The organism is Marinobacterium sp. NO-S09, assembly GCF_059179545.1.
The window spans coordinates 3282167-3397509 of sequence record NZ_CP168954.1; the positions used below are offsets into that span (position 1 = coordinate 3282167).

General features: G+C 56.3%; 114 protein-coding genes, 2 tRNA genes and 1 other RNA gene (2 of these 117 running past the window's edge). 46 read left to right on the plus strand and 71 right to left on the minus strand.

Features of this window, described 5'->3' with window-relative positions; genetic code table 11:
* The 7 genes from O3C79_RS15120 to O3C79_RS15150 all read left to right on the plus strand — a co-directional run.
* Nucleotides 1-142 carry the end of an ABC transporter ATP-binding protein gene (locus tag O3C79_RS15120; RefSeq protein WP_494383781.1) on the plus strand. It extends 902 nt beyond the left edge of the window, so the window shows 142 of its 1044 coding nt (coding positions 903-1044); the start codon falls outside the window, past its left edge; its stop codon occupies nt 140-142.
* Complete coding sequence (locus O3C79_RS15125) at nt 132-1409, plus strand: ABC transporter substrate-binding protein (protein ID WP_494383782.1); 1278 nt, start codon at nt 132-134, stop codon at nt 1407-1409. Before O3C79_RS15120 ends, O3C79_RS15125 begins: the two co-directional genes overlap by 11 nt.
* A 75-nt stretch (nt 1410-1484) precedes the next feature.
* Nucleotides 1485-2357, plus strand: a complete 873-nt coding sequence (locus O3C79_RS15130; protein WP_494383783.1) for a carbohydrate ABC transporter permease — start codon at nt 1485-1487, stop codon at nt 2355-2357.
* Nucleotides 2358-2366: 9 nt separating this feature from the next.
* Nucleotides 2367-3179 carry a carbohydrate ABC transporter permease gene (locus O3C79_RS15135; RefSeq protein ID WP_494383784.1) on the plus strand — a complete coding sequence of 271 codons (813 nt, stop codon included), beginning with the start codon at nt 2367-2369 and terminating at the stop codon, nt 3177-3179.
* A complete protein-coding gene (locus O3C79_RS15140) occupies nt 3179-4024 on the plus strand; it encodes an endonuclease/exonuclease/phosphatase family protein (RefSeq protein ID WP_494383785.1) in 846 nt (281 codons plus the stop codon). Before O3C79_RS15135 ends, O3C79_RS15140 begins: the two co-directional genes overlap by 1 nt.
* Nucleotide 4025: 1 nt before the next feature.
* Nucleotides 4026-4823 carry an HAD-IIB family hydrolase gene (locus tag O3C79_RS15145; protein WP_494383786.1) on the plus strand — a complete coding sequence of 266 codons (798 nt, stop codon included), beginning with the start codon at nt 4026-4028 and terminating at the stop codon, nt 4821-4823.
* Between the two features lie 91 nt (nt 4824-4914).
* Entirely contained in the window at nt 4915-5895 is a 981-nt protein-coding gene (locus O3C79_RS15150) for a nucleoid-associated protein (RefSeq protein ID WP_494383787.1), read from the plus strand.
* On the opposite strand, the gene O3C79_RS15155 is transcribed toward O3C79_RS15150, so the two are convergent.
* The 3 genes from O3C79_RS15155 to O3C79_RS15165 form a co-directional block, all read right to left on the minus strand.
* Nucleotides 5896-6849, minus strand: coding sequence for a sensor histidine kinase (locus tag O3C79_RS15155; protein WP_494383788.1), 954 nt, complete (start codon nt 6847-6849; stop codon nt 5896-5898).
* Nucleotides 6842-7384 carry a heme NO-binding domain-containing protein gene (locus tag O3C79_RS15160; RefSeq protein ID WP_494383789.1) on the minus strand — a complete coding sequence of 181 codons (543 nt, stop codon included), beginning with the start codon at nt 7382-7384 and terminating at the stop codon, nt 6842-6844. The genes O3C79_RS15155 and O3C79_RS15160 overlap by 8 nt, the downstream gene beginning before the upstream one ends.
* A 70-nt stretch (nt 7385-7454) precedes the next feature.
* Nucleotides 7455-8114 (minus strand): DsbA family oxidoreductase, encoded by a 660-nt coding sequence (locus tag O3C79_RS15165; RefSeq protein ID WP_494383790.1) that lies wholly within the window; start codon nt 8112-8114, stop codon nt 7455-7457.
* A gap of 121 nt (nt 8115-8235) precedes the next feature.
* Here O3C79_RS15165 and O3C79_RS15170 point away from each other — a divergent pair, with 121 nt between their 5' ends.
* Together O3C79_RS15170 and O3C79_RS15175 are read left to right on the plus strand one after the other, a co-directional pair.
* The gene (locus O3C79_RS15170) at nt 8236-8928 is read left to right on the plus strand and encodes a pseudouridine synthase (protein ID WP_494383791.1); all 693 of its coding nucleotides are present in this window, start codon (nt 8236-8238) and stop codon (nt 8926-8928) included.
* Nucleotides 8929-9003: 75 nt separating this feature from the next.
* The gene (locus tag O3C79_RS15175; protein WP_494383792.1) at nt 9004-9840 is read left to right on the plus strand and encodes an endonuclease/exonuclease/phosphatase family protein; all 837 of its coding nucleotides are present in this window, start codon (nt 9004-9006) and stop codon (nt 9838-9840) included.
* Here the strand turns inward: O3C79_RS15175 and O3C79_RS15180 are convergent.
* The 6 genes from O3C79_RS15180 to rsmI form a co-directional block, all read right to left on the minus strand.
* The gene (locus O3C79_RS15180) at nt 9814-10440 is read right to left on the minus strand and encodes a DUF2238 domain-containing protein (protein ID WP_494383793.1); all 627 of its coding nucleotides are present in this window, start codon (nt 10438-10440) and stop codon (nt 9814-9816) included. The genes O3C79_RS15175 and O3C79_RS15180 overlap by 27 nt on opposite strands.
* A gap of 35 nt (nt 10441-10475) precedes the next feature.
* Nucleotides 10476-10904, minus strand: coding sequence for a GFA family protein (locus tag O3C79_RS15185; RefSeq protein ID WP_494383794.1), 429 nt, complete (start codon nt 10902-10904; stop codon nt 10476-10478).
* 2 nt (nt 10905-10906) lie between these two features.
* A complete protein-coding gene (locus O3C79_RS15190) occupies nt 10907-11521 on the minus strand; it encodes a DNA-3-methyladenine glycosylase I (RefSeq protein ID WP_494383795.1) in 615 nt (204 codons plus the stop codon).
* A 104-nt stretch (nt 11522-11625) separates the two neighbouring features.
* The gene (locus O3C79_RS15195) at nt 11626-15024 is read right to left on the minus strand and encodes an ExeM/NucH family extracellular endonuclease (protein WP_494383796.1); all 3399 of its coding nucleotides are present in this window, start codon (nt 15022-15024) and stop codon (nt 11626-11628) included.
* 226 nt (nt 15025-15250) lie between these two features.
* Nucleotides 15251-15604, minus strand: an RNA gene (gene rnpB, locus O3C79_RS15200) — RNase P RNA component class A.
* A gap of 40 nt (nt 15605-15644) precedes the next feature.
* Nucleotides 15645-16478 (minus strand): 16S rRNA (cytidine(1402)-2'-O)-methyltransferase, encoded by an 834-nt coding sequence (gene rsmI, locus O3C79_RS15205; RefSeq protein ID WP_494383797.1) that lies wholly within the window; start codon nt 16476-16478, stop codon nt 15645-15647.
* A 35-nt stretch (nt 16479-16513) separates the two neighbouring features.
* Here rsmI and O3C79_RS15210 point away from each other — a divergent pair, with 35 nt between their 5' ends.
* The 4 genes from O3C79_RS15210 to O3C79_RS15225 are packed head-to-tail and all read left to right on the plus strand — an operon-like array spanning nt 16514 to nt 19972.
* On the plus strand, nt 16514-18412 hold the full coding sequence (locus tag O3C79_RS15210) for a penicillin-binding protein activator (RefSeq protein WP_494383798.1): 1899 nt from the start codon (nt 16514-16516) through the stop codon (nt 18410-18412).
* A 17-nt stretch (nt 18413-18429) separates the two neighbouring features.
* Entirely contained in the window at nt 18430-18789 is a 360-nt protein-coding gene (locus O3C79_RS15215; protein ID WP_175611946.1) for a YraN family protein, read from the plus strand.
* Nucleotides 18790-18808: 19 nt separating this feature from the next.
* Entirely contained in the window at nt 18809-19393 is a 585-nt protein-coding gene (locus tag O3C79_RS15220; RefSeq protein WP_010321793.1) for an SIS domain-containing protein, read from the plus strand.
* A gap of 3 nt (nt 19394-19396) precedes the next feature.
* On the plus strand, nt 19397-19972 hold the full coding sequence (locus tag O3C79_RS15225; protein ID WP_010321794.1) for a BON domain-containing protein: 576 nt from the start codon (nt 19397-19399) through the stop codon (nt 19970-19972).
* Between the two features lie 41 nt (nt 19973-20013).
* Here O3C79_RS15225 and O3C79_RS15230 read toward each other — a convergent pair whose 3' ends face one another.
* The 10 genes from O3C79_RS15230 to O3C79_RS15275 all read right to left on the minus strand — a co-directional run bounded on the left by O3C79_RS15230 (nt 20014) and on the right by O3C79_RS15275 (nt 27575).
* A complete protein-coding gene (locus tag O3C79_RS15230; protein ID WP_494383799.1) occupies nt 20014-20517 on the minus strand; it encodes a ClpXP protease specificity-enhancing factor in 504 nt (167 codons plus the stop codon).
* 136 nt (nt 20518-20653) lie between these two features.
* Nucleotides 20654-21286 carry a glutathione S-transferase N-terminal domain-containing protein gene (locus O3C79_RS15235; RefSeq protein ID WP_494383800.1) on the minus strand — a complete coding sequence of 211 codons (633 nt, stop codon included), beginning with the start codon at nt 21284-21286 and terminating at the stop codon, nt 20654-20656.
* 92 nt (nt 21287-21378) lie between these two features.
* Nucleotides 21379-22149, minus strand: coding sequence for a cytochrome c1 (locus O3C79_RS15240; RefSeq protein WP_494383801.1), 771 nt, complete (start codon nt 22147-22149; stop codon nt 21379-21381).
* Complete coding sequence (locus O3C79_RS15245) at nt 22149-23405, minus strand: cytochrome b (RefSeq protein ID WP_010321798.1); 1257 nt, start codon at nt 23403-23405, stop codon at nt 22149-22151. Before O3C79_RS15245 ends, O3C79_RS15240 begins: the two co-directional genes overlap by 1 nt.
* Nucleotides 23405-24001: a ubiquinol-cytochrome c reductase iron-sulfur subunit gene (gene petA / locus O3C79_RS15250; RefSeq protein ID WP_494383802.1), complete on the minus strand. Its 597-nt coding sequence runs from the start codon at nt 23999-24001 to the stop codon at nt 23405-23407. The genes O3C79_RS15245 and petA overlap by 1 nt, the downstream gene beginning before the upstream one ends.
* A 260-nt stretch (nt 24002-24261) precedes the next feature.
* A complete protein-coding gene (gene rpsI, locus O3C79_RS15255; RefSeq protein WP_010321800.1) occupies nt 24262-24654 on the minus strand; it encodes a 30S ribosomal protein S9 in 393 nt (130 codons plus the stop codon).
* A gap of 13 nt (nt 24655-24667) precedes the next feature.
* Nucleotides 24668-25096: a 50S ribosomal protein L13 gene (gene rplM / locus O3C79_RS15260; protein ID WP_010321801.1), complete on the minus strand. Its 429-nt coding sequence runs from the start codon at nt 25094-25096 to the stop codon at nt 24668-24670.
* 185 nt (nt 25097-25281) lie between these two features.
* Nucleotides 25282-26388, minus strand: a complete 1107-nt coding sequence (gene zapE, locus O3C79_RS15265) for a cell division protein ZapE (RefSeq protein ID WP_494383803.1) — start codon at nt 26386-26388, stop codon at nt 25282-25284.
* 112 nt (nt 26389-26500) lie between these two features.
* A complete protein-coding gene (locus O3C79_RS15270) occupies nt 26501-27214 on the minus strand; it encodes an LrgB family protein (RefSeq protein ID WP_010321803.1) in 714 nt (237 codons plus the stop codon).
* Nucleotides 27207-27575: a CidA/LrgA family protein gene (locus O3C79_RS15275; protein WP_494383804.1), complete on the minus strand. Its 369-nt coding sequence runs from the start codon at nt 27573-27575 to the stop codon at nt 27207-27209. Before O3C79_RS15275 ends, O3C79_RS15270 begins: the two co-directional genes overlap by 8 nt.
* Before the next feature lie 173 nt (nt 27576-27748).
* Here O3C79_RS15275 and O3C79_RS15280 point away from each other — a divergent pair.
* The 3 genes from O3C79_RS15280 to O3C79_RS15290 all read left to right on the plus strand — a co-directional run bounded on the left by O3C79_RS15280 (nt 27749) and on the right by O3C79_RS15290 (nt 29310).
* A tRNA-Pro gene (locus tag O3C79_RS15280) sits at nt 27749-27825 on the plus strand.
* Nucleotides 27826-27849: 24 nt separating this feature from the next.
* Nucleotides 27850-27926, plus strand: a tRNA-Pro gene (locus O3C79_RS15285).
* 91 nt (nt 27927-28017) lie between these two features.
* Nucleotides 28018-29310: an NCS2 family permease gene (locus O3C79_RS15290; RefSeq protein ID WP_010321805.1), complete on the plus strand. Its 1293-nt coding sequence runs from the start codon at nt 28018-28020 to the stop codon at nt 29308-29310.
* A gap of 106 nt (nt 29311-29416) precedes the next feature.
* Here O3C79_RS15290 and aceF read toward each other — a convergent pair whose 3' ends face one another.
* The 3 genes from aceF to pdhR form a co-directional block, all read right to left on the minus strand.
* Nucleotides 29417-31378 carry a pyruvate dehydrogenase complex dihydrolipoyllysine-residue acetyltransferase gene (gene aceF, locus O3C79_RS15295; protein WP_494383805.1) on the minus strand — a complete coding sequence of 654 codons (1962 nt, stop codon included), beginning with the start codon at nt 31376-31378 and terminating at the stop codon, nt 29417-29419.
* Nucleotides 31379-31426: 48 nt separating this feature from the next.
* Nucleotides 31427-34075 (minus strand): pyruvate dehydrogenase (acetyl-transferring), homodimeric type, encoded by a 2649-nt coding sequence (aceE, locus tag O3C79_RS15300; protein ID WP_494385799.1) that lies wholly within the window; start codon nt 34073-34075, stop codon nt 31427-31429.
* 246 nt (nt 34076-34321) lie between these two features.
* Nucleotides 34322-35083 (minus strand): pyruvate dehydrogenase complex transcriptional repressor PdhR, encoded by a 762-nt coding sequence (pdhR, locus tag O3C79_RS15305; RefSeq protein ID WP_494383806.1) that lies wholly within the window; start codon nt 35081-35083, stop codon nt 34322-34324.
* A 155-nt stretch (nt 35084-35238) separates the two neighbouring features.
* On the opposite strand from pdhR, the gene O3C79_RS15310 reads away from it, so the two are divergent.
* From O3C79_RS15310 to O3C79_RS15320, 3 genes are read left to right on the plus strand one after another with little or no spacing between them, the layout of a single operon-like run.
* The gene (locus O3C79_RS15310) at nt 35239-38094 is read left to right on the plus strand and encodes an FAD-binding and (Fe-S)-binding domain-containing protein (protein ID WP_494383807.1); all 2856 of its coding nucleotides are present in this window, start codon (nt 35239-35241) and stop codon (nt 38092-38094) included.
* A gap of 9 nt (nt 38095-38103) precedes the next feature.
* A complete protein-coding gene (locus O3C79_RS15315; protein ID WP_010321810.1) occupies nt 38104-38592 on the plus strand; it encodes a universal stress protein in 489 nt (162 codons plus the stop codon).
* Nucleotides 38593-38643: 51 nt separating this feature from the next.
* Complete coding sequence (locus O3C79_RS15320; RefSeq protein WP_494383808.1) at nt 38644-39546, plus strand: AEC family transporter; 903 nt, start codon at nt 38644-38646, stop codon at nt 39544-39546.
* A gap of 39 nt (nt 39547-39585) precedes the next feature.
* Here the strand turns inward: O3C79_RS15320 and O3C79_RS15325 are convergent, their stop codons facing one another.
* The 13 genes from O3C79_RS15325 to O3C79_RS15385 form a co-directional block, all read right to left on the minus strand.
* Nucleotides 39586-39867, minus strand: a complete 282-nt coding sequence (locus tag O3C79_RS15325; protein ID WP_494383809.1) for a ComEA family DNA-binding protein — start codon at nt 39865-39867, stop codon at nt 39586-39588.
* Between the two features lie 81 nt (nt 39868-39948).
* On the minus strand, nt 39949-40677 hold the full coding sequence (pyrF, locus tag O3C79_RS15330; RefSeq protein ID WP_494383810.1) for an orotidine-5'-phosphate decarboxylase: 729 nt from the start codon (nt 40675-40677) through the stop codon (nt 39949-39951).
* A 5-nt stretch (nt 40678-40682) separates the two neighbouring features.
* Nucleotides 40683-41873 carry a lipopolysaccharide assembly protein LapB gene (gene lapB, locus O3C79_RS15335; protein WP_494383811.1) on the minus strand — a complete coding sequence of 397 codons (1191 nt, stop codon included), beginning with the start codon at nt 41871-41873 and terminating at the stop codon, nt 40683-40685.
* Nucleotide 41874: 1 nt separating this feature from the next.
* Complete coding sequence (locus O3C79_RS15340; protein ID WP_010321815.1) at nt 41875-42180, minus strand: LapA family protein; 306 nt, start codon at nt 42178-42180, stop codon at nt 41875-41877.
* Nucleotides 42181-42215: 35 nt separating this feature from the next.
* Nucleotides 42216-42512, minus strand: a complete 297-nt coding sequence (gene ihfB / locus O3C79_RS15345) for an integration host factor subunit beta (RefSeq protein WP_010321816.1) — start codon at nt 42510-42512, stop codon at nt 42216-42218.
* 67 nt (nt 42513-42579) lie between these two features.
* Nucleotides 42580-44256 carry a 30S ribosomal protein S1 gene (gene rpsA, locus O3C79_RS15350; protein WP_494383812.1) on the minus strand — a complete coding sequence of 559 codons (1677 nt, stop codon included), beginning with the start codon at nt 44254-44256 and terminating at the stop codon, nt 42580-42582.
* Nucleotides 44257-44284: 28 nt separating this feature from the next.
* Nucleotides 44285-44977 carry a (d)CMP kinase gene (gene cmk / locus O3C79_RS15355; protein WP_494383813.1) on the minus strand — a complete coding sequence of 231 codons (693 nt, stop codon included), beginning with the start codon at nt 44975-44977 and terminating at the stop codon, nt 44285-44287.
* Complete coding sequence (locus O3C79_RS15360) at nt 44977-47214, minus strand: bifunctional prephenate dehydrogenase/3-phosphoshikimate 1-carboxyvinyltransferase (RefSeq protein WP_494383814.1); 2238 nt, start codon at nt 47212-47214, stop codon at nt 44977-44979. Before O3C79_RS15360 ends, cmk begins: the two co-directional genes overlap by 1 nt.
* Nucleotides 47208-48311: a histidinol-phosphate transaminase gene (gene hisC / locus O3C79_RS15365; protein WP_494383815.1), complete on the minus strand. Its 1104-nt coding sequence runs from the start codon at nt 48309-48311 to the stop codon at nt 47208-47210. Before hisC ends, O3C79_RS15360 begins: the two co-directional genes overlap by 7 nt.
* A gap of 30 nt (nt 48312-48341) precedes the next feature.
* Nucleotides 48342-49232 (minus strand): chorismate mutase, encoded by an 891-nt coding sequence (gene pheA, locus O3C79_RS15370; RefSeq protein WP_494383816.1) that lies wholly within the window; start codon nt 49230-49232, stop codon nt 48342-48344.
* A gap of 1 nt (nt 49233) precedes the next feature.
* Nucleotides 49234-50316, minus strand: a complete 1083-nt coding sequence (gene serC / locus O3C79_RS15375; RefSeq protein WP_494383817.1) for a 3-phosphoserine/phosphohydroxythreonine transaminase — start codon at nt 50314-50316, stop codon at nt 49234-49236.
* A 26-nt stretch (nt 50317-50342) separates the two neighbouring features.
* Nucleotides 50343-53009, minus strand: a complete 2667-nt coding sequence (gene gyrA, locus O3C79_RS15380; RefSeq protein ID WP_494383818.1) for a DNA gyrase subunit A — start codon at nt 53007-53009, stop codon at nt 50343-50345.
* 115 nt (nt 53010-53124) lie between these two features.
* The gene (locus O3C79_RS15385; RefSeq protein WP_494383819.1) at nt 53125-54480 is read right to left on the minus strand and encodes an HDOD domain-containing protein; all 1356 of its coding nucleotides are present in this window, start codon (nt 54478-54480) and stop codon (nt 53125-53127) included.
* Between the two features lie 100 nt (nt 54481-54580).
* Between O3C79_RS15385 and ubiG the strand changes: the two genes are divergently transcribed.
* Genes ubiG through O3C79_RS15400 form a run of 3 tightly spaced genes read left to right on the plus strand, consistent with a single transcriptional unit; the run spans nt 54581 to nt 56761 of the window.
* Entirely contained in the window at nt 54581-55297 is a 717-nt protein-coding gene (gene ubiG, locus O3C79_RS15390; protein WP_494383820.1) for a bifunctional 2-polyprenyl-6-hydroxyphenol methylase/3-demethylubiquinol 3-O-methyltransferase UbiG, read from the plus strand.
* A 3-nt stretch (nt 55298-55300) separates the two neighbouring features.
* Nucleotides 55301-55972: an HAD family hydrolase gene (locus O3C79_RS15395; RefSeq protein ID WP_494383821.1), complete on the plus strand. Its 672-nt coding sequence runs from the start codon at nt 55301-55303 to the stop codon at nt 55970-55972.
* A 33-nt stretch (nt 55973-56005) separates the two neighbouring features.
* The gene (locus O3C79_RS15400) at nt 56006-56761 is read left to right on the plus strand and encodes a YciK family oxidoreductase (RefSeq protein WP_494383822.1); all 756 of its coding nucleotides are present in this window, start codon (nt 56006-56008) and stop codon (nt 56759-56761) included.
* An 84-nt stretch (nt 56762-56845) separates the two neighbouring features.
* Here O3C79_RS15400 and rluB read toward each other — a convergent pair whose 3' ends face one another.
* From rluB to O3C79_RS15420, 4 genes are all read right to left on the minus strand, one after another.
* Nucleotides 56846-57778 (minus strand): 23S rRNA pseudouridine(2605) synthase RluB, encoded by a 933-nt coding sequence (rluB, locus tag O3C79_RS15405; protein ID WP_494383823.1) that lies wholly within the window; start codon nt 57776-57778, stop codon nt 56846-56848.
* Between the two features lie 111 nt (nt 57779-57889).
* A complete protein-coding gene (locus O3C79_RS15410; RefSeq protein WP_494383824.1) occupies nt 57890-58288 on the minus strand; it encodes an H-NS histone family protein in 399 nt (132 codons plus the stop codon).
* Between the two features lie 73 nt (nt 58289-58361).
* On the minus strand, nt 58362-58982 hold the full coding sequence (locus O3C79_RS15415; RefSeq protein ID WP_494383825.1) for an L-threonylcarbamoyladenylate synthase: 621 nt from the start codon (nt 58980-58982) through the stop codon (nt 58362-58364).
* A gap of 35 nt (nt 58983-59017) precedes the next feature.
* Entirely contained in the window at nt 59018-59836 is an 819-nt protein-coding gene (locus O3C79_RS15420) for a PHP domain-containing protein (protein ID WP_494383826.1), read from the minus strand.
* Between the two features lie 98 nt (nt 59837-59934).
* Here O3C79_RS15420 and O3C79_RS15425 point away from each other — a divergent pair, with 98 nt between their 5' ends.
* The 4 genes from O3C79_RS15425 to O3C79_RS15440 all read left to right on the plus strand — a co-directional run bounded on the left by O3C79_RS15425 (nt 59935) and on the right by O3C79_RS15440 (nt 62070).
* Nucleotides 59935-60486, plus strand: a complete 552-nt coding sequence (locus O3C79_RS15425) for a septation protein A (protein WP_494385800.1) — start codon at nt 59935-59937, stop codon at nt 60484-60486.
* A 1-nt stretch (nt 60487) separates the two neighbouring features.
* A complete protein-coding gene (locus tag O3C79_RS15430) occupies nt 60488-60787 on the plus strand; it encodes a YciI family protein (RefSeq protein WP_494383827.1) in 300 nt (99 codons plus the stop codon).
* A 153-nt stretch (nt 60788-60940) separates the two neighbouring features.
* A complete protein-coding gene (locus O3C79_RS15435; RefSeq protein WP_010321835.1) occupies nt 60941-61543 on the plus strand; it encodes an OmpA family protein in 603 nt (200 codons plus the stop codon).
* A gap of 95 nt (nt 61544-61638) precedes the next feature.
* The gene (locus O3C79_RS15440; RefSeq protein WP_494383828.1) at nt 61639-62070 is read left to right on the plus strand and encodes a DsrE family protein; all 432 of its coding nucleotides are present in this window, start codon (nt 61639-61641) and stop codon (nt 62068-62070) included.
* 71 nt (nt 62071-62141) lie between these two features.
* Here O3C79_RS15440 and purL read toward each other — a convergent pair whose 3' ends face one another.
* Complete coding sequence (gene purL / locus O3C79_RS15445) at nt 62142-66044, minus strand: phosphoribosylformylglycinamidine synthase (RefSeq protein WP_494383829.1); 3903 nt, start codon at nt 66042-66044, stop codon at nt 62142-62144.
* A 108-nt stretch (nt 66045-66152) separates the two neighbouring features.
* Between purL and mltF the strand changes: the two genes are divergently transcribed.
* Nucleotides 66153-67655 (plus strand): membrane-bound lytic murein transglycosylase MltF, encoded by a 1503-nt coding sequence (mltF, locus tag O3C79_RS15450; protein ID WP_494383830.1) that lies wholly within the window; start codon nt 66153-66155, stop codon nt 67653-67655.
* On the opposite strand, the gene tadA is transcribed toward mltF, so the two are convergent.
* The 7 genes from tadA to guaB form a co-directional block, all read right to left on the minus strand.
* Nucleotides 67652-68152, minus strand: a complete 501-nt coding sequence (gene tadA, locus O3C79_RS15455; RefSeq protein WP_010321839.1) for a tRNA adenosine(34) deaminase TadA — start codon at nt 68150-68152, stop codon at nt 67652-67654. The genes mltF and tadA overlap by 4 nt on opposite strands.
* A gap of 166 nt (nt 68153-68318) precedes the next feature.
* A complete protein-coding gene (gene curA / locus O3C79_RS15460; RefSeq protein ID WP_494383831.1) occupies nt 68319-69362 on the minus strand; it encodes an NADPH-dependent curcumin/dihydrocurcumin reductase in 1044 nt (347 codons plus the stop codon).
* Between the two features lie 112 nt (nt 69363-69474).
* A complete protein-coding gene (locus O3C79_RS15465; RefSeq protein WP_494383832.1) occupies nt 69475-70050 on the minus strand; it encodes a TetR/AcrR family transcriptional regulator in 576 nt (191 codons plus the stop codon).
* Nucleotides 70051-70102: 52 nt separating this feature from the next.
* Nucleotides 70103-71185 (minus strand): DUF3137 domain-containing protein, encoded by a 1083-nt coding sequence (locus O3C79_RS15470; RefSeq protein WP_494383833.1) that lies wholly within the window; start codon nt 71183-71185, stop codon nt 70103-70105.
* Nucleotides 71182-71754: a LemA family protein gene (locus O3C79_RS15475; RefSeq protein ID WP_494383834.1), complete on the minus strand. Its 573-nt coding sequence runs from the start codon at nt 71752-71754 to the stop codon at nt 71182-71184. The genes O3C79_RS15470 and O3C79_RS15475 overlap by 4 nt, the downstream gene beginning before the upstream one ends.
* Before the next feature lie 183 nt (nt 71755-71937).
* Entirely contained in the window at nt 71938-73518 is a 1581-nt protein-coding gene (gene guaA / locus O3C79_RS15480; protein ID WP_010321844.1) for a glutamine-hydrolyzing GMP synthase, read from the minus strand.
* A gap of 94 nt (nt 73519-73612) precedes the next feature.
* Nucleotides 73613-75082: an IMP dehydrogenase gene (guaB, locus tag O3C79_RS15485; RefSeq protein WP_494383835.1), complete on the minus strand. Its 1470-nt coding sequence runs from the start codon at nt 75080-75082 to the stop codon at nt 73613-73615.
* A 133-nt stretch (nt 75083-75215) separates the two neighbouring features.
* Here guaB and xseA point away from each other — a divergent pair, with 133 nt between their 5' ends.
* From xseA to O3C79_RS15500, 3 genes are read left to right on the plus strand one after another with little or no spacing between them, the layout of a single operon-like run.
* Nucleotides 75216-76550 carry an exodeoxyribonuclease VII large subunit gene (xseA, locus tag O3C79_RS15490; protein ID WP_494385801.1) on the plus strand — a complete coding sequence of 445 codons (1335 nt, stop codon included), beginning with the start codon at nt 75216-75218 and terminating at the stop codon, nt 76548-76550.
* A 60-nt stretch (nt 76551-76610) separates the two neighbouring features.
* Nucleotides 76611-77237 (plus strand): BamJ family beta-barrel-assembly machinery protein, encoded by a 627-nt coding sequence (gene bamJ, locus O3C79_RS15495; protein WP_076460269.1) that lies wholly within the window; start codon nt 76611-76613, stop codon nt 77235-77237.
* Nucleotides 77238-77281: 44 nt separating this feature from the next.
* On the plus strand, nt 77282-78055 hold the full coding sequence (locus O3C79_RS15500) for an alpha/beta fold hydrolase (protein ID WP_494383836.1): 774 nt from the start codon (nt 77282-77284) through the stop codon (nt 78053-78055).
* Here O3C79_RS15500 and O3C79_RS15505 read toward each other — a convergent pair.
* The 7 genes from O3C79_RS15505 to bioB form a co-directional block, all read right to left on the minus strand.
* Nucleotides 78039-78818 (minus strand): putative metalloprotease CJM1_0395 family protein, encoded by a 780-nt coding sequence (locus O3C79_RS15505; RefSeq protein ID WP_494383837.1) that lies wholly within the window; start codon nt 78816-78818, stop codon nt 78039-78041. The two genes, O3C79_RS15500 and O3C79_RS15505, sit on opposite strands and share 17 nt — an antisense overlap.
* Nucleotides 78819-78856: 38 nt before the next feature.
* Nucleotides 78857-79102 (minus strand): hypothetical protein, encoded by a 246-nt coding sequence (locus O3C79_RS15510; RefSeq protein ID WP_010321850.1) that lies wholly within the window; start codon nt 79100-79102, stop codon nt 78857-78859.
* Between the two features lie 106 nt (nt 79103-79208).
* The gene (bioD, locus tag O3C79_RS15515) at nt 79209-79895 is read right to left on the minus strand and encodes a dethiobiotin synthase (RefSeq protein ID WP_494383838.1); all 687 of its coding nucleotides are present in this window, start codon (nt 79893-79895) and stop codon (nt 79209-79211) included.
* Nucleotides 79892-80674 (minus strand): malonyl-ACP O-methyltransferase BioC, encoded by a 783-nt coding sequence (bioC, locus tag O3C79_RS15520; protein ID WP_494383839.1) that lies wholly within the window; start codon nt 80672-80674, stop codon nt 79892-79894. The genes bioD and bioC overlap by 4 nt, the downstream gene beginning before the upstream one ends.
* Complete coding sequence (bioH, locus tag O3C79_RS15525) at nt 80661-81428, minus strand: pimeloyl-ACP methyl ester esterase BioH (protein WP_494383840.1); 768 nt, start codon at nt 81426-81428, stop codon at nt 80661-80663. Before bioH ends, bioC begins: the two co-directional genes overlap by 14 nt.
* Nucleotides 81425-82594: an 8-amino-7-oxononanoate synthase gene (bioF, locus tag O3C79_RS15530; protein ID WP_494383841.1), complete on the minus strand. Its 1170-nt coding sequence runs from the start codon at nt 82592-82594 to the stop codon at nt 81425-81427. Before bioF ends, bioH begins: the two co-directional genes overlap by 4 nt.
* Before the next feature lie 9 nt (nt 82595-82603).
* Nucleotides 82604-83671 carry a biotin synthase BioB gene (gene bioB / locus O3C79_RS15535; protein ID WP_494383842.1) on the minus strand — a complete coding sequence of 356 codons (1068 nt, stop codon included), beginning with the start codon at nt 83669-83671 and terminating at the stop codon, nt 82604-82606.
* Nucleotides 83672-83771: 100 nt separating this feature from the next.
* Here bioB and O3C79_RS15540 point away from each other — a divergent pair, with 100 nt between their 5' ends.
* The 10 genes from O3C79_RS15540 (at nt 83772) to O3C79_RS15585 (ending at nt 94335) form a co-directional block, all read left to right on the plus strand.
* On the plus strand, nt 83772-84479 hold the full coding sequence (locus tag O3C79_RS15540) for a ComFC family protein (protein WP_494383843.1): 708 nt from the start codon (nt 83772-83774) through the stop codon (nt 84477-84479).
* A gap of 31 nt (nt 84480-84510) precedes the next feature.
* Entirely contained in the window at nt 84511-85248 is a 738-nt protein-coding gene (gene modA / locus O3C79_RS15545) for a molybdate ABC transporter substrate-binding protein (protein WP_494383844.1), read from the plus strand.
* Nucleotides 85235-85921: a molybdate ABC transporter permease subunit gene (gene modB / locus O3C79_RS15550; protein ID WP_494383845.1), complete on the plus strand. Its 687-nt coding sequence runs from the start codon at nt 85235-85237 to the stop codon at nt 85919-85921. The genes modA and modB overlap by 14 nt, the downstream gene beginning before the upstream one ends.
* Nucleotides 85918-86985 (plus strand): molybdenum ABC transporter ATP-binding protein, encoded by a 1068-nt coding sequence (gene modC, locus O3C79_RS15555; protein WP_494383846.1) that lies wholly within the window; start codon nt 85918-85920, stop codon nt 86983-86985. The genes modB and modC overlap by 4 nt, the downstream gene beginning before the upstream one ends.
* 91 nt (nt 86986-87076) lie before the next feature.
* Nucleotides 87077-88711, plus strand: a complete 1635-nt coding sequence (locus O3C79_RS15560) for a Na/Pi cotransporter family protein (protein ID WP_494383847.1) — start codon at nt 87077-87079, stop codon at nt 88709-88711.
* Nucleotides 88712-88749: 38 nt separating this feature from the next.
* Nucleotides 88750-89463 carry a tRNA (N6-threonylcarbamoyladenosine(37)-N6)-methyltransferase TrmO gene (tsaA, locus tag O3C79_RS15565; protein WP_494383848.1) on the plus strand — a complete coding sequence of 238 codons (714 nt, stop codon included), beginning with the start codon at nt 88750-88752 and terminating at the stop codon, nt 89461-89463.
* 99 nt (nt 89464-89562) lie between these two features.
* Nucleotides 89563-90540 (plus strand): SLAC1 anion channel family protein, encoded by a 978-nt coding sequence (locus O3C79_RS15570; RefSeq protein WP_010321870.1) that lies wholly within the window; start codon nt 89563-89565, stop codon nt 90538-90540.
* Nucleotides 90541-90614: 74 nt separating this feature from the next.
* Nucleotides 90615-92522: a sensor domain-containing diguanylate cyclase gene (locus O3C79_RS15575; RefSeq protein WP_494383849.1), complete on the plus strand. Its 1908-nt coding sequence runs from the start codon at nt 90615-90617 to the stop codon at nt 92520-92522.
* A 66-nt stretch (nt 92523-92588) separates the two neighbouring features.
* Entirely contained in the window at nt 92589-93878 is a 1290-nt protein-coding gene (bioA, locus tag O3C79_RS15580) for an adenosylmethionine--8-amino-7-oxononanoate transaminase (protein ID WP_494383850.1), read from the plus strand.
* Between the two features lie 25 nt (nt 93879-93903).
* A complete protein-coding gene (locus O3C79_RS15585; RefSeq protein WP_010321873.1) occupies nt 93904-94335 on the plus strand; it encodes an acyl-CoA thioesterase in 432 nt (143 codons plus the stop codon).
* A 15-nt stretch (nt 94336-94350) separates the two neighbouring features.
* Here the strand turns inward: O3C79_RS15585 and dnaB are convergent, their stop codons facing one another.
* The 8 genes from dnaB to O3C79_RS15625 all read right to left on the minus strand — a co-directional run bounded on the left by dnaB (nt 94351) and on the right by O3C79_RS15625 (nt 100187).
* On the minus strand, nt 94351-95739 hold the full coding sequence (gene dnaB, locus O3C79_RS15590) for a replicative DNA helicase (RefSeq protein WP_010321874.1): 1389 nt from the start codon (nt 95737-95739) through the stop codon (nt 94351-94353).
* Nucleotides 95740-95895: 156 nt separating this feature from the next.
* Nucleotides 95896-96342, minus strand: a complete 447-nt coding sequence (gene rplI, locus O3C79_RS15595) for a 50S ribosomal protein L9 (RefSeq protein ID WP_010321875.1) — start codon at nt 96340-96342, stop codon at nt 95896-95898.
* 134 nt (nt 96343-96476) lie between these two features.
* Nucleotides 96477-96707, minus strand: coding sequence for a 30S ribosomal protein S18 (gene rpsR / locus O3C79_RS15600; RefSeq protein WP_010321876.1), 231 nt, complete (start codon nt 96705-96707; stop codon nt 96477-96479).
* 32 nt (nt 96708-96739) lie between these two features.
* Nucleotides 96740-97150, minus strand: a complete 411-nt coding sequence (gene rpsF / locus O3C79_RS15605) for a 30S ribosomal protein S6 (protein WP_010321877.1) — start codon at nt 97148-97150, stop codon at nt 96740-96742.
* A 131-nt stretch (nt 97151-97281) separates the two neighbouring features.
* A complete protein-coding gene (locus O3C79_RS15610) occupies nt 97282-97695 on the minus strand; it encodes an OsmC family protein (RefSeq protein WP_010321878.1) in 414 nt (137 codons plus the stop codon).
* A 20-nt stretch (nt 97696-97715) separates the two neighbouring features.
* Nucleotides 97716-98543 carry an indole-3-glycerol phosphate synthase TrpC gene (trpC, locus tag O3C79_RS15615; protein WP_494383851.1) on the minus strand — a complete coding sequence of 276 codons (828 nt, stop codon included), beginning with the start codon at nt 98541-98543 and terminating at the stop codon, nt 97716-97718.
* The gene (gene trpD / locus O3C79_RS15620; protein ID WP_494383852.1) at nt 98543-99583 is read right to left on the minus strand and encodes an anthranilate phosphoribosyltransferase; all 1041 of its coding nucleotides are present in this window, start codon (nt 99581-99583) and stop codon (nt 98543-98545) included. Before trpD ends, trpC begins: the two co-directional genes overlap by 1 nt.
* 22 nt (nt 99584-99605) lie before the next feature.
* Nucleotides 99606-100187 (minus strand): anthranilate synthase component II, encoded by a 582-nt coding sequence (locus O3C79_RS15625; RefSeq protein ID WP_494383853.1) that lies wholly within the window; start codon nt 100185-100187, stop codon nt 99606-99608.
* Between the two features lie 233 nt (nt 100188-100420).
* Here O3C79_RS15625 and hrpB point away from each other — a divergent pair, with 233 nt between their 5' ends.
* The gene (hrpB, locus tag O3C79_RS15630) at nt 100421-102958 is read left to right on the plus strand and encodes an ATP-dependent helicase HrpB (RefSeq protein WP_494383854.1); all 2538 of its coding nucleotides are present in this window, start codon (nt 100421-100423) and stop codon (nt 102956-102958) included.
* On the opposite strand, the gene O3C79_RS15635 is transcribed toward hrpB, so the two are convergent.
* From O3C79_RS15635 to O3C79_RS15645, 3 genes are all read right to left on the minus strand, one after another.
* Nucleotides 102946-105048 (minus strand): ATP-binding protein, encoded by a 2103-nt coding sequence (locus tag O3C79_RS15635; RefSeq protein WP_494383855.1) that lies wholly within the window; start codon nt 105046-105048, stop codon nt 102946-102948. The genes hrpB and O3C79_RS15635 overlap by 13 nt on opposite strands.
* A gap of 22 nt (nt 105049-105070) precedes the next feature.
* A complete protein-coding gene (locus O3C79_RS15640) occupies nt 105071-105385 on the minus strand; it encodes an antibiotic biosynthesis monooxygenase family protein (protein WP_010321884.1) in 315 nt (104 codons plus the stop codon).
* 97 nt (nt 105386-105482) lie between these two features.
* On the minus strand, nt 105483-105926 hold the full coding sequence (locus O3C79_RS15645) for a cold-shock protein (protein WP_010321885.1): 444 nt from the start codon (nt 105924-105926) through the stop codon (nt 105483-105485).
* 204 nt (nt 105927-106130) lie between these two features.
* On the opposite strand from O3C79_RS15645, the gene O3C79_RS15650 reads away from it, so the two are divergent.
* Nucleotides 106131-106337, plus strand: coding sequence for a SlyX family protein (locus tag O3C79_RS15650; RefSeq protein WP_010321886.1), 207 nt, complete (start codon nt 106131-106133; stop codon nt 106335-106337).
* A 12-nt stretch (nt 106338-106349) separates the two neighbouring features.
* On the opposite strand, the gene O3C79_RS15655 is transcribed toward O3C79_RS15650, so the two are convergent.
* The 5 genes from O3C79_RS15655 to mpl all read right to left on the minus strand — a co-directional run bounded on the left by O3C79_RS15655 (nt 106350) and on the right by mpl (nt 110862).
* Nucleotides 106350-107132 carry a class I SAM-dependent methyltransferase gene (locus O3C79_RS15655; RefSeq protein WP_494383856.1) on the minus strand — a complete coding sequence of 261 codons (783 nt, stop codon included), beginning with the start codon at nt 107130-107132 and terminating at the stop codon, nt 106350-106352.
* Nucleotides 107129-107953 (minus strand): undecaprenyl-diphosphate phosphatase, encoded by an 825-nt coding sequence (locus O3C79_RS15660; protein ID WP_494383857.1) that lies wholly within the window; start codon nt 107951-107953, stop codon nt 107129-107131. Before O3C79_RS15660 ends, O3C79_RS15655 begins: the two co-directional genes overlap by 4 nt.
* The gene (gene tsaB, locus O3C79_RS15665) at nt 107950-108645 is read right to left on the minus strand and encodes a tRNA (adenosine(37)-N6)-threonylcarbamoyltransferase complex dimerization subunit type 1 TsaB (RefSeq protein WP_494383858.1); all 696 of its coding nucleotides are present in this window, start codon (nt 108643-108645) and stop codon (nt 107950-107952) included. The genes O3C79_RS15660 and tsaB overlap by 4 nt, the downstream gene beginning before the upstream one ends.
* Before the next feature lie 200 nt (nt 108646-108845).
* Complete coding sequence (locus O3C79_RS15670; RefSeq protein WP_494383859.1) at nt 108846-109490, minus strand: flavin prenyltransferase UbiX; 645 nt, start codon at nt 109488-109490, stop codon at nt 108846-108848.
* Entirely contained in the window at nt 109480-110862 is a 1383-nt protein-coding gene (gene mpl / locus O3C79_RS15675) for a UDP-N-acetylmuramate:L-alanyl-gamma-D-glutamyl-meso-diaminopimelate ligase (RefSeq protein ID WP_494383860.1), read from the minus strand. Before mpl ends, O3C79_RS15670 begins: the two co-directional genes overlap by 11 nt.
* Before the next feature lie 147 nt (nt 110863-111009).
* Between mpl and O3C79_RS15680 the strand changes: the two genes are divergently transcribed.
* From O3C79_RS15680 to O3C79_RS15695, 4 genes are all read left to right on the plus strand, one after another.
* A complete protein-coding gene (locus O3C79_RS15680; protein ID WP_010321893.1) occupies nt 111010-111978 on the plus strand; it encodes a class 1 fructose-bisphosphatase in 969 nt (322 codons plus the stop codon).
* 112 nt (nt 111979-112090) lie between these two features.
* Nucleotides 112091-112624: an inorganic diphosphatase gene (ppa, locus tag O3C79_RS15685; RefSeq protein ID WP_010321894.1), complete on the plus strand. Its 534-nt coding sequence runs from the start codon at nt 112091-112093 to the stop codon at nt 112622-112624.
* Between the two features lie 125 nt (nt 112625-112749).
* The gene (locus O3C79_RS15690; RefSeq protein ID WP_494383861.1) at nt 112750-113595 is read left to right on the plus strand and encodes an AAA family ATPase; all 846 of its coding nucleotides are present in this window, start codon (nt 112750-112752) and stop codon (nt 113593-113595) included.
* Entirely contained in the window at nt 113595-114770 is a 1176-nt protein-coding gene (locus O3C79_RS15695; RefSeq protein WP_076460317.1) for a vWA domain-containing protein, read from the plus strand. Before O3C79_RS15690 ends, O3C79_RS15695 begins: the two co-directional genes overlap by 1 nt.
* Nucleotides 114771-114777: 7 nt before the next feature.
* On the opposite strand, the gene O3C79_RS15700 is transcribed toward O3C79_RS15695, so the two are convergent.
* Nucleotides 114778-115343, minus strand: the 3' portion of a protein-coding gene (locus tag O3C79_RS15700) for a tetratricopeptide repeat protein (RefSeq protein WP_494383862.1). Its footprint extends 433 nt past the window's final position; the window shows 566 of its 999 coding nt (coding positions 434-999); its start codon lies beyond the right edge, outside the window — the gene reads right to left on this strand; its stop codon occupies nt 114778-114780.

The following is a 115343-nucleotide window of genomic DNA, read 5'->3' on the forward strand; positions in this document are numbered from 1 at the left end:
GCCCCAGGGCCGAGAGCTGGGCCTTAGCTGGGACCGCCACCACGAGCACCACTTCTGCCTGCATAGCGGGCAGCGACTCAACCCTGTTTTTGCATCACCCACTCTAACCCCCGATGAGACGGAAACACACCATGTTGCATAAAGGAAAGCACCTGCTGGCAATCGGCCTGACTTCACTGGCTGCGACAGCCGCTCAGGCCAAGACTGAACTGACCATGTACTACCCGGTATCGGTTGGCGGCCCGCTGACCAAGGTTGTAGACGGCATGATCGACCAGTTTGAAAAGCAGAACCCGGAGATTGATGTCAGCGCCATTTACGCCGGCAACTATAACGATGCCCGCGTCAAAGCCCTGGCGGCGCTGAAAGGCGGTCAGTCGACCCAGTTGTCCGTTATGGCCGCTATCGACGTACATGAACTCAAGGACCTTGATGCCATTGTCGCCTTTGACGACATCGTGGAAACCGATGAAGAGCGCCAGTGGTTGAATAGTTTCTACCCGGCGCTGATGGAAAACAGCCAGGTGGATGGCACCACCTACGGTATTCCGTTCCAGCGCTCCACCATCGTCATGTATTACAACAAGGATGCTTTCCGCGATGCGGGGCTGGACCCGGAACAGCCTCCGCGCAGCTGGGACGAACTGGTCAGCATGGGCCAGAAGCTGGTGAAGAAAGACAGCAACGGTCAGGTTGAGCGCTGGGGTGCCATGATCCCTTCAACCGGCTACCCCTACTGGATGTTCGGCGCACTGGCCAAGCAGAACGGTGAAGTGCTGATGAACAGCGCCGGTAACGAGACCTACTTCAACAAGCCCGGCACTGTTGAAGCTCTGCAATATTGGAGCGACCTGGGCAGCAAGTACAAGATCATGCCGCAAGGCACCATCGAGTGGGGCACCCTGCGTCAAAACTTCCTGGAGCAGAAAACCGCCATCATGTGGCACTCCACCGGTAACCTGACCGCCGTGAAAAAGAACGCCGACTTCGACTTTGGCGTCGCCATGATGCCGGCACACCAGCAGCTGGGCTCACCGACAGGCGGTGGCAACTTCTACATTTTCAAGGAGTCCACTCAGGAAGAGCGCCGTGCGGCCATGAAATTGGTGCGTTTCATGACCTCCCCCGAGCAGGCAGCCAACTGGAGTATCGCGACCGGCTACATGGGTGTTAGCCCGGCAGCATATGAAACGCCCGAACTGAAAGCGTACGTTAAGTCCTTCCCGCCGGCGGCAGTGGCTCGCGACCAGCTGGAATACGCCACGGCTGAGCTGGCAACTCACCAGGCCGGACGCGTGCGCAAGCTGCTGGACGATGCCATCCAGTCAGTGCTGAACGGTCAGGCCGAGCCTCAGGCCGCACTGGATGCTGCCCAGAACCAGGCCAAGCGCATTCTGTCTCGCTACTGATCCACCTGTCCGTGATCAACCCGCCCGGCCTATCAGTGTCGGGTGGGGTTGTCCGGCCGACTTCAAGGCAATTCGATGAACCGACTTTCATGGCTACATGCCTGGCTGATGCTGCTCCCCGCCCTGGCCATGCTACTGGCATTTACCCATATCCCGACGCTGACAACCGTCTGGCATTCGCTGTTCTTCCCTGAACGCGGTGGCGCACCGGCCGAGTTTGCCGGGCTGGCTAACTACCGCATGATGCTGGACGACAGCGTTTTCTGGCAGGCCCTGAGCAACAACCTCTGGTATGCCCTGGGCACAGTACCTACCTCGATCGCGCTGGCATTGGCCATGGCCTTGTGGGTCAACAGCAAGATCAGCGGCCGTACTGCCCTGCGTCTGGCGTACTTCACCCCCACCATGCTGCCGATGATCGCCGTCGCCAACATCTGGCTGTTTTTTTACAGCCCCGAGATCGGGCTTTTCAACAAGGTATTGGCGCTGTTCGGCCACCCCGGTATCAACTGGCTGGGTGACAGCGACTGGGCACTGCCAAGTCTGATGCTGATGACAGTGTGGAAAGAAGCCGGGTTCTTCATGATTTTCTATCTGGCCGCTCTGCAAAGCCTGAGCCGAGACCTCTACGATGCCGCCGCACTGGAAGGCGCCGGACGCTGGCACACCTTCCGCCGACTGACCTGGCCACTGCTGATGCCAACCACCCTCTTTGTGCTGGTCAACGCCATCCTCAACGCTTTCAAGCTGGTAGACCACCTGTTCATTTTGACCAAGGGCGGCCCCAACAACGCCAGTAACCTGCTGCTCTACTACATCTACGAAAACGCCTTCAGTTTCTTCGACAGCAACTATGCCGCCACCCTGACCGTGGTAATGCTGGCTCTGCTGATTCTGCTGGCACTTTTGCAATTTGGCGTACTCGAGCGCCGCATTCACTACCGCTGAGACCGCACCATGATGACGCGATTCAACACCTGGCTTTCGACTTCAGCCGCCTGGCTGCTGGGCCTGCTGTGGATACTGCCCTTACTGTACGCTTTTTGGGCAGCCACTCACCCGGCAGAATATGCCACCCGGTTTGATCTCTTTGCACCTCTTACTACCGAACATTTTGTTACCGCATGGAAGCAGGCACCGTTCATGCGCTACATGCTGAACACCGTGATCATTACCGGCCTGATCCTTCTGTTTCAGCTGATTCTTTGCACGCTTGCAGGCTATGCCCTGGCCCGCATGCAGTTTCGTGGCCGCGGGCTGGTGTTTGCACTGGTACTGCTGCAGCTGATGGTAATGCCGGAAATACTGATCGTGGAAAACTACCGCACCCTGGCTGGCCTGGATCTGATCGATACCCATATCGGTGTGGGCCTGCCCTATATGGCCAGCGCCTTTGGCATTTTCCTGTTGCGCCAAACATTCAAGGGCGTGCCTCAGGAGCTGGAAGATGCGGCCCGTCTGGAAGGCTGCTCGCGGCTGGGCGTGCTCTGGAAGGTCTATGTCCCCCTGGCAAAACCCACCTACCTGGCTTATGGACTGGTTTCGATCAGCCACCACTGGAACAACTTCCTCTGGCCTCTGGTCGTCACCAATACCGAAAGCAGCCGTCCTCTCACCGTCGGCATGGCGATTTTTGGCGCCCCCGAGTCCGGCGTTGACTGGCCGGTGATTTGTGCCGGCACCCTGATTGCCATCGGCCCCTTGCTGGCGGTGTTTCTGCTATTCCAGCGCCGTTTCGTTCAATCCTTTATGCACGCGGGGCTTAAGTAATGTTTAATTCACTGCGTATTCTCAGCTGGAACATCCAGAACGGTAAAGGCTGCGACGGTCTGGTCGACCTGGATCGAACCATCGCATATATCAAGGCTCAGGCACCATTGGACCTGATCTGCCTGCAGGAGGTCGCGCGCTTTTTTCCCGACTATACAACGCCTGAACATCCGGACCAGCTCACTGCACTGGCCCAGGCCTTTCCGGACCATACGCCCGTATGGGGCGCCGCACTCAGCTGGCCGGGAAGCAACCGGGAGCAGCGGCAGGAGTTCGGTAACCTGACACTGACTCGGCTGCCGCTGCTGGATCGGCGGGTACACTGCCTGCCGGGCGCGGTTGCCGGTGGCAATGCCAACGCCTGGCGGACGCCCCGTTGCGTAGTTGAAACTCTGGTCGAGACTGATACAGGCCCGTTGCGCATTCTCAATACCCACCTGGCTTACCACGACGATGAGGAACGACACCAGCAACTGAGATACCTGGATGAAATCCAGCAGGCGGCCTTGAGGCAGTACCAACACCGCTGCGATTCTGCCCCCGGCATTTTTGCTCAACCCTGGGCAACCGACCACACGGTCCTTTGCGGTGACCTGAACATGGATAGCCTACAGGACGAATACCACGCGTTCACCAGGCTGGGCTGGCAGGATGCCGCCACAGCCTTTGGCGATGCTCAGCGTCGTCAGCCCACCTGCGGTATCCATGACCGAGACCAGTGGCCCGATGGTCCCCATTGCCGAGACTACTTCTGGCTGCAGCAGGTGCAGGCAACTGCCCTTGATGTGGACACCAACACGCCCCTATCCGACCACCAGCCCCTGGTGCTGACTTTGGAACACTGAGATGACATCAATGCCCCCTCTGCCCTTGCCCGACCAGCTGGAACACCCCGTTCGTTACCTCTTTACCGATGTAGATGACACCCTGACCTGGGAAGGCCGCCTGCCACCCGCCACCTTTGCCGCTCTGGACCGTTTGCAACAGGCCGGTATTGATGTCATTCCGGTAACCGGCGCCTGTGCCGGCTGGTGTGACTGCATCGTCCGCACCTGGCCCGTCACCGCCGTGATTGGCGAAAACGGTGCCTTCTGGATGCAACGAGACGAACAGGGCCAGATACAACGCCACTACCGGCAGACCTCTGAGGAAAGAAGCCAGAATTTCGGTTTGCTACAACAACTGCAAACGGAGTTGGCTCAACAACACGATTTTGCCCGCCCCACCGATGATCAGCCCTACCGTGAAACCGATATCGCCTTTGATATTGGCCAGCAATGGCAAGCGTCAACCGAGCAACAGCACACACTACTTAATCTGCTGCAACAAGCAGGCGTGCAAGCACGGCTTAGCTCCATCCACATTAATGCCTGGCTGGGTGACTACGACAAAGCAAGCTCAGCACGGGCATGGCTGGCTCAGGAAGCCCTGCGCACCGGCTTTGCCATCAGCGACAATGAAGTTGCGTTTATCGGGGACTCGGGCAACGACGCGGCCATGTTCGAACAGTTCAGCAACACCGTTGGGGTCGCCAATATTGGCCGCTTCCTCGATAGCCTGCCGCAACCGCCTCGCTTTATTACCTCGGCTAACGGCGGCTATGGTTTTGTCGAGTTGGCCGAGCGCCTGCTGCAACACGCATGAGCCGCTAGAACTCTGTGTCCGGCAAGGACGTTTTCGGGGCGCGGATTGTTTATAATCCCCGTCCCATTCACATCCAGCTGGGAGCCCGATCATGCCCGCCACTGCCGCCATCGCCCACCGCCTGACTCGCCGCACCGGCGATCAGTCCTTCAGCCTGCGCGAAACCCCTTTCGACCGTGAGGGCCTGAACAACCGTATGCTGGCCGAGATCAAGCCGCTGTTTACCCGTCGCGCCAGCAAGCGCTACGGTTGCTTTGCCGAAGAAGCCACGGTATTCAAAGGCCTGCTGGTGAACTGGCGCGACCAGACCCTGAGCTTTACCCAGTTTACAGCCAAGGTGATCGAGAACCTGGCCATGCTGATGGAGCAGGAAGATCTGGAGACCGACGGGCACTGGCTGTTTATCGAAGAAGAGCTGGAAGCCTCACACCGCCTTTGGATTGCACTGCTGAAGCAGAAAGACGGTCTGCTGCTGAATGCGGATAACGACCTGCAGGACACCGGCTATATCGATTTTGCCAAAACCGGCCTCTGTGCCTGCATCGATCTGCACGATATCGACAACCCGGATGGCAAGCGCTACCTGACTCTCAGCTTCGGCTTTGGCGACCGCCCGCTACAGCAGCACCTGATGGACTTTTTCGGCTTTACCGATACCGTCGACACCCAGGCCGATACCGAACGCTTCATGGAGCTGGTCAGCGATTATTCCGAGGCGATGCCGGAAGATACCGCCAAGCGCTACCAGAAAGAGGTGGCCGAGTTCTGCATGGAGCAGTCAAAAGAAGGATCTGCGGTGAATTACCACGAGCTGTCCGGCAATGTGGACTCGGTAGCCGAGGTATCGCTGGACGATTTTATTGCCGAGCGTGCTCCCGAGATGAAGGAAGAGTTCATCCCGGATCGCAGCAGCCTGAAGAAATACATCCGTTACACCGGACGTACCAAGGAGGTATCCATCAGCTTCAGCAACGAGTCGCTGGGCAAGTCGATTACCTTTGACCCGAGCACCGAGACACTGACACTTAAAGACCTTCCTTCTGCACTGGTCAAACAACTTAAAGGCGAGTGATCAGGCGTTAGCCAGCGGCAATTTCACCAGGAACCGGGTACCTTCGCCCGGTTCACTTTCCACCTGAATGTCGCCGCCATGGTCCTGCACGATGCCCCAGGTGATCGATAGTCCAAGCCCCGTCCCTTCGCCTACCGGCTTGGTGGTATAGAAAGGCGTGAATATCTCCTTGACCACATCCTGGGTCATGCCACAGCCGGTGTCAGCCACAATGATCAGCGCATAACCATCCTGCACTTCACTGCTGATCTTCAACTCGGCACGCGGCTGGTCCTTCATGGCATGAACGGCATTAATGATCAGGTTAGTGAACACCTGATTAATCTCGTTCAAGTTACATCGTACAAGGGGCAATGGCTCCAGCTCAAGCGAGATCCTGACGCGATTCTTCAGTTCATTATTCAGCAGACGCAAAGTGGATTTCAGCGCCTCAACCAGATCTGCCGGCTCTCGCTCGCCCTCCTGAACACGGGAAAAACTGCGCAGGCTGTGCACGATATCGCGTACCCGATCCAGCCCTTCCTGAGTGTCTTCAATCACACCGGGATAATCTTCCTGAATAAAGGCCAGATCCAGTCTCTCCTGCAAGCTGTCCCATTCCTGTTGTAACGCCTCTGGCATCAAGCTTGCCAGGTCGTGCTGCTGAATAAACTTCACCAGCTGATCATAGGCCTCTATATATTCCTTGGCCGCCGATACGTTGCTGATCACATACGCCAGAGGGTTATTGATCTCGTGTGCCACGCCTGCAGTGAGTGTACCCAACGTTGCAAGCTTTTCGCTTTGTACCAGCGCAGTTTGTTGCTGCTGAAGCTGATCATAACTTTCTTCAAGGCGGCGGTTTTGCTGATACAGCTCTCGGGACTTGTCCTCCAGCAGCTGCTCAGCTGTCAGGCGTGCACTCCGTTCACGCTCATATGCCGCCTTGTAAGGATTTTCCTTTACCTCAGGCATCGATATATTGAACCTCTAAAACACAGTGGTCAGCCCCATCATGCATGCACTGGCTATGCGCGATGGTGATGGGTGTGGCGTAGTGCTTGGCAGCCCCAAATATCAGACCTTCAGCCAACATGCACAGTTTACGTTCGGAACGGTAGTTCATGATCAGTTTATCGTCAGTTCGGGTACACTCAATTCGAGGCAGACTGGGGTTCTCATACAGCTTGTTCACTTCCACATGGATGACACCATCAATGCTTTCCAGAAAGGTGAACAGGTCGGGGCAATCCTCCACAAACATGGGATAACGCCGGGAGAGCTTGCCAAACATATACTCGCCAAACCCCTTCACCACTTCCTGTACCGGCAGGTCGAGATACTCGGCAACCCCTCCAACCAGCGCAAACAGCTCCGAGTCCGGATAGGAAACTGCAGACGTATAGATACCGCTGGCATCACGGGATTGAGCCAGAATTTCATTCCAGGCTTCCATACCGCCTTTTTCCAGCACCATCTCTTCAAGAATATTGAAAACAACCCCTTTCATATCCACGCTCCCCTTGGGATCACCCGACTCAGTGTAGCGCCAAGACCGGGCAAGATCGACCAGCCCGAATTCAGCGCCCCTCCTGGGCCAGTACATCGCGTATTGCCGCCACAAAACTCTCAACGGGCTGACCGCCTGATACGGCATAACGCTGATTGAACACCACTGTCGGAACCGAGTTGACACCCAGCTCCAACCATTGCTGCTCTTCTGCTCTCACAACCTCAGCATAACGCTGATCCTGCAAAAGCTCACGTGCTGCGGCACTGTCCAGGCCCACCTGAGCAGCAAGCTCAACCAGCACCTTGATATCAGAGGGGTTTCGGTTATGGCTGAAGTAAGCTTCCAACAGTGCCTGCTTGAGTGCCAGCTGATATTCACCGCCCTGCTCACCCGCCCAGTGCAACAGCTGGTGCGCAGCAAAGGTATTCCATTTCATACTGTCGGCGCGAAAATCAAATACAAAGCCCAGCTCTGCACCGCGCAGGCGAATCTGCTCCTGATTCAGTTTTACCTGCTCCTCGCTGATGCCATATTTACGCGACAGGTGCGGCAGGATCCGCTCCCCGGCTTCCGGCATATCCGGCGCCAGCTCGAAGGGGCGAAAGCGAATGTGTGCCGATACTTCTTGCGACATCTGTTCAAGCGCTTCAAGCAGACTGTTAAGCCCCACTGCACACCAGGGACAGGCCACATCGGAAACAAAATCAATCGTCAGTGATTGGGTCACTGCTAACTCCTCATTCTCTTTACTTCACCCTAGCTCAAGCCCCTCTGTAAAAGAAGAGCCTGCTTTGCCCACTTCAAGGCAGAGGGTATGCTTGGGACTCATTTTATAAGGACTCAATCCAGTGCGCCTGGACCGCTTTATCTGTAAGCATACCGAACACAGCCACCAAACCGCCCGACGCCTGGTCGCCTCCGGCCGGGTTCAGGTAGACGGCGCCATAGCAACCGACCCACGCTTCCCGGTTAACGCCTTCAGCACCATCGACCTGGATGGCCAAACCCTGCAGAAGCAGAATGCTGTCTATCTGATGCTGAACAAACCGGCGGGCTATCTAAGTGCGACCACAGATCCGGTTCACCCAACGGTAATGGCGCTGGTACCTGAGCCGCTTCGCTCACAGCTGCACATTGCGGGCCGCCTTGACCGTGCAACAACCGGACTGATGCTTCTGACCAACGATGGCCACTGGTCACGCCAGATAACAGCTCCCGAGCACAAAACGCCCAAAACCTATCGCGTCACGACCAAGGAGCCGATCAGTACGTCAGCGGAGATGGAGTTCGCAAAGGGTATCTGGCTGGCACGCGAGGCGGTCTGGACATCACCAGCGCAGATTGAACGCTTGTCCGAAACCCATTGCCGACTGACTATCTACGAGGGGCGGCACCATCAGATCAAGCGCATGTTTGCCGCCATCGGCAATGAAGTCTGTGCCCTGCACCGCGAGTCGATGGGCATCATCCAGCTGGACCCGAACCTGGCCCCCGGCGATAGCAGAGCGTTAACGACTCAAGAGCAACAAAGCTGCCTGTAACCCTGATTGCGCCTGGACGCTCGGCAAACAGTGCAATAACCTGAAGCCAAGGAACTCTGACAAGGTGTCAAGACCATGGCTCTTCGCACACTCAAGGCGCACCGCCAGCAGACTGCCCGGCACGAGAAAAGCACTGCCAACCCTGAGACCGGCAACCGACAGACTCTCAAGCTGTTGAGTTTCAATATCCAGGTTGGTATCAAAACCCAGGCTTACCATCACTACCTGACCCGCAGCTGGCAGCACCTGTTACAGCATCAACAACGTGGTGAAACGCTGGAGCACATCGGGAAGCTGATGCGAGAGTATGATCTGGTCGCTCTGCAGGAATGTGATGGCGGCAGCATGCGCAGTGGCTATATCAACCAGGTGGAGTATCTGGCTGACGTCGGGCAATTTCCCTTCTGGTATCAGCAGCTGAATCGCAACCTGGGCAAGCTGGCACAGCACAGTAACGGAGTATTGAGCCGCATTCAGCCCGAGCGGGTTCAGGACCATTCACTTCCGGGGCTGATACCCGGCCGTGGCGCCATTGTGGTTGAGCTGGGCGAAGGTGAGCATTCACTGCTGATCGTCGTACTGCACCTGTCCCTGAGTGCGAAAGCACAGGACCGGCAATTGCGTTATGTGCGAGAGCTGGTGGAACATCACCCGTATGTGGTGCTGATGGGCGATATGAACAACCCGCTGGAGCATTTACTGACAAGGCCTGCCCTGCAGGGGCTCGATCTTGTTTACGCTGAAGAGGCTCTTCACACCTACCCCAGCTGGAAACCCCGGCGAGCGCTGGACCATATCTTGATCACTCCGGGACTTGAGTTGCGCAAGGTCGGAGTACTGGACTGGACTATTTCGGACCACCGACCCATCGCCATGGAGATCGGTTTACCTGCGTGCCTGCAAACCTTGTGACAGCCCCTTCAGTTGGCGGTCATGCAAGCGCGATAGCAAAAGCAATCCGAGTATAGCCCCCAACAACGCAAACCCCATATCGGACTGGGTATCCCAAACATAGCCCTGGGTGCCCAGGAAAGCCTCCGCGCCCTCGCCTGACAGCAACGCCACCCACCACTCGATCAGCTCGTAGAACGCACTGAAGCCCAAACAAAAGCCAGTGATCAGCAGGTTGCGCCATATATCACCATTTACCACCTTGAAACGCAGCAAAATTTCGCGTGCCGCAATTGCCGGCACAAAGCCCTGAAAAAAGTGGCCCAGCTTGTCGTAATTATTGCGCTCCGCGCCCCAAAGGCCATCAAACAGGGGTACCTCGGCATAGGTGTAGTGACCACCCACCATCAGGATCACACAATGAGCCAGCACCAGCACATACAAGAGAGGCGTCAACTGGAACACACGCCGGGTCGCCAGCAGCAGCACCGCTGCTGCCAAAGCCGGCGCCACTTCAAGCCACCAGGTCAGGCGATCCCTGGGCTCAATCGCAGACCACACCAGCACCAGCAGAAAACAGAGGCTCCAGAGGTATTTCATGGCACTTTGCTGCTCAAACATGGGCCCGATACCTCCCGGACGGTGCTGCCAGGCCGTTAGTGGGCGCTGGATTTAAGAAACTGGAGAAACTCGTCAATATCATCCGGCATCCCGGGGTAACTTCGCGGGGTGTCTTGTGGCTGATCCCAGGCGGGTGTGTCGTCGACACAGATATGCGCCACCACCGGCGTGGTAATACCCGACATGAGTCCCACAGGCACCCACATATAGTCCTTGAAACGATTTGGCACCGGTGAACCGCACTCACGACAGAAATGTGAACTGAAACCACTGGGCTTTTGCCACTGCTTGATGAACTCAGCACCGGACTCCCAACGGAAATACTCACATTCGACCAGCGTACCGGCATTCGAGGCCGTTCCGCTCTGCTTCTGGCACAGGGAACAGTGACATTGATACAACCCCGGCAAGGGGCCCTGAATACTGAACTTTACAGCGCCACAGTTGCATACACCCTTGAGCATACTCACCTCGCTTTTACCGGTCGCTTGAATGCCTGTCGTGCCTCAGCCACCATGTCTCGATAGACACAGTCGACCAAATGATCGTTGATCAGCCCCATGGCCTGCATAAACGCATATACGGTTGTGGGCCCTACAAATTTCCAGCCCTGCTTCTTTAGCTCTTTGGAGAGTGCAATCGAGGCTTCAGACGTCGATTGAGTCTGTGGCGCGGGAAGACCCCGCTCATCCGGCTCGAACTGCCAGAAGTACGCTGCCAGTGAGCCTTCCCGTTCCACCAGCTCGCAGGCCCGCTGGGCATTATTGATAACCGCTTCAATCTTGCCACGGTGACGCACAATACCGGCATCTGCCAACAGACGCTCGATATCGGCTTCATCAAACTGCGCCACCCGATTGAAATCAAAGTGAGCAAAGGCAGCTCGGAAGTTCTCTCGCTTGGCGAGAATCGTGCGCCAGCTCAGCCCTGACTGGAAACTCTCCAGACACAACTTCTCAAACAGACGGATATCGTCATCGACCGGGAAGCCCCACTCATTGTCATGATAGGGGAAGAACTCGCTAATCTCGCCACACCAGCCACAGCGTGGCAGGCCATCCGGGCCTGGTACTGTTCCCATCGTTCCTTGCCTCCATGTACTTGAGCTTCAAAGAACTCAGTATACAAAAACAAAAGGCCACAGATAGCTGTGGCCTTTCGATGCGTACCCTGTATCAGGTGGTGTTAGAGGAACAGATCTGCGGGCTCATACCGGATATTCAGGTTTTCAGCCGACAGGTTCGTGCCCAATAGATGGATCATGTCGCGGTCGCCTTCGAGGAAAATAACCATGGACCGCTCACTACCATGCATCGACCTTATTTCGGCGCCTTCCATCAGAATCAACGAGTCCTTGCCGCCTTCAAAGTCCATGATCCTATCGGTTTCACGAACACCGTTATGCATCTCATGACCGACAGCGAAGTAGTCTTCGCCTTCAAGTCCCCAGAGGCGGTCAACACGACCACCCAGGCTCATGATCAGGTCTGAGCCATCGCTTCCCTTAATACAGTCATTGCGCCCGTCCTCGCCACGGATCAGGTTCCATTCCGGGGCAAGATCAAGCCCAACGATGACCGGGTCATGATCCGATGACCGGTAAGGGTCATCGGCATACAGCTCATTACCGCTCGGCTTGGCTTCATATCCTCGCTCGGTCGGGTCCTGTATATCGTCGTTGTAGTCGAGCAGGCTTACTTCATCCGCATTGATATGCCACTGGGTAACACCGGTTACCTGCGGCAGCAATGCCTGGTTAGCCAGTGCATAATCAAGTGTGCCCAGCTGCCCATCGAAGACATAGGAATAGGCATCATCCCCGATCATTTCCGCAGCGAGGTCGATGAAGTCGTCTTCGGTACCCGCCTGATCATCGGCGCCCTGACGCAGCTCCTGCAAGGGCTCCTCCTTGGCATAGGCATTCAGATCCCCAAGAATCAGAACATCATCATCAGGTGCTCCTGTCGGGTTGGTCGCCAGCCAGTCAGCCAAGACATCTGCAGCCATTTTGCGGGTTTCAGAGCCATTACCCTGCCCATCTTCAACACCCGGATCTTCCCCGGCCACCGGAGAGCCTTTGGACTTGAGATGGTTGTTTACGGCCGTGAAATGCGAACCGGTTGCCAGTTCCTCAAAGGTCACCGCAACAGCAGGCCGGTTCTTGTCACCAGTCCCCAGCGGGGCCATAAACTCAGGGGTGTCCAATACAGCAACGGCTTCGCCATCATTGGCAATACGCACGCTGGAGCTGTCGTAGAGAAAGCCTACCTTTATCGCATCCGAGCCAATGACACCGGTAGGAACATAGTCATACTGATCAGTCCCCAGTGCAGCATTGAGCTCATCAACGAGCAGCGCCAGCGTTTCATCGTTATCGTTCTCGATTTCAATCAGACCAATGACATCGGCATCCATTTCACTCAGTGCAGCGACAATTTTATCCAGCTGACGCTGCAGCTCGGCCTCGCTGTCAGCGCCACGAGGCTCCATACCCGCCTGGGTAGTGGCAGCGCCATCATCAATTGTTGCGAAGAGGTTCAGGACATTGAAGCTGGCTACTTTAAGGCGGCCTCCCACATCCTCCGGCGCATCTGTACGCGGGTTACTTTCTTTAAACTCGACCGGGGCGGCTTCTGTCGGGCGCACAACCCAGGTATCCGAGCCCTGATATCCAGCCCAGCTCCAATGCAGAATGCCCGTCAGGTCTTCGACCTGGTCGCCGCCACGAATAAAGTTATCAACTGAAAATCCTTCAGCGCCGGGGTAGAAAATTTCGTCACTGTTCTGCTGGTTGTTAAGATCATCAATCACAATGCGGCTTGCGGCAACTTCATCCTGATAAGCCGCGTAGCCCTCAGCACTGGGCTCATGGAGCTGAGTGTATTGATAGGCACGCTCTTCATCCTGAAGCACTATCTGCCCGGTACGCGCCAGCTCGTAGTACTCGCTGACCACCAGCGTATCGGTGAAATTCACTAACATGCCTTCGACATTTTCAAAGGTCTCGGCGGCATCCGTGCGGCCAGGAGCGGGCAACTCAATTGATGTTGTGGAGACGAGGCTCAGATTGTTGCCTGCATTTTCGATAGTGACGCCACCGCCATCAGTCACATTGATTTGTGACATGCCGAAATAATCTTCAGCGACACCTGAAACCGTGACGATCTGGCCTGCTGCCAAACCCTCTACGGAGCTGGAGCCCAGATACACAAAAATTGCTTCGGATGTGGCACTGTCATTATCAGTGTCAGCATCTTCTTCCTGAACAAAGAAGCCTTTCAGTTCGTCGGATTCATCGTAAACGCCTGTCACAACCCCCTGAACCAGCACTTCACCACTGATCGCAACGTCAGCGCCGGAACCTTGGACCTGATGAATAAAGACTGATTCAGGCCCTTCGGGTTCAGGTGCCAACTCAAGCATTTCGCCCACTTCAACCTGGTCGATAACAAGCGGCTCATAACTCGCATCTGAAGTCATTTCGATTTCAAGATCGAGTAGGCTGCCGCCATTGGGCAGATCAAAAACCAAACGGCTCAATGCCGTGGTCAAAACCTCACCATCGCCAATGCCGTCGCCGTCCGTATCCAGCCTCAGGTCACCGGAGCCACTAACCGGAGGTGCAAACTCAGCCACCAGCACTCGCGGCCCCGAATCAACACTGGCAAAAATCCTGATTCCGTCGCCCGCTTCGTAGTTCTGGAAGGTCGGTTCGCCGGATAGAGCCCCTATGCGAACCGCCATTGCCGGGTCGACATAGCCCGCGATATCAATGCCTGGAATGCTTACAACCTGAGTGGAGGCACCGCCTTCGCCATCATGGTCCTGACCAAAAATGGCATAGCCACCGTCGAAACCGCTCTGGAAGTCATCGCGTGCGCCATTAGCATTATCCGGAGAAGCAAAACGGCCGAAGAAATCGAAGCTGCCGTCATCAATATTGCTGGAGAGAAAGTACGTTGTACCGGGTGCCTGCTCGAAGCTTTCGACAAAATGATTAGCCGCAGGAGCCGAACGGGACGGATTGGCGCTGCCGAAAGTATCCGTACCCGAAGCCGGATCACTGCTGAACTCATCCGGAGCGACCACATTGCCATTGGTATCGATCACCTGGCCATTGTCGGGATCGTTAATGGCATACCAGTCACCGCTCAGGCTGTCACGAAACACCAGACGTGGCTCATCACCCGTGTACGCAAAGTCAGCGCCACCAAGTGCTGCTCCAAACAGATAAGGAGCATCAGCAGAAGCATCCGGCACGCCCAGTGCATCATGCACCGTGCCGAAAAATGCACCTGTATTCAGAAGGCTAAATGTATCCCCCAAGGCGCCATTGAACTCACTGCTAAGAACAACGGTGAAACTTGGGTTTTCCAAATCAGGCACTTCTACAGTAAGCAAGCCATGCTCATCGAAGGTGCCGCTTACCTGGTAGGCGCTATCAATTGTCGCATTGCTGTTATCACCTTCAATGGACGTGATCCAGCCTGTAAACAATGTGCCCGGCTCACCCTGAAGTTCAAACACAGACATTTGAGGGTCAGTGCCCTGAGGGTTCGGCTGGAACTCGTTGATTCTAATCATCTAACCACTCCTGAATACAGGTTCTAAAGCGAAATGGGGGTCGCGCGTGGCCATCCATGCAAAGATGATGGTTAAACAGATGCTAGAAACGAAGTGTGAAGTGCCCATGTCCAAGAGCTGACACAATTATGTCGTGATGATGAATCCAGGCTTCAGAAATAAAAAGGGTCGCGGGTTGTAGACATGGAGTCCAAGGAGAGCTGATACGAATGATCAGCAAGGGAAAAATGAGAGTCTGCCGATAAGCCGGGTTTTGTCGTGGGCAATCATTCATCTAGGACCAGCGTCGCCACTGGCCTCAAGCGACCTACCCGGACCCGGCGCGGGCCACGCCTTAATGGGTCCCTATTTGGTCTTGCTCCGGGTGGGGTTTACCATCGCCGTGGAATGTTGCCACCCACGCGGTGCGCTCTTACCGCACCATTTCAACCTTACCGGCATCCGAAGATGCTTAGGCGGTATACTTTCTGTTGCACTTTCCGTCGGCTTGCGCCGCCCAGACGTTATCTGGCACCTTGCCCAGCGGAGCCCGGACTTTCCTCCCCTGCGTAAACGCAGCGACGATTGCCTGGCAGACTCTCGGCGCGGAGTATATAGGTATCACGCGGTTAAAGGAAGCTTCAGTCAATCAGCAGCTGATATAAGCGATTTTTCTTGTAGCCGGTGATTTCAGCAGCAACACCTGCTGCTTTTTTGGGCGGCATTTCCTTGGCCAGAATCCGCAGAATACGTTCAGCCTCGGGATTGATGCTCTCATCATCAAGCACCTTTTCAGCCCCCTGCACCAGCACAACAAACTCACCGCGCTGCTGATTGGCGTCGGCCTGAATCCACTTCAACAGCCCCTCAAGACTATCTCCATGAATGGTTTCGAAGGTCTTGGTCAGCTCTCGGGCGACCACCGCATAACGATCCCCCCCAAACGCCTCGGACATTGCCTTGAGACTATCAACGATGCGGTGTGTCGACTCATAGAACACCAGTGTTTCCGTATTCTCGGACAACGCTTCCAGCGCCTGCAGGCGCGCGCCGCTTTTGGCGGGCAAAAAACCTATAAATTGAAAGCGGTCAGACGGCAGCCCCGATGCAGACAGGGCAGCAACAAAGGCACAGCTGCCCGGCACCGGTGAAACCCTGAAGCCGGCTTCACGCACGGCTCGTACCAGGTGGAACCCGGGATCAGAAATCAGCGGGGTACCGGCGTCACTGACAAGTGCAATACTCTCGCCATTTCGCAACAGGTTGATAACATGCTCGGCCCGCTGGCGCTCGTTGTGATCATGCACTGAAATCATGGGGACTTTAATGTTAAAGTGAGCCAGCAAACGTCCGCTGTGACGGGTGTCTTCGGCAGCGACATGATCGACACTGCCCAGCACCTCTCGCGCACGTTCGGACAGGTCTGCGAGGTTACCGATCGGCGTTGCCACGATGTAGAGAACCGGTTCAGACATTAAGGATACTCACTGGTTGCTAGGACCCTGATTATATGACGATTTTGCCCCGGCTGTCTTTCAGCCTTCTGCTTACAGCCGCGCTGATCAGTGGCTGCTCAAGCCCGCAGAAGCCCCCACAGGTCGTCGACAAAACGGCTACCGCCAAGGAAAGCATTGATGACCTGCTACGTCAGGCGCAGACAGAAACACCGGTAACCGCCGCGCAACTGCGTTTGCGCGCGGCACAGATCATGCTGCAGGAAGACCAGCCGGAACAGGCACTGGCCACTCTGACGATGATCGACCTGGAGCAGCTTCCCCCGGAACTGGCTTTTGAAGTCGCACGCGTGCGCGCCCCCCTGGACTCTGATAACACCCAGGAACTGATGCGTTACCTGGACCCGTCACGTTTTGGCGCGTTGCCTGCCGATCAGCAGGCTGAGCTGGCACAACTGCGTGCCGATGTCTGGCTGCAGCAGGATGACCCACTGGCCGCTGCTCGTGAATTGATGCTGAGCAGCCAGCTGAGCATTGATCCCGCCGAGCAGCAGCGATACCACAATCAGATCTGGCAGGTATTGCAACGCGTACCTCAGCCCCAGCTGCGCGCCAGCATGAACACCAGTAACGACTATTTTGAGCAGGGCTGGCTGGAGCTGGCCCTGATGCTACGTCAAAGCACTGACCTGCCTACGCGTGAGCAAGCCCTCAATGACTGGCGCATTCTCTGGGAATCACACCCTGCCATGCAGCTCCCGCCGGAAGATATGATGGTGGTTGAAGCCGCTGGGGAGCTGATTAGCGCCAATCGTATCGGGGTTGTACTGCCCTTGAGTGGCAATCTGGCAAAACCGGCAACAGCCATTCGTGAAGGTATGGAAGCCGCGCTGGAAGTTGCGCGCCAGCAGGGAAAGCCGACACCAACACTGGTCAATATTGACTCATCCCAACTGTTTGATGCCTCGCAAATCATGCTGCAGGCACGTCAGCTGAATGTCGACTTCCTCATCGGCCCGCTAGATAACACCCTGATTCAGCAGCTTTCCAGCATGCCACAACTGGACATTCCCGTGCTGGCCCTGAACTCCGCTCCTGCCGGCCCTTCCACGCCTTGGCAGCTGGAGCTTTCTTCAGAGCATGAAGCCCGCACCCTGGCCCAGAAAGCGGTTGCTGAAGGCCACAAGCGCTTTCTTGTCATCACCCCTGGCGCTCCCTGGGGCGACCGAGTTCGTGACAGCCTGACCAACCATGTCGAGCAAGTTGGCGGCCAGGTCGTCGGTACCCTTGGCTACGATGTGAATGCCAACTATGACGCGCAGGTTGCGCAGTTGATGAAGACCGATGCAAGCAAGGCGCGCGAACAGTCACTGCGCGAACTGCTGCGCCACCGACTGGAATTCCAGGAGCGTCGCCGCAAGGATGCCGATGCGATTCTGCTGACGGCCCTGCCTGAAGCGGCTCGCCTGATCAAGCCGATGCTGGATTACCATTTTGCAGCCGACATGCCGATCTATGCCACCTCGCACCTCTACCCCGGCGATGCTGATGCAACCCGTGACGTGGACCTGAATGGCATTCAGTTCTGTGATCTGCCCTGGATTCTCCAGCCGCCGAGCGATGCCCACCGACTGCTCAGCAGCAGCGGCAAAAACACCCTGTCCCGCTTCGGTCGCCTCTATGCACTGGGCGTGGACGCCATCAATATCTACCCCTGGCTGGAACAGTTGCAGCTGTCACCCGGCGTGTATATTGACGGCGAAACCGGCCGCCTGCAGATCATGCGCGACCGCCAGCTTCAGCGTGAACTGACCTGCACTCGTTTTGAACAGGGCATGCCCCTGAGCATCACTGAAAGCCAGACCGCTGAAATTGAATCCCCCAACGAGACGGGCCAGGCAACGGATGCCACTACCGACGCTGCTGAAACCAGTGAAGGAGTTCCGGCCCAGTAAACCTTATGGAGAATGCGATGGATCGCAACCGTATCGGCAAGGATGCCGAACTGCATGCAGAGCAATGGCTCTGCCAACAAGGACTCCAGACCATACAACGCAATGCTCACTGCCGCCTGGGCGAGATAGACCTGATCATGCGTGACGGCGAACACCTGGTGTTTGTAGAAGTCCGTGCACGCTCAGGCCGGCTCCATGGTGGCGCTGCGGCATCGGTCGATTGGCGCAAGCAGCAGAAACTGGTTCGCGCGGCTCGCTACATGCTCAGCCGCAACCCGCACTGGAGCCAACTGCCATGCCGTTTTGATGTTATTGCGTATGAAGGAGATTCGGAGTCTAACCCTCCGATATGGTATAAAGACGCTTTTAGACCCTGAACACCGGAAAAGGCTTTAAATGGAACTCGAAGACCGCATTGTCAGCCAGTTTCACAACACCATGGAGACCAATGCGCTCACTATTGAGCAGCACACTCCCCTGATAGCTGAGGCCGGTGAACTCCTGCTCCAATGTCTGGTCAGTGAACAGAAGATCCTGTGTGTCGGTAACGGCGGCTCAGCCGCCCTGGCACAGCATTTCAGCTCACTGCTGCTGAACCGTTTTCGTCATGAACGCCCGGGCCTGCCCGCCATGACCCTGAACGATGCAGCCGCCATCAGCGGGATCAGCGAAGAGACCGGCTTTGCCGATGTCTATGCCAAGCAGATACGCGCACTGGGCCAACCCGGTGACATTCTGTTGCTGATATCAACGCACGGGCGTGCCAATAGCCTGGTGCAAGCCATTCAGGCGGCCCATGACCGGGAGATGATGGTCATTGCGCTGAGCGGTGGCGATGGTGGCAATATGGCAGCCCTGCTGCTGCCGGATGAAATCGAGATCTGCATACCCGGTGGCGAAGATGCCCTGATACATGGCGCTCACCTTCTGGTCCTGCACTGTTTGTGTGATCTGATTGAATATCAACTGTTTGGAGGCTGATTAATGTTCAAACGCCCTCTGGTCGCTCTTATGCTGGCGTCCACCCTGGTTACATCCGGTTGCGCAACCCTGATTGGAACTGCCCGTGAAGAGCCGATCCAGGAAGACCCGAGCAGCCGCACTTTGGGACGCTACCTGGAAGACGAAGTCATCGAGACCAAGATTCTGGTCAATGTTGGCAAGGGCTCCCAGGCACTGGCCCAGTCGCATGTAAATGTTGTCAGCTACAATGGTCAGGTACTGCTGATTGGTCAGGTCCCGGACCAGAACGTGAAGCAGGAAGCCGAGCGCATTGCACGCCAGACACAGCATGTGCGCAAGGTACATAATGAGCTGGATATTGCCGGCCCGACTTCAACCATCGTTCGCAGCAACGATGTTTACCTCACCAGCCGAATCAAGGTACAGATGCTGGCTGATAAACGCGTTGCCGGCGGCCGAATCAAAGTGGTTACCGAAAACGGTGTGGTTTATCTGATGGGACTGGTAAATCGACAGGAAGCCGACCTTGCAGTGGATATCACTCGCTCCGTGGTCGGTGTACGCAAGATCGTCAAGGTGTTCGAATACATCAATTGATGCCTGATAGCCGCTGCTGATCCAGCAGCGGCTCTTCCCTGTTACTTCACCACTCGCAGGGTCGGCTTACCGCTTTTCGCAGCCGGCTTTGCAGCCTCCTCGTCCTGACCGTTTTCATCGGCCCCTGCATCAGCTTCAGACTGTTCCGGTGCATCCGGTACCGGTGTAAGCGTTGCAGACTGCTCTTCTTCTTCCGCTTCCGCCTGCTCCACCAGAATATCGGCCCCCGGCTCCATACCGAATCCCATACCCATTCCATTCTCACGGGTGAACAGCGCCAGTACCGCAACCATGGGTGCATATACATTCATGGGCACACCGCCAAAGCGGGCACTGAAACTGATGCCCTGATCATCGATCAACAGCCCCTGCACCGCTCCCGGGGCAATGTTCAGGGTAATCTGTCCGTCCTGGACAAACTGCTCCGGCACCTGAACGCCAACCACTCTCGCATCGACAGCGATATGTGGCGTCATGTCATTATCCAGTACCCATTCATACAACGCGCGCAGCAGATAGGGTCGGCTGGGTTTGATGGCACTCATTATTCACTCTCCAGATTGCATCGCTACAGGAAAGGACCTCCTGCAGCAGTCATGGGTCGCGTAGATATAAAAAAGGGATGAAGTGACCTCCATCCCTGTTTGTAACGTGGTACTGCCTTTACCAAGGCGCCCGCGTTTAGTCGCGCAGTTCGCGCTCGTAGTCAGACAGGCTGGCCTGGAAGGCTTCACGCTCGAACAGGCGATCCATGTAGCCCTGCAGCGCAGTAGTCTGAGCTTCAGGCAGCTCAATTCCCAGCTGCGGCAAACGCCACAAGATCGGCGCCAGGCAGCAATCAACCAGCGTAAACTCGTCGCTCATGAAGAACGGCTTTTCATCAAAGATCGGTGATACTGCAACCAGGCTGTCGCTCAGCTCTTTACGCGCTTCGTCCAGCTCGTCATCGGTGCCTTCATCGGACAGGATACGGTCAACCAGTACACACCAGTCACGCTGGATGCGGTGCATGTACAGACGGCTTTCAGCACGCGCAACCGGGTATACCGGCAACAGCGGCGGGTGCGGGAAACGCTCGTCGAGGTATTCCATCATCACGTTCGGTTCATACAAAACCAGATCGCGATCAAGCAATGTCGGCAGGCTGTTGTAGGGGTTCTGTGCCGCAACATCCTCCGGCAGCTCACTAGCTTTACAATCCACTACATCAACTGCCACGCCTTTTTCACAGAGTACGATACGTACACGGTGACTGTAATGGTCGTAACCATCCGAATAAAAGGTCATGGAAGAACGCTTGGCCACTACGCCCATCGAACTATCCCCATCAAAAAGGTTGTTTCTAAAAACAAAAAATCTACGCGGCCTTACGACCGCGTAGTTTCAGATCCCGAGTGTACCAGAGATCAGTGTATGTCTTTCCAGTACTCTTTCTTCAGAGCAAAGGCAAAGACAAACAGAATCGCCAGGAAGATCAGGACCTTGGTACCCAGGCTTTCAGACTCCATGCGCGAAGGCTCGCCCATGTAGGTCATGAAGTTGACCAGGTCGTAGACAGTCTTGTCGAACTCTTCCGGAGACTGGGAACCAGACTCGGCAACTGTCAGACAGCCACCCATGGTTTTACCAGTCAGCGGATCGATTTCTTCATGACCGCCGTGCGCCAACTCTGCAGGCGTGCAGTGAAGTGCCACTTTACCTTGCAGGTCTTCCAGCACGTTGGGCATACCAACGTCCGGGAATACAGCGTTGTTGACACCCCAGGGACGGTTTTCGTCCATGTAGAAGCTGCGCAGGTAAGTGTAAACCCAGTCACCACCACGCAGACGCGCTTCCAGTGTCAGATCGGGCGGCGGTGCACCAAACCAGCCGGCGGCTACTTCTTTCGGCATGGCATTTTTCATGTGCTCGCCGATCTTCACTTCCGGATCAAAGATCAGGTACTGCTCAACCAGCTCGTTCGGTACATCCAGGTCCTGAGCGGCACGCTCGAAACGCTGGTAGCCCGCTTCATGACAACCCATGCAGCGGTTAACGAAGGTCTGCATACCACGCTGCAGAGACGCCTTATCTGTCAGGTCAGCGTCGAAGGAGTCCAGCGGCACACCGGCGCCACCGGCAGCACTGGCAGTTACCGGCGCCAGCGCCATCAACAATGTGATAAAAAACTTTTTCATTAGCCTGTCACCCTTTCCGGAACCGGTTTAGTACGCTCCATGCGTGTGTAGAACGGCATCAGCAGGAAGAATGCGAAGTACAGTGCTGTGCACAGCTGAGACAGCATAGTACGACCTTCAGTTGCCGGCAGAACACCCAGTACACCCAGAATCACGAAGCTGACAATGAAGATCAGCAGCCAGACTTTGCTCAGCCAGCCCTTGTAACGAATGGACTTGACCGGGCTACGATCCAGCCAGGGCAGTACGAACAGGATTGCAATAGCAGCACCCATCACCACAACACCCCAGAACTTGGCGTCCAGACCAAACATCGGGAAGGTGATCGCACGCAGCATGGCGTAGAACGGTGTGAAGTACCAGACCGGGGCAATATGGTTAGGTGTCTTCAGCGGGTTAGCCGGCTCGAAGTTCGGCTTCTCGAGGAAGTAACCGCCACCTTCAGGGAAGAAGAAGACCACGGTACAGAACACGAACAGGAAGACGACAACACCGACGATGTCTTTAACGGTGTAGTACGGGTGGAACGGAATGCCGTCCAGCGGTACGCCGTTTTCGTCTTTCTTCTCTTTGATTTCAACGCCGTCCGGGTTGTTGGAACCCACTTCGTGCAGGGCGATGATGTGCAGAACAACCAGCGCCAGGATCACGATCGGCAGTGCGATAACGTGCAGGGCGAAGAAGCGGTTCAGAGTGATGCCGGAGATCAGGAAGTCACCACGGATCCACTGCTGCAGGTCCGGACCGATGACAGGGATGGCACCAAACAGGGAGATGATTACCTGAGCACCCCAGTAAGACATCTGGCCCCACGGCAGCAGGTAGCCCATGAAGGCTTCAGCCATCAGCGCAAGGTAGATGGTCATACCGAAGATCCACACCAGCTCACGCGGCTTGCGGTAGGAACCGTACATGATGCCACGCAGCATGTGCAGGTAAACCACTACGAAGAAGGCAGACGCGCCGGTAGAGTGGAGATATCGCAACAGCCAACCGTATTCCACATCACGCATGATGTACTCAACGGATGCGAACGCACCTTCGGCGCTCGGGTTGTAGCTCATGGTCAGCCAGATACCGGTCAGGATCTGGTTAACCAGCACCAGCAGTGCCAGGGAGCCAAAAAAGTACCAGAAGTTGAAGTTCTTCGGCGCGTAGTATTTGGACAGGTGATCTTCCCACATGGCAGTTGCCGGGAAGCGGTCGTCAATCCAGCCCATCAGGCCCGGATTCCCTTTATTTCGTGTGCCAGCCATTATGCAGTCTCCGGATCAACACCGATAATCAGTGTATTGTCGTCTTCGTACGAGTGCGGCGGGATGACCAGGTTGGTCGGAGCCGGTACGGACTTGAATACACGGCCTGAGAGGTCAAAACGCGAACCGTGACAGGGGCAGAAGAAGCCGCCGAGCCAGTTCGGACCCAGGTCGTCCGGTGCAACTTCCGGGCGATACGTCGGTGAGCACCCCAGGTGGGTACAAATACCAACCATGACGGCGAATTCTGGACGGATAGCACGGGCAGCGGTTTTCGGAATGTAATCCGGCTGCTGCTCTTTTTCCGACTTGGGATCCGCCAAGCTGTCGTTCAGCTTCTCCAGATTAGCCAGCGCTTCTTCACCGCGACGGACAATCCATACCGGCTTACCACGCCATTCAACGGTCATCTGCTGACCTGGCTCGAGCTTGCTGATATCCGCCTTGGCAGGCGCGCCAGCGGCTTTAGCCTTGGCACTCGGATTCCAGGAAGCCACGAACGGGACGGCCGCTCCTACAGCACCTACTGCACCCACTGCAGATGTGGCACCGATCAGGAGACGACGTCGACCCTTATTCACGCCGTCATTGCTCATTAACTTCATCTCCCCTCAATCGACCTGCCGCTTCTGCTGGACACAAAAGACAAACGGGCCGCTCAGTCATGAAAAACACAAAATCGGTTTGTTCAAATGCGCCGAATGTTAAAGAAAATACCCTTTTTTTACAAGGTATAATGCCCTCTCCATTAGGCGAACAACGCTTTTATTGACCTGATCCCAGAAACAAAAAAAGCCCGCAACCACGCAGGCTGCAGGCTTTTTTCGCATACATAATGCGACCAGATCGCCAGCGATTAACGCTTGGAGAACTGCGGACGCTTACGTGCTTTACGCAGACCGACTTTCTTACGCTCAACCATACGTGCGTCACGAGTAACGTAACCCGCTTCACGCAGCGCACCGCGCAGAGTCTCATCGTATTCCATCAGCGCACGGGTAATACCGTGACGGATAGCACCAGCCTGGCCGAAACCGCCACCACCTTTAACGGTGATGTGCGCATCGAACTTCTCGACAGTGTCGGTCAGTTCCAGCGGCTGCTTAACGATCATGCGCGCAGTTACGCGACCGAAGTACTCTTCCAGAGTGCGGTTATTGATCATGATCTTGCCGGTACCCTGACGCAGGAATACACGAGCAGTAGAGGTTTTACGACGGCCGGTACCGTAATACTGAGTAGTAGACATCTTCACCTTCCCCTTAGACGTTCAGTTCTTTCGGCTGCTGAGCCTGGTGCGGATGTTCAGCACCGGCGTACACTTTCAGCTTGGTGTACATGGCACGGCCCAGCGGACCTTTCGGCAGCATGCCTTTAACAGCCAGCTCGATAGTGCGCTCAGGGAAGGTTTCAACCATCTTGTTAAAGTTGGCTTCCTTCAGGCCACCCGGGAAACCAGAGTGACGGTAGTACATTTTGTCGTTACGCTTCTTGCCGGTAACGTGTACTTTCGCGGCGTTAACGACAACGATGTAGTCACCGGTGTCAACGTGCGGGGTGTATTCCGGCTTATGCTTGCCGCGCAGACGACGTGCAATTTCAGTAGCCAGGCGACCCAGAGTTTTGCCCTCTGCGTCCACAACGTACCAGTCGCGTTTTACTTCGGCCGGTTTGGCAGTAAAAGTTTTCATGAATGGTTCACCTTACAATTTAAGTCTCGAACCCGGCTGTTACCGGTAATTCCGACTTACCTTATAGTTATTGGTTAGCGTCTTTTGTTAAGACCCTAACGTACACTTTTTCGGCACCCTGCAATCAGGGAGCGCGCATTATACCCACACCCAAAGGGTATGGGAAGTGTAGATTGCATCGAACTTCAGGCACGATGCTCGCGCGCCAGGTATTCATGCGACTGCATTTCCAACAGTCGACTCTGGGTGCGCTCAATCTCGAAATTCAATCGGCCTTCGGTGTAGATATCAGGAATCCCTACTTCAGCAGAGATAATCAACTTAACCCCGGAATCGTAGAACTCATCCACCAGGTTGATGAAGCGGCGAGCAGCATCATCATTCTTCCGCCCCATTTGCGGTACATTGCTCAGCAGCACCGCATGGTAGATCTTGCCCAACTCAATATAGTCGTTCTGCGAGCGCGCGCCTTCACAAAGCGCGCTGAAATCAAACCAGGCCACATCTTCACACACACGACGCGCTTTAATGAGACGGCCGTTAACCTCGACTTCGGCTTCTCTCTGCTCTTCCTCAAGGTCAGGTGCCAAGCTTTCAAAGCTGGCATTCAGGCTCTTGTCTGCCCCCTCATCCAGCGGCCAGTGGTAAAGCTCAGCCTGCTCGAGGGTACGCAGACGATAATCGACACCGCCGTCTACATTCACCACTTCGGTGTAGCGTTTGAGCATATCGATAGCCGGCAGGAAGCGTTGGCGCTGCAAACCATCCTTGTACAGGCCATCGGGCACAATATTGGAGGTAGCTACCAGAGCTACACCGTTGTTAAACAGCTCCTGCATAAGACCGCCCAAAATCATGGCATCGGTAATATCGGTAACGAAGAACTCGTCAAAGCAGATGATCCGTGTTTCATCGGCATATTTGCGACCGATCTCTACCAAGGGGTTCTTGGTGCCATCCAGCTCTTTCAGCTCCTTATGCACACGCTGCATAAAGCGGTGAAAGTGGGTACGCATCTTGCGTTCGAACGGCAGGCTGTCGAAGAAGGTATCCATCAGGTAAGTTTTGCCACGACCAACACCTCCCCAGAAGTACAATCCCTTGATGGGCTCTTCCTTCTGACGCTTGATCTTGCCGCCCAGACGCTGCATGAAGCTCGGCTTGGGCGCTCGCTCCGCGGCTACCAGATCATCGTACAGGCGCTGCAGATGCCCTACAGCCATTTCCTGTGTCGGATCATAGGAGAAATCATCACGTTTCAGATCCTGCTGGTATCGCTCGAGCGGAGTCATCGTCAGTTTGTACCTCTGATTGGGTTTGTGCACACCTTAACGGGGGCGAACTTTACTGCCGGTCGCATTTTTTGGCAAATCGACCATAGCCTTTTAATGAGGACTTACTTTATTAACCAAGCCCCAGCAAGCCCACCAACACCGGCACCAGAAAGGCTGTCAGCAACCCAGTCAGCCCCATCGCCAGCCCCGCAAAGGCACCTGCCAATGTACTGAACTCAAAAGCAAAGGCTGTTCCAAAGCCGTGAGATGACAAGCCCAGCGTGAACCCTTTGACCGCGTCATCTTCTATTTTCAACCAGCGGAAGATGGGGGGCGCCGCAAGGCAACCGATAGCGCCAGTAATCAATACCAGGCCCGCCGCAAGCGATGGGTAACCACCTATTTTCTCCGCAATACCAATCGCGATCGGCGAGGTGACCGATTTGGGTGCAAGTGACAACAAGGTGCCCTCGGATGCACCCAGCAACCAGGCCACCAGGATGACGGACAGAGAGGCCGTCAGCGCCCCACAGAAACAGGCCACCAGCAAGGGCACCAGCATCTTTTTTACGCGCTCAAAATGGTCGTACAACGGAATGGCCAAAGCTACCGTGGCCGGGCCCAGCATGAAGTGAATAAACTGCGCACCTTCGAAATAGGTGTCATAGTCGGTTCCGGTCAGGCGCAGGAGAATAATAATCAGCGTCAGCGCTACCAGCACCGGATGCAACAGGGGTGTCCCCCCCACGCGCCGATTCAGCCATGAGGTGAAGAGGAAGGTCGCAATGGTGACAATAATCCACCACAGCGGCTTGGCAGCAAAGTAGACCCAGAAATTACTCATGCTCACCCTCCGCTGCATCCAGGTTCAGGTTTCGGGTCAATCGCTTCAGAACCAGGGCCGTCACAATAATCGTGACCACAGTACTCAGTACCAGAGCAACCAGAATGACCAGCCACTCTTTGGCGATCAATTCAGCATGTACCGTCAAACCGACACCAGCAGGCACGAACAGCAACGCCAAGTGGCGCAGCAAGCCTTCGGACGGTGTGCGAATCATGTCCGGCACGCGACGCATCAGGATTAATGCGACCAACATCAACACCATCCCCATAACCGGACCCGGTACAGGCAGCACCAATGCCAGCACCAGCCACTCACCCAGCAACTGACACACCAGCAATATCAGCAGTCCCATGAGCATCGCCCACTTCCTCCATGTGAAGTCTGAAACGGCGAGTGTACTTATTTTCTTAACATTTTTCCCCTCGACTATTGGCAAGTGCCGCTGGGCTCTCTATAATGCGCCCCGTTCCTGATTGAGGCGCTCCCACGCCAGACTACTAATCAGAACAAACACTTAGCTTTCAGCTTTGTCGGGGTGTAGCTCAGCCTGGTAGAGCACTGTCTTCGGGAGGCAGGGGTCGTAGGTTCAAATCCTGTCACCCCGACCACTTGCTGAAAACTAAGTATTGCGTCGGGATGTAGCTCAGCCTGGTAGAGCACTGTCTTCGGGAGGCAGGGGTCGTAGGTTCAAATCCTGTCATCCCGACCAATTTTCTTTCCCGCTTTATTTTTTCCTACTGGTTCAATAACGAGACTCAGGTAAAATGTCTCCTTTATTGCGCAATCAGTGGGATATTCCAATGCTGGACAAGCTCTTTAAGCTCTCCGAGCACCAAACATCGGTGAAAACCGAAGTCGTTGCAGGCCTGACCACTTTCCTGACAATGGCCTACATCATTTTCGTCAACCCTTCGATGCTCGCTGCAGCCGGAATGGACTCAGGTGCCGTCTTTGTCGCAACCTGTCTTGCCGCTGCCATTGGCTGTTTCGTGATGGGTTTCTGGGCCAACTATCCGATCGCTCTGGCGCCCGGCATGGGCCTTAACGCCTTTTTCAGTTTCACCGTTGTTGGCCAGATGGGCTACAGCTGGGAAACAGCACTGGGTGCCGTCTTCATTTCAGGTGTCTGCTTCTTCCTGCTGTCGATCTTCCGCATTCGCGAGTGGATCATTAACAGCATCCCCCTTTCTCTTAAGGGTGGCATTGGCGCCGGTATCGGCCTGTTTCTTGGCTTCATCGGCCTCAAGAACGCCGGCATCGTTACCGACAATCAGGCCACTCTCGTCACCATTGGCGATATGAGCCAATGGGGCGCGATCATGGCCTGCCTGGGCTTTATCATTATCGCCACTCTGTACTACCGCCGTGTCACCGGCTCAGTGATGATCGGCATCCTGGCAATCACTCTGATCAGCCTTGCAACCGGCCACGTTGAATTCAATGGCATCGCCTCAGCCCCACCCTCGCTGGCACCCACACTGGGGCAGCTTGATATTGGCGGCGCACTCAGCATCGGCCTGCTCAGCGTTATCTTTTCATTCCTGTTCGTTGACCTGTTCGATACCTCCGGCACCCTGATCGCAGTTGCCCAGAAAGGCAAAATGCTGACACCGGACGGCAAGCTACCCCGATTGGGCCGCGCCCTGATGGCCGACTCCACCGCCACCATGGCCGGTTCCGTGATGGGCACATCCACCACCACCAGCTACATCGAATCCGGCGCTGGTATCGCTGCTGGCGGTCGCACCGGCCTGACTGCCGTTGTCGTGGGCCTGCTGTTTATCGCCTGCCTGTTCCTGTCTCCGCTGGCAGGCACCATCCCGGCCTACGCAACAGCACCAGCACTGCTGTTTGTTGCCGTCCTGATGACGCACAGCCTGGTGAATATCGACTGGGATGACATCACCGAAGCGGCTCCGGTTGTGATCGCGACTGTCAGCATGCCCCTGACTTTCTCTATCACCACCGGCATCGCGTTCGGCATCATCTCCTACACAGCGATCAAGGCCCTGAGCGGACGTTTTGACCAGCTCAACCCTGCCCTGTGGATCCTGTCGGCCCTGTTCGTCATTAAGATGGCATTCTACGGCTAATCGTCAGGTAGCGGTGTTTTAAAAACCCGCTACCTTCCGCTTTAAAATCAACACAAAAAAAGGGGTGTGACTCGCGTCACACCCCTTTTTTATTTGGCTAGCTGGCTTAGAGCACCAGTCGACGGATATCGCTCAGCAGGCCATTAAGGTCTGTCAGGAAACGCCCCGCATCACCACCATTAATAGCGCGGTGATCGTAGGACAGGCACAGAGGCAGCATCATGCGCGGCTCAAACTCTTTGCCATTCCAGCGCGGCTTGATGTCGGCCTTGGAGATGCCCAGAATTGCCACTTCAGGGGCATTCACGATCGGCGTAAAGCCGGTACCACCAATGCCACCCAGGCTGGAGATGGTGAAGCAGGCGCCCTGCATTTCGTTCGGCTTCAGCTTGCGATCCTTGGCCTTGCCGGCCAACTCGGTCGCCTCACGGGCCAGATCATAGATGCTCTTCTGATCCGCATCCTTGATAACCGGCACCATCAGACCATTAGGCGTATCCACAGCGATACCGATGTTCACGTACTTCTTATACACGATGTGTTCGCCATCGTGATGCAGAGACGCATTGAACTTCTGATGACGCTTGAGCGCAATGGCAGCAGCCTTGATCATGAAGGGCAGCGGCGTGAGCTTAACGCCCTCTTTCGCAGCCGCATCTTTCATTTCCTTGCGGAAAGATTCCAGCTCGGTAATGTCCGCTTCGTCGAACTGAGTAACGTGCGGAATGTTCAGCCAGCAACGTGACATATTGTCACGGGTGATCTTGTCGACCTTGCTCAGCTTAACCATTTCGGTCTCACCGAACTTGCTGAAGTCTACCGCCGGAATGGCAGGAATACCGCTACCACCCGTCGCCGCAGCCGGGCCTTTTTCAGCCAGCTGCTTAAGGGCAGATTTAACGTACGCCTGAACGTCTTCCTTCAGGATACGGCCCTTACGACCCGTACCGGACACATTGGCCAGCTCAACCCCGAACTCACGCGCCAGCGCGCGAACAGCCGGGCCAGCATGCACATTGCGGTTTTTCTTCTCGAGCGCGTTCAGGTCGACATTCTTGTCAGCCGCAGGAGCCGCAGATTTGGCAGGTGCTGCAGCCGGAGCAGCAGCAGGAGCAGCAGCAGGAGCAGCCGCCTTGGGAGCCTCTGCTGCCGGTGCCGGGGCCGCAGCAGCAGGTGCACCAGCAACCTCAAGCTCCAGAACCACATCACCTTCGTTGACCTGGTCACCTTCCTTGATCTTCATGGAAACAACCTTACCACCCTTGGGCGCAGGCACTTCCATGGAAGCCTTATCGGTTTCCAGCGTGATCAGGCCGTCGCCTTCAGCGATTTCGTCACCTTCGGCAACCAACACTTCAATCACGTCAACGTCCGTCGCGCCGGACAGATCAGGCACAGTCACAGTTTCGACACCGCCAGACTGGGCCGGCGCGGCCGCTGCGGGCTCAGGCGCCGCTTCAGCAGCCGGAGCAGCCGGTTCTGCCGCAGCAGGCTCTGCGGGCGCACCGCCACTGACTTCAAGCTCAAGCAGCAGGTCGCCTTCATTGACCTGGTCACCTTCCTTGATCTTCATGGAAACAACCTTGCCACCCTTGGGCGCAGGCACTTCCATGGAGGCCTTGTCGGTTTCCAGCGTGATCAGGCTGTCACCTTCAGCGATTTCGTCACCTTCAGCGACCAGCACTTCGATCACATCAACGTTGTCAGCACCCGACAGGTCCGGCACCAACACCTGCTCGACGCTACTGGCTGATGCTGCAGGTGCCGGCGCAGGCTCAGCAGCAGGCGCCGCTTCTGCCGGGGCTTCAGCTGCGGGCGCTTCGCCCTCACCTTCAACTTCCAGCTCAAGAATGGCATCACCTTCGCTGCAGGTACCGCCTTCAGAGACAATAATATTTTTAACAACGCCGGAATGGGTCGACGGCACTTCCATGGAAGCCTTGTCTGTTTCCAGCACAATCAGAGAATCACCCTCGGCGATGCTGTCACCCACGCTGACACATACTTCAACAATGTCGACGTTTTCGCTACCGCCGATATCAGGCACATTAATGGTAGTCGTAGTCACAATAATTCCTCTCGCTTAAAACCAGTCAGAAGTTCACTCGCCTGTCACTTACAGTGTCCAGGGCGCCGGCTTTTCCGGGTTGATGTTGAACGTCTGAATGGCCTTGGCGACAACCGAAGCCTCCAGCTTGCCCTCTTCCTGCAGCGCACGCAGGGCCGCAACTACTACGTAGTAACGGTTTACTTCGAAGAACTCACGTAGCTTGCCGCGAGTATCGGAGCGACCGAAACCATCAGTACCCAGTACCTTGTAACGGCGCGGGATGAATTCACGCAGCTGGTCTGCATACATACGCATATAGTCAGTTGATGCGATAACCGGACCTTCGTGACCGTCCAGGCACTGCTCAACGTAAGAGGTGCGCAGCTCCTGTTCCGGGTGCAGCAGGTTCCAGCGGCTTACATCCTGAGCTTCACGACGCAGCTCGTTGATTGAAGTTGTGCTCCAGACATCGGACTCGACGCCAAACTCTTCACGCAGAATGGTGGCAGCTTCACGTACTTCACGGAGAATGGAGCCACAGCCCATCAGCTGTACCTTGAGGTCGGCCTTCTTGCCTTCTTCCAGCAGGTACATGCCCTTGATGATGCCTTCTTCAGCACCCTGAGGCATTTCCGGATGCTGGTAGTTTTCGTTCAGCGTGGTGATGTAATAGAACTTGTTTTCCTGATCCTGATACATGCGGCGCAAGCCGTCCTGAACAATTACGGCCAGCTCGTAGCCGTAGGTCGGATCGTAGGACACACAGTTCGGAATCATCTGCGCCATCAGGTGGCTGTGACCATCCTGGTGCTGCAGACCCTCACCGTTCAGCGTAGTACGGCCGGACGTTGCGCCGATCAGGAAGCCGCGTGCCTGGGAGTCACCTGCCGCCCAAGCCAGGTCCATGATGCGCTGGAAACCGAACATGGAGTAGAAGATGTAGAACGGCACCATGGCGCAGTTGCTGTTGGCATAAGAGGTTGCAGCTGCAATCCACGCCGACATGGCACCCGCTTCGTTGATACCTTCCTGCAGGATCTGACCGTTCTTGGACTCTTTGTAGTACATGATCTGGTCAGAGTCGTGCGGCACATAACGCTGGCCTTCAGAGGTGTAGATACCCAGCTGACGGAACATGCCTTCCATACCGAAAGTACGCGCTTCGTCCGGTACGATCGGGACGACGCGCTCGCCCATCTGCTTGTCTTTAACCAGCGTGCTGAGCACACGGTTCAGCGCCATCTGGGTCGACAGGGTACGCTCACCGCTGGACTTGAGCTGGCCCTTGAAGGCTTCAAGCTCAGGTACCTGCAACTGTTCAAACTCGGTACGACGCGCCGGGTAGAAACCGCCCAGCTGCTTACGACGTTCGAACATGTACTTCATTTCCGGGGAATCCGGAGACGGACGGTAGTAAGGAACGCTCTTCAGCTGCTCGTCAGACAGCGGGATGTTGAAGTTATCACGGAACGTTTTCAGGTCGTCCATGGCAACTTTTTTCAGTGAGTGGGTATCGTTCTTGGCCTGACCGGAGTCACCTGTGCCGTAACCCTTAACAGTCTGTGCAAGGATAACCGTCGGTTTACCCTTGTTGTTCATCGCCTGATGGTAAGCCGCGTACACCTTGTACGGGTCGTGACCACCGCGGTTCAGATTCATGATCTCGTCATCAGACATATCCTTGACCATCTCGGCCAGTTCCGGATATTTGCCGAAGAAGTGCTCACGGGTGTAGGCACCACCGTTAGCCTTGTAGTTCTGCAGCTCACCGTCACAGACTTCGTCCATGCGCTTGCGCAGCAGACCTTTGGTGTCTTTTTCGAACAGCGGATCCCAGTGACGGCCCCACAGAACCTTGATCACGTTCCAGCCGGCACCCTTAAAGACACCTTCCAGTTCCTGAACGATCTTGCCGTTACCACGTACCGGACCATCCAGACGCTGGAGGTTGCAGTTGATAACAAAGACCAGGTTTTCCAGCTGCTCGCGACCGGCCAGAGAGATGGCACCCAGCGTTTCCGGCTCATCACACTCACCGTCACCCAGGAAGGCCCATACCTTGCGATCGCCACGCTTCACCAGGTCACGTGCAGACAGATAACGCATCACGTGTGCCTGATAAATCGCCTGAATCGGACCAAGCCCCATGGATACCGTCGGGAACTGCCAAAAGTCCGGCATCAGCCAGGGGTGCGGGTAAGAGGACAGACCGTTACCGTCGACTTCGCGACGGAAGTTGTCCAGCTGCTCTTCGGTCAGACGGCCTTCCAGATAGGCACGTGCGTAAATACCCGGTGAGATATGGCCCTGGAAAAAGACCATATCGGATTCGCGATCGCCCTCAGGGCCATGGAAGAAGTAGTTGAAACCGATGTCGTAAAGTGTTGCAGAAGAGGAGAAGCTGGAGATGTGACCGCCGAGCGCGTCATCGTTGTCGTTGCCACGCATGACCATGGCCATGGCATTCCAGCGAATGAAGGAGCGGATACGACGCTCCATGAACAGATCCCCCGGCATGCGCACTTCATCACGCGGCGAGATGGTGTTGACGTAGGAGGTGTTCAGGCTGGTACCTGCTTCCACTCCCAGGTCTGTAGCCTTGTTACCGAGCTCCCTCAGCAGGTAGCTGGCACGTTCGTCACCTTCATTCTTGGCGACGGATTCGAGAGCATCCATCCATTCCTGGGTTTCGATTGGATCGATATCTTCAATCATATCTCGCACTTTGCCTTCTCCGATCACTTGTAAGCGTGGATGTCCGGGATCGATCTATGCAGGCATGGATTGCACACCTGACAACTGGCTGCCGTCCCGGTTTCTTTTGGTATTAATTATGTAGCGATACTACATAGTGACTATACTTATGTCTATATTGGGCTTAATGTGTTGACACTAAACCCTGAATCTTTTCAGTGTTTTGTAGTTTTTTTTACAACTTCTTTGCGGTACCGATTTCTTGCTTCATGTACTCAGCGTAGACCGCCTCAAAGCCCTTTCCAAACGTGTGTTTTCCTGACCCTGCTGCAACAGGGCATCTTCAACAAATGCGAGGTGCGCATGGGCAGCCTGACGGGCCGCATCCGGATTTCCTTCCAGAATAGCTTGCAACAACCGATGATGCTGCTCATGAATGCGGGAGCGGATATCATGCTTGGGGTATACCTGCTCCAGGTTCTCCCAAATATGCTGACGCAGCAGCGTAAACAGTGCACGCATCATATGCAGCAACACCACGTTATGAGTTGCCGCCGCTATGGCCAGATGAAACTCCACATCGGCCTCCACTTCCTTGTCGAAGCTTTTCTCATCATGGTACCTCTGCAGCTGGTCGTAATGCGCCTGAATGGCTTCCTTGTCTGCAGGCGTGGAGCGCAAGGCCGCATAGTAGGCACTGACCCCTTCCAGCGCATGACGAAACTCGAGCAAGTCATACTGTGATTCCGGGTGCGTCTTGAACAACTCCAGCAATGGATCCGAGAGGCTGGATCCCAAATCCTTGGCCACATAGGTACCGCCTCCCTGACGACTTTCCAGTAGTCCCCTGGCCGCCAGCTTCTGGACCGCTTCACGAAGAGACGGCCGTGACACCTCAAATTGCACAGCCAACTCGCGCTCAGGCGGCAGCTTCTGTCCCGGTTTGAGCGTGCCTTCCAGAATCATGGTTTCCAGTTGCTGCATGATGACATCCGAAATTTTCGGCTGCTTAACGCGTTTGTAGACCATACTGGACCCATACTCCTGGACAATAACGAAGGACACATAATCGAATTGGTATAACCAATTTTTCAATAATCTGCACAGTATTGATCATAAATAAACCGATTGACAACCATTAATAACAAGGAATAGAGTTTCGAAAACAAACATGGATAATTGGTATGACCAATAACACAGCCACCATGAAGCCCGAGTTCCAGGCTCTGCTTGAGCGACTGCAAACCTTCATCAGTGCCGACCGGCTTATTACCGACCCGTTGCGTACACTTGCCTACGGCACAGATGCCAGCTTTTACCGCCTGATTCCTCAGCTGGTGGTTCGTGTCGAGACTGAACAGGAAGTAGTGCGCCTGATATCCCTGGCTCAGGAACTGGGTACCCCGCTGACCTTTCGTGCAGCCGGTACCAGCCTGTCCGGTCAGGCCATTACCGATGCCGTACTGGTGCAGTTGGGTGATGGCTGGAAAGGCTACGACATCAGCGCTGATGCCAGCGAGATTCGCCTGCAGCCCGGTGTTATTGGTGCCCATGCCAACCGTTACCTGGCACCGTTCAACCGCAAAATCGGCCCGGACCCCGCTTCCATCAATGCTGCCAAGATCGGTGGCATTGCCGCCAACAACGCCAGTGGCATGTGTTGCGGTACAGCGCAGAACAGTTATCGCACCCTCAGTGCGATGCGCATGGTCCTGTCGGATGGCTCGGTGTTGGATACCGCGGACCCTGAATCTGTCGACAATTTTCGCCGCCAGCATCGCGGCTTGATGGAGACGCTGAGCTCGCTCGGGGAACTGACACGATCCAACACGGCGCTGCGCGAGAAGATCGAGCACAAATACCGACTCAAGAACACCACCGGTTACGCCCTCAACGCTCTGATCGACTACGAAGATCCAATCGATATCCTTCAACACCTTATGATCGGTTCCGAAGGCACTCTTGGCTTCATCTCCAACATTACCTACAAGACGGTCCCCGAACACCCGAACAAGGCGACAGCTTTGGTGTTCTTTAACAGCGTACAGACCACATGCGAAGCGGTAAGCCTGCTCAAGCCGACACCCGTTGCAGCGGTTGAGCTGATGGACCGCGCCGGTCTGCGTTCAATCGAGCACAAGCCGGGTATGCCCGAGTTTATCCGCACCCTGCCGGAAGACGCCGCGGCCCTGCTGATTGAAACGCGCGCCGAAACAGCCGAGCAACTGAACCAACAGATTACTGACATCAAAGCCAGTATCGCTCACCTGGAAACCAGTCAACCGATCGTATTCAGTACCGATGCGGATGAGTGCGCACGCTACTGGGCGATACGCAAGGGGCTGTTCCCGGCTGTTGGCGCCGTACGCGAAACCGGCACAACGGTGATTATCGAAGATGTCGCCTTCCCGGTTGAGCAGCTGGCCCAGGCCGTAGCGGACCTGCATGAGCTATTTGTGCGCTGGGATTATCCCGAGGCGCTGATCTTTGGCCACGCCCTTGAGGGCAACCTGCACTTCGTCTTTACCCAGTCTTTTGATACGGACGATGCCCTGCGTCGCTATGAAGGCTTGATGGATGATGTTGCGGACCTGGTTGTCCACCGCTATGGCGGATCACTCAAAGCAGAGCACGGTACAGGGCGCAACATGGCACCCTATGTTGAGCTGGAGTGGGGACAAGACGCTTATCAGCTGATGCAGCAACTCAAGGCCCTGCTTGACCCGGCCGGCATTTTTAACCCGGGCGTCATTCTCAACGAAGACGCCAAGATCCACCTTAAAAACTTGAAACCTCTCCCTGCGGCCAACCCGCTGGTGGATAAGTGTATTGAGTGCGGTTTCTGCGAGCCGTCCTGCCCTTCACGTGATCTGACGCTCACCCCGCGCCAGCGAATTGTGCTCTGGCGGGAAATTAAACGCCTTGAGAACAGCGGCACAGACCCAAAACGCCTGCAGCAGCTTCGCAAGGACTATGCCTACCAGGGTGACGAAACCTGTGCCGCCTGCGGGCTTTGCTCGACCACTTGCCCGGTTGGCATCAACACCGGCGACCTGACCCGCGAGATCCGCCACCACAACAACGAAACCCGTGAAAACCTGGCTGACTGGGCAGCAGGCCATTACGGCGGTCTGATGAAGACCAGCCGCGCCGCTTTCTCACTGGCTGACGGAGTACATGGACTACTGGGCAGCCAGCGCATGCAGTCGCTGACATCAGGGATGCGCCGCTTGAGTGGCAACCGGGTCCAGCAATGGACACCCGCCATGCCCACAGCTGCAAAACGCATTAAGATAACACCCACTGCAACACCTGAAGTCTCTGAGCAGTCGATGCAGGTTGTCTATCTGCCCAGTTGCGCCAGCCGCACCATGGGGCCAATGCGCGGAGCTGAAGACCCGGCGTCACTGGCTGACAAAACCATTCAGTTGCTGCGCAAGGCCGGATTTGAAGTACTTCTGCCGGATGCGCTGGAAGGGCTCTGCTGCGGCATGCCCTTCCAGTCCAAAGGCATGTTCAGTGCTGCCAACCACAAACGCAAAGAACTGAGCGCTCGCTTGCTGGAGGTAACCGAACAGGGCCGCATTCCGGTTTATTCCGATACCAGCCCGTGCAGCCTGCGTCTTCAGGAAGGACTGGATAGCCGAATCAGGCTGTATGACAGCATCGAATTCCTGGACCAGTTCGTGCTGCCGGCGCTTGAAATTACGCCGATCGACCAGCCTGTGGCGCTGCATGTAACCTGCAGCACTCAACGCCAGGGCCTTACCGAGCCTTTGAAGCGCATTCTTTCAGCCTGCAGCCGTGAAGTGGTAGTGCCCGACCAGATTACCTGCTGTGGTTTCGCCGGTGACAAGGGGTTTACCACCCCCGAGCTCAATGCATCAGCCCTGCGCTCGCTAAAACAGACGGTTCAGCACTGCGAAGGAGGCTACTCCACCAGTCGTACCTGTGAAATTGGCCTTAGCCATCACAGCGGCCTGGAGTATCGCTCCGTGGTCTACCTGCTGGATCAATGCTCACAGCCCCGTAGTTGTTAGGAGGTCATCATGCCTTTGCCCAAGATTAAAACCATTCTGTACACCACTTCACTGAATGAATATTCACGACCGGTCTTTCGCCACGCGGTACAGATGGCGCGACAGAACGGTGCTCACATCCATATGCTCCATGTTGTCGAGCCGGTTGGCGAAATGGGACATGCCCTGATTAGCAGCTACCTGCCGGAGGACATGGTCAAGCGCGTGCATGACGAGGGTATACAACACGTACTGGAGAAAATGCGCAGTCGAGTTGCCGACTTTATTGACGAGGAGCTGGCATCCCTGCCGGATACCGAATCACTGGTGATTGAGCCTCAGGTTGCCGAGGGACCTTTTGCCGATACCATCCTCGACCAGGCTGAAAAGCTCGACGCAGATGTTATTATCATGGGCGCCGAGAGCGGGTTCGGGCATCACGGACACACGGCCAGCCAGGTTATTCGGCATGCGCCAATCCCCGTGTATGTAGTTCCCACCGGTAAACAATTCATCTGATCGCAGTGCAGGCTGACTCGCCGCGCTCCGGTCAGCCTGCAAGGATTTCCCATGGAAAGCACAGCCATGGCGCTGATGGAGCGCATCTTTCTTACTGTTTTCCCGCTGGTTGCCATCGTTGGCGTCGGTTTTCTTTACGCGCGCGCGCGCCATACCGACATGGCGGTTGCCAATCGCATCAATATTGATGTGTTCTGTCCGGCACTGATCTTTTCAGTCATGTCGGCCAAATCATTCGACTTGCCAGCCTACTCGACACTGGCCATTGGCGGCTTGCTTGTAGTACTTGGCTCCGGCCTGCTGCTCTGGCCCCTCTGCCGTTTTCTGAAAATACACCCGAAAACCTTCCTGCCCCCAATGATGTTCAATAACAGTGGCAACCTGGGCATTCCGTTGCTGGTATTGGCATTTGGTGAACAGGCTCTGCCTGCCGCAGTGGTACTGTTTCTGGTGGAAAACCTGCTGCACTTTACAGTGGGCATCTACATCATGGACCACCGCACCAACCCGTTTAACGTGCTGCGCATGCCGATGATCATCGCCACCATTGCCGGCCTGGTGTTCAGCTCCTTTGACCTGAGCCTGCCTCAGTCAGTCCAGGTACCTGTCGACATGCTGGGGCAGATTGCCATTCCATTGCTGCTGTTTGCACTGGGTGTGCGCATGACCAGCGTAGACTTCTCCAACTGGCGGCTGGGGCTTTGGTCAAGCATTCTGGCCCCGGCCAGCGGCCTGGCCATGGTGTTTCTGTTGCAGCCGATATTGCAGCTGGACCCGGTTCAGTTCGGCTACCTGATCATTTTCGGCGCCCTTCCGCCCGCAGTCCTCAATTACATGGTGGCGGAGCGTTATAACCAGGAACCCCACCAGGTTGCTTCAATTGTACTTCTGGGCAACATCAGCAGCCTGATTATTATTCCGGTTGTACTCGCCTTTGCCCTTCAGCTGAGCTAAACAGGATGGGCCCTCTCGGGCCCATCGTTTCAAAGCAGATTACTCGGCACTGCCTTCAACCAGAATCAACGAGCGATTCTTGTTCACGGTTGCCGGGCCTATGCCCTTTACATCTGCCAACTGATCCACGGATACAAAGGGGCCGTGAGTGGTGCGGTATTGAACGATTGCCTCAGCCTTGGCTGGCCCAATACCGTTAAGAGCAGCCGCTATCTGCTCGGCACTGGCCTGGTTGATATCGACAGGTTCGGATGCAAATGAAAGAGGTGCAAAGGCAAAGCTGGCTGCAAGAACAGCAGCCCGGAAGAGGGATTTCAACATGACAAAGTTCCTTTTCTGTTTATCAGGAGCTGATCATTCCATGACCAGCTCCTTACAGCTTAATACCTTGCCATTTTCAACTCAAGCGCGGCGTGACTGCAATGCCTGCATCACTTCCTGCTGGAGACGCTGAGCCGCCTCAACCGGTATCGATGCCTGGGTAATCGGGCGGCCAACCACCAGGTAATCACTCCCTGTCAGGATCGCCTGCTCCGGTGTCATGATACGCTGCTGGTCGCCACGCTCACTGTCAGCCGGGCGAATTCCCGGAGTCACCAGAGCAAAATCACCGGCAACCGCTTCACGAATAGCGGAGACTTCCTGCGCAGAACAGACAACTCCATCAAGACCTGCCGCCTGGGTCAGTTTTGCCAGGCGAACCACGTGCTCCATTGGATCCACATCCAGCCCAATCTCAGCCAGGTCTTCACGCTGCATGCTGGTCAGAACGGTAACCGCGATCAGCAGGGTGCGGTTATCCTTTACCTGCTCCAGCTGCTCACGTGCAGCCGCCATCATGCGTGTACCGCCAGAAGCGTGAACGTTGACCATCCAGACACCCAGCTCGGCAGCAGCACGCACCGCACGGGCAGTGGTATTGGGAATATCGTGGAATTTCAGGTCCAGAAACACTTCGAAGTTCAGCGCATGCAGGGCCTCAACGATACCCGGCCCACAACGGGTAAACAGTTCTTTACCCACCTTGACGCGACACAGTGCAGGATCCAGCTGGCGTGCCATCTGCAAAGCCTGATCACGATCGGGGTAATCAAGGGCCACAATTATACGTTTGTCATCAATCATCATCATCTCTCTCATTCACCTTCCAGCCCTTGGATCGGTGCAGTTACACCCCACTGCTTGCAGGAAGGACACTGCCAGTGCAGTATTCGTCCGGCAAAGCCGCAATGGCTACATTGATACTGGGGTTTGCTCTGCTCCAGCTGCCCGGTCAGCCCCCTTAGCACGGTAAGGCTTTGTCGAGCACTACTGGAACCATAGGCGAGGTGCAGGTCAATCAGCCGATTAAAGCCTTTTATCGAGGGGTGCTTGCGCAGCTCCTCGGTCAGAAACAGGCCGGCCGCCAGTACATCCTCGCGTTCTCGAATACATTCAGCCAGAGCCATGATGACCGTGGCTGACGGCGCTTCCGCCAGGCAGGTGTGCAGATAGCTTTCCAGCTCAGCAGGTCTGTCCAGCTCGGCAAAACATTGCTGCAGGGGCTTGATGGTTTCCGGCACCAGCTTCGGAGCCTTCACCAGTACCTGCTGCAACGCGTTGACCGCCTGCTGCCAGCTGCCTTGCCGCATCTGCTGTTCGGCTCTGAGCAGGTATACCCGTCCACAGCAGGGATCATATCCCAGCGCGTCGCGCAGATACCCTTCCGCCGACGTTTGCTCACCTGCAGAACCTTGCACGACTGCCAACTCGCAGCAATAGTGCGCCAGCTCTACACCAATAGATTCCTTCGCTTTGCGGGGCAGTTGCTGCGCTGTATCCAGCGCGGATTGCCACTCACGCTCCTGGGCATACAGCTTGATCAGCCATTGCCGGGCACTGGTTGCGAGCTCAGTATCTCGAGATTGACGCATGATATCATGCAGGAGGTTTTCAGCACGATCCAGCAGCCCCAGCGCGTGATAATCCTTGGCCAGAGCCATTTGAATACTGATGAAATCGGCTTCAACAAGATCAGGGCGCGCCAGCAAACGCTGATGAATGCCGACCGCACGTTCGATATCACCCTTGCGCCGAAACAGTTTGGCCAATGTCAGGTGTGCAGGAACGGTATCAGAGTTGATCTCAAGCGCCCGAATAAAGCTTTCAATGGCTTCATCCGTTTGCTCGTTGATCAGGTGGTCAAGGCCGGTGAAGTACTCATGGGACAGCTGGCCATCGCGGGACCTTTCCGACGATGGCGCTCTGTTGGCTTGCTGCCTGCCTAACCACCAGCCCAGGGCGACAGCCAGGAACAGCGGTATAATCAGCAGATAATCTGCAAACATCTCAACGGCTGTCTTTCAGACCTGCCGTACGTAGCTGATCCAGTTCCTTGCGGTAAGCCGTTTCTTTGCGTCGGGAAGAACGCAGACGTGTCTTCAGCCCCAGAAGTGCAAAACCGCTCAAGACCATGCCACAAATACTGCCCAATACAAATACCGCAATCAGCCACAACGACAGGCTCGCTTCTGGCAGCGTGAAGAATACAAGATCAATGCTCACGGGCGTTGTGTTGTGGATGGTGAACAAGATGCCAATGCCCAGCAATACCAAGCCGAGCAGAATCAGGAGTAGGTTTTTCAACCAGTTCAATGCAATTTCCTCTAGGGTTTAAATGGGTCCATCAGCTAGAAGCCGTCTTTAAGCCCTTCATTCACCTGGTCACGCAGTTCCTTGCCCGGCTTGAAGTGCGGAACGAACTTCTCAGTCAGGGGAACGGCCTCACCGGTTTTCGGGTTGCGGCCCATACGCGGCGCTCGATAATGAAGGGAAAAACTGCCAAACCCTCTGATCTCTATACGCTCTCCCGTTGAGAGAGCATCCGTCATGTGATCCAGCATGGTTTTGACAGCCAACTCTACATCTTTTACCGACAATTCAGGGTGGCTGTCGATTAAACGTTCGATCAATTCCGACTTGGTCATAACACCTCCGGTTCCGACCAGAGACCGTCAGCAAGCAAAACTGACGGCCGCCAGGACAAGTGGATTATCAGGAATCCTGCTTGTTCATCTGCTGCTTGATCAGGTCCCCGATCGTTGTCGGGGAGACACTGTCCTGCTCGCGCACAGATTGCATGGCCTGCTTGGTCTGTTCGCGCTCCATCTGGCGCACGGACAGGTTGATCGTACGATTGCGGCGATCCACGCTGAGGATTGATGCCTCAAGCGAATCGCCCACTTTAAGCTCGTTGGTCAGATCTTCGGTGTGATCCTGTGACAACTCGGCCACCTTCAGCACACCTTCGATACCTTCAGCCAGCTCAACAGTCGCCTGACGCGGAGTTACTTCGGTCAGTGTACCGGTCACGCTGCTGCCTTTGGGGTGATCAGACGCAAACATCGTGAATGGGTCGGAGTTCAGCTGCTTGATACCCAGGGCAATACGTTCACGCTCAGGGTCAACTGACAGGACCAGAGCCTCAACCTCATCGCCCTTGTTATAGTCTTTCATCGCCTCTTCACCGGGCAGATCCCAGGAGAGGTCGGACAGGTGCACCAGGCCGTCGATACCACCATCCAGGCCTACGAACACACCAAAGTCGGTAATGGAGCGGACACGGCCGCTGACGGTATCGCCCTTGGCATGAGTTGTCGCAAAGGCTTCCCAGGGGTTGGTCTGGCACTGCTTCATGCCCAGCGAGATACGGCGACGCTGCTGGTCGATATCGAGGATCATGACCTCGACTTCATCACCGACCTGAACAACCTTGGAGGGGTGAATATTCTTGTTGGTCCAGTCCATTTCGGACACATGCACCAGACCTTCCACACCGGTACTGATCTCGGCGAAGCAACCGTAATCGGTCAGGTTGGTCACCTTGGCCTTCACGCGAGTGCCGACAGTATATTCACCGATGAGTTTGGTCCAGGGGTCTTCCTGCAGCTGCTTAAGACCCAGGGAAACACGTTTGCGCTCGGCATCATACTTGAGCACTTTGACATCAATCTCGTCACCCACATTGAGTACTTCACTCGGGTGTTTGACGCGCTTCCAGGCGATATCGGTGATGTGGAGCAGGCCATCGATGCCGCCCAGATCGATGAAGGCACCGTAATCGGTGAGGTTCTTGACCACACCTTTGACAACCAGGCCCTCTTCCATCTTCTCAAGCAGCTTTTCACGCTCTTTGCTGTACGCTTCTTCAAGTACGGCACGGCGAGATACCACCAGGTTGTTGCTGCGCGCATCCAGTTTAACGATGCGGAACTCCAGCTCTTGACCTTCCAGGTGCGAGGTATCCCGCAAAGGACGGATATCAACCAGCGAGCCGGGCAGGAAGGCGTTAAGCCCCTGAACGTTGATGGTCAGGCCACCACGCACACGGCCGATAATGTGGCCAGTGACCACTTCGCCGTTTTCGTAAGCCTGCTCCAGTACTTCCCAGGCCTCGATGCGCTTGGCACGCTCACGAGAAAGAACAGTCGAGCCAAAGCCGTCCTCAAGTGATTCCAGTGCGACTCGCACTTCATCCCCCACCTGCAGCGAGCACTCTCCCTGTTCATCACGGAACTGCTCCAGCGGGATAACACCTTCGGACTTCAGGCCGGCATTGACGGTGACATAATCATTGTCGATTGCCACCACAGTGCCCGTCACGATCGACCCCGGCACCATATCCAGCTCTTTTAGGCTCTCTTCAAACAGCTCCGCAAAACTTTCGCTCATTACCGTTCCTTCCCCACATGTGGCTACATCAGCGCAGCCCTCTGTGCCTGGCCTCGTCCAGTACAGACTGCAATACATCCTCAATGCTCATTGAGGTTGTATCGAGCCTCACAGCATCCGGCGCTGGCTTAAGAGGCGCAACGGCGCGGTTCATATCGCGGTCGTCACGCGCTTTAATATCGCTCAATATATCATCAAGGCTAGCACCGGGCTCCTTGCTAATCAACTGCTTATAACGTCGCTGCGCACGCTCTTCTGCACTGGCGTCCAGATAGATTTTCAGCTTGGCTTCAGGAAACACAACGGTGCCCATGTCACGCCCATCGGCTACCAGTCCGGGCGCATGGGCAAAATCGCGTTGACGGCTCAGCAAGGCATCACGCACAGGACCCAGCGCGGCAACCACGGATGCATCCTTGCCGACACTCTCCTTGCGGATGGCATGAGTAACCTCTTCACCCTCCAGCACGACCTGAGTCTCGCCATCTTCTTGCGGCTTGAAGCTGACATCCAGATGCGCGGCCAACACTTCCAGCGCCTCGACATCATCCAGCTCTACGCCATGATGACGCGCGGCAAGCGCCGTCAGGCGATAGAGGGCTCCACTATCCAGCAGGTGCCAGTTCAACTCGCGTGCCAGCAAGCGACAGATTGTTCCCTTGCCTGAGCCACTGGGGCCATCAACGGCAATTACTGCAGTATCGTTATTATGGGTGGACATCAGTCCTCCTCCTTATGCACTTTCAATCCCACCCGCTGAGCCTGCTCAACAAAATCAGGGCAGGCAGACAGCAGGCTGCCGCAACGTTCAATCAAACAGGGCTCGCTACAACTGAACCCCAACGCAAGGGCTGCCATACCGGCGCGCAGGGAACCGGCGGTATCAACCTGGCCTCCGCTTATGCTTGCTCCGGTCACGACAACTTCGTCCTCGCTCTCCTCAACATTGATACCCAGGGTCCGTAATAATTTGACGGTACGCCCCACCGGGTCTTCTTCTTTATGCCTGAGCCGGCTCAATCCGGTAAAACGGCTCACACCCTCCGCCTGGGCCGCAGCCACCAGCAGCAAGGGCAATTCATCCATGGCACGTGAAAGTAACTCACCGCCAACCTGAACCGCCTGCAAGCGCGCCCCTGCCTGAATGTTTAACCGCGCCACCGACTCCCCGGCCTGATCAGGTTGCGCATTCACTTCAATCTGCAGTCCCATCTGCTGCAGCACTTCCAGCGCACCCGTTCGGGTCGGGTTCATGCCCACAGCATCCAGCTCAAGCTGGCCCTGACCACTACCGGCGACGGCGATACCACAGAGCGCAGCCCAGGAAATGTCTCTGGGAATGGCCACACGCGTGGCTGTAAGCGCCCGTGGTGCCTTGATCACCACACCCTGCTCACCGGCTTCGACATCAGCTCCGAACGCAGCCAGCATGCGCTCCGTATGATCACGCGTCAGCACCGGCTCACGAATACGGGTTTCACCAGAGGCCCAAAGCCCGGCCAGCAAGAGCGCCGATTTAACCTGAGCACTGGGCATGGGCAGTGTGTACTCTATCCCTTGTAGCGCCTGCCCTCCCTTGATACGCAAGGGAGCACCGCCGGTGTCACTGGTTTCGATTTGCGCGCCCATGGCTCGCAGCGGATCGACTACCCGTGTCATATTGCGCTGACTCAGGGCCTCGTCACCAAACAGCTCCGTATCAAAGGGCTGTGCTGCCAGCACACCTGCCAGCAATCGCATGGCCGTAGCCGAGTGCCCCAGATAGAGCGGTCCGGGAGGTGGCTGCAAGCCATTAAGCCCAACACCGTATACTCTGACCTGCCCCTGATGAGGGCCTTCAATCACCACCCCCATATCACGAAGCGCCTGAAGTGTTGCCAGACTGTCTTCGTTTTCAAGGAAACCGGTGATATCGGTCACACCTTCAGCCAGCGATGCCAGGATGATGGCGCGCTGTGAAATCGACTTGTCACCGGGCAGGTTGATCTGGCCATCAATTTCATCCGTTCTCTGGGCGCGCAAGCTTACGCCTGACATATGATCATTCGATGAATAACCGGTTTTATTTATCAAACGGGTGAAATGGTCACGAGCAGACTTGGCGCGGGTGAAGATACCCAGCAGGGTTTCACTGTCACCGCTGTCGACCGCCGCTCGCAGGCGCCCGACACCTGAGGTATAGCGGTCAATCTGCGCCAGAATAGCCTCTCGATTGGCGATACAGATGTCATGCCACATGGTGGGATCACTGGCAGCAATGCGGGTGAAGTCGCGGAATCCACCCGCTGCATAGCGGAAGATATCCAGGTTTTCCTCTTCCCGGGCCAGCGTATCAACCAGCGAGAACGCCAACAGATGAGGCAGATGGCTGGTCGCTGCCAGCACCTCATCGTGACGTTCCACTTCCATTTGCAACACTTCTGCACCCACCGCCTGCCAAAGGCGCGCCAACTCAAGCGTGGCATCAGGATCGGTTTCGGGCAGCGGCGTAAGAATCAGTTTGTGACGCTCGAACAGGTCAGCATCCGATGCTCGCACACCGCTTTTTTCGGCCCCGGCAATAGGGTGACCCGGAATAAAAGTAGGTGGCAGGCGCCCAAATATGGCCCGCGCAGCCGTCACCAGGTTGGTTTTGGTGCTGCCGACATCGGTTACAAGTGTCTGCAAACGCAGGTGTGGTTTGATCTCGGCCAGAACCTTTTCCATCGCCTTGACCGGCACGGCCAGTACAATGAGGTCCGCCAGCCCAACCTCTGCGGACAGATCCTCTGCCACGCGGTCAACCACACCCAGGTCAAGCCCAAGGCTGCACTCGTCCGGGTTACGGTCCGCCCCAACGACTTCTTCGACACAGGAGCGGGTTTTCAATGCCTTGGCAAAAGATCCGCCTATCAGGCCAAGACCTATAACCAGAACACGCTTGATGGGGTACTTCGACAGGGAGGAGTAACTCAGCACGCGAGCACCTGCTTCAAGGCACGCAGGAAACGTTCATTCTCTTCCGGCAAGCCGATGCTGACACGCAGGTGGTCAGGCATCTGGTAACCGCCCAAAGGCCTTACAATCACACCTTCACGCAGCAAAGCCTCGAAAATCGGCAGAGCAGGACGTGCCATATCCACAGTAATGAAGTTGCCATAGGACGGGATAAAGCCAAGCCCCAGAGCCGTCAGCCCTTGCTCCAGATACTTGAGTCCGGAGGTATTCAGCGCCACACTCTTTTGCAGGTAATCAGTGTCATCCAGCACCGCCTCCGCTGCCGCCAGCGCCAGCAGGGATACGTTGAAGGGCTGGCGAACACGATTAAGCAGGTCCGTAATATCGGCACAGGCTGCAGCAAAGCCGACTCGCAACCCTGCCAATCCCCACGCCTTGGAGAAGGTACGCGTCACAACCAGATTGGCATAATCCGGCAACAGCTCCAGACCATCGGGGAAATCAGTGTCGGTCACATATTCGGTGTAAGCTTCATCAAGCACCACAATCACGTTTTCCGGTACCGCATCCAGAAACGCCACCAGTTCGTCCCGTTGCAGGGCTGTACCGGTAGGGTTATTGGGATTGGCAATGAAAATCAGCCGGGTGCGCTCGGTAATGGCTTCTGCCATCGCCTGCAGGTTATGGCCATACTCATGAGCCGGAGCCACCACCGCCCTGGCACCGCATGCCTGGGTTACGATGGGATAAACCGCGAAGGCATACTCGGAGAAGACCACTTCGTCATCGGGATTCAGAAAAGCCCGCGCAATCAGCTCCAGTACGTCGTTGGAACCATTCCCCAGCGTCAGCTGTTCCGGTTCAAGGCCATAGTGCCGGCGCAATGCCTGCTTGAGTCGGAAGCCACTGCTGTCAGGATAACGAGCGGCCTCGCTCATGGCGGCCTCAACCGCCTCTATAGCCTTGGCACTCGGGCCCAATGGGTTTTCGTTACTGGCGAGCTTGATGATATTGCTGATTCCCAGCTCGCGTTCCAGTTCTTCAACCGGCTTGCCAGCCTCGTAGGGGTGCAGACCCTGCACCCCGCGTGTTGCCAGTGCCTTCAGATCACAAGACATGTGCAGGCATCCTTCTTCTGTGTAAGGCTTTTAGAGTACAGCCTTGGGGTAGGACCCCAGGAATTTCACGTTGATGTCCAGCTGTTCCAGCTCACCCATCAACTCTCCGATCTGCGGCTCGGACACATGGCCTTCAAAGTCGATGTAAAACAGCGTTTGCCAGTCATGCTCACCACTGCTGCGGGTTTCCAGGCGGGTCAGGCTGATATTGCGACGGTGGAAAGGTGCCAGCAGCTCATGCAAGGCACCGGCTTCATCGCGACACTCCAGCAGCAGTGATGTCTTGTCTTCGCCACTGGGGCCAATGGCATCACGACCAACCACCAGGAACCGCGGACAGCGTGAGGTGGCTTCAGACGAAACCGCTGGCGTCAGCTCCACTTCTCCGCAGATATACAGGTCATAACGACGGAACAGGTCCAGTGTGTGACGAATCAGGCCTGCATCCTCGACCTCAATCGGCACCACTGCATAATGTGCTTCGCTGCTCTGAACCGCTTCAAACACCGATTCCAGGCTGCTCAACACACGACAATGGGCCGATTGGCCAAAGTGCTTTTGCGCCGCCTGCTGGGTGAAGGTGCCTTCTGGCCCCAGGAAAACCACTTCAAGGGGCTCCTCGAGCGCCAGGCACACTGACATCACTTCACGGAACAGGCGTGCTACTGTTTCATCTGCCAGCGGCCCCTCGTTGCGCGCCATGACGGCCCGCAAAACCTGAGCTTCACGTTCGGGACGGTAAAAAACCGGCAGCTCATCACCCTGGCGGTAGCGTTCCTTCACCTCCGCAACCGACTGAGCCAGCCGGGCACGGTCATTCAAAAGCTGGTGAATCTGGCGATCGACAGAGTCAATTCCATCGCGCAGAACCCTCAGCTCTGCTTCCTGTGCATCAGCGGCCGGTGACTGATCTTTACTCATGTTACGCCTGCTCTTTCTCGAAACGCTGCATGAAGTCGATCAGAGCATCTACCGCCGCTTCCGGAACGGCATTGTAGATACTGGCTCGCATGCCGCCCACAGAGCGGTGCCCCTTGAGATTCAGCAGCCCTTCGGCTTCCGCCAACTCCAGAAAACGCGCTTCCAGTGCGGTATCCGCCAGCGTGAACGGCACGTTCATGATAGAGCGGTTATTAACCGCCACCGGGTTGCCATAGAAGTCACTGCCATCAATCGCGGCATAAAGCTTGGCAGCCTTGCGACGGTTGATCTCGGCAATGGCCTGCACACCGCCCTGGCGCTTGATCCACTGGAACACCAGACCTGCCAGATACCAGCCAAAGGTCGGCGGCGTGTTGTTCATTGAATCGGCATCCGCATGGATCTTGTAGTCGTACATGCTGGGCGTGCCTGCCAATGTCTGGCCGATCAGGTCTTCACGCACGATGACGACGGTCAGGCCCGCCGGACCGATATTTTTCTGGGCGCCCGCGTAAATCAGGCCAAAGCGGCTGACATCAACCGGTGCGGACAGGATGTCCGACGACATGTCAGCGACCAGCGGTACATCGCCGGCATCCGGGATGTAATCAAACTCGACACCGCCAATGGTTTCATTGGTGGTGTAGTGCAGATAGGCCGCTTTCGGGTCCAGCTGCAGTTCGGACTGAGCAGGCGCCGAGGTAAAGTTGTTGGCTTCAACGCTGGCAGCAACATTGACGTTGCAGTAACGCTGAGCTTCCTTGATCGCTTTCTTGGACCAGATACCGGTATTGATGTAATCGGCATACTCGGCACCGCGCAGCAGGTTCATCGGTACCATGGCAAATTGCGCCGTGGCACCGCCCTGCAGGAACAGCACCTTATAGTTGTCCGGGATCTGCATCAGTTCGCGCAGATCCTGTTCAGCCTGGGTGGCAACCCCTACATACTCGGCACTGCGATGGCTCATCTCCATGATGGAGAGGCCCTCACCATGCCAGTCCAGCAGCTCCGCCTGAGCCTGTTGCAACACTTCTTCCGGCAGTGCGGCAGGGCCGGCACTGAAGTTAAATTTGCGTGTCATGTCAGTTTCGCGTCCAAACTCAATAATCAGTCTTCAGTAGAATCGGCTTCGCCAGTATCGCTCTCGGTGGCCGCGCCCGCTTCAGTGCTTTCAGCCTCGGCACTTTCAACCTCAGTACCCTCAACCTCAGCACCCTCAACTTCAGCGCCTTCGCTTTCGTCCTCTTCGGGCTCTTCAATACGCGCGATACCGACCAGCGCTTCCTCTTCAGCCAGGCGAATCAGCATGACGCCCTGGGTGTTTCGGCCCAGGCTGGAGATTTCGCCACTGCGCGTACGCACCAGGGTGCCACGGTTACTGATCAGCATGACGTCATCGCCTTCAAACACCTGAACAGCACCTGCCAACTGGCCGTTACGGTCGGTGCACTGCATGGCAATTACGCCCTGGCCACCACGCCCACGCAGCGGGAATTCGTCCACACGGGTCTTCTTGCCATAACCATGCTCGGATGCGGTGAGGACCTCACCACCCTCCTGAGGCACAATCAGGGAGATTACGCGCGCGTCTTCTTCCATCTTCACACCACGAACACCGCGTGCGGTTCGGCCCATGGCTCGGACATCGTTCTCATTGAAACGGATCGCCTTGCCGGCACTGGTCACCAGCATGACATCATCCTGACCGTTGGTCAGAGTGGCACCGATCAGGCGGTCGCCTTCAACGATATCCAGCGCGATCAGGCCTGTACTACGCGGACGTGAGAATGCATCCAGTGGCGTTTTCTTGACCGTACCGTTGGCAGTTGCCATGAAGACGAAGCGGTCCGGATCAAACTCTTTCACCGGCAGAATGGTGCTGATCCATTCGTCTTCAGCCAACGGCAGGATGTTGATTACCGGGCGACCTCGAGAAGCACGGCTGGCTGGCGGAATCTCGTACACCTTGAGCCAGTAAACCTTGCCCATGTTGGTGAAGCAAAGCACGGTATCGTGCGTATTGGCGATCAGCAGATGTTCAATGAAGTCTTCATCCTTCATCGCTGTTGCCGACTTGCCCTTACCGCCACGGCGCTGGGCCTGATAATCGGTCAACGGCTGAGTCTTGGCGTAACCCGCGTGGGAGATGGTAACGACCATATCCTCTTCGTTGATTAGGTCCGCCACTGTCAGGTCCTGCATGGACGCCTGAATTTCGGTGCGACGTTCATCCGCGTACTCGGCGACAACCTCATCCAGCTCTTCGCGAATCACTTCCATCAGGCGTTCGTAGGAGCCCAGGATGTGCAGCAATTCCGCAATCTTCTCCAGCAGCTCACGGTACTCACCGATCAGCTTTTCATGCTCCAGGCCGGTCAAACGGTGCAGTCGCAGGTCCAGAATCGCCTGTGCCTGAACCGGCGACAGGTGATAATGGCCATCATGCATACCGTACTGGGGCTCAAGATCTTCCGGACGGCAGGCATGTTCACCGGCGCGCTCCAGCATGTCAGTCACATCACCCGGCTCCCAGGCCGTTTCCAGCAGGCGTTCCTTGGCTTCTGCAGGTGTAGGCGACTGCTTGATCATCTCGATCACGGCGTCAATATTGGCCAGGGCTATGGCCAGACCTTCCAACACATGGCCACGCTCACGTGCCTTGCGAAGCTCATAGACGGTACGGCGTGTAACCACTTCACGGCGGTGACGAACAAAGCATTCCAGAATCGATTTAAGATCCAGGATCTTGGGCTGACCATCAACCAGGGCCACCATGTTGATGCCGAACACGCTCTGCAGCTGTGTCTGGCTGAACAGGTTGTTGATGATCACGTCCGGTACTTCACCGCGACGCAGCTCGATCACGATGCGCATGCCGTCCTTATCGGACTCGTCACGCAGCTCGCTGATGCCTTCGATCTTCTTCTCTTTCACCAGATCGGCGATCTTTTCAATCAGACGCGCCTTGTTGAGCTGGTATGGAATTTCGGTGATTACCAGGACCGGGCGCCCGTTTTTCGGGTGCTCTTCCACGTGATGACGGGCACGCACGTAGATACGGCCACGGCCGGTGCGGTAGGCCTGCAGGATACCTGCACGGCCATTGATGATACCGCCGGTGGGGAAATCCGGACCCGGAATGCACTCCATCAGCTCATCGATGCTGATATCCGGATTGTCGATCAATGCGATACAGCCACTGACCACTTCACCCAGGTTGTGGGGCGGAATATTGGTCGCCATACCCACAGCGATACCGGCAGAGCCGTTCAGCAGCAGGTTGGGCAAGCGAGTGGGGAGGACTGCGGGAATTTTCTGGGTTCCGTCGTAGTTATCAACGAAATCCACGGTTTCCTTATCCAGGTCCGCCAGCATCTGGTGCGAAATCTTCGCCATGCGGATCTCGGTATAACGCATGGCCGCTGCGGAATCGCCGTCAACGGAACCAAAGTTACCCTGACCATCCACCAGCATGTAACGCATGGAGAAGTCCTGCGCCATACGGACAATGGTGTCATACACGGCACTGTCGCCGTGCGGGTGGTATTTACCGATTACGTCACCCACGACACGCGCCGATTTCAAATACGGCCGGTTCCAGGCGTTGTTAAGTTCGTTCATGGCGAAAAGCACACGCCTATGAACCGGTTTTAGGCCGTCACGCACATCCGGCAGAGCTCGGCCAACGATTACGCTCATGGCGTAATCGAGGTAGGACTGTTTCAGCTCGTCTTCAATATTGACTGGCAGAACTTCTTTGGCTAAATCACCCATTCGCTCAGCTTTCCTTGATCCGGTACCCGAGCACGCCCTGATGGCGCGCCTGTAAACTGCGGGAGTATACCACAGCGCGTCTCATTTCACGCCTACCCGACGCCAATGAGACTGCTTAATCCGATTGTTCCAGCCAGTTCTTCAGCACGACAGGCAGCGCATTGCGCCGCTGCTTCAGACGCGGTTTAAGAATCTGTTCCCAGCAGGTATCTACATCAACGGGTTTCATACCGAGCACTCGCTGATACTCACGCACAAAAAGGGCTGTGGTTTCGCGTTTTTGCATTCCATCCAGCACCCACCCCGAGATATACATCAGAGCTGCCGGTATCAACTGATCCTGAGGCAGACGCGCCGGCATGGCGAACTCAGGGTAATGCTGCACTTCGATTGCACGCCAAACAGTTTCGGGCAACTGCCAGTCTTTAAGCAGCCGCGCCCCGACCACTCCCGGGTGGACCTGACGGATGACACCCTTAAAGGAAGGGTTTTGGCGCACCAGCAAGGCAATCACCACACGCCCCAGGTCATGCAGGAGCGCAATGGTACTTACCTCGGCCGGGCGCCCTTTTCCTGTTGCCTGCGCCAGGGCAAAGGCGATGTGCGACAGCATCAAGGCACGCTGGTAGCTGTTCCGGAACTGCTCATTATCCGGCAATGATTTGCGCAAGCTCTCTGCCATGATGATCTGGTACACCTCTTCAAACCCGAGCAGACTCACGGCCTGGGATGCGTCCGTCACACTTTGCCCGAGACTGTAGGCAGGCGAGTTGATCGCCTTGAGCAGCTGAGCCGTCAGCGCCGGGTCCTGATGCACCAGCTCGGCGACCTGGGCATGGGTACTGCTTTCATTCGTCAGCGTCCTTAGCAACTCAACACTTGCCAGCGGCAGGCGTGGAATACGCTTGACCACCTGGGTAACGGCATCCGACTCGGCAAACTGCACCTCTCCGGTTTCCATGGAACGAAACAGGGCATCTGACAACTGCAGATAACGAGCCTCAGCCTTATCGGCTGCAGCAAACAGTGCCGCATTTGCCTGCGCAGCAAACGCCTGCCCCTGACGCAATAACAGGGTCTGAGTACTGTCCTGCAACTGGTTCAGCGCCGAATCAGACAGGCACAGCAGCACGCTTCTCTCCTGAACATGCAAGCGCGCAAGCAAAGGACAGCCTGACGCCATACAGCTCACAATCTGGCCTGCACCAAGCTCCAGCGGACTCGCATTTTCGCTGATATCCAGGTGAACACGACCGCTTTGCACCAGCAGCAATATGCTGGTGCCGTTGCCTTCCACGGTCGCAAGCGCCTGGGCTACCGGCGCACCGGACTCCAGGGTCAAATGACGCGCCTGATTGATCAGTTCAACCTGAGCCGATTCGCCCAGACCAAACGACACTCCCTTGTCGCTCTCTTGCACAGCCTTTTGTTGATCCGCCTGCGCGCCGTTGCGCTTCCAGAAACCGATCATGCCTTCTCCTCGATACATCCATGGGCCCGGTTGATTTCCGCGCCTCTGACCAATAGTGATAGAATGCGCTCATTCGAATTCTGGAGCAAAGGCAGAGATCATGAAACAGGATGCCGGGCTGAACCTGGACCCAACCGAGATTGCCAAATTTGAAGAACTGGCGAGCCGCTGGTGGGATCGCAACAGCGAATTCAAACCTCTGCACGATATCAACCCGCTGAGGGTCGACTTCATTGACCGTATCGGCAGCCTGGCGGGCAAGAAAACCCTTGATGTCGGCTGCGGCGGCGGCATCCTTTCCGAAGCCATGGCCCAGCGCGGAGCTGAAGTAACCGGTATCGACATGGGCGAAGCCCCACTGAAGGTTGCCAAGCTGCACGGGCTGGAGAGCGGTGTACAGATCAATTATCGCCAAATTACGGTGGAGGCCCTGGCCGAAGAGATGCCCGAAAGCTTCGACCTGGTCACCTGCATGGAAATGATGGAGCACGTGCCAGATCCTGCCTCGGTGGTAAATGCCTGCGCACGTCTGCTTAAACCGGGTGGCCGCCTGTTTTTGTCCACTCTGAACCGCAACCCGAAAAGCTACCTTTTCGCCATTCTTGGGGCTGAGCGACTACTCAAGCTGGTTCCGGCTGGCACACATGATTTCAATAAATTCATCCGCCCGGCGGAGCTTGGCGGCTGGGTACGCGCTGCGGGGCTGGAAACATTGGAAATGACCGGCCTGGTATACAACCCGCTCACCAAGATATACCGTCTCGACCCCGAAGATGTGGACGTCAACTACATGCTGGCCTGCCAGAAGGGCGAATAACTGATGAGCCCTCAAAGCGCCATTCTATTTGACCTGGACGGCACACTGCTGGATACCGCCCGAGACTTTCACGGCATCATCAATCGCATGCTGGCTCAGCACGGTCGCCCATCGATCAGCTATGACAGCCTGAGAACCCAGGTCTCCAACGGCGCTCGCGCCATGGTTCGCCATGCATTCGAGCTCGACCAGGACCACCCTGAGTTTGCCGCTTTACACCAGCAGCTTCTGGATGATTACGCCAGTACCGATTATCCCGACAGCCGCCCCTTCACCGGGGTCGAAGCACTCGTTGACTGGCTTGAAGTCAGCAAACATCCCTGGGGAATCGTCACAAACAAGCCTGAACGCTTCACCCACCCGCTGCTTCAGCAGGTAGGACTAGGTCAGTGCAAATGTATTATCTGTCCCGAGCAGGTAAAACAGACCAAGCCGGATCCGGAAGGACTGGTGCTCGCCTGCGAGATACTGGGCAGCAGCCCCGAAGACAGCATCTATGTGGGCGACCATATCCGCGATATCGAAGCAGGCAGAGCTGCTGGCATGAAAACCGTTGCCGCTGCCTGGGGCTATCTTAACGAGGGCGAATCCTGCTCGGACTGGGACGCTGATTATATCTGCGCACAAGCCGAAGACCTGCGCCCCCTGCTACACTCAATTTTACAAGCACACTGAACTGCTTCACCGACTGTTGTTAAGGAGTCAAGGATGTTTCACTACAGCGCCCGCACCGATTTGCTGCAGGACCGCATTATATTGGTCACCGGTGCCGGAGACGGCATAGGTCGCGCTGCGGCTCTGTCATATGCAGCCCACGGCGCCACCGTCATCCTGCTGGGCCGCACCCTGGAAAAACTGGAAGCGGTCTATGACGAAATCGAGGCGGCAGGACACCCGCAGCCGGCCATCGTCCCGATGAACCTGGATTCTGCGACTGAGCATGATTACATCGAACTGAGCAACAAGCTGTATGACGAGTTCGGTCGCCTGGACGGCGTTCTTCACAACGCCAGCCTGCTGGGCATGCGTACACCGCTGGAAAACTATGACCCGATCACCTGGGATCAGGTCATGCGCGTCAACGTAAACGCACCCTTCCTGATGACTCAGTCCCTGCTGCCGCTGATGCAACACTCAGGCGATGCTTCCATCGTCTTCACTTCATCAGGCGTTGGCCGCAAAGGGCGCGCCTACTGGGGTGCCTATGCGGTCTCCAAGTTTGCCACCGAAGGCATGATGGAAGTACTCGCAGACGAGCTGGATAATTCGCCCAACATTCGTGTTAATGCGATCAACCCCGGCGCAACACGCACCAACATGCGTGCCTACGCCTACCCGGCTGAAGACCCGGAAACCAACCCGGCACCGGCCGATATCATGCCACTCTACCTGTACCTGATGGGCCCGGATAGCCGTAGCGTCAACGGCAAATCTCTCGATGCTCAGGGTGAGGGTTCTGCATAGGCAACACTCAGAGTCATTGCTATCACGCATTAAAAAAGGAGGCCAAGGCCTCCTTTTTTATTAACGAAACAACCTGCGAAATACTTAAACGCGACGCCCGCGACGATTGCTCGTATTACGACGCCCGACAGAGCGCGCCTTGCTTTTGGAACGACCAGGCGTACGCGGCTTGGCTTCTTCCGTCTGCCCCTTGATCACTTCCTGACGCACACGTTGACGCTTGTACAGTCGCTCTTCCTTCTCAGACTCGATCGGCGTCGGACGATGGGTGCGAACCGGCTCCAGATCCACCTCTTTAGACAAGAGGTCCACTTCCTTGGAGCCAAGCTCACGCCAGGTACCCACCTTGACATCACTGGGCAGGAAGACAGGTCCGAAGCGCACGCGCTTCAAACGGTTCACCTGCAGGCCCTGTGATTCCCACAGGCGGCGCACTTCGCGGTTGCGGCCCTCCATGACCACACAGTGATACCACTTGTTGGCGCCTTCGCCGTCGAAATAACGCACATCGGTAAAGCGCGCCATACCGTCTTCCAGCAGCACACCTTCCATCAGGCGTGTCAGCATGGCATCTTCAACATCACCCAGCACGCGTACCGCATACTCGCGGTCAATCTGCATTGAGGGGTGCATCATGCGGTTGGCCAATTCACCGTCAGTGGTAAAAATCAGCAAGCCCGTGGTATTGATATCCAGGCGACCAATCGCCACCCAACGCCCCTGCTTCAGCGGCGGCAGGTTATCAAACACCGTCGGACGACCTTCGGGATCATGGCGCGTACACACCTCACCCAAGGGCTTGTTATAAATCAGCACACGGCGCTCGGCCGTTTGCGGGAAGGTCAGCTCAGCAGGCTTACCATCCACTTTGACTTCATCATGGGGACCAATACGATCACCCAAGGTCGCAACCGTGTCATTTACACTAATACGGCCACTTTCAATCCAACGCTCCATCTCACGACGTGAGCCAATACCGGAGCGCGCCAAAACCTTCTGTAACTTTTCATCGCTCATTTTGACGTCTCTTAAATTGACCGCGGGCATTGCCACGCAGCTTAAGTAGAAAACAAAAAAACCTCTTCAGGTTTCCCCAAAGAGGCTTTTATCAGACGCTATAATGCCCGATCAGTCAGCTGTGGGCAACTGATCCTTGGTGATACCGTGCTTGTCCATATACTCGCGGAAAGCGACCGGGGTACGGCCACGACCTGACCAGGCGTGCTCTTTACCTTCGGCATCTTCAATAACGTATTTAGCTTTTACGGTTTTACGCGCAGCCGTCGGCTCGATACCCTTTTTAAGTTCATCCAGATCGACGCCGGCCTCTTTCATCAGGCGCTGAATCTGTTCGACTTTCTCTTTTTTAGCCAGCTCAATCTCTTCTTCGCGACGCTTGGCTTCTTCAATTTCGACACGAATATCGTTCAGATCAGCAATAACCTTGTCGATTTCAGCCAGGCTCAATTCGTTGCAATGCTTGCGAAGAGAGTTTTTGCGCGTCAGCGTCTTAATAAAGTCTGTCATTTCGGTGCCCGTCTTAAATAGATTTTCTTCAATTATCGACATAAAAATGTATTTTTCAACAACCTGCATCAGGTTATTTGAAATATTGTGTATCTCCGGCCCCTTCTCGGGTTACTTGAGGCACTTCTTCGGTCATATTAATGACACTGGTCGCTTCCATACCGCAATACCCGCCATCAATAATCAGGTCGACTTGGTGCTGTAACAGGTCGCGCATTTCATACGGATCGGTCAAAGGCAGTTCCTCGCCAGGCATTATGAGTGATGTACTCATAATAGGTTCCCCCAAATAGGAGAGCAGCTCCGACACGATGGGATTATCCGGCACACGAATACCAATTGTACGTCGTTTCGGGTGCAACAATCTGCGTGGCACCTCGGTGGTTGCCGGCAAGATAAAGGTATAGGCACCCGGGGTGTGCGCTTTCAGCAAACGAAATATCTGGTTATCCACCTTGGCATAGGTACTGATAGCTGAGAGATCGTCACAAACGAGAGTAAAGTTGTGCTTATCATCCAGATTTCGGATGCGCTTAATACGATCCACGGCCTTTTTATCACCCAAGTGACAGCCAACTGCATACGCACAGTCAGTAGGATAAATAACAACCCCGCCATTTCTGATTATTTCCACCGCCTGCTGAATCAATCGCTTTTGCGGGTTTTCGGGATGTACCTGAAAAAACTGGCTCATAGGGCCTCCTGTATACTCGTATTCCGTCATCGTACTCACCCGCCTGCTACCAGTGCATGAATCAGGTGACGCTGTGTTTCAACCCTCGGGAAACGTCCCAAGTGCGTCCAGCGATGTTTGGGGGTATGAAAATCACTGCCTGATGAAACCTGCAGATCATGCTGATCCGCTATCCGCATCAGCAAACCGATCTGCTCCTGGCTAACACCCGGGTAGGCTATTTCAAAACCATCGACACCGGCCGCTACCATTTCAGCCATTAAAATCCGCAAACGGGAAAACGTCAGATTATATTTGGTAGGGTGAGCCAGTAGTGCATACCCACCGCTTTTCTGCACCTGACTTATTGCCTCGGCCATATCAGGCCATTCGGCTTTGACATCACCCGGCTTGCCCTGACCCAGAAAGCGATCAAAAGCTTCGCTCTCACTGCTGACCAATCCTGCTTCCAGCAATGCCCGGGCGAAATGCGGACGGCCTATCTGCCCTTCACCGGCCAGGGCTTTTGCCTGTTCGAGAAGATCATCCGGCAATCCTTTAGCGATTAATTTTGTGGCTATTTTCTCAGCGCGCTGATTACGCAGGAATGACAAATGCTCCAAATACCCCTTCCAGCCTTCATGGTCAGGATCGATTTTCAGACCCAACAAATGGATAACACGCTTATTCCAGCGGCATGTCAGCTCAACCCCCGGGATAAACCTCATATCAAGACGCTCTGCCGCAGCCGCCGCTTCCGCCTGGCCTGCCAGGGTGTCGTGATCAGTCAGTGCCAGTAACTGCACCCCGTTTTGAGACGCCAGTTCGACCAGTGCCTGCGGCGACAGCGCACCATCGGATGCGGTACTATGCATGTGCAGATCAAAACAGGGCAGATCTGTACTTTGGGTGTCAGCTTTCATGTATTGAGGCACGCCTTAGTCACAACCTTATCAATCAGATTAGCAGGCCGATGAAACTACTACTCGACTTTCTTCCTGTCATTATATTCTTTGCAGTCTATAAATTCAGTGGCGACATAATTCTGGCAACTGCCGTGCTAATTCCGGCAACGCTGGCCCAGATGGCCTACACCTGGTTCACCACCCATAAAGTTGAAAAAATGCAGCTGGTGACACTGGGACTGGTTATTATCCTCGGCGGCGCGACCGTTGCCCTCGATAACAAAGCATTTATTCAGTGGAAACCAACCATTGTAAACCTGCTGTTTGCTGCCGCATTCCTCGGCAGCCAATTCATTGGCAAAAAAACGATTGTGGAACGCTTAATGGGGCAAGCTGTTGAGCTGCCCGCTTTCGTCTGGCGTCGACTGAATCTGGCCTGGGTTGCTTTTTTTGTACTGATGGCCGCTCTCAACCTGATCGTGGTTTATACCCTGAGCGAAGATGCCTGGGTTAATTTCAAACTGTTTGGCATGCTGGGCTGCACCCTGGTATTTATCCTGGCACAAGGCATCTATATTTCTCGCCATGCGCCCGAGCAAACCGATAGCAAGGAGGAGTAACATGTATTACGCAATTATGGCCGAAGATGCTCCCGGCACTCACGATAAACGCATGGCCGCCCGTCCGGACCACTTGGCCCGCCTGGAAGAACTTAAACAGCAGGGCCGCTTGCTGATTGCAGGACCCCATCCTGCCATTGACAGTGAAGACCCGGGCCCGGCCGGTTTTACCGGCAGTTTGGTGGTGGCCGAATTTCCATCACTGGAAGATGCCAAGGCCTGGGCGGATGCTGATCCCTATATTTCTGCAGGCGTTTATCAGAAAGTGACAGTAAAACCGTATAAAAAAGTATTGCCTTGAGCTAACATTGAAATCAGTTAGCTCTACATACCACGTAAGCTTTGCTGTCGTGATGGGTACGTGAGATGTTTGGCTGGCGTTAAGGCATTAACAGCTTTAATGTACTAATATTGTTCGTAGATCTGAACATCCACCTGGCACAAGGATATGACGATGAAAAAGATTGCAATGGCTGCTGGATTGGCAATGGCTCTGGGTGCATCTGCTGCTCAGGCAGGAGTTCCGGGTTACGCCGTAAACTCCAGCGACACTATCTGGCGCACCAGCTTCGGTGAATGCTGGCACACCAGCTCCTGGACTCAGGAAAAAGCAGTTGTAGGCTGTGACGGCGTGGTTGCTATGAATGAAGAGCCCGCTGCTCCTGCACCGGCTCCCGCTCCTGCACCGGCTACAATGGCTGACGTAGAGAAGAAATTTGCGCTCTACTTCGATTTCGACAGCACCGAAGTTGGTGACGTGAGCAACGTTGTTAACTACATCGGCTCTCTGGCTAGCCTGAACAGCGTCAAGCTGGTCGGTTACGCTGACTTTATCGGTTCTGCCGCGTACAACGAGAAGCTGTCTGAGCGCCGCGCAAGCGCCGTTGCAGCCAAGCTGGAACAGGCTGGCGTTGACGCAAGCAAGATGTCTATCGGCTTCATGGGTGAGTCCGCTCCGGTTGCAAACTGCACCGGTCGTGGCGCCGAGCTGATCGCATGCCTGCGTCCGGACCGTCGTGTAGACGTGGAAATCATGGGTAAGAAGCGCATGCAGTAATCTGCATTAGTGCTTCCCCGAAAAGCCGGCCCTGTGCCGGCTTTTTTTATGGATGTGTGTCATATACAACACCCCGTTAACACAGGAGTCTCACTATGCTTAAGCCACTCTTTATGGTGTGGGCACTCTTTATATTCGCCCTTCCCACATACGCCGATACTGAATACCCGGCACAAAAGGTTGTGTACCACATAAACTATGGTGACAACTCCCGGATATCAGCCACCTTTACCAACATCAGCAATCATATTCAGGCCGTAGGCGAGAGCAATATCGACCTGCGAGCCGTTATTCACGGCCAGGCAATTGAGTATTTCATGGACGCCAAAGCCGATAGCGACAAACAGATCGCCCTGGATACACTTCGCTTGAGCGGCGTGCGCTTCATTATTTGCGGTAACACACTGGACGGCTATAACATTACACGAAGCGACCTGTACGATGTCGAGTCAAGTGATGTTGTTCAGGCAGGGTTACCTGAAATTGTTCGCTTGCAGCAGCAAGGATTCAGCTACGTCAGACCTTAAGCCCCACTAAATCGCAGACACAAAAAACGGCAGCCGAAGCTGCCGTTTTTAATCTTGCCGGGAAAGGCTGATCAGCCGACCCAGACACGTGCATTACGGAACATGCGCATCCAGGCACCATCTTCGGCCCATTCATCCGGTGCCCAGGAATTCTGGACGGCAAGGAAAACACGCTCCGGGTGCGGCATCATGATAGTGACACGACCATCCGGCGTCGTCAGACCGGTGATACCCAGCGGCGAACCGTTCGGGTTGGCCGGGTACACAGTGGTCGCATCGCCTCGGTTATCCACATAACGCAGAGACACATTGCCAGACTCATTCAGCATACGCAGCTGCGCATCGTCTTCAAACTCGGCACGGCCTTCACCGTGAGCAACGGCGATCGGCATGCGAGAACCCGCCATGCCCTGCAGGAAGATAGAGGGGCTGTCTTCAACCTCCACCATCGCAACACGCGCTTCAAACTGCTCGGACTGGTTGCGCACGAAGTGCGGCCAGAGATCCGCGCCCGGAATCAGCTCGTGCAGGTTGGACAGCATCTGACAGCCGTTACACACGCCCAGCGCGAAGGTGTCTTCACGCTCGAAGAAGGCGGAGAACTGTTCACGCGCCACAGTATTAAACAGGATCGACTTGGCCCAACCCTCACCGGCGCCCAAGACGTCACCGTAGGAGAAGCCGCCACAGGCGACCAGACCACGGAACTGATCCAGTGTGATGCGACCGGAGAGGATGTCACTCATGTGCACATCGATCGCCTCAAAGCCGGCACGGTCAAACGCCGCTGCCATTTCCACCTGGCCGTTGACGCCCTGCTCACGCAGAATGGCAACTTTCGGACGCACGCCGGAGGCAATCAGCTCGGCCGCCACATCGTCGTTCTGGTCGAAGCTCAGGCTGGCGCTCAGACCCGGATCTTCACGATCCAGCAGACGATCAAACTCCTGCTGCGCGCACTCGGAGTTATCACGCAGTGCCTGAATGCGGTATGAGGTTTCGGCCCACCAACGCTGCAGCTGGATCAGATCGGCACTGTACACTTCTTCATCGTCGAAGAAGCAGTTCAGCTGCAGATCCGGATTCAGGGTACCGACAACTTTGGCCACGTCAGCCAGGCCCGCCGCGTTCAGTTCGTTAAGGACGGTTTCCATATCCTCGCGACGGATCTGGATCACCGCACCCAGCTCTTCATTGAACAGCGCAGCCGCCAGCTCGGAGCTGTCTTCGGCCAGCAGGTCCAGGTTCAGGTCGACACCGGTACGACCGGCGAAGCCCATCTCGGCGATGGTCGCCAGCAGGCCGCCATCAGCACGGTCGTGATACGCCAGGATCAAACCCTGTTCATTCAGTTCCTGCACCGCAGTAAAGAAGTTAGCCAGCAGTTCGGCGTTATCCACATCCGGTACATTCTGACCCACTTCGTTGTATACCTGCGCCAGCGCAGACAGGCCCATGCGGTTCTGGCCATTGCCCAGATCCAGCAAGATCAGATCGGTCTCACCCTTGTCGGTACGCAGCTGAGGCGTCAGTGTCTTGCGTGCATCCAGCACCGGCGCGAAGCCGGAGATGATCAGCGACATCGGCGCCGTCACGCTCTTCTGTTCACCGTTGTCATCCCAGACGGTACGCATGGACATGGAGTCCTTGCCCACCGGAATGGTGATGCCCAGTTCCGGGCAAAGCTCCATACCCACCGCCTTGACGGTGTCGTACAGTTTCTCATCTTCACCTGCGTGGCCAGCGGCACACATCCAGTTGGCAGACAGCTTGATATCGGACAGCTCGCCGATACGGGCCGCCGCCAGATTGGTGATGGTCTCACCGATCGCCATGCGGCCGGAGGCCGGGGAATCGATCAGTGCCAGCGGGGTACGCTCACCCATCGCCATGGCTTCACCGGCATGGGTGTCGAACGAAGCAGTAGTCACGGCGCAGTCGGCGACCGGTACCTGCCAAGGACCAACCATCTGGTCACGAGCGACCTGACCAGTAATGGAGCGGTCACCGATGGTGATCAGGAAGGACTTGGACGCAACCGCCGGCAGTTTGAGTACACGTTCGGCTGCATCCGCCAGTTCGATTTCAGCGGTATCAAATTCAGGTACTTCGTAAGCCTTACGCTCAACGGTGCGGTGCATTTTCGGCGGCTTGCCGAACAGCACGCTCATCGGCAGATCAACCGGCTTGTTTTCGAAGTGGGTATCACCCAACGTCAGGTGATGCTCTTCGGTGGCTTCACCGACGACTGCGAACGGGCAACGCTCACGCTCACAGATCGCTTCGAAGCGAGCCAGATCTTCCGGCTTAACCGCCATCACGTAACGTTCCTGGGCTTCGTTACACCAGATTTCCAGCGGCGACATGCCCGGCTCATCGTTATTGACGTTGCGCAGTTCGAAGTTGCCACCACGACCACCGTCTTTCACCAGCTCAGGGAAAGCGTTGGACAGACCACCAGCACCCACATCGTGGATGAACGCAATCGGGTTGTCGTCACCCAGCTGCCAGCAGCGGTCGATCACTTCCTGACAGCGACGCTCGATTTCCGGGTTGCCACGTTGAACGGAGGCAAAATCCAGATCGGCAGAAGAGCTGCCGGAAGACATGGAAGAGGCAGCGCCACCACCAAGGCCGATCAGCATCGCCGGGCCGCCCAGACAGATCAGTTTGGCACCGACAGTGATTTCGCCCTTCTCGACATGGTCTTCGCGGATGTTGCCCAGACCGCCGGCAATCATGATCGGCTTGTGGTAGCCGCGTACTTCATCACCGTTGGCACCCGGCACTTTCTGCTCGAAGGTACGGAAGTAACCGGTCAGATTGGGACGACCGAATTCGTTGTTGAACGCAGCACCACCGATGGGGCCTTCGATCATGATATCCAGCGCAGACGCAATGCGCTCCGGCTTACCGTAACCGGATTCCCAGGGCTGTTCGAAGCTCGGGATATTGAGGTCAGATACGGTGAAGCCCGCCAGGCCCGCCTTCGGCTTGGAACCGCGACCGGTAGCACCTTCGTCACGGATTTCCCCGCCGGAACCTGTGGCTGCACCAGAGAACGGCGCAATCGCAGTCGGGTGGTTATGGGTTTCCACTTTCATCAGAATGTGGATCGCCTGCTGGTTGTAACCGTATTGGCCGGTCGCTGCATCCGGGTAGAAACGGCCCGCTTCGCTGCCTACGATAACGGATGCGTTGTCCTTATAGGCAGACAGAACGTTTTCACCGCCCTGGTTGTAGGTATTGCGGATCATGGCGAACAGGGAATGCTCCTGACGCACACCATCGATGTCCCAGCTGGCGTTGAAGATCTTGTGACGGCAGTGCTCGGAGTTCGCCTGCGCAAACATCATCAGCTCAACGTCATTGGGGTTACGCCCCAGGCCTTTGAAACTTTCGACCAGATAATCGATCTCATCATCTGCCAGCGCCAGACCCAGATCGCTATTAGCCTTAACCAGCGCGTCACGACCACCATCGAGAATATCGACCTGCGTCATCGGGCGCGGCTGTTCATGACGGAACAGCGCTTGCGCCTGATCCAGGTCAGCCATGACAGCTTCAACCATGCGATCATGCAACTGCGCAGCAACCTGCTCGGCCTCAGCATCGGTCAATGCCTGCTCGCTGCTAACGTAGTACGCCAGGCCGCGCTCCAGGCGGTCAACGGCATCCAGGCCGCAGTTGTGCGCGATGTCAGTTGCCTTGCTGGACCAGGGTGAAATAGTTCCGGGGCGCGGTACGATCAGGAACAGGCGGCCGGCCGGCTCTTCAACGCTGGCCTTGGGGCCGTATCGCAGGATACGATCCAGAACCTGAGACTCCTGGTCTTCCAGATCACGTTTCAGATCTGCAAAATGGACGAATTCTGCGTATAGTCCATTGACAGTCGGGACTTGGGACTGGACCTGGAACAGCAGTTTTGCATGACGAAAAGACGAAAGAGCGGGAGCTCCACGCAGTACGAGCATGTTGATATCGAGCCTCTTGGTTCTACCTGAGAGTCAGGCGTTGGGAGAGCAGTAATTAAATGACAATTTTACCCGATCAGGCCACCGAGATACAGAACAGACCTGCCGATGTTTAAGCTGCGTAACGCACCCCACCTTCGCGAACTCATCTATCTGGCCGCTCTGGTCAGCATTATGTTTGCGTTGTCCATGATAGGCCTGAACACACCTTCACAGCTGGAAGCCATTCAGCAGAAGGGGGTTATCCGCGTTGTTACGACCAATTCCCCACTTACCTACTTCACCCGCAAGGGCGAGCCCGCCGGCTTTGAGTACGAACTGACTAAAGCCTTTGCCGAACACCTGGGCGTGGAACTGGAGCTGACAGTGAGCGACCGCTTTGCAGACATTTTCAGTGTACTGCAGGAACGCAATGCCCACCTGGCAGCCGCCGGCCTGACCGCGACCGAGCAAAGGCGTAAACGCTTTGATTTTTCGCCGCCCTACCGCAGCAGCGCCCCCGTTCTTGTCTACCGGGTACGGCGAGGCAATCCGGCACCACGCGACATGGAGGACCTTTACGGCCGTTCCATCAAGGTGCTGCAAGGCTCCAGCTACATTAGCGTGCTGGAAAGCCTGAAGAAAGAGCACCCGAAGCTGAAGTGGACCGTCAGCGAAGATGACCAAGTCATCGATCTGCTCGACCAGGTACATGAAGGCAGTCTGGACTACACAGTTCTCGACTCCAGCGTATTCGATAACCACAAATCATTTTATCCCGGCCTCAAGGCAGCCTTTGACCTGCAGCCCCCTCAGCCGATCGCCTGGATGCTGAACCAGCACCATGATGGCTCTCTTAAAGCAGCGCTCACCCAGTGGTTCAAAATGGAAAGCACTCAAAGGCGCATCAAGCTGCTGGAAGAGCGCTACTTTTCACGCACCAACCCACTCAATTTCTTTGATACCGTTTCATTCCGAGAAGACTTGCACGAGCGTTTCTTGCCTCTCTACCCCTGGTTCCGTCAGGCGGAAGAGGAAACCGGAATCAACTGGCTATTGCTTTCCGCCATTGCCTATCAGGAATCTCACTGGGATGCGGACGCCGTTTCTCCCACGGGGGTACGCGGCATCATGATGCTCACCAATGCCGCCGCTTCAGAAGTGGGCGTAGATGATCGAACCGACCCCAAACAAAGCATCCTTGGCGGTGCACGCTACCTGGTCAATGTGAAGAAGAAAATCCCCGACCGCATTCTGGAGCCGGATCACACCTGGTTTGCGCTTGCTGGCTACAACATTGGTTTTGGCCACCTGGAAGATGCTCGCATACTGACCCAGAAAGCCGGTAAAGACCCGGATAAATGGAAGCACGTCAGGGAGTTTCTCCCCAGACTCAGCGACCCTAAATTTTATCCACAGACACGCTACGGCTTCGCCCGTGGCCACGAGCCCGTGACCTACGTCAGCAATATCCGCAAGTATATGGAATTGATGCGCTGGGAAGTCGAAACGGCAACCAGCGGTGAGTTCACCCTGGAGACAGACCCTGAAGAACCGGCCGGTGACCTGCCAGCGCCTGCAGTCCAGGAAAAACCCAGACTGCCGCTGTCAAACCTGCCTTCTCAACTCTAGGGTTGGGCGGATGCTGCCCTGGCACGACGTTTCTGTTCACGCCGCTCACGGAAAAACGCGCTGATGCGTTCACTGCACTGCTCAGCCAGCACACCACCCGCATATTCCGGCCAGTGATTGAGCCAGGGCTGATCAAAGATATGGGCATTACTGATAACCGCGCCGGCTTTAGGCTCGGTTGCGCCAAACACGACACGGGCTATACGTGCATGGACAATAGCACCGGCGCACATGGTGCAGGGCTCAATGGTGACATACAGCTCAGCTCCCGGCAGACGATAATTTTCAACTCGAGCCGCCGCCTCACGCAGCGCCATTATTTCGGCGTGAGCACAGGGGTCATGACCACTGATGGGGCGATTCCAGCCTTCGCCAATCACCTCACCATCAAGCACCACAACAGCCCCCACAGGCACCTCACCCGCATCGGCAGCATGTTCCGCCAGCGCCAGGGCTTGCTGCATGAAGCGTTCATCAATTTGAGTCTGTTCGGTCATATCTACATGCTTTTGCCTGCCTCAGACAGGCCCACTCATTCCGGTATTCAGGACGGGAATCATAAGCCCTGAGCACGACTGTGAAAAGCGCACTCCAAACAGACACTAAAAAGGCCATGCATACACATGCACAGCCTTTACTGGGAAAACACTCAGCTTTCGGGATTTATGCCAGCTCGTCCGGCCCGACCCTTACCACCAGCTTGCCAAAGTTTTTACCCTCCAGCAGATCTCGCAACCCTTCCGGTGCCTGCTCCAAGCCATCGATGACCTGCTCAAGATACTGCACCTTGCCCTCACTCACCCATTCTGCCATCGCACCCGCAAATTCGGGATAACGGTCGTCATAGTCATCAAAGATGATGAAGCCACGAACAGTGAGACGTTTGATCAAAATTGTGGTCATCAACAGCGCCATGCGGTCTTGCCCCAGCGGCAGCTCCTGATCGTTATAGTGGGCGACCAGCCCGCATAGCGGTATGCTCGCAGCGGTATTCAGTAGCGGCAATACTGCATCAAACACCTTTCCGCCGACATTTTCATAATAGATATCAATGCCCTGCGGACAGGCAGCTGCCAGCTGAACGGCAAAATCATCTGCACGGTGGTCAAGCGCCACATCAACACCAAGACTTTCGAGATGTTGACGCTTTTGTTCACCGCCAGCGATGGCAACAACCCGACACCCCTGGATTTTACCGATTTGCGCTACCGTAGCCCCTACCGGACCGGTTGCCGCTGCGACCACAAGGGTTTCGCCCGCCTTGGGCTTGCCAATATCCATCAACCCCATATAAGCCGTGAACCCTGGCATACCCAGTACGCCCAGCGCGTAGGAGACAGGCGCGAGCTCAGGGTTCAGCTTGAACAGCATGGAGCCATCAGATACTCCGTAATCCTGCCAGCCCACTGTATAGCTAAGCACCCAATCACCAGCCTGATAGTCCGGGTGCTTGGACTCAACCACGCGATTGACGGTGCCACCCACCATAACCTCCCCCAGACCAACAGGCTCAGCGTAGGACTCGGCATCGCTCATGCGCCCCCTCATGTAGGGGTCAAGGCTCAAATACACGGTCCGCAACAAAAGCTGACCGTCCTTGATAGCAGGGATATCCGAGGTTTTAAGCTCAAAGTTATCTTTGCCAGGTGCGCCGGTCGGGCGATTGGCAAGGGTCATCTGGCGATTTGTAATTGCGTTTTGTGACATGACAACAACCTCATTCATTACAGCTGAAACGACCTGACTCCTGGCTTTCACAGAAATGAATAGACCGGTCGTCTAGTAAATTGATAAATAAAAAGCTGTACCTCTCCCACCTTCAGGGGGCGGGAGAGTCCAGCAAGTGACGGGTCAGCTGCATGGTCGTTTCCATACCCGCCTGATCCCGATTGAGCTTTCGCAGCAAGCCGGCCCCCAGCCAAAGCTGATACAGATTCACGGCCAAAGCCTGACTATCCTTTGCCGGCAAGGATCCATCGGCAATCGCGGCATCGATCGCGCGCGCCAGCCGTTTCACCACCCTTTCGGTTCCCGCTTCCAGCGTCATCCGCATGGCATCAGAGAGGTCCGCAACCTCGGCCCCCAGCTTGATGACCAGGCAGTCTCCGTAGCGTTCTTGCCAGCGAGTAAAGTATTCCAGCAAAAGCTCGCGCCCCGACGCGCCCCGGACACCAAAAATTGCATCCATTTCTGCCAGGTACTGACTGAAATAGGATGCCAGCAGCGCTTCACCAAACTGCTCTTTGGACTGGAAGTAATGATAAAAAGAACCCTTGGGCACTCCTGCTTCTTTTAGCAGCGCACTCAGTCCAACCGAGCCAAAGCCCTGACATGACAGTATCTGTCGGCCAGTTTCCAGCAAATGCTCTTTGGTGTTTTCGTGTCGGGTACTCATGCTGTGCATTTTATAGCCAATTAGACCGGTCGTCTAGCTCTTTTGCTACTACTTACCTGTCTGCAGGGCCAGTATCCGAAACAGCTTCCGAGAACTGCTGCCCCGCCAGATTTCGGGCCGCCAGCCAATCCAATTTCAGCTGGTGAATAATCCCGGTGATCATGGCCAGCTCCTGCTCCAGCAACGGCATCCGGTCCAGGTCGAACGCTGACACATCAATATCCGCAACCTCCATGAGATCACCGAAATACGACAGCATGAACAGCGCCTTGTCATCTCGAAATTCGCAGGTAATACCTGAGCCCTGGGCTCGCGCCCAAAACAGCTCGTCCAGAGCGATAATGCGCTCCATCATCGCGGGCGTCAGCAGGTAGCGAGCATATTGCTGATCAGAACCATACACTTCATAACGCTTCTCAAACTCCGGGTTTTCCAGCGCAACCCTGTCCCGCCTCAGTGGTGCAGCCAGTACATTTCCCACCTTGCCGTAATCGGTTCTAACCACCGTATAACCACTGAACGAGAACGGCATGGTCAGCAGCAAAGCGCCACCATCGTGAGCCGTGGTGCTGGAGTTACCGCTGCTGCGCTTGAGTTCCAGCTCACAAAACTCAAACGCTACGTCATCAACAACACCACGGATACAATCTTCGCTGGTTTTGCTGGAGTAGGATGGCAGTATCTCGAATGACTCCACCGCCTTCAGGTCAATACAGCCACTCTCGTCATATTTGTAATCACCGAAGGCCTGCAGTAACACCGGCAGCAATTTCTCTTTGTATCGGCGCATATATTGAACATGCGGCCAAAACACCCAAACCCCACACCCGACAAGCACAAACAGGGTTAGGAGTGACAGGTCACCGGAGACAAGGGTGGCAATATCCAGTATCAGAGCCGGCACCCAAAGCAGCCAACCCAGACGAACAAACCAGGTCTTGCGCCAGTTTTTGCTGGCCAGCTTTTCCAGCCGGTATTGCTCCAGCGGCTCCAGCAACGGCAAAACATCACGCTCAATGATCTGCTTGAACTCGTCCGATAAAGGACTGCTCGCTTCAGGCTTGCGATATGCAGATCCATCGACCAACTGCTTGACCGCCTCTTTTGCCTGAAAAAAGGTTCTGATAAAACTCATGACTTCAGGAAGTCATCAGCATTTACAGGCGCCCGATCCACTTCCGAGATCTCAAAGAAAGGCAGAGGTTTTGCTCCCATTGCTGCAGCAATCAACGTACCGGGAAAAATCTGGATCGCATCCTTAAAGCGCCTTGCCGCAGCATTGTAACTACGACGTGCCGCTGCAATATGCTCTTCTACATCAGCATACACACGCTGGGCCTCAATCATGTTGTCTTGAGACTTCAGCTCCGGGTAGTTTTCCACTGCCACCATCAGACCGGAAAGCTTGCTTTCCAAAACCGCTTCCAGCTCAAAGCGCTTTTCAGTATCCGCACGCTCAGGCGACTCGGCAGCCTTAAGCACCTCGGTGCGCAGTCGGGTAATTTCGGTCAGCAGTGCTTGCTCATGCTCCATAAAGCGTGAGGCAATTTTCAGAATATTGGGAATAAGATTCGTCCGCTTTTTCAGCTGAACGTCGATGCCGGAGAAGGCTTCTTCAGCCGCGTTGCGACGAGAAACAATGGTGGCGTACCAGAAATAAAACAGCAGCAGAACAGCGACAACCGCCGCAATCATCCAGCTCATATCAACGTCCTTGTATAGACAGGTGGGGAGTCACAAGCCTAGAGCCTGCACCAAAATGGGTCAAGCTTTTACAACAGCGTCTCAGTCCGTTTGAATTGCTGCCGTACAAACACAAAAAAGCCCATGAAATCATGGGCTTTTTCAGTTTACTCGAGACTGAAAGCAGAAGCCTTCAAGACGCGATTATTCCCACTCAATCGTAGCCGGCGGCTTGCTGGATACGTCGTAGGTGACGCGGGATACCTTGTCTACCTCGTTGATGATACGACCGGAAACGGTTTCCAGCAGTTCATACGGCAGATGCGCCCATCGCGCAGTCATGAAGTCGATCGTTTCAACGGCACGCAGTGCAATGACGTACTCGTAGCGACGACCATCGCCCACAACACCGACAGATTTAACCGGCAGGAACACCGCAAATGCCTGACTGGTTTTGTGGTACCAGTCTGCCTTGTGCAGCTCTTCGATGAAGATGGCATCGGCTTCACGCAGAATCTCTGCATATTCCTTCTTCACTTCACCCAGAATACGCACGCCCAGACCCGGTCCCGGGAACGGGTGACGGTAGACCATATCGTACGGCAGACCCAGCTCCAGGCCGATCTTGCGTACTTCGTCCTTGAACAGCTCACGCAGCGGCTCAACCAGGTCGAACTTCATGTCTTCCGGCAGACCACCCACGTTGTGGTGTGACTTGATTACATGCGCCTTGCCAGTCTTGGAAGCAGCCGACTCGATCACGTCCGGGTAGATAGTACCCTGCGCCAGGAAACGACAGTCTTTCAGCTTTTCGGACTCGTCATCGAACACTTCGATGAAGGTGTTGCCGATAATCTTGCGCTTGGCTTCCGGATCCGCTTCGCCTTTCAGACGACCCAGGAACTGGTCTTCGGCGTTGGCACGGATAACGTTTACACCCATGTTGCGGGCAAACATATCCATTACCTGCTCGCCTTCGCCTTTACGCAGTAGACCGTTATCAACAAAGACACAGGTCAGCTTGTCGCCGATCGCCTTGTGCAGCAGCGCCGCAACAACGGATGAATCGACACCACCGGACAGACCCAGCAGTACCTTCTCATCACCCACCTGCTGCTGAACCTTTTCAACCAGATCCTGGATGATGTTGGCAGCCGTCCACAGCGCTTCGGTATCGCAGATTTCACGAATGAAACGCTCCAGAATACGCAGGCCCTGTTTGGTGTGCGTCACTTCCGGGTGGAACTGAACACCGTAGAGGTTGCGCTTGGGATCGCACATGGCCGCAATCGGTGCAGAGTCGGTAGACGCGATGGCGTGGAAGCCTTCCGGCATCTCGGTAACCTTGTCACCGTGGCTCATCCATACATCCAGTGACAGAGAACCGTTGTTGGCGATATGGTCTTCGATACCTTCCAGCAAACGGCTCGGGCTATCGGCCAGACGTACGCGGGCGTAACCGAATTCGCGCTTGTCAGAACCGGCAACCTTGCCGCCCAGCTGCTCGGCCATGGTCTGCATGCCGTAGCAGATACCCAGTACCGGCAACCCCATGTTGAAGACACACTCGGGCGCACGAGGCGAATCCAGTTCGGTAACGGACTCGGGACCGCCCGCCAGAATGATGCCCTTGGGGGCAAATTCACGAATCGCCGCTTCATCCATGTCGAAGGCATGAATCTCACAGTACACACCGATTTCACGTACGCGACGTGCGATCAGCTGGGTGTACTGGGACCCGAAGTCCAGAATAAGGATGCGTTGCGCGTGAATGTCTTTGCTCATACTCAGTGACTCCACCGAAAGCTGGCCGCTATGCGGCGCAAACAAAAAGTGGGGCAGCCGTTGCGCCCCACTTTCAGGTTAGTGTTGTAAAAAATCAGCCCACACGATAGTTGGGGGCTTCCTTGGTAATGCTGACATCGTGCACGTGGCTCTCGGTGATGCCGGCATTGGTAATGCGAACGAACTTGGGCTTGTTGCGCATCTCTTCAACGGTTGCACAACCGGTATAACCCATGGAGGCACGCAGGCCACCCATCAGCTGATGCACCACACCGCCCATCGGGCCCTTGCAGGGCACGCGACCTTCGATACCTTCCGGCACCAGTTTCTCGGCACCGTCTTTGGCATCCTGGAAGTAGCGGTCAGAAGAACCGGTCAGGCCAGACATCGCACCCAGTGAGCCCATGCCACGGTAGGACTTGAAGGCACGGCCCTGGAACAGCTCAACTTCACCCGGCGCTTCATCAGTACCGGCCAGCATGGAACCAACCATTACCGCAGATGCACCTGCAGCCACCGCTTTAGCAAAATCGCCGGAGAAGCGGATACCACCATCGGCAATCAACGGTACGCCATGTTCACGCAGCGCTGCAGCAACGTTGGCCACTGCGGATACCTGAGGCACACCTACGCCGGCAACGATTCGAGTCGTACAGATGGAGCCCGGGCCGATACCGACCTTAACACCATCAGCACCCGCTTCAGCCAGCGCGACAGCAGCTTCAGCCGTGGCGATGTTACCGCCTACAACCTGCACCTGCGGGAAGTTTTCCTTCACCCAGCGAACACGCTCAACCACACCCTTGGAGTGGCCGTGTGCGGTATCCACCACAATCATGTCAACGCCGGCAGCCGCCAGTGCTGCCACTCGATCCGGTGTTTCCGGGCCAGTACCAACAGCAGCGCCTACAATCAGGCGACCCTGACTGTCTTTGGCAGCGTTGGGGAAGGCCTGTGCCTTGTTCATGTCTTTTACAGTCATCATGCCGCGCAGGGCGAAAGCATCATCGACCAGCAGAATCTTCTCGATGCGATGCTTACGCAGCAGTTCACGGATCACCTCGGGGTTTTCACCCTCTTTGGCGGTCACAAGCTTGCTCTTGGGCGTCATGATGGTGGAAGCCGTTGCTTCCAGATCGTTCTCGAAACGGACATCACGGCTGGTCACGATACCGACCAGCTCACCGTTATCGACAACCGGGAAACCGGAGAAGCTGAGCTTGCGAGAAAGCTCAATGATTTCCCGTACAGTGGTATCAGAACTGCAGGTGACAGGATCGGTCACTACACCGGACTCGAACTTTTTGACGCGACGCACTTCGTCGGCCTGCTGTTCGATGGTGAGGTTCTTGTGGATGATACCCATGCCACCTTCCTGCGCCATGGCAATTGCCAGGCGGGATTCGGTAACAGTATCCATGGCCGCCGAGACCAGCGGAATATTCAGTTCAATACCCTTGGTCAGGCGGGTCTTCAGTGAAACGTCCTTCGGGAGTACTTCGGAGTATCCCGGAACCAGCAAAACATCATCAAAGGTGAGCGCTTCTTCAACGATTCGCAACATACTGAACCAGCCCGTATTTCTGTGAAAAATTAAACAGGAAATTATGCATGAAAAAGAGCTTTCCTGCAATCCAAATAACGATACCCGTGCGGCTCGTGCCCGGCTGGTTTATGATGCACGCATGAACCCATCCATGCCGAATCGAAACCGTAACGCGCTCAGCGTGAGCCAGCTTAACCGAGAGGTCAAGGCGCTGCTGGAGAACTCCTTCATGACCGTCCAGGTCGAAGGTGAAATCAGCAACCTGGCACGCCCCTCATCCGGACACTGGTACTTTACCCTCAAGGATGAGCGCGCTCAGGTGCGCTGCGCCATGTTCAAGGGTCGCAACCTCAGGGTTGGCTTCAGGCCCAAGGAAGGCGACCAGGTCAGTGTGCTGGCCAAGGTCAGCCTGTATGAAGGCCGTGGCGACTTCCAGTTGATTTGCGAGCAAATGCGCGAAAGCGGGACCGGCCGCCTGCAGGCCGCTTTCGAGCAGCTGAAGCAACGCCTGTCCGCTGAAGGCCTGTTTGACCAGGCGCGCAAACGCAGCATCCCGCCCCAGGTCCAGCACCTGGGTGTGATCACCTCGCCATCGGGCGCCGCTATTCACGATATCCTGCAGGTACTTCAACGCCGCTGCCCATCGCTGCCTGTCGCGCTCTATCCGACCGCTGTTCAGGGCGCAGAAGCCGCCGCACAGATCGTACAAGCCATTGAACTGGCCAACCGGGATCAGCGCTGCGACGTGCTGATTGTAGGACGGGGCGGTGGCTCCCTGGAGGACCTCTGGCCTTTTAATGAAGAAACAGTAGCCCGCGCCATTGTCGCCTCCCGCATTCCCGTTGTTTCAGCCGTTGGCCACGAAGTGGATATTTCCATCAGCGACCTGGTCGCCGATCTGCGTGCACCCACCCCCTCGGCGGCGGCAGAACTGGTCAGCCCCGATCGCAGTATCCAGCTGCGCCAGCTGGAAGTACTGTCACAGCGCATGCACCGCCAGATTCTGCGCCAACTGAACCAGCAGCGTATGCAACTGCAACACCTGCGCCATCGTCTGCGCCATCCGGGTGAGCGCCTGCGCGAGCAGTCCCAGCGGCTCGACCAGCTGGAATTACGGTTACAGCGGGCACTGCAGCACAAACTGCGCATGCAGGGACAACGACTGGAGCAACTGGAACATCGCCTGGAGCGTAGCAGCCCTCAACGCCTGCTGGCCCGTAAGCAGGCGTTACTGACACCGCTGCAACAACGTCTCAACACTGGCATGCAGCGCTTACTGAAACACAAGCAAGAGCAACTGTCGGCACAAATGCGCCAACTACATGGTGTCAGCCCGCTTGCCACGCTGGAACGCGGCTATGCCATCGTACAGGATTCGGAAGGTCAGGCCGTTACCAGCAGCCAGCAGCTTAAACCGGGCGATCAGCTGGTCACACAGCTGCATCAGGGGCGCGTATTCAGTACCGTCGAACGCACGGACGACTGATCCCAAGGGCTGTCTGTGTTAGGATCCCCACCCTTTCAACCCTCGAAACAGGTCAATTACATGTCAGAAGCGACATTGGAAACCATTGAACAGCGTGCCAGCTATGGCATCGGCCGCCAGATGGGCGACCAGCTGGCTCAGGGCACCTTCGATGGTGTCGACATCAACGCCGTTACCCAGGGCCTGCGTGATGCTTTCGCTGGCGAAGGCCTGCGTATCCCTGCTGAGCAGATTCAGGAAGCGTTCAACGAAATCACTGAGCGTCTGCGCGCCGAGCAGGAAGCCAAAGCCAAGGAAGCCGCTGCTGAAGGTGAGCAGTTCCTGGCTGAAAACGCCAAGCGTGATGGTGTCATTACTCTGGAATCCGGCCTGCAGTACGAAATCGTAACTGAAGGCGAAGAAGGTGGTGACAAGCCGCAGCCTGACAGCAAGGTACGTGCGCACTATCACGGCACATTTATCGACGGCAAGGTGTTTGACAGCTCTTACGAGCGCGGCCAGCCGATCGAACTGCCGGTAGGTGGCGTAATTGCAGGCTGGACCGAAGCTCTGCAGATGATGACCAAAGGTGCCAAATGGCGTTTGTACGTACCCTATCAGCTGGGTTACGGCGCTCAGGGCTCACCGGGTGGTATCCCGCCCTACTCGACTCTGGTCTTTGATGTCGAACTGCTCGATATCGTCTGATTTTTCGGGGTGCTCAGGCACCCCGCTTGCTTTCAGGAGCCATCATGAAACTGCACTACCAACGCCTCGGACAAGGCACCCCACTTGTCATTCTGCACGGTCTGTTTGGCAGCCTGGAAAACTGGGGGCTGCAAGCCAAGGCGCTGAGTGAGCATTTCGATATTCTGGCGGTCGACCTGCGCAACCATGGCCGATCACCACATGCCGAGCAGATTGACTACTCACTGATGAGTGCGGACCTGCTGGAACTGCTGGACTCGCTGTCATTGGACAAGGTGCTACTGATGGGCCACTCCATGGGCGGCAAGGTCGCCATGCAGTTTGCCCTGAATCATCCCGAACGAGTGGAAAAGCTGGTTGTGGTTGATATCGCACCTGTAGCCTACGCACCACGTCACGATGAGGTTATAGCCGGCCTCAAGGCAATTCCTCTGGAAAGCCTGAAAAGCCGCCGTGAAGCAGATGAAATTCTTGGCCAATATGTAGACGAAGAGGCAACGCGCGCCTTTCTGCTGAAGAACCTCTATCGCAACGAGGAAAAACAGTTTGCCTGGCGCATGAACCTGAACGCCCTGGCCGAGCGTTATGCCGATATTGGCGCCGCACCTGCCAGGTCAGGAGTCCCCTTCGCAGAACCGGTTCTGTTTATCAAAGGCGGGAATTCGGATTATTTGCAAGCCGAGCACCAACAGCCGATTCAGGACAACTTTCCCAAGGCGGGTTTCAAGATTATCGCCGGTGCAGGCCACCTGCCGCATGTGGAAAAACCAGCCATTTTCACCCGACTGGTACAGCAGTTTTTCACGCCTGCTGACTGAATATCGTACCGGGCGGATACAAGCGGTTATAGGCGCCTGACTGGATAAGGCGCTGCTCAATGCTGCCAAGCTCGTTGTCATTGGCCGCCGAAGAACGGTCACCATCCTGAGCATCAGCTTGCTGGTTTAACACACTGCCGCTCTGGCTATCTTCTGCGCTTTCAGCCGAACTATCATCGGTTTCAGCGCCCTCCTCACCGAGCTCAGCCTTTTCCGTTTCCATTTTCTGCAACTCGGCACGGGCATCAGCAGCCATTGCTCTGGCGCTGGCAGCAACGCGATAATCCTGAGGAGATGGGTCGGCAGGCGCCATGGCAGCACGAATGATGACTTCCGCCTTCTCCAGCGTAGCTCGCGGATCACCACTGACAGCAGAGGTATCAATGCCAACCTCACCACCAATGGCATACATGCGCCCATCAGGGCCTTTCTGGAAAGTGTAGGAAACAGCACCGGTGTGGCCGGCACCCGCCGCCTGATGCGCACGTTCGTGCTGGCGGACTTCTCGATCACGTGACTGAAGCGCATCAATAACACGCTGCTCTTCGATTACCTGTGCGCGCGTTTTGCCATCCTGGCCGTAGGCTGCCTGTTCGGAAGAACTGAACACTTCGGCACGACTGGATGCGGAAGATGAACCGGATGCTGAGGCCTCTTCATCAGCCTCAGCACCTACAGCGCGCTTACCGCCGAGATCAACGCTCGCGGAATACCCGGTATAGCGCACCGGGGCTACAGTGGAAGAAACCAGAGGTGAGCTCATGACTTTACCCCCTGATCATGTGATCAGTGCGTGCCTGATCAGGCGCGAGTATCGATCAGATTACCCAAGACTTCGTCAGCCTGATTGACGACCTTGGTAGATGCGGCCTCGGTAGTAGCCTCCAGCGTAGACTGGGCAACTGCCGGATTGACTTCACGGCCGGAAGACAAGCTGGTGTCTTCAGGTTTACCACTGCCCTGCACGTCACCGGACGCTTTGGGGGCATTATCCAGAGTACGATTAGTATTGAACAGACCACTGTTCTGAGCAGCTGTAACGTTCATGCTTCACCTGACCTTGCGGGCTTTGACCCGAATCTTGTGACCTGTGACATCAACTGTCACCTGTTTACAGGGCCAGTATAGAACAAACCCTGCCCCTGGTCACTTTTTACTCAGACAAGAGGGTATTCAGATCAATACAATCGGCCACGGCATCCGCAGAAGGCGCTTCCATCCAGGGGACCCGCCCCAGCAAGGGCGCACGAAACAGGGTTTCCAGTGTTGCCAGGTTTTCATCCGGGCAACTCATCTCGGGGTCCACATGGTTGGCGACCCATCCTGCCAGACGCAGGCCATCACGGGCGATCGCCTCGGCCGTCAGAATGGCGTGGTTGATGCAGCCCAGCTTCATGCCAACCACCAGAATGACGTCCAGCTCCAGCAATTGCGGCAAGCGTGCCAGGCTTTCGCGCATGCTCAAGGGCACCCGCCAGCCACCCGCTCCTTCTACCAGCACCAGATCGGCCGGCTGCATCATGGCACCACGGCAATAGGCAGCCAGACGGTCGGCACTCAGGTTACGCCCCTCCTGTGCAGCGGCAATATGCGGCGCGATCGGCGGCTCAAATGCGATTGGGTTCACCTGCTCATAACTCAGCTTGACGCTGGCGGCTTCCTGCAGCAGCAGTGCATCCGAGTTTCTCAGCCCTTCCGCTGTCGGCTCACAGCCCGCCGCGACCGGCTTCAGGCCGATGGTGCGCATTCCCTTTCGGTTAGCGGCAACCAGCAGGCCAGTGGTGACAAGAGTCTTGCCGGCGTCGGTATCGGTACCGGCGATGAAGAAACGCTTTCTCACTGGGGCTCCTTGAGCAGTTCCAGATAATAGACTTCGTAGGTTGCAGGCAGACTGCCATCGGTTTGCCGTTGCTGCTCATAGGCTTCCAGCAACCGGACCAGACGCTGACGACTGCTCAGGCCTTGCTCGCGCCGGCTGTTCACATTGTGCGCACCCAGTGCCTTGAGCTCTTGCATCAGTTCCTGCAGGCGATTGTAACGAAGCACACGCCGTTCCGTCTCGCAACGCACAAGCTTTAACCCCAGGTTGTGCTGCAGCAGTTGCTGGAGCGGGATGAAGCTGTTCACATGCACATCGTCATCCACCGCTGCCCAGGCGCGCTTGAGCTCATGCAGGGTTTCCGGCCCCAACGTGGCCAACAGGCAACGTCCGCCGGGCCGGAGTACCCGTGCCAGCTCAGCCAGCAAACGCTCAGGTTGCTCGCACCATTGCACCGCCAGGCTGGACCAGACCAGGTTCACACTCGCATCCGCCAGCGGCAGCTGCTCGGCATCTCCGCACAGATAATGAGCTTCCGGTACAGGACGTTGCTCGCGAGCAAAACTGAGCATGCCATGGGCCAGATCAAGATGCAGCAAGGGAGATTGAGGGTAACGTTCACGCAGATGAGGCGCGGCATAGCCGGTACCACAACCAAGATCCAGCAGGTTGCCTTCAATCTGTGGCGGTAACCAATTCATTAGCTGGTCGGCAATATCGCGTTGCAACTGGGCCACGGAGTCGTAACTCTGGGCCGCACGGCTGAATGCCTGAGCGACCTTACGCTTATCCCGCTGCATCAGTTGCATCCACCTGTCGCTGAATAGACGCCAACACCCTATCGGCATGACTGATAAACGGCAGATGAGCACTCTGTTCCAGCACTTCAACACTCAGATTGTTGTTCAAGTGCAGCGCTTCTGCTGCCAACGCCTGGGGGACCAACTGATCTTCAGCGCCCAGTATCAACTGGGCGGGGCAGCTCAAAGCAGCCAGTGCCGGGCGCAGGTCAGACTCCAGCAGCCTCAGGGCCGGGGCCAGAGCCTGGGGTTCGGCATTCGCAATCACGGCTTTCAGTTGCTTGAGCTCGTCACGTGCCCTGACTGAGCCCCGTGTCTGCAGGGCAGCAAAACGCTGCAGCGTCTTGGTCTCGTTGTCGGCCAGTGACTCGACGAAGGCACCGAACACCTCAGGCGTCATGGCACAGGACCAGTCATCACGCGCCACAAAACAGGGGTTAGCCGCGATCAGGCTCAGGCTTTTGACCCGTTCCGGCGCCCGTTCCGTCAATGCCAGCACCAGCTGACCACCTAAAGACCAGCCCAGCCAATGGGCACATTCAGGAGCAGTGTCCAGCAGAGCATCTACTACTGCAGCCAGCGACATGTCACCGGCGGAACCGGAGCGCCCAAGCCCCGGCAGGTCGATAATTGTGACTCGGTATCGCTCGGCGAGACAGTCGGCAAAGTCACCCCAGATATCGGAACTCAGCCCCCAGCCATGCAACAGCACCAGATCAGGCCCACTACCAAGCGTTTCACACCACTGGCTCATGCCTTACCTCCTGCACGCACGGCATCCAGTGCCTCCAGCAGGCGATCAACCTGCTCTTCGCTGTGGGCCGCACTGAGGGTCACGCGCAGGCGGGAGCTGCCCGCCGGCACCGTGGGCGGGCGGATGGCACTGATGAAGATGCCGCGCGCTTCCAGCGCGGCACTGATCCGCATCGCCTCACCGGCATCGCCGATCATGATCGGCTGGATCGGGGTTGGCGAGTCCATCAGCTCATAGCCCAGCTGTTTGCAGCCGCTGCGGAAGCGCTGAATCAGCTGCGCCAGCTTGTCACGGCGCCAGCTCTCGGCCTGTACCAGTTTGAGGCTGGCACGGGTAGCCTGGGCCACGGCCGGCGACATGCTGGTGGTATAGATGTAGGTACGGGCGAACTGGATCAGGGTTTCGATCAGTACGTCGGAGCCGGCGACAAAGGCACCCGAGGTGCCGAAGCCCTTGCCCAGGGTACCGATCAGTACCGGCACCTCGTCGTTGCTGAGACCAAAGTGCTCGACACAGCCGGCGCCGGTCGCGCCCAGACAGCCAAAGCCGTGGGCATCATCCACCATCAACCAGCCATTCTGCTCGCGGGTCACTCGGCTCAGTTCCGGCAGGTCGGCGATATCGCCATCCATGCTGAACACGCCATCTGTGACCACCAGCTTGCGGCGTGCCTCGGAGCGGTTCAGGCGCTGGGCCAGGCTTTCGGGATCGTTGTGCAGGTAACGCTGGAAACGGGCCCCGCTGAGCAGGCCCGCATCCAAAAGGGAGGCGTGGTTGAGACGGTCCTGAAACACCGCGTCCTGCTTGTCGATCAGGGCATTGATGGCACCAATATTAGCCATATAGCCGGTGGAGAACAGCAACACTCGCTCGCGGCCGGTAAATTCAGCCAGCTCATCTTCCAGCGCATGGTGCGCCTGTGAATGGCCATTGACCAGATGGGAGGCACCGCCACCCACGCCGTAGGTATCAGCGCCCTGCTTGAGCGCCGCGACCACCTCGGAGTGGTTGGCCAGGCCCAGATAGTCGTTAGAGCAGAACGCCAGATAGCGCTTGCCGTCGACACTGACTTCCGGCCCCTGTGCCGACTCCAGCACCCGGCGCTGGCGGTAGAGGTTCTCCTGCCGCCGCGACTCAAGCGCGGCAGCCAGATCGTTGAAGGACATGGATCAGCCTCAGTGCGTGGCGGTAGCGTCGACGAACAACTCGGCGTCCTGCTGGGCCTGAATTTCGGCGGCCAGCTTCTGCTCCTGATCGGCATCGGAGTCTTCGATGCGCTGTTCCGGACGGATGCCCAGACGCTTGAAAAGCTGCAGGTCGCGGTTGGTTTCCGGGTTCGGCGTAGTCAGCAGGCACTCGCCGTAGAAGATGGAATTGGCACCGGCAAAGAAGGCCATGGACTGAAGCTCGTCGGACATCTGTTCACGACCGGCGGACAGACGCACATGAGACTTCGGCATCATGATTCGCGCCACTGCGATAGTACGGATGAACTCCAGCGGGTCCAGGTCTTCCACGTTTTCCAGCGGCGTGCCCTGCACCTTGACCAGCATGTTGATCGGCACCGATTCCGGCTGCTGCGGCAGGTTGGCCAACTGCATCAGCAGGCCGTAGCGATCCCTGGCGGTCTCGCCCATACCCAGAATGCCGCCGCTACAGATCTTCATGCCGGAATCGCGCACGTGCTGCAGCGTATTCAGGCGGTCCTCGTAGGTACGCGTGGTGATGATCTTGTCGTAGAACTCCGGCGAGGTATCCAGGTTGTGGTTGTAGTAATCCAGACCCGCCTCGGACAGCTGCTCGGCCTGGGACTCCTTCAGCATGCCCAGCGTCATGCAGGTTTCCAGGCCCATCGCCTTAACGCCCTTGATCATCTCGATCACGTAGGGCATGTCACGGTCCGTCGGGTGCTTCCAGGCGGCGCCCATGCAGAAACGTGTAGAACCAGACTCTTTGGCCTGCTTCGCTTTGTTCAGCACCGCTTCCACTTCCATCAGGCGCTGCTTCTCCAGACCTGTGTTGTAATGGGCGCTCTGCGGGCAGTACTTGCAGTCTTCCGGGCAGGAGCCGGTCTTGATCGACAGCAGGGTGCTGACCTGAACCTCATTGGGGTTGAAGTGCTGACGGTGCACGCTCTGTGCCTGGAACAACAGGTCGTTCATCGGCAGTTCGAACAGCGCACGTACTTCCTGCTCGGTCCAGTCGTGGCGCACTTCGGCGTTGCTATCAACAGTAGCAGGCATGACTTCAATCCCCTTATGACATAATTCGGTCTGTGTGCACCCATGGACGGGTGTCATCAATTTGGGATCATCATAAAACGACAGATGGAGCTGTCAACCTATGTTTAACCTAGAAATAAACAGGTGGTTAAACTTTAATCAATCCTGTTCACTTTGCCATACCCGCAAAGATGTACACCAGGGGCTCTGCGAAAGCTGTCTTGCAGACCTGCCCTGGCTGATACATGCCTGTCCCCGTTGCGCTTTACCCTTGCAAGGCATCACAACCGCAAGCGGTTGCCCCGACTGTCTGAAACTGCGCCCCGTCTATGACCGCACCCTGGCCGCTTTTCGTTATGACTTCCCCCTAAGCCAGCTACTGCCCGCAATCAAATACCACCGCCAGCCTCAGGCGATTGGGTGGCTTGGCGCTGCACTGGCCGACTTTTTGCCACTCCATTACGAGGATCAACACTGGCCGGAAGCCTTGATTCCTGTGCCCATGCACCTGCTAAGCGAGTCGGCCCGAGGCTTTAATCAGGCGCAGTTGTTGGCCAAGGTATTATCAACCCACCTGCAGATCACCCTCTGGCAGGAACTGCACAAACACCGCCGCACACCCCATCAGGCCGACCTCGATATGAAGCAGCGCCGGCAGAACCTGCACTCTGCATTTTGTGTAAAGACCACTCCGCCCGCTCATGTTGCTCTGGTCGACGATGTCATGACCACAGGTACCACCGTGAATACCCTGGCGGGTTTGCTCAAGGAAGCGGGATGCGAGCGAGTTGAAGTCTGGGTGCTGGCCAGAACCCCTGAGGTCCGTTAAATTGGCACACAAATGGACTTTGGAGACCACAATGAACAGGACACTTTGCAGTTTTGTCTGTGCTCTTGTGTTAAGCATGCCGGCACAGGCCGATACCTTACGATTGGCTGTCGCAGCTAACTTCACTGCCGTGCTGGAGCAACTGGTGACGGCTTTTGACCCCGACCAGCAGCACGATATCAGTATCAGCAGCGCGTCTACCGGTGTCCTTTATACCCAGATCACACGCGGCGCCCCCTTTGATGTTTTTTTTGCTGCCGACCGGGCACGCCCTGAGCGCCTGGAAGCCGAGGGCCTGATTCTTCCGGGCAGCCGCGCCACCTATGCGATTGGCCAACTGGCTCTTTGGCAACCCGAGAACAGCCCTGAATCGGCAAGCGACTTGCTCCCCGGTCGTCTGGCGATAGCCAACCCGGCGACCGCTCCCTATGGACTGGCAGCTCAACAGGTACTCAAAGCCAATAATCAGTGGCAACCTGAGCAGCTGGTACAGGGCACCAATATCGCTCAGACCTACCAGTTTGTTGATTCCGGCAATGTCACCCAGGGCTTTGTTGCCCTTTCGCTTCTGCTCCAGCAGGGCGTACCTGAACAGCACTGGGCTCTGGCACCATCTCACCTTCACGCCCCCATTGAACAACAGCTGGTGCGACTCAAACGCAGTGAAAACAATGCGCTGGCCGCACGCTTTCTTCAATATATGCAAACACCGGCTGCACAAGAATTGATCAGACAAAGAGGGTACGGCATCGCTGATGGAACTGACTGAGCAGGATATCGCCGCCGTCTGGCTCACGCTCAAGCTGGCTGGGGCCACAACGGCCCTGCTGCTTCTGCTGGGTGCGCCCCTGGCCTGGTGGCTGGCCCATACCCGCTGTCGTTTCAAAGTCACCCTTGAAGCACTGGTCGCCCTGCCACTGGTACTGCCTCCCACCGTACTGGGATTTTATCTGCTGCTGGCCTTTGCCCCAGATGGCGTGCTGGGTGGCCCCTGGCACTGGCTGACCGGCTCAGGACTGGCATTTACCTTTACCGGACTCTTGATCGGCTCCATGCTCTACTCGCTGCCCTTTGTGGTGCAACCACTGCAAAGCGGTTTTGAGCAGCTCGACAAGGGCCTCCTGCAGGCCGCAGCCACACTGGGTGCCGGGCGTGTGGAACGCTTCCGTCGTCTGGTTCTGCCCCTATGCAAGCGCAGTGTTCTGACGGCCATCACACTGGGCTTTACCCACACCCTCGGGGAGTTCGGTGTGGTGTTGATGATTGGCGGCAATATACCCGGCAGCACCCAGGTCCTTTCAATCGTGCTCTACGACCAGGTTGAGACGCTCGACTATGCGCGTGCGCACTGGCTGGCGGGTGGCCTGCTGCTGTTCTCGATGATGACTCTGCTGCTGCTCTACACAAGCCTGAGACGTCGCCCGGTGGAGATAATGCATTGAGTTTGCAATTGCACCTTAAGCACCATTATCCCGGCTTTACGCTGGACCTGGATCTGGACTGGGACGCCAAGGGCATCTGTGCGCTATTTGGCCCCTCAGGTTGTGGTAAAAGCACACTATTACGACTGATAGCCGGCACTGAAAAGCCGGCACAGGGGCAGGTGCGGTTTCACGACCAAACCTGGTATGACAGCACTACAAACCTTTGGATACCGCCACAAAAGCGGGATATCGGGGTCGTGTTTCAGGATGGCCACCTTTTCCCCAATATGTCGGTTGCAGACAACCTGGCATTTGCCGATGCCTATTCACGCAAGGGCCCTGACGTCGACCGCGACTGGGTTATTGAAACACTGCAACTGCCGCCGCTGCTGCAGCGCTCACCCGAGACCCTGTCCGGGGGCCAGCGCCAGCGCGTTGCACTGGCACGAGCACTATTCAGCCGCCCCAAGTTACTACTGATGGATGAACCCCTGAGTGCGTTGGACTGTAGCTCACGGCAGCTGATTCTGGAGCTGATCAAGCAGCTGCATGACCTTCATCGCTTGCCGATGCTGTACGTGACCCACTCAGCCGATGAAGTCTTGCGCCTGGCAGACAGGCTGATCTGCCTGCAACAGGGACAGATATGTGCCGATGGCGACCCGGCCACCCTGCTCAGTGAAGCAGATGCCGGGCTCCCCGGTGACCAGGCGCTGCTTCGAGGAACAGTCACAGAGCTGGATAAGAGGTTTGCGCTGGCGGCGGTCGAATGTGATGCACAACTGCCGCCGATCTGGGTGCCTTCAGGCAAGCTACAGCAGGGAGATGCTGTCACTCTGTCCATCCATGCACGCGATATTGCCATCGCCCTCGACCCAATCACTGACACCAGCGTACAAAACCAGCTGCCCATACAGATCCTGGAACTGCACCCTCTGGATGAAACGCGCATGCATGTGAAAGTCCAGTTCGGGCCAGGTACCCTTCCGGTCACACTAACCCGGCGGGCCTGTGAGCAGCTGAACCTGGAACCCGGCACCAGGGCGACAGCACTGGTTAAATCCGTTGCCCTGGATTACTGAAACCACCTGCCAATTGCCGACCTGAGTCCTCTCGACCCGACCACAACTCTTTGCTAGCTTATGTATATACATTCAAGGAGGAGACTTGCATATGACAGTTGAGATGTTCGGGCAGCTATTTGGGGGGATTGGCCTGTTTCTGCTCGGCATGCAACTGCTGACCAACGGCCTCAAACAGGCCGCCGGTCGTTCACTGAAAGCGACACTGGAGCGCGCCACCGGCTCACGCCTCAAAGGCGTTCTCTCCGGAACTCTGATTACAGCCATGGTGCAATCCTCCAGCGCCGTGACCGTCGCCACACTGGGCTTTGTCAACGCGGGCCTGCTCTCGCTGGGTCAATCCATATCCATCATCTATGGCAGCAATATCGGCACCACCATGGTGGGCTGGCTGGTGGCACTGATCGGTTTCAAAATCAAGATCAGCGCCTTCGCACTCCCCCTGATCGGCCTGGGTATGGTGTTACGCATTACCGGCAATAACTCTCGGCCGGCGCATCTGGGCACCGCTCTGGCAGGGTTCGGCCTCTTCTTTATCGGCCTGGACTTCCTGCGCACCAGCTTTGACGGCCTCAGTGACAGCGTGCCACTGGCCGAATTTGGCACCAGCCCTCTGGCACTGGCGCTGTTTGTGGTGGCCGGTATTGCCATGACCTTCCTGATGCAGGCCTCCGCCGCGGTTATCGCCATTGCACTATCTCTGGTGCACTCGGGCAGCATCACCCTGGCGGCAGCTGCAGCACTGGTGATCGGTGCCAACGTGGGCACAACGACGACAGCCCTGCTCGCATCAATCGGTGCAACTCCAAATGCAAAACGCATCTCGGCAGCCCATGTCATCTTCAACCTGCTGACCGGGTTAGTGGGACTGGTATTCCTGATTGTGCTCGCCGGACTGCTCAATCGCATTGATGCCAGCGACTTCGACCTGGTAACCCTGCTTGCCCTTTTCCACACCCTGTTCAACGTGGTGGGCGTATTGCTGATGTGGCCGCTCACCGACCGCATGGTGGCATTCCTGAAAAAACGCTTCCGCACCGAAGAAGAGAGCGAAGCCAAGCCTCGCTACCTGGATAACAACATCCTCACAACGCCTTCGCTGGCGGTGGAAGCGATCAACATGGAACTGGCCCGTGTCAGCCGTATCTGCAGCCGCATGGCGCGGGAAGCAATCAGTGCCGAACGTGGCGCAGCCAGCCGCCTGGAGCAACAGTTTGAAAGCCTCAGCCAGTTAATCAGCCGCATCGGCAGCTTCAACCAGGAGCTGGCACGCCAGAACCTGAACCAGGAGATCAGCGAAACCCTGCCCATCTCGCTGCGTGTATCCCGCTATCTCAGCGAAATGGCTCGGCTGGCGTCTCGCCTGCCGGACTATTACCCTATCTTTGAACAGATTGAAGACTCGGGCATACGCTCCAGCGTGCACGATTACCAGCAAGCGGTTATTCACCTGATTGATGCCTGTGAAGTTCGCGAGGACCAGGCGATACAGGGCTATGAAACCCACAACATGAAGCGTCAGATGGAGCGGGAGTACCAGCACCTGAAAAGCCACCTGCTGGACCAGACGCTGTCGAGCCAGCTTTCACCGGCTGACTCCGTCACCCTGCTGGATGCTCTCAGTCATATCCACCGCCTCGCGGAACAGGCAGAAAAGGCCTCACGTTACTGGAGCAGCACAACACCGGTACAACACCGTGCCCCGCTGCTGGAGCAGGCCGATTAAGCTATACTCGCGCGACCTGATTCGCCGCGGAGCCGCAGATGACCCACTTCAACGAAACGCCGATGCACCCCATCGGCGTAATCCACAGCCCCTTTGATGAAAAGTTCGGCATCCCGCGCCAGCCGGGGCTGGCGTCCATCCGCGCCGAAATCGAACTGCTGCCCCCCTATGCCAGCGCCGATGCGGTAAGAGGACTGGAGCAGTGCTCCCATATCTGGCTTGTTTTCCTGTTCAGTGCCACGGCCGACAAGGGCTGGAACCCGACCGTGCGCCCACCTCGCCTTGGCGGCAATGAACGCATGGGCGTATTTGCCACACGCTCCCCGTTCCGACCCAACCCCATTGGCTTATCCTGTGTACGCCTTAGCAGCGTTAATATCGATGGCAATTCGGTTCGTCTGGAGGTGGAAGGCGCGGACTTGCTCAATGGCACCCCTATCCTCGATATCAAACCTTACCTGCCATACGCTGACAGCTTGCCGGAGGCTGAATTTGGCCTGGCATCAAAGATAGAACGTCTTGAACTGCCTCTGATCTTCAGCCCTGAAGCCGAGCAAGCCTGTGCCATGCATGCCAAACGATTGCAGCAGCCGCTTGAGCGACAGATAGATGAAATTTTGCAATGTGACCCGAGACCGGCCTACAAGAAAGGCGATGCCGAACGGGTCTATGGCGTCAGTCTTTACGGCCTGAATGTCCGCTTCCGGATCAGCGCTGAGCAGATTGAAGTAATCAGCATTCTGGCAGAGTGAACGCGCTGCAAAGTGAATGAAACAGTGTCCGCCAGCCTTGCGAGCTGAGCGAAAAGTGCGCGACAATACTTAAGAATATTCTAATACAGGGACTTTCCCATGCCCGAGCATACGCCCTCTTCACCCGCCCCCTGGCTGGCGTTTTTTCCGGTTACACTCTTTGCCACCGTGATGGGGCTCACAGGGATGACGCTAAGCTGGCAAAAAGCTGCTTATTCACTGGGCGTAAACCCGCTGGTAGGACAGGTACTGCTGATTGTCGCGGCCTGTGTCCTGCTGATCATCACCACGATCTACATGTTCAAGTGTGTCCAGCATCGTGAGCGCGTTATTGGCGAACTTGAACACCCCATTCAGATCAGTTTCTTCCCGGCATTCTCAATCAGCTTGCTGCTGCTTTCGATTGCCACTTATGAAGTTTCGGTATCCCTGTCCCACTATCTGTGGTTGTGCGGTGCAGGTCTGCACCTGGTACTGACCCTGTTTGTGATGAATCAATGGATTCATCACACCCGCTATCAAATACAACACATTACGCCTGCCTGGTTCATCCCGGTGGTCGGAAACATCATCGCGCCCATTGCCGGAGTCGAACATGGTCATACTGAAGCCAGTTGGTTCTTTTTCTCCATCGGGCTAATTTACTGGGTCGTTCTCAAAACACTGGTGTTCAACCGCATTCTGTTCCACGATCCTTTGCCGGAGAAGTTACTACCAACACTGTTTATCATGATTGCTCCACCGGCCATCGGCTTCGTATCCTACCTGCAACTCAATGCCGGTGAACTGGATAACTTCGCACGCATTCTGTATTTCAGCGCACTGTTCATAACCCTGCTATTGTTCACCCAATGGCCACGCTTCTCCCGCCTCCCGTTCAGCCTGGCCTGGTGGGCTTACAGCTTTCCTCTGGCAGCATTCAGCATTGCAACTCAAAGCATGTGGCTACAAACCCGCGAGCCTTTTTTTGTCGTGCTGGGATGGCTGTCACTGGTTCTGGTGACATTCGTAGTTATTTTGCTGATGATCAAGACAGTAAAAGCAATCACCCAAGGGCAGCTGTTTAGAGCTGAATAATGCTGCACCGAGCCAAGCCATAAAAAAATACTGTGTTAAGCTGAAGACAGTACTATTCGAGCAGGTACGGCCCCATGCGCCGCATAAACTACATACTGCTGCTTTTGTTGCTCTTTATGGGCATGACGATCTTCCTGTACCAGGTACGAGGGGAGCGTGAACAGCAGTACTTGTCTCACACGGCAACTCTGCTCAATACCACTTATCAGGCCAGCCTGGAACGTTACGCCATGGCCATGGACACGTTCTTTACAAGCGTCGTGCGCCACCCCGAGGCAATCCCTCTTTTCCTTAAGGGCATACAAAGCCCGGAGTCTGAACAAACCGAGTTGAGACAACAACTGTATCAACTGCTGCAGCCCCAATTTCGTGACCTGATCGTACGAGGTATTCGTCAATGGCAATTCCATCGTCCTGATGGCAGCAGTTATCTGCGCATGCACGCCCCCGCTTCTTTTGACGACAACCTGCTGAGTGTTCGGCCTTCACTGCAGATGCTTCAGACACAACCCGTACAGCGTTATGGCTTCGAGGCAGGCCGTCTGTTTATCGGTTTTCGCTTTATACACCCCTTGTTTCGCCAGGGGGCTTTGGTTGGCAGCATGGAAAACGGCGTGTCTTTTCGCGAGCTAAGCCAGGATCTGGCCAAACTTGCGCCCGACCAAGCCTTCCTGTTTCTGCTCAAGCGAAGCACAGTAGAATCGATCCTGTTTCCCGATACCCGTCAGTACTTCCAGAGCTCCCCGCTCAGTGATGAGTACTTGCTGGACCAGCGCAGCCTGGCCGATATCCAGAACGCCCCACTCCCCCTGCAGGCTTTACAGCAGCAGCTGATTGCTGCCTCACTCGACCAAGAACTGGCTCAGGGAGAGCCTTTCTCATTGGCGCTCTTTCATAAAAGCCTCGGCTACAGCGCGACCTTTATTCCGGTTCTCAACTTTGCCCAGGAAACTGATGGCTACATCCTGGCGCTGCACTCGGCCCCCATCCTGACCAGCATCCAGTGGGACTTTTATCGTAGCACCGGAATCAGCCTGGTTGTGATCAGCCTGCTCGGCTGGCTGGTGCTCAATCTGTTGCGTCAACGCCAGCTCACTCAATCTCAGGCTCAGCGACTGGATTCCATTGGCCAGGCGGTCGGCGAAGGTATCTACGTTCTGGACCCTGAGGGACACACCCTGTATATCAACGAAGCAGCCACCCGGCTGACCGGCTTCAATGCCGACAAGCTGATGCAGGAAAACCTTCACAACCTCCTTCACTCTCACGAAAATAATGCGCGCCTTACGCTATCTGAGTGCCCTATTTTTGTTACCGCACTGAATGGTGGCACCTACGAGGCTGACGAGCAGTTTCGCACCCGCACGGGCGAACTGATCCCCGTTGTGGTCACCAGCCGCCCATTGATGGAAGAAGGCAAGGTTTCCGGAGTTGTTACCGTGTTCCGTGACATTTCAGAACGCAAGGAACAGGAACTCAAACTGCAGGAGCTGGCCACCACAGACCCACTGACGGGTCTTAGCAACCGGCGCGCATTTTTAGACCGGCTGAGTGAAGAGCTGCAGCTCATCCATCGACTGCAACATGCCAGTACGCTGCTTATGATTGACTTTGACCACTTCAAGGCGATCAACGACCGTTACGGCCACCACGCCGGTGACCAGGTACTCAAGCACTTCGCTCAGATAGCAAGCGATTGCTTGCGCCAGACCGACTTTATCGGCCGCCTGGGTGGCGAAGAGTTCGCAATACTGCTGCCCGGCACACAACCCGAAGGGGCCACCCACTTGGCCGAAATGTTACGCGAACGCATGGAGAGCACCCCAACGCCGCTGGAGAATGAAAAGGTGGCCATGACACTTTCGATCGGCCTGACCCCTTTGACGACTCACGATCACTCACCTTCGGATGTACTCAATCGTGCCGACCGAGCGCTGTACCAAGCCAAGGATCAGGGGCGAAACAAGGTCGTCAGTACCTGAAGCGGGGTTGCAAGCCCTCACAAAGACCGCTCTAATGAAGCCCCTCAGACCAACCCGAGGAGCAGTATGAAAGGCCCTAGCAGTGAGCAGCTGGCGTTCGACAGTCAGCATATCTGGCATCCCTACTCGTCCATGATCAACCCGCCCGCCATGTTCCCGGTTGAGTCCGCCGCCGGTGTGCGCCTGCGTCTCAGCGATGGCCGTGAGCTGATTGATGGCATGGCTTCCTGGTGGTCAGCGGTGCATGGCTATAACCACCCGCGCCTCAATGCCGCCGCCAAGGCTCAGATTGACGATGTTTCACACGTCATGTTTGGTGGCCTGACCCATACCCCGGCGATTGAGCTGGCACGCATGTTGGTCGACATGACACCAGCCCCGCTTGAACGCGTGTTCATTGCAGACTCGGGTTCAGTGTCCGTGGAGGTCGCGCTCAAAATGGCGATTCAGTACTGGCACGCAAAGGGGAAGCCTGGCAAACACCGCATGCTGAGTATTCGTAACGGCTATCACGGTGACACCTTTGGTGCCATGTCCGTGTGCGATCCGGTCAACGGCATGCACGAACTCTTCAGTGGCGTACTGGCACAACAGCTGTTTGCTCCGCGCCCGGAAACCTCTTTCGGCAACACTTTCAACCCTGAAGATATTGCCGAACTGGAACAGATGCTGGCACAGCATCAAGACGAACTGGCCGCGCTGATTCTGGAACCCGTTGTCCAGGGTGCCGGCGGCATGCGCTTCTATTCACCCGAATGGCTGCGTCAGGCACGTGCGCTCTGTGACCGTTATGAGGTTCTGCTGATCGCAGATGAAATCGCCACCGGCTTTGGCCGCAGTGGCGAACTCTTTGCCTGTAACCACGCCGGTATCAGCCCGGATATCTTGTGTCTGGGCAAGGCCCTGACTGGTGGCTACATGACCCTGGCCGCCACCCTTGCAACCGCTGACATTGCGCAAACCATCTCTTCAGGTGGCGCCGGCTGCTTCATGCACGGCCCCACTTTTATGGGTAACCCCCTGGCCTGCGCCGTCGCCCTGGAGAGCCTGAAACTGCTGCAGGAAATGGATTGGCAAGCCGAGGTGCAGCGCGTTGAGTCCGGCCTGAAAAAAGGCCTTGAGCCCGCACGGGGACTGTCATCGGTTGAGGATGTCCGTGTACTGGGAGCCATTGGCGTCATCGAGCGCAAGGAACCGGTCAACCTGGCCGAGGTACAACCCATGTTTGTTGAACGCGGCGTCTGGGTACGCCCCTTCGGCAAGCTGATCTATGTGATGCCCGCTTATATAATGACCGATGAAGACCTGGCAACACTCACCCATGCCATGGTGGATGTAGTCCGCGCACTGGATTGATGTTTGTGATTTAAGGAGCGACAAGATGGCACGTATCAAACTGGATATGCCAGACAACTACCTGTTCAGCACAGAGCTGGCTGTGCGCATCAATGATATCAACTACGGCGGCCACCTGGGTAATGACGCCGTGCTGTCGATGGTGCACGAAGCGCGCCTGCGCTTCCTCAAGCACTATCACTACACGGAAATGGATGTAGAAGGCTCCAGCATCATCATGACCGACTCCGCCATTGTGTATAAGGCAGAGGGCTTTCATGGTGACCGTGTTCAGGTGGATGTGACGGTCGCTGACTTTAACAAGTACGGCTGCGACCTTTACTACCTGTTGAGCAACAAGGATACGGCTGTCGAAATCGCCCATGCCAAAACCGGCATCGTGTTCTTCGACTATGAGGAACGCAAGGTACAGACCGTACCCGAAGGCTTTCGGAACAAGGTGCTCAGGGAACCCTGAGCACCGGCTTAAAACCTATTCATCCGGTCCGAAATCGTACTGGCCATGGGCCAGGTTTTCGAACCGGGTGTGCTTACCCACAAAGGCCAGACGCACGGTACCGATCGGGCCGTTACGCTGCTTACCGATGATGATTTCGGCCACCCCCTTCTCAGGGCTGTCCTCGTTGTAGACCTCATCACGGTAGATAAACATGATGACGTCGGCGTCCTGCTCGATGGCGCCGGATTCACGCAAGTCCGAGTTGACCGGGCGCTTGTTCGGGCGCTGCTCCAGGCTTCGGTTCAGCTGCGACAAGGCTACCACCGGGCAATTCATCTCTTTCGCCAGCGCCTTCAGGGAGCGGGAAATTTCCGAGATTTCCTGGGTTCGGCTTTCCACCTTACCGGTCTTCATCGTCATCAACTGTAGATAGTCGACCATGATAAGCGCCAGGTCACCGTGCTCACGATGGATACGGCGTGCGCGGGCACGCATTTCATTGGGACTCACACCCGGCTGGTCATCGATGAACAGCGGCTTGTTTTTGAGCATGTTGACCGCTGTCGTCAGCTTGGGCCAGTCATCTTCCTCCAGCTGACCGTTACGCACCTTGGTCTGGTTGATTCGCCCCAGGGATGACAGCATACGCGTGACCAGCTGATCCGCGGGCATCTCCAGCGAGAACACCAGTACAGGCCGCTCGGTGGCCATCAGCGCGTTTTCCACCAGGTTCATGGCAAAGGTGGTCTTACCCATGGACGGACGTGCCGCCACGATCACAAGGTCAGACTTCTGCATACCGCCGGTACGATCATCCAGATCATCAAACCCCGTTGTAACACCGGTCAGCGCATCCGAGTTGTTAAACAGCTCATCGATTCGGTCGACAGCCCGTTTCAGCAGGGGGTTTACCGGCTCGGGACCACCCTGGTTGGGACGGTTCTCGGCGATCTGGAAGATTTTCTGTTCGGCTTCGTTGAGTACTTCATCCGGTGCACGACCACCGGGGCTGAAGGCACTGTCCGAGATCTCGCCGGCTACACTGATCATTTGTCGCAGCAGTGAGCGGTCACGCACAATCTCGGCATAGGCGCGAATGTTTGAGGCACTGGGGGTGTTACGCGCCAGGGAAACCAGGTACTCCAGGCCACCGGCCTGTTCCAGCTCACCAGTGCGGTCCAGCTCCTCCTGCAGGGTGATCACGTCCAGCGGACTGCCCGCATCCACCAGTTTCTGCATGGTACGGAACATCATGCGGTGCGTGGGGCGGTAGAAATGCTCTTCCAGCAATACCTCGGATACTACGTCCCAGGTATTGTTATCCAGCATCAAGCCACCCAGTACCGACTGCTCGGCTTCAACCGAGTGTGGCGGCTGCTTGATTGTTTCGAGCACCTCATCTGTCATGTCGGACATGTCCATTCTGCTGCGCTACCTCCTCAACAACGACAACAAGAACCCGCTCCCGGTAGAGAAACCGGGGCGATAACGGGCAACAGGGGCATATATTTGTACATTCTACGCATAAAAAAAGCACCGCGCAGGCGGTGCTTTTTTTGATCCGGCTGGATGCGTGGCTTATTCGCCAGCGATAACCAGCTTGATGGTCGCAGTCACTTCAGGGTGAACCTGAATGTCGACGTCGAACTCACCAACGTGACGGATCGCGCCTTCCGGCAGACGAACTTCGCTCTTGTCAGCTTCAACGCCGGCAGACGTCAGAGCTTCAGCGATGTCACGAGTACCGATAGAACCGAACAGCTTGCCTTCGTCACCAGCTTTGGTGACCAGAGACAGTTCCAGTTCGTTCAGCTGTTCAGCACGTACTTCAGCTTTAGCCAGCTTGTCAGCAGCAGCTTTTTCCAGCTCAGCACGACGCTCTTCGAATTTCGCTACGTTAGCGGGGGTAGCCGATACGGCTTTGCCCTGGGGAACCAGGTAGTTACGACCGAAACCAGACTTGACGGTAACTTTGTCACCCAGCTGGCCCAGCTTACCGATATTTTCGAGCAGAATAACTTCCATCTCGTAAAACCTCTTGTTCTGCAAAGGCTGCAGTCTTGAATCCTGACCGTGAATGTCAGCAAACACTCACGGCATCTAACTTATCGGCTGCAATGAAAGACTTCACTGCAGCTTCCGACTGTATCAGTCGACGCTTAAACGTCGTGGCTGTCGGTGTACGGCAGCAGGGCCAGGTAGCGTGCGCGCTTGATAGCGGTCGCCAGCTGACGCTGGTAGCGTGCCTTGGTACCAGTGATACGGCTCGGAACGATTTTGCCGGTTTCAGTGACGTAGCCTTTCAGGGTATCCAGATCCTTGTAGTCGATCTGTTTTACGCCTTCAGCGGTGAAACGGCAGAACTTGCGACGACGGAAAAAACGTGCCATCTGAATTTCTCCAATTTAAAGTAGGTTAAAAGTTACTCTGCAGCAGCTTCGGTTTTGGCTTCAGCAGGTTTTTCCTGCTTCTGCTCGCTACGCTCTTCGCGACGCGGCTTGCGGTCTTCGCGAGATTCGGCTGCTTTGATCGGAGAATCTTCAGTGACTGCTTCGTTGCAACGGATCACCATGTTACGCAGAACAGCATCGTTGTAGCGGAACATGCTGGACAGTTCGTCCATAACGTCCTGAGTCGCTTCAACGTTCATCAGCACGTAGTGTGCCTTGTGTGCGTTGTTGATCGGGTAAGCCAGCTGACGGCGGCCCCAGTCTTCCAGGCGGTGGATAGTACCTTCGGCACCTTCGATCAGAGCCTTGTAACGCTCGACCATAGCCGGAACCTGCTCGCTCTGGTTCGGGTGAACCAGGAATACGATTTCGTAATGACGCATTTTTGCTCCTTACGGTTTCACAGCCTTCAAATCATCCACCGAATGCAGATGGTTGAAAGCAAGGAGTTGAACAAATAAAAGGACGCGAAATTCTACTTCAGCGTCCTAAGGATAGCAACTAATCATTGAGTTTATTCAACTTCGACGATTTCGTAGCTGTGACTGATCTTGACGCCACCGCGCTCCAGCATCAGCGAGGCAGAACAATACTGCTCGGCCGAGAGACGAACGGCACGCTCAACCGCGGCAGGCTTTAACTTGCGACCTGAAACCACGAACTTGACATGGATCTCGGTGAAGACGGATGGAACCTCATCGGAACGCTCGGCTTCAATCTCGGCCACGCAGTTGACCACGTCCTGGCGTGCCTTGCGCAGGATACCCACCACATCAACGCTGGTGCAACCACCCAGGCCGGTCAGCATCAGCTCCATCGGGCGCGGGCCCTGCTGCAGATCCTTGTCGATTACAATGTCAAAACCGGAGCCGGTGGTCGCCTTGAAGCGATCATCACCATCCCAGTCGACACGAACACTCATACTCATCAGGTGTATCTCTAGTCAGGTTAGTTTGCCGTTTGTGCTGCAGCGAAAAACTCGGCCAGGGTCTGACCAGGGTCGTCTGCACGCATGAACGCTTCACCAATCAGGAAAGCGTTCACATCACGCGCCTGCATGGCAGCCACATCTTCAGGCGACAGGATACCACTTTCCGTTACCACGATGCGGTCTTGCGGAATCTGCTCCAGCAACTTGAAGGTGTTATCCAGGCTCACTTCAAAGGTGTGCAAATCACGGTTATTAATGCCGATCAGACGGGTATTGAGCGGCAGAATACGCTGAAGCTCCGCCTCATTATGTACTTCGATCAGCACATCCATACCCAACTCATGGGTCAGAGCACTCAGGTCTGCCAGCTGCTGATCATCCAGTGCTGCCACAATCAGAAGAATGCAGTCTGCACCCAGCGCACGAGCTTCATACACCTGGTAGGGATCGACAATAAAGTCCTTGCGAATCACCGGCAATGCACAGGCCGCACGAGCCTGCTGCAGGTATTCATCGCTGCCCTGGAAAAAGTCCACGTCCGTCAGTACCGACAGGCAGCTGGCACCACCTTTTTCATAGGATGGCGCGATGTCTGCCGGCACAAAGGGGTCACGAATCACGCCCTTGGACGGACTGGCTTTCTTAATCTCGGCAATCACCGCCGCGCGCCCCTCCTTTAGCGAGCGCTCAAGACTGGCCACAAAGCCGCGCGGATCAGTATCACTGCCTTGCTGGCGGGCAATCTGAGCCTTGAGGTCGTCGATGGATACGCGTGCACTGCGCTGGGCTACCTCTTCATGCTTGCGGGCAATGATTTTTTTCAGAATGGTTGGTGTATCGTTCATCAGTGGACCTGCTCAAGCTGCTGACTGAAGGCAGCCAGCTGTTCCATTTTTTCCAATGCGGCACCGGATTTGATCGCCTCCAGCGCGCGTTCAACCCCGGCCTTGTGGCTATCAACCTGACCACTCAGGTAGATCGCGGCACCGGCATTCAAGGCCACCATCGCCGCCGCCTTGCGCGCAGCCAGCGAATCGTCATTACTCAGGGCAGCCCGAATCAACGCCAGGGACTCATCAGATGTTTCCACCGCCAGGCCAATCAGGCTCTGGCTTTCAATACCCAGCTCTTCGGGTGAAATCTTGTACTCCCGGATCTCGCCATCCTTGAGCTCACAGACATGAGTCTGAGTCGCCAGGCTGATCTCATCCAGACCGTCATCGGCGTGCACCACCATGATATGTTCACCACCGAGTTGCTGCATGACTTCCGCCATCGGGCGGCACAACTTCTGAGTAAAGACACCGATGACTTCGCGCTGGGCACCCGCCGGATTGGTCATTGGCCCCAGAATATTAAACAGGGTACGCATACCCAGTGCTCGACGGGCACCAATCGCATGCTTCATGGCGCCGTGGTAACCGGGTGCGAAGATAAAACCAACGCCCACTTCATCGATACAGCGCGCGACCGAGTCGGCATCCAGATCCAGGTTGATTCCAGCTTTTTCCAGCAGGTCGGCACTGCCGCTCTTGGACGACACGCCGCGGTTGCCGTGTTTGGCAATATGCACGCCGCAGGCCGCCGCCACAAAGGAGCTCGCCGAAGACACATTGAACAGGTTGGCACCATCACCGCCGGTGCCAACAATATCAACCAGTGGCCCGGCACTCGGGCGCACCGGCGTTGCCAACTCACGCATCACCTGAGCGGCACCCGTGATTTCCTCGATTGATTCACTTTTCATGCGCAGCGCCACCAGAAAGGCCGTGATCTGCGACTCGGTGCACTGACCGGTCATCACCTGACGCATGACATCAGTCATCTCTTCGCGACTCAGGTCAATATGCTCGACCACACGGGCCAATGCTTCCTGAATATTCATTCTCCATGCCTCCTAAAAGCGGTTAGCGCTGCTGCAGAAAGTTTTCCAGCAGATCATGCCCCTGACGGGTCAATACGGATTCGGGGTGAAATTGAACGCCCTGTACCGGCAAATCACGATGGCGCACCGCCATCACTTCATCCGGCTGCCCTTCGGCAGTCTCGGTCCAGGCGATCTCTTCCAGGCACTCAGGCAGACTGTCCCGGCGCAGCACCAACGAGTGATAGCGGGTGACCTCCAACGGCTGGGCAAGTCCGTGGAAAACGCCCTGATTACGATGAAACACCTGTGAGGTTTTGCCGTGCATCACTTGCCGCGCCCTGACGACCTCGGCGCCAAAGGCCTGGCCAATACTCTGATGTCCCAGGCACACGCCCAGAATGGGGATCTGGCCGGCAAAATGCTGGATTGCTGCCACCGAGACACCCGCTTCCGCCGGCGTACAAGGCCCCGGGGATACAACCAAGTGCTGTGGCGCCAGGGCCGAGATCTGTTCCAGGGATATCTCGTTATTGCGATAAACCTGCACCTCGGTGCCCAGCTCTTCGAAGTAACGCACCAGGTTCCAGGTAAAACTGTCAAAATTATCGATCATCAGCAGCATAGTTATCGTAACCAACTGATCTTGAAAGCAAGCATGACATGCTGCGTGATTTTTACCCTGTTTTTTACCCGCCTTTATACATTCAGATGGCAGGTAAACTTGGATGACTGAGCACGATAATACAGGATGAGCGTGTAATAGCGAACTGATACATCGCCCAAGAATCATCCGAACTGCATTTTCTGCTAAAGTGGCGTTTTTGGCTCACCACGCTCGCAAAGATGCCTTTAACCATGACCGCTGGCAACACCCTGCCCATCGATACGCTGCTTGCCCCCATTCGCGCCCGGCTTGAACAGCAGGATGAACTGATTCTGGAAGCGCCCCCCGGGGCCGGCAAGACTACCCGTGTTCCCCTGGCGCTAATGGATGCACCCTGGCTGGGTGAACAGAAAATTCTGCTGCTGGAGCCACGGCGCTTGGCCGCCAAAGCCGCTGCGCAACGACTGGCACAGCAATTGGGCGAGCCCGTTGGCCAACGGGTGGGCTACCGTATTCGCCTCGAGAAAAAGGTCAGTGCCGCAACCCGCGTTGAGGTCGTCACCGAAGGCATATTGACGCGCATGCTTCAGGATGATCCCGGACTGGACGGCATCGGCCTGATTATTTTTGACGAGTTCCATGAGCGTAGCCTGGATGCTGATACCGGCCTGGCACTGGCATTACAGGGGCGTGAACTACTGCGCGAAGGCCCGCCTCTCAAGCTGCTGCTGATGTCTGCGACTCTGGATGGCGAGGCCCTTTCCGCGCTGCTCAATGATGCCCCTGTTCTGCGCAGTGAAGGACGCGCCCACCCGGTTGACCTGGTGTATTCCGCCCCCAGCCGTACCGACGCACCGATTGAAGAACGTGTCGTCAGCCGTGTGCTGCAGGCGCTGGAACGGCATAACGGCAGCCAGCTTGTCTTCCTGCCGGGACAGCGTGAAATTCGCCGCGTACAGGAGCGCCTGCAGGAACGTCTGGGTCACCGCCCTGACGTGTTGCTCACACCGCTGTTCGGTGATCTGTCTCTGAGCGACCAGCAGCGCGCAATAACGGCACCTGAACCGGGCCAACGCAAGGTTGTGCTGGCCACAGCGATTGCCGAAACCAGCCTGACCATTGAGGGTATCGAAGTCGTGATTGATGCTGGGTTAAGCCGGCAGGCACGTTTCGATCCCGCCAGCGGCATGACACGCCTGCTGACCACACGCGTCTCTGCTGCCGCCGCAACCCAGCGCGCGGGTCGCGCCGGGCGTTTGGGCCCGGGTACCTGCTACCGACTCTGGTCCGAGGACCAGCATCAACAACTACCACCACAAACACCTGCGGAGATTCTGCATGCCGACCTGGCGCCCCTCGCCCTGCAGCTACTGCAATGGGGCGTTAATGACCCGGCAGAGTTGTGCTGGCTCGATTCGCCACCGGCCGGTGCCTATCAGCAGGCGCTGGACCTGCTGACGCAACTGGGTGCGATTGAGTCCAAAGGCCCCGGACACCTGTGCCTTACGGCAAGGGGACAGCAGATGTGCAGCCTGCCCACGCATCCGCGCCTGGCACACATGCTGGTTTGCGGAGCCGAACAGGGATATGCGGATATGGCGGCGGACATTGCGGCCTTGTTGACTGAGCGCGATCCGCTCAACACGCCCCAGGCGGATCTACAGCAGCGTCTGGACTGGATGCAGCGCAATAATGGCGGAGCTGCTGCCCGCCTGCAGCGACTGGCCAAACAGTTTCGTCACCTTTGTCCTAAAACCCATCCTTCCAGTCAGAGCCTGACGACCGAGCAGGCTCCCGGCTTTCTGGTCGCCTGTGCCTACCCTGATCGCATTGCCAACAAACGCGACACACAGCGCGATCAGCAAGCGGAACACTATCGTCTGAGCCAGGGGCGCGGCGCCAGCCTCACGGCAGAGGACCGGCTCACCCGTCATGGCTGGCTTGCCGTTGCAGCCCTCAGCAGCCATGAGGGCAAGGCAACAGACCGCATTCGTCTGGCAACCCCGCTGGACCCGGCACTGTTTGCCCAGCATTTGAGCGAACTGACCCATGAGGCCACAGAAGTGGATTGGGACCGAAAACAAGATCGACTGGTTGCAGAGGAACGTCGCTGTGTAGGCCAGGTGGTAATTACACGCCAGCCCATCGAGCAACCAGACCCTCAGTTGACCGCTCAGGCACTGCTGAAATTAATACGACGGGAAGGGATTCAAACACTGAACTGGGATGATAAGGCCCGGCTGCTGCAGTCACGGCTGATGTTTGTTCGTGCCAACGCCCCTTCTCCAGGCGACTGGCCAGACTGCTCCCATGCTGCGCTGGAGCAGAACCTGGAGCACTGGCTTCAGCCCTGGCTGGACAACATCAAACGTCGAGAAGACCTGAAACGACTGGACCTGCATGCCATTTTGCTAAGCCAGCTGGACTGGGAGCAACAACAAGCCCTGGACCGACTCGCCCCTGAGCGGCTGCAGGTCCCGTCGGGATCACGACATAAGGTTGATTACAGCCAGTCCCCGCCTGTGCTGGCGGTTAAACTGCAGGAGATGTTTGGCTGTGGGGATACGCCCACTTTGGGTTATGGTGTCGCGGTCAGCCTGCACCTGCTCTCACCGGCACAAAGACCCCTTCAGGTTACCCAGGACCTGGCCGGCTTTTGGCAGGGCAGTTACGCCGAGGTGCGCAAGGAGATGAAGGGGCGCTATCCCAAGCACCCCTGGCCCGAAGACCCGGCCAACGCCATCGCGACGGCACGCACCAAACGCGCCAGCGGCCATCACTCCTCCTGAGGGCCGCGCGGCAGATCCAGCCAGAAGGTACTGCCGCTGCCTTCTTCGGTGTCACAACCGATATCACCACCCATCAGCTCAATGAGTCGTTTACTGATGGTCAGGCCAATCCCTGTACCCTGAATATTACTGGTTTCATAACCCAATCGATTAAAGGGCTGGAACAGCTCGGACAGCTTTTCACTGCCAATCCCGACGCCGTTATCCTGCACTTCAATGCGCAGAGTTGTCTCATCCTTGGCAAACCAGCGCACCTGCACCTCACCGCCGGGATTGTTGTACTTGATCGCATTGGACATCAGGTTAATGAGTACCTGACAAAGACGGCTGCCGTCAGCAAATACTTCCAGGGCTTCATTCTCGGGCGCTGGGCTGACATATAGGGCAATCTCCTTGCCACGGGCCTGAGGCTCACTGATCCTGAGCGCAGAGGACACCACCGAACGCACTTCAACCAGCTCACCCGGAATATGATTGGATTCCGACTGCACCTGAGCCAGCTCCAGCACATCATTGATCAGTCGCAACAGATGCCCGCCAGAATGCAGAATTTCATCCAGGCACTCCTGATCCTCTTCGGTGAGTTGATCGGACGATTTCAGCAGCTGAGCAAAGCCGATAATGGAGGTCATCGGCGTTCGCAGCTCATGACTGATACTGGAGAGGAACTGGTTCTTGGCCCGGTTGGCACAGCCCAGGGCCTCACCCATCTGCACCACTTCTTCCGCGCTTTGCTGCAACTCCAGCAGGGTAAAGCGTGGCAATGGCTGCTCGTAGCGTTCGCGACCAATCTCGGCCATCAGCTGATTCAAGCGCTGCAACGGGCTTGAAATAGAGCGGCTCATGCTGATCGAACGGCGCCACATATACGCGAAGAAGCAAAGGTAGAATACCACCAGCCCGGCAATCAACAGATAGCCGACTTGTGTAAAGCGCTCGGCCAGTGTGGTCGCCTCACGGTATACCTCGGCTTCATCTACAATGGTCAGCAGCGTCCAGCCAGTGGCATCAATTTCCTGCCAGGCAACACGCTTGGTGCTGCCGCCCAACATGATCGAGCTGCCGCCCGACGGATTACGCTTGATCGCCTCTGCCAGGGCCTGGGTATCCTCACGCGTATTGATGTTGAACTGCTCAGGTTTGAAGCTCTCCTCCGTGATCGCCTTTTGATAACTGTGCTCGGTCAGCTCCTTGAGGCCAAAATCCTGCTCCCCCTTGCCCGGCAAGGCCATAATGGTGCCACTGCGATTCAACAGCACCGCATAGCCGCCCCAGGGAATATCCAGACCCAGGATCTGCTGCACGATGGTTTCCACAGTAATATCGATGCCTACGACCCCTTCCAGAAAATCATCCCGATACACAGGCGCAGCCGCTGACATCATCCAGCCCTGCCCGGCCGGATCGACGTATACTTCGGTCCAGACAACACCACGATCAGGGTTGTGCTCAGCATCGGCATCGTAATAGAAGTTGTACTGCGGGATATCCATTTCAGGCGGGTATTGCTCCTGGGTTTGAAACCAGGGGTAGATGCGGTTGTAGGAGTCCCAGCTGTTAAAATAGATGGCATTAACCAAGGGGTTGGCATTCATGATGCTAAGCATCAACGGGTCTGAGGCTTCAAGCTGTACCACCTTGCCCAGATCCTGCTGCTCGGGCGGCGTAAAGCCGGAATAGAACGAAGCTGCATCTCCGTTATCCGCTTTGCTGAACAACACCCCTTCTTCCGTACGCCCATACTCCGGTGGCAGGCTGTCAACTTGCGGGTAAGGCTGATTCAGCAAGCGCTGCACATCATCACGGTAAACCTGCGTCAGCCCCTGGATCTCCTGCAGCTGACGGTCAATCACATCGACTTCCAGTCGGGCGGTGTTCGCCAGCTGCTCGTCAGCCTGCCCACGCAACACACTGATATTGGAGTCACGAATATAGGCATTGGAAAACAGGTAGATCGCAATCAGCCCGGTCTCAACCAGCAGCAGAGGAATCAAGGCACTGCGTAGCAGGTTAAGCCACATCCAGCGCTGGGTACTGAGCTTTTTGGTGGAGGCTTTAGCGGAGGGGGCCGAAGGGGTGGGCGCGTTCATGGGCATAGCTCCTGCCATGGAATCAGTTATGGCTGCCAGCCTGTATTTCCACTTCGTGCATTTCCAGACCACCGCCGGAGCCAAAGGCTTCCTTGGGCAGTGTCTGCTCGCGATGTGCCAGCTTGAAATCCTCGGATTCAACCCAGGCTTCAAAGGCTGCCTTGTCTTGCCAATGGGTCATGACCACCCAGGGGGCGCCCTCTCGCGCTGGCCGCAAAACCTGCAAACTGACAAACCCGGGCTGCTTTTCCACCTGCCCGGCTCGCTGACGAAAGCGTTCGGCAAAGGCTTCTTCAAAGCCGGCATTGACCATAATTCGATTTGAAACAACGAACATCCAGCACTCCTGTCGCAGAAAGTACACTGAAGTTCTAGATTAGACTGCTGGCGGGGAGAAGAAAAGGGCAACCCGCCAGCGGGGTTGCCCTTGGGGATTAACTATTGACGACGGACACGTCTTCAGCCTGCAGGCCTTTTTCACTTTCACGTACATTGAAGCGCACTTTTTGCCCTTCATTCAGCGAGCGATGACCACGGCCGCGAATATTACGGAAGTGGACAAACACATCGTCCCCGTTATCACGGGTAATAAAGCCGAAGCCCTTGGAAACATTGAACCATTTCACAACACCCAGCTCACGGCTGTCATTGGCATCATTATCAGCCTCTGCATCTTGACGTGCAGAAGGCGCAGAAGACGCAGCAGAGGGTTGCCAGGCTGCAGCCAGGGTCACCACGAACACGACAATGGCGATGGTTGCCAGAACCGCCGGTGAAAAGCTGATATCAATGGAAGCAACGCGTTGCAGCAGGAAGGGAATAATAAAGGCAGCCAGAACACTGGCCAGGATACTTTTGATTAACTGATTACCGCTCATCGATTTTCTCTATTGTTGAACATCATTATGGAGACAGGCGTGCGCCCTGTAAGATGAATAACGCACTTTCCGACCGATCAGATATACTGTATCTGTCATGTTTTTTCAACGGCTTAGCGTGCCTGGTGTAACAAGTTGCCACACGCAGACCCAACTGGCCGCACACAAGCACGCAGGCCAGGACCACCGATCAAGGAGTTCACTATGTCCAACCCGGAAAATCTGGCGGAGCTGGAATCCCGCATCGCGTTTCAGGAAGATGCGATCGACAAACTCAGCGAACAGGTCGCACGGCAGGAAATGGATATCGAGCGCCTGATCCGCATGGTCAAGTTTCTGAATAACCAGATGAAGGAACTGGGCGGTGCAGACACCGCTCCCGAGGCAGATGCGCCACCACCGCATTATTGATCAGTAACCTGATCAGCCGTTCGGCAACGCTCTAAAAGTGTAGATGTCGTAACGGCTCGATTTACCGATCACTTGGTGATTGGGCGCGGGCCCGTCAATGGCCGGCGCCTTGCGCGGACGCTTTACCACCACCCGGCACGGCTCAACACCCAATGCCGCCCGCAATAGACTGGCATCATCCGCATCTTCCCCCACCAGGGTTCTGAACGCGAGCATCTCCTTTTTAACCTGTGCCTTCTTGTCAGTATGGGGGTACATGGGGTCCAGGTAGATGACATCCGGTACCGGCGCCAATGTTGCCAGCAGCTCTGATGCGTCGCCATGCAACAACTCCATGCCAGTCAGAATCTCATCCAGCTCACCACAGGCATGTGCCTCTTCCAGTCCGTCTTCAAGCAGGGCATGGACGACTGGTGAACGTTCAATCATCTGTACCTGACAGCCAAGCGTTGCCAACACAAATGCATCTCGCCCCAGGCCCGCGGTAGCATCCAGTATGCGGGGCCGAATGCCCTTGCGGATTCCACAGGCCTTGGCAATCAACTGACCGGTGCTGCCACCGAACTGGCGACGGTGAGCAACCGCACCGGTGACAAAGTCGGCCCGTATGGGGCCTGGCCGCTTGCGTCCGGTGACACAGAGGCTCAAACGGCCATCACAGACATACAGAATTTGCGCCCAGGGCTCGGCCTGATCCAGATCCGGCTGCGCAACCAACGGCAATGCCAGGCGCTGCGCCAGCTGCTCGGCACGCTCTCGATCTTCCTCCTGACACCAGCCGACAGCCAGACTCATGCCGTACCTCCCGGCACCAGAAAGTAGACAGCCAGCAGGACCAGACCAAGCAGAAGGCGGTAGATGACAAAGGGCCGCATGCCGATACGGTCAAGCCATTTCAGGAACAGGTGTATACAGGCCAGAGCACTGAGCCCGGCCACCAGCGTGCCAATAGCGATGGGCAACCACTGTGCAGCGGTACCTGATTGCAGCAGTTCCTGCCCCTTGAGCATCCCCGCCCCCAAAATCACCGGAATGGACAGCAAAAAGGAAAAGCGCGCGGCACTCTGGCGATCATACCCCAGCATCAGGGCAGCGGTGATGGTAATACCGGACCGGGAGGTGCCCGGAATCAGCGCCACAGCTTGAGACAATCCAATCAGTACCGCGTCTTTTACGCCAATATTGCTCATTGCGTGGCGCTCCGTGCGGCGCGCATCTGCCCAGCCCAGCAAGACCCCGAAAATCAACGTAGTGCCGGCGATAACCAGAATCGAACGCCCGTAATGACTGATCGCATCATTGAGCAGAAAACCGGCCACCACTGCCGGTATCGTTGCCAAGGCAACCAGCCATGCCAGTCGGCTTTCGGAGGAATGACGCCCAGCCAGGGACGCCAGCCAAGCCAGAATCAAGTCGCGCACATCGCGACGGAAGTAAATCATTACGGCCGCAAGAGTGCCGACATGGACCCCGACATCAAAGGCCAGGCCCTGGTCCTGCCAGCCCAGTAGCTGGGACGGCAAAATCAGATGCGCAGAACTGGAAATGGGCAAAAACTCTGTCAGACCCTGAACCAGCGCCAACAGGATGGTGTGTAACCACTCACTTGGACTCACTGCTGATCCTTTTTCTTCCAGGCGACCTGATCACGCAGGTAGACCGGTTGCACATCATCCGGCGCAACCGCTTCTCCACGCACCAAGGCTTGCTCTGCCAGCAGCGCCATGGTTGCAGCATTGGGGTACAGTTCCAGCAGTGGCGTTTGCGCAGCGGCAACCAGTGCTTCGGACATGTTCTCGGCATAGCGCCAGCCACTGCCCAGGGCTGCAAATCCTGGCTTCAATGCCTCCACCTGCACATCACCCGGAGCAGCCACACGCTCCGGTGTCATACGCGCCAGTTTGCCCTCACTGACCTCCCAGGCACACCAGTAGACTTCATCCATACGGGCGTCCAGCGCAGTGAGCAACTGCCCCTGTTGCAGCGACTGCTCCTGCACAAATTCATACGCCAGGCTTTCCAGAGTCGATATCGGCAGTACAGGCACATCCGCTGCCAGAGCCAATCCTTGCGCAGCGCCCGTGGCAATTCGGATGCCCGCGAAGGACCCCGGACCGCGCCCGAAAGCGATGGCATCCAGACTGGCGAGCGTGACGCCGCTCTCCTGCAGCAGTTCATCAACCATAGGCAGCAGCAAGTGGGTATGACGACGCGGCTCAACTTTGAAACGCTTCAGCAGTTGGCCATCCAGCAGTAAGGCGGCCGAACAGGCATCTGTAGAGGTATCCAGGGCAAGGATTTTGGACATGGTGTTCTCGGATCAGCAGAATTAACGCGGCTATTGTAAAGGCAGGACCGGTACAATGCATCCGGCCCTGAAGTATCAGACCAATGAGACAGGAGCATATTCGCGCACAGAGTGCGCTCCCACGGGGCTCCGAAAACTCTCCCGCAGGGCTCTCCCAAGTCGCACTCCGGCCCCCTAAAAACGGGAGGCCGCAAGCAGCTTTAGAGCATATTTTCGCCCCAGCGCGGCAGCAGGTTTTGCTCGTATCCCAACTGTGACAACAAGCGGGCAACGATAAAGTCCACCATCTCTTCCACCGACTGAGGCTTCTGATAGAAGCCGGGGCTGGCGGGCACGACAACCGCGCCCATGCGGGTCAGTTTCAGCATATGCTCGAGGTGTATTTCGGAATATGGCGCTTCACGGGGGACCAGAAGCAGCTGGCGACGCTCTTTCAAGGCAACATCGGCAGCACGCTCGATCAGGTTATTGCTGGCACCACAGGCGATGGCAGACAGGGTACCTGTGCTGCAGGGGCAGACCACCATGGCACTGGGTGCCCCCGACCCTGAAGCCACTGGCGCCATCCACTGTTCACGCCCATAGACTTTGATCTGGCCTGCGCGTGCCTGAAAGTGTTCGCTCAGAAATGCCTCCATGGCATCCGGCGCACCGGGCAACTTGAGATCGGTTTCCGTTGCGATAACGACCTGAGCCGCCTTGGACACCATCAGCAACACCTGTGTATCCAACTCCACCAGACATTGCAGCAGCCTGAGGCCATATTGAACGCCAGATGCACCCGTAACCGCCAGGGTGATACGGCGGTCAAACACCTGCTCTGCAGACTGATGTTCAGAGGACATGAATCGCCTCCCGCTGTTCCAAAGCCTTGAGCAGCTTCTGATGAATACCACCAAAGCCACCATTGCTCATGATCACCACCTCCGCATTAGCCGGCAGCTCACCAACCAGCCGCGCCACCAGGGCGTTGATGCTGGTTTCAAGCCGCGCCGGCACGGGGCTCTGTTCAACAACCTCAGACAGAGACCAATCCATATCATCCGGCTGGAACCAGTACACCTGATCAGCAGACTCGGTTGACTGAGCCAGCTCCGCCTTGTGAGCACCGAGGCGCATGGTATTTGAGCGTGGCTCTATCACGGCCACCACCGGTCGATGACCAGCAGCACGTGCCTTGATGCCTTCCAGCGTGGTCTGAATAGCGGTGGGGTGATGGGCAAAATCATCATAGACACTTATACCTGCCACCTCGCCCAGAAGCTCCATACGGCGTTTAACACCGCCGAAAGCACTCAGTGCCTCAATGGCATGCTCGGGCTTTACGCCCACATGTCGCGCCGCAACCAATGCATTGATCGCATTACTGACGTTGTGCAGCCCGGTCAGCCCCCAGCACACCTCACCCAGGCTCTCGCCATCGTGCTGAACAGCAAAATGACTGCCATCCTCGCTTAACAACTGGGCAGACCAGTTGGCACGACGCTCAAAGCCGGTCAGCACCTGCTCACTCCAGCACCCCTGCTCGATCACTTCGTCCAGCGCAGGCTCATCAGCAGAGCGAATGATCAGGCCATTATCAGGTACCAATCGCACCAGGTGATGGAACTGACGCTGGATCGCAGCCAGGTCGGGGAAAATGTCAGCGTGATCAAATTCCAGGTTATTCAGAATCAGGGTACGCGGGTTGTAGTGCACAAACTTAGAGCGCTTGTCGAAAAACGCAGTGTCGTACTCGTCCGCCTCGATCACGAAGAAAGGCGTCTCACCAATACGTGCAGAGCAATCAAACCCCTTGGGAATACCACCGATCAGGAACCCCGGCGACATACCTGCCTGCTCCAGAATCCAGGCCAGCATGGTTGCAGTAGTGGTCTTGCCGTGAGTGCCGGCCACGGCCAGCACCCAGCGATCAGCCAGCAGATGATCATGCAGCCACTGGGGGCCGGACGTATAACGCAGGTTATGCGCCAGCGTATATTCGACACAGGGGTTACCACGGCTCATGGCATTGCCGACTACAATCAGGTCCGGCTGCGGGTCCAGCTGAGCCGTGTCATAACCCTCAATCAGCTCAATCCCCTGCTGCTCCAGCTGGGTACTCATCGGCGGATAAACATTGGCATCCGAACCGGTAACCCGATGACCAAGCTGTTTTGCCAACACTGCCAGCGAGCCCATGAAGGTTCCACAGATGCCGAGAATATGAAGATGCACCCCGGTACTCCTTGTTTTTGGTGACAAGCCCCATCATAACAGCTCATCCGGATGAAAACTGCACTCTCCCGACCATGCAAAACCACGACCTTTAGCGTACAATGAGCGAGTCTTTCTAATCGGATCAACCAAAGGCCGAATCCACCCATGCAGCTGCTCAGCAACTACCTGAAACACCACGACACCGACCTCGAACTCGTTGAATTGATCGACACCCTGATGATCGCCTGCAAAGAGATTGCTCTGCAGCTGCGTGAAGGCGCGCTGGCCGGCGTCCTCGGTACCACCGAGGACACCAACGTTCAGGGCGAAACCCAGAAAAAACTGGATGTAATTGCCAACGATGTTCTGAAGAAGGTCCTGCTGGACAACCCGCTGGTACGTGGTCTGGCCTCTGAAGAAGAAGATGATCCGGTATTCGGTAACCCGGAAGGCCGCTACCTGGTCACTTTCGATCCGCTGGACGGTTCCTCCAACATCGACATCAATGTCTCCGTTGGCACCATCTTCTCTATTCTGGAAGTGCCTGAAGGTGCTACCGAAGACAACGTCGACATGTTCCTGCAGGCCGGTCGCAAGCAGGTCGCATCCGGCTATGTGCTGTACGGTCCCTCTGCCGTCCTGACGCTGACCACCGGCCAGGGCGTTAACATGTTTACCCTGGCCCACACCGGTGACTTCCTGCTGACCCGTGAAAACGTGCAGATCCCGACCCAGACCAAGGAATTCGCCATCAACATGTCGAACCACCGTTTCTGGGAACCGCAGATGCGCAACTACATCGACGACCTGCTAAAGGGCTCTGAAGGACCGCGCGGCAAGAACTACAACATGCGCTGGATCGCCTCCATGGTGGCGGAAGTGCACCGCGTTCTGACCCGTGGCGGCCTGTTCACCTATCCCTGGGACTCTCGTGACCCCTCCAAGCCGGGCAAGCTGCGCCTGATGTATGAAGGCAACCCGATGAGCCTGCTGATCGAACAGGCTGGTGGCCTCTCTACTACCTGCTACAGCGATATCCTCGATGTAGAGCCTGAGCATATTCATCAGCGTGTAGCTGTTGCTCTGGGCTCCAAAGAGGAAGTGGACGCCCTGCACGGGTACCACTGCAAGTAACTTTTTACCGATAGATTTCACCGGTAAGTCGTATTCCAGCGGGCTGCAGTCCTGTTTATACTGCGGTCCGCTATCCGTTCTGTCCTTGTAACCGATAACAGGAAAACAGCTCATGAGCTTTGAGAAAGTCCCTGCCGGCAAAGATCTGCCGAATGACATCTATGTGATCATCGAAATCCCGGCGGAGAGCTCCCCGGTCAAGTACGAAATCGACAAAGACGCTGATGCGATCTTCGTTGACCGCTTCATGGCTGCGCCGATGTTCTACCCGGCCAACTACGGCTACATCAACGACACCCTGGCAGATGATGGCGATCCTCTGGACGTGCTGGTTCTGACTCCGCACCCGGTGATGACCGGTTCCGTTATCCGCTGCCGTCCGGTCGGTATCCTGAACATGACCGACGAAGCCGGTGGCGATGCCAAACTGGTTGCCGTTCCGCACGAGAAACTGAGCCAGGCGTACAACGACATCCAGGACGTTGACGACATTCCTCAGCTGACCAAAGACCAGATCTCCCACTTCTTCGAAAACTACAAGAAGCTGGAGAAAGGCAAGTGGGTTAAAGTTGAAGGCTGGGCTGACGCCGCCGCTGCACGCGCCGAGATCGAGAAATCGGCTGCTGCCTACGAAGCTGCCAAGTAAGGCTGTCTTCCCGAGGAGATGTGCATAAGTACATCTCCTTATTTTCCTTCCCCGCCCCTCCTTTTTCACCCTCCCCGTTCTGATACACTGGCCGCTGTCTTATAAGAATATCGACAGAGAAGCCAATGAAGTTTTCAGGTACCGAACGTTACGTCGCCACTGACGATCTGCAAATGGCTGTTAACGCCGCTATCACCCTGCAACGCCCTCTGCTGGTAAAGGGCGAGCCCGGCACCGGCAAGACCATGCTGGCCGAAGAGCTGGCCGACGCACTGGGCAAGCCTCTGTTGCGCTGGCACGTAAAGTCCACCACCAAGGCACAACAGGGCCTGTACGAATACGATGCCGTATCCCGCCTGCGTGATTCCCAGCTCGGTGATGACCGTGTCCACGACATTGCCAACTACATCCGCAAGGGTATGCTTTGGCAGGCATTTGAAGCCGACGAACAGGTCGTTCTATTGATCGACGAAATCGACAAGGCCGATATCGAATTCCCCAACGACCTGCTGACCGAACTCGACAAAATGGAGTTCGATGTCTACGAAACGGGTGAGCGTGTAGCCGCCAAAAAGCGCCCCATCGTGATAATCACCAGCAACAATGAAAAAGAGCTGCCAGATGCCTTCCTGCGCCGCTGCTTCTTCCATTACATCGCCTTCCCGGACAAGGACACCCTGCAATCCATTGTGGATGTTCACTTCCCTGAGATCGAACAGAAACTGGTACGCGAGGCACTGGAAATCTTTTTCCGCCTGCGCGATGTGCCGGGCCTGAAGAAAAAGCCGTCTACCTCCGAGCTGATCGACTGGCTCAAACTGCTGCTGGCCGATCGCATTCCCTCAGATGTTCTGGCTGAGCAGGAACCGTCCAGCGCCATGCCGCCCCTGTACGGCGCCCTGCTGAAAAACGAGCAGGACGTTCACATGCTGCAGCGCCTGGCCTTTATGACACGCCGCGGAGCCCGCTGATGCTGATCGACCTGTTCACCCAGCTGCGCCAGGGACAGGTTCCGGTGTCCGTGCGCGAGCTGCTCGACCTGATCAACGCACTGGATCAGCGTGTTGCCAGTCTGGACGTCAATGACTTTTACCTGCTGGCCCGCGCCTGCATGGTGAAGGATGAAAAGTACTACGACCGCTTTGACCGTGCCTTTGGCCAGTATTTCGCCGGCCTCCAGGCTCAGGGCGATATCACCGATGCCCTTATTCCTTCACACTGGCTGGAGAGCGATTTCCTCAAGCAACTGAGCGATGAGGAGAAAGCCCAGATTGAAGCCCTCGGCGGGCTGGACAAACTGCTGGACACACTCAAGGAGCGCCTGGAAGAGCAGCAGGAACGCCATGCCGGCGGCAACAAGTGGGTCGGCACCGGCGGCACATCGCCTTTTGGCCACAGCGGCTACAACCCGGAAGGGATTCGTATTGGCGGCGAGAGCAAGCACAAGCGCGCGGTCAAAGTCTGGGAGAAACGCGAGTTCCGTAACCTGGACGACAGCGTTGAGCTGGGCACCCGCAACATCAAGGTCGCCCTGCGCAAGCTGCGCAAGTTCGCTCGCACCGGGGCCGCCGACCAGCTCGATCTGGACGACACCATCCGCTCCACCGCCCGCAATGCCGGCCTGCTGGATCTGAAAATGGTGCCGGAGCGGCATAACGCCGCCAAGGTATTACTGTTCCTGGATGTGGGCGGCTCGATGGACCCGTTTATACGTACCTGTGAAGAGCTGTTCTCCGCTGCCCGAACCGAGTTCAAGCACCTGGAGTATTTCTACTTCCACAACTGCGTGTATGAGAAAGTCTGGCGTGATAACCGCCGTCGTTTCGACGAGGCGATCCCTACTCTGGATGTCCTGCACACCTATGGCCGGGATTATCGGGTGATTTTCGTAGGGGATGCAGCCATGTCCCCCTATGAACTGGCGGACCGCTACGGCAGTGTCGAGCACATGAACGAGGAACCGGGGCAACTCTGGCTGCAGCGGATTCTGGATACCTGGGACAAGGTGATCTGGCTTAACCCTTCATCCGAGCGCTACTGGAACTATACCCAGAGCACTCAGATGATTCGCCAACAGCTGGATGACCATATGTACCCGCTTACCCTGCAGGGCATCGAAGCCGGTATTCGTCACCTGTCGCGGTGATAAGGGTTCAGCGGCCGGCCTGCTGCCGCGCCGCTTCCTCCAGACGCTGAACATAGGTCAGGTTTTCCTGTGCTTTAGGGTAAAACACCGGTGACAGCGTCAGCGCTTTCTCGAAATACTCTTTGGCCAGTGCATAACGGCCATCCAGCATGCAAATAAAACCGATATCATTATGTGCCTTGGCGGTATCCATAACCCGCTCCAGAGCATTCAAGGCCGCTATATAGCGCTGCTGGCGGGCATAAACCAGTCCCAAATTACGCCAGGCCTGCTCATACTCGGGTTCCAGCTCAAGCGACCGCCGAAACATATGTCCTGCTTCCTGCCAGCGGGCAGAAAGATAGTAGGAATACCCCAGGTTATTGAGCGTATCGGCGGCATCAGGCTTGATGGCCAAGGCGGTCTTGTAAAACCCTTGAGCCTCGTCCGTATTGCCATCCAGATCGGCTAGTATCCCCAGTCCGTTGTAAGCCTGAGCCGGAGAACGGGCGTCATGGCGCTGCTCCATCTCATCGGTGAAGCGCAGCTGGTCCTGGGCGACCGCCTGCTTGAAACGCTCACCGGCCTGCGCAT

Bases quoted from the DNA above. Each gene is read 5' to 3' on its own strand.
- O3C79_RS15475 (WP_494383834.1), bottom strand. From the start codon at position 71,754: ATGAGCTGGATGATTGCGGCGGTTGTCGCTGTTCTGCTGCTGTTTTAT.
- tadA (WP_010321839.1), bottom strand. From the start codon at position 68,152: ATGACCGAACAGACTCAAATTGATGAACGCTTCATGCAGCAAGCCCTG.
- O3C79_RS15585 (WP_010321873.1), top strand. From the start codon at position 93,904: ATGGCACGTATCAAACTGGATATGCCAGACAACTACCTGTTCAGCACA.
- bioH (WP_494383840.1), bottom strand. From the start codon at position 81,428: ATGAGCCAGTGGTGTGAAACGCTTGGTAGTGGGCCTGATCTGGTGCTG.
- O3C79_RS15400 (WP_494383822.1), top strand. From the start codon at position 56,006: ATGTTTCACTACAGCGCCCGCACCGATTTGCTGCAGGACCGCATTATA.
- O3C79_RS15175 (WP_494383792.1), top strand. From the start codon at position 9,004: ATGGCTCTTCGCACACTCAAGGCGCACCGCCAGCAGACTGCCCGGCAC.
- O3C79_RS15135 (WP_494383784.1), top strand. From the start codon at position 2,367: ATGATGACGCGATTCAACACCTGGCTTTCGACTTCAGCCGCCTGGCTG.
- O3C79_RS15540 (WP_494383843.1), top strand. From the start codon at position 83,772: ATGTTTAACCTAGAAATAAACAGGTGGTTAAACTTTAATCAATCCTGT.
- O3C79_RS15160 (WP_494383789.1), bottom strand. From the start codon at position 7,384: ATGAAAGGGGTTGTTTTCAATATTCTTGAAGAGATGGTGCTGGAAAAA.
- O3C79_RS15320 (WP_494383808.1), top strand. From the start codon at position 38,644: ATGGAAAGCACAGCCATGGCGCTGATGGAGCGCATCTTTCTTACTGTT.
- hrpB (WP_494383854.1), top strand. From the start codon at position 100,421: ATGACCGCTGGCAACACCCTGCCCATCGATACGCTGCTTGCCCCCATT.
- O3C79_RS15240 (WP_494383801.1), bottom strand. From the start codon at position 22,149: ATGAAAAAGTTTTTTATCACATTGTTGATGGCGCTGGCGCCGGTAACT.
- O3C79_RS15470 (WP_494383833.1), bottom strand. From the start codon at position 71,185: ATGAGTTTTATCAGAACCTTTTTTCAGGCAAAAGAGGCGGTCAAGCAG.
- guaB (WP_494383835.1), bottom strand. From the start codon at position 75,082: ATGTTGCGAATCGTTGAAGAAGCGCTCACCTTTGATGATGTTTTGCTG.
- rpsA (WP_494383812.1), bottom strand. From the start codon at position 44,256: ATGAGCGAAAGTTTTGCGGAGCTGTTTGAAGAGAGCCTAAAAGAGCTG.
- O3C79_RS15670 (WP_494383859.1), bottom strand. From the start codon at position 109,490: ATGTCCTCTGAACATCAGTCTGCAGAGCAGGTGTTTGACCGCCGTATC.
- trpD (WP_494383852.1), bottom strand. From the start codon at position 99,583: ATGAATATTCAGGAAGCATTGGCCCGTGTGGTCGAGCATATTGACCTG.
- modB (WP_494383845.1), top strand. From the start codon at position 85,235: ATGGAACTGACTGAGCAGGATATCGCCGCCGTCTGGCTCACGCTCAAG.
- O3C79_RS15410 (WP_494383824.1), bottom strand. From the start codon at position 58,288: ATGACAGACTTTATTAAGACGCTGACGCGCAAAAACTCTCTTCGCAAG.
- O3C79_RS15425 (WP_494385800.1), top strand. From the start codon at position 59,935: ATGAAACTACTACTCGACTTTCTTCCTGTCATTATATTCTTTGCAGTC.
- O3C79_RS15415 (WP_494383825.1), bottom strand. From the start codon at position 58,982: ATGAGCCAGTTTTTTCAGGTACATCCCGAAAACCCGCAAAAGCGATTG.
- zapE (WP_494383803.1), bottom strand. From the start codon at position 26,388: ATGACTCCGCTCGAGCGATACCAGCAGGATCTGAAACGTGATGATTTC.
- O3C79_RS15125 (WP_494383782.1), top strand. From the start codon at position 132: ATGTTGCATAAAGGAAAGCACCTGCTGGCAATCGGCCTGACTTCACTG.
- O3C79_RS15150 (WP_494383787.1), top strand. From the start codon at position 4,915: ATGCCCGCCACTGCCGCCATCGCCCACCGCCTGACTCGCCGCACCGGC.
- O3C79_RS15385 (WP_494383819.1), bottom strand. From the start codon at position 54,480: ATGATCGGTTTCTGGAAGCGCAACGGCGCGCAGGCGGATCAACAAAAG.
- rluB (WP_494383823.1), bottom strand. From the start codon at position 57,778: ATGAGCGATGAAAAGTTACAGAAGGTTTTGGCGCGCTCCGGTATTGGC.
- O3C79_RS15435 (WP_010321835.1), top strand. From the start codon at position 60,941: ATGAAAAAGATTGCAATGGCTGCTGGATTGGCAATGGCTCTGGGTGCA.
- O3C79_RS15290 (WP_010321805.1), top strand. From the start codon at position 28,018: ATGCTGGACAAGCTCTTTAAGCTCTCCGAGCACCAAACATCGGTGAAA.
- trpC (WP_494383851.1), bottom strand. From the start codon at position 98,543: ATGAACGATACACCAACCATTCTGAAAAAAATCATTGCCCGCAAGCAT.
- rplM (WP_010321801.1), bottom strand. From the start codon at position 25,096: ATGAAAACTTTTACTGCCAAACCGGCCGAAGTAAAACGCGACTGGTAC.
- bamJ (WP_076460269.1), top strand. From the start codon at position 76,611: ATGTCAGAAGCGACATTGGAAACCATTGAACAGCGTGCCAGCTATGGC.
- O3C79_RS15650 (WP_010321886.1), top strand. From the start codon at position 106,131: ATGTCCAACCCGGAAAATCTGGCGGAGCTGGAATCCCGCATCGCGTTT.
- rplI (WP_010321875.1), bottom strand. From the start codon at position 96,342: ATGGAAGTTATTCTGCTCGAAAATATCGGTAAGCTGGGCCAGCTGGGT.
- O3C79_RS15465 (WP_494383832.1), bottom strand. From the start codon at position 70,050: ATGAGTACCCGACACGAAAACACCAAAGAGCATTTGCTGGAAACTGGC.
- O3C79_RS15645 (WP_010321885.1), bottom strand. From the start codon at position 105,926: ATGAGCGGTAATCAGTTAATCAAAAGTATCCTGGCCAGTGTTCTGGCT.
- bioF (WP_494383841.1), bottom strand. From the start codon at position 82,594: ATGTCCTTCAACGATCTGGCTGCCGCGCTTGAGTCGCGGCGGCAGGAG.
- bioC (WP_494383839.1), bottom strand. From the start codon at position 80,674: ATGCAGCGGGATAAGCGTAAGGTCGCTCAGGCATTCAGCCGTGCGGCC.
- O3C79_RS15275 (WP_494383804.1), bottom strand. From the start codon at position 27,575: ATGCTCATGGGACTGCTGATATTGCTGGTGTGTCAGTTGCTGGGTGAG.
- bioB (WP_494383842.1), bottom strand. From the start codon at position 83,671: ATGCCTGCTACTGTTGATAGCAACGCCGAAGTGCGCCACGACTGGACC.
- O3C79_RS15430 (WP_494383827.1), top strand. From the start codon at position 60,488: ATGTATTACGCAATTATGGCCGAAGATGCTCCCGGCACTCACGATAAA.
- pheA (WP_494383816.1), bottom strand. From the start codon at position 49,232: ATGAGTAAAGATCAGTCACCGGCCGCTGATGCACAGGAAGCAGAGCTG.
- O3C79_RS15570 (WP_010321870.1), top strand. From the start codon at position 89,563: ATGCCCGAGCATACGCCCTCTTCACCCGCCCCCTGGCTGGCGTTTTTT.
- O3C79_RS15145 (WP_494383786.1), top strand. From the start codon at position 4,026: ATGACATCAATGCCCCCTCTGCCCTTGCCCGACCAGCTGGAACACCCC.
- O3C79_RS15500 (WP_494383836.1), top strand. From the start codon at position 77,282: ATGAAACTGCACTACCAACGCCTCGGACAAGGCACCCCACTTGTCATT.
- rsmI (WP_494383797.1), bottom strand. From the start codon at position 16,478: ATGTCTGAACCGGTTCTCTACATCGTGGCAACGCCGATCGGTAACCTC.
- O3C79_RS15235 (WP_494383800.1), bottom strand. From the start codon at position 21,286: ATGGGCGTAGTGGCCAAGCGTTCTTCCATGACCTTTTATTCGGATGGT.
- guaA (WP_010321844.1), bottom strand. From the start codon at position 73,518: ATGAGCAAAGACATTCACGCGCAACGCATCCTTATTCTGGACTTCGGG.
- lapB (WP_494383811.1), bottom strand. From the start codon at position 41,873: ATGTTTGCAGATTATCTGCTGATTATACCGCTGTTCCTGGCTGTCGCC.
- purL (WP_494383829.1), bottom strand. From the start codon at position 66,044: ATGCTCGTACTGCGTGGAGCTCCCGCTCTTTCGTCTTTTCGTCATGCA.
- O3C79_RS15510 (WP_010321850.1), bottom strand. From the start codon at position 79,102: ATGAACGTTACAGCTGCTCAGAACAGTGGTCTGTTCAATACTAATCGT.
- cmk (WP_494383813.1), bottom strand. From the start codon at position 44,977: ATGTCCACCCATAATAACGATACTGCAGTAATTGCCGTTGATGGCCCC.
- O3C79_RS15395 (WP_494383821.1), top strand. From the start codon at position 55,301: ATGAGCCCTCAAAGCGCCATTCTATTTGACCTGGACGGCACACTGCTG.
- O3C79_RS15315 (WP_010321810.1), top strand. From the start codon at position 38,104: ATGCCTTTGCCCAAGATTAAAACCATTCTGTACACCACTTCACTGAAT.
- O3C79_RS15220 (WP_010321793.1), top strand. From the start codon at position 18,809: ATGGAACTCGAAGACCGCATTGTCAGCCAGTTTCACAACACCATGGAG.
- aceE (WP_494385799.1), bottom strand. From the start codon at position 34,075: ATGATTGAAGATATCGATCCAATCGAAACCCAGGAATGGATGGATGCT.
- modA (WP_494383844.1), top strand. From the start codon at position 84,511: ATGAACAGGACACTTTGCAGTTTTGTCTGTGCTCTTGTGTTAAGCATG.
- O3C79_RS15185 (WP_494383794.1), bottom strand. From the start codon at position 10,904: ATGCTCAAGGGTGTATGCAACTGTGGCGCTGTAAAGTTCAGTATTCAG.
- O3C79_RS15130 (WP_494383783.1), top strand. From the start codon at position 1,485: ATGAACCGACTTTCATGGCTACATGCCTGGCTGATGCTGCTCCCCGCC.
- O3C79_RS15270 (WP_010321803.1), bottom strand. From the start codon at position 27,214: ATGAGTAATTTCTGGGTCTACTTTGCTGCCAAGCCGCTGTGGTGGATT.
- O3C79_RS15420 (WP_494383826.1), bottom strand. From the start codon at position 59,836: ATGCATAGTACCGCATCCGATGGTGCGCTGTCGCCGCAGGCACTGGTC.
- O3C79_RS15245 (WP_010321798.1), bottom strand. From the start codon at position 23,405: ATGGCTGGCACACGAAATAAAGGGAATCCGGGCCTGATGGGCTGGATT.
- O3C79_RS15505 (WP_494383837.1), bottom strand. From the start codon at position 78,818: ATGAGCTCACCTCTGGTTTCTTCCACTGTAGCCCCGGTGCGCTATACC.
- O3C79_RS15610 (WP_010321878.1), bottom strand. From the start codon at position 97,695: ATGAGTATGAGTGTTCGTGTCGACTGGGATGGTGATGATCGCTTCAAG.
- O3C79_RS15140 (WP_494383785.1), top strand. From the start codon at position 3,179: ATGTTTAATTCACTGCGTATTCTCAGCTGGAACATCCAGAACGGTAAA.
- O3C79_RS15230 (WP_494383799.1), bottom strand. From the start codon at position 20,517: ATGAGTGCCATCAAACCCAGCCGACCCTATCTGCTGCGCGCGTTGTAT.
- pdhR (WP_494383806.1), bottom strand. From the start codon at position 35,083: ATGGTCTACAAACGCGTTAAGCAGCCGAAAATTTCGGATGTCATCATG.
- pyrF (WP_494383810.1), bottom strand. From the start codon at position 40,677: ATGATGATGATTGATGACAAACGTATAATTGTGGCCCTTGATTACCCC.
- ihfB (WP_010321816.1), bottom strand. From the start codon at position 42,512: ATGACCAAGTCGGAATTGATCGAACGTTTAATCGACAGCCACCCTGAA.
- O3C79_RS15575 (WP_494383849.1), top strand. From the start codon at position 90,615: ATGCGCCGCATAAACTACATACTGCTGCTTTTGTTGCTCTTTATGGGC.
- curA (WP_494383831.1), bottom strand. From the start codon at position 69,362: ATGTCACAAAACGCAATTACAAATCGCCAGATGACCCTTGCCAATCGC.
- O3C79_RS15155 (WP_494383788.1), bottom strand. From the start codon at position 6,849: ATGCCTGAGGTAAAGGAAAATCCTTACAAGGCGGCATATGAGCGTGAA.
- O3C79_RS15635 (WP_494383855.1), bottom strand. From the start codon at position 105,048: ATGAACGCGCCCACCCCTTCGGCCCCCTCCGCTAAAGCCTCCACCAAA.
- O3C79_RS15180 (WP_494383793.1), bottom strand. From the start codon at position 10,440: ATGTTTGAGCAGCAAAGTGCCATGAAATACCTCTGGAGCCTCTGTTTT.
- O3C79_RS15225 (WP_010321794.1), top strand. From the start codon at position 19,397: ATGTTCAAACGCCCTCTGGTCGCTCTTATGCTGGCGTCCACCCTGGTT.
- O3C79_RS15310 (WP_494383807.1), top strand. From the start codon at position 35,239: ATGACCAATAACACAGCCACCATGAAGCCCGAGTTCCAGGCTCTGCTT.
- mltF (WP_494383830.1), top strand. From the start codon at position 66,153: ATGTTTAAGCTGCGTAACGCACCCCACCTTCGCGAACTCATCTATCTG.
- O3C79_RS15640 (WP_010321884.1), bottom strand. From the start codon at position 105,385: ATGTTCGTTGTTTCAAATCGAATTATGGTCAATGCCGGCTTTGAAGAA.
- O3C79_RS15215 (WP_175611946.1), top strand. From the start codon at position 18,430: ATGGATCGCAACCGTATCGGCAAGGATGCCGAACTGCATGCAGAGCAA.
- O3C79_RS15560 (WP_494383847.1), top strand. From the start codon at position 87,077: ATGACAGTTGAGATGTTCGGGCAGCTATTTGGGGGGATTGGCCTGTTT.
- petA (WP_494383802.1), bottom strand. From the start codon at position 24,001: ATGAGCAATGACGGCGTGAATAAGGGTCGACGTCGTCTCCTGATCGGT.
- hisC (WP_494383815.1), bottom strand. From the start codon at position 48,311: ATGTCTTGTGATCTGAAGGCACTGGCAACACGCGGGGTGCAGGGTCTG.
- tsaB (WP_494383858.1), bottom strand. From the start codon at position 108,645: ATGTCCAAAATCCTTGCCCTGGATACCTCTACAGATGCCTGTTCGGCC.
- O3C79_RS15690 (WP_494383861.1), top strand. From the start codon at position 112,750: ATGAAGTTTTCAGGTACCGAACGTTACGTCGCCACTGACGATCTGCAA.
- O3C79_RS15625 (WP_494383853.1), bottom strand. From the start codon at position 100,187: ATGCTGCTGATGATCGATAATTTTGACAGTTTTACCTGGAACCTGGTG.
- serC (WP_494383817.1), bottom strand. From the start codon at position 50,316: ATGACACGCAAATTTAACTTCAGTGCCGGCCCTGCCGCACTGCCGGAA.
- rpsI (WP_010321800.1), bottom strand. From the start codon at position 24,654: ATGTCTACTACTCAGTATTACGGTACCGGCCGTCGTAAAACCTCTACT.
- tsaA (WP_494383848.1), top strand. From the start codon at position 88,750: ATGACCCACTTCAACGAAACGCCGATGCACCCCATCGGCGTAATCCAC.
- O3C79_RS15655 (WP_494383856.1), bottom strand. From the start codon at position 107,132: ATGAGTCTGGCTGTCGGCTGGTGTCAGGAGGAAGATCGAGAGCGTGCC.
- O3C79_RS15680 (WP_010321893.1), top strand. From the start codon at position 111,010: ATGCAGCTGCTCAGCAACTACCTGAAACACCACGACACCGACCTCGAA.
- O3C79_RS15695 (WP_076460317.1), top strand. From the start codon at position 113,595: ATGCTGATCGACCTGTTCACCCAGCTGCGCCAGGGACAGGTTCCGGTG.
- O3C79_RS15440 (WP_494383828.1), top strand. From the start codon at position 61,639: ATGCTTAAGCCACTCTTTATGGTGTGGGCACTCTTTATATTCGCCCTT.
- rpsR (WP_010321876.1), bottom strand. From the start codon at position 96,707: ATGGCACGTTTTTTCCGTCGTCGCAAGTTCTGCCGTTTCACCGCTGAA.
- ubiG (WP_494383820.1), top strand. From the start codon at position 54,581: ATGAAACAGGATGCCGGGCTGAACCTGGACCCAACCGAGATTGCCAAA.
- O3C79_RS15325 (WP_494383809.1), bottom strand. From the start codon at position 39,867: ATGTTGAAATCCCTCTTCCGGGCTGCTGTTCTTGCAGCCAGCTTTGCC.
- O3C79_RS15195 (WP_494383796.1), bottom strand. From the start codon at position 15,024: ATGATTAGAATCAACGAGTTCCAGCCGAACCCTCAGGGCACTGACCCT.
- O3C79_RS15190 (WP_494383795.1), bottom strand. From the start codon at position 11,521: ATGGGAACAGTACCAGGCCCGGATGGCCTGCCACGCTGTGGCTGGTGT.
- gyrA (WP_494383818.1), bottom strand. From the start codon at position 53,009: ATGGGTGATTTAGCCAAAGAAGTTCTGCCAGTCAATATTGAAGACGAG.
- rpsF (WP_010321877.1), bottom strand. From the start codon at position 97,150: ATGCGTCATTACGAAATCGTATTCCTGGTTCACCCGAACCAGAGCGAG.
- ppa (WP_010321894.1), top strand. From the start codon at position 112,091: ATGAGCTTTGAGAAAGTCCCTGCCGGCAAAGATCTGCCGAATGACATC.
- bioA (WP_494383850.1), top strand. From the start codon at position 92,589: ATGAAAGGCCCTAGCAGTGAGCAGCTGGCGTTCGACAGTCAGCATATC.
- xseA (WP_494385801.1), top strand. From the start codon at position 75,216: ATGCCGAATCGAAACCGTAACGCGCTCAGCGTGAGCCAGCTTAACCGA.
- dnaB (WP_010321874.1), bottom strand. From the start codon at position 95,739: ATGGACATGTCCGACATGACAGATGAGGTGCTCGAAACAATCAAGCAG.
- O3C79_RS15210 (WP_494383798.1), top strand. From the start codon at position 16,514: ATGACGATTTTGCCCCGGCTGTCTTTCAGCCTTCTGCTTACAGCCGCG.